This is a genomic window from Geomonas edaphica (assembly GCF_004917075.1).
Classification (GTDB): Bacteria; Desulfobacterota; Desulfuromonadia; order Geobacterales; family Geobacteraceae; genus Geomonas; species Geomonas edaphica.
The window spans coordinates 1-112,711 of record NZ_SSYB01000004.1 but is presented as its reverse complement, the minus strand read 5'-3'; the positions used below and the strand labels follow the sequence as shown (position 1 = coordinate 112,711).

Genomic DNA, 112,711 nt, shown 5'->3' with positions numbered 1-112,711 from the left:
TGGCGGAATTTCACACCGCTCCCCTTCAATAGCTCCCGCGCCGTAGGCTTTGAGTACTTTTCCCCCAGGCTGTCCACGATCACCCGCACCTCGACCCCGCGGTCCGCCGCCCGGGCGAGGGCGGCGACGAAGCGCCTGCCGGTGTCGTCACCGTCGAAGATGTAGGTGGAGAGATGTACCGAAGAGACGGCCGCATCGATGGCGGCAAGCATGGCCGGGTAGGCCTCCTCGCCGTTTTCCAGGGGGATCAGGTGGTTGCCCGGGAGAAGCCTCGTGCTTACGACGCGCTCGGAGAGGTTTCTTAATTCCCTCAGGTAGGCGAGCTCACCCGGGAGGCGCGCCGTGGGGACGTCCTTCACCGTCGGTGGGATGATGGGGAGGGCACCTGACTCACGGTGCCAGCGCTTGGCGCGGCTGTAGATGCGGTTGACACCCATCCCCCAGTAGAAGATGGGGCCGAAAAGCGGAATGGCGAGGCAGGTGAGGATCCAGCCGAGCGCAGAGCGGGGATCGCGCTTGTTGACGAGGGCATGCCCGGCCGAGAGGAGCGCGAGGGCAGCCAGCGAGGCGAAGAGAAGTCCGGTGAAAATGTGGTCCAGGGCATGCATCATAGAATCACATCATGAAAAGGGGGCGGCATGGCTGCCGCCCCCCATGTGGAATAAAAACCTGGTGCGGCTGAAAAGATCAAAGCAGGGTGAACGGCTCGGCGCGCCTTGTCCAGTCGCTCTCAGGATACTGGCTGGAGAGCTGCTGATAGATGTCTTTGAGGGCCGTCGGGTCGTGGCTCGCACTGAAACGCGCCACGCCTCGCAGGTAGACCGCTTCGGGCGCCGATGCGCTCTTCGGGCAACCGTTTAAAAGGGTGTTGAACTGGATCACCGCTTCGTTGAACTGCCCGTTGTCCAGGCAGACCTTGCCCATGCCGAGGAGCACCGAGCCGATCATGTCGGCGGGGGGAAGGAAGCCGACGCTGCGCTGGTGTTCGCGGCCGTACAGGTCGAGGGTGATGAGGGTAGGGGTCGAGCTCACCCGGAAGTCGGCGGTCTGGGTGACGGAACTGACCGGGATCCTTACCGGTATGACGTGGTCCGAGATGAAGTTGACGACCTGCGGGTCGGCGAAAGTTACCGCCTCCATCTGTTTGCAGCCGATGCATTCCGGGCTGAAGAACTCAAGCAGCAGTGTCTTCTGTTCCGCCTTCCCCCGAGCCAGCGCTTTTCCCATGTCCGTTTCCCAAGGTATCATGGTAAACCCTCCTCTCGGTTATCATTAAACCCAGGCTAAAGGGTAGCCCCTGTATTTCCTATGTCAAGTGCCCTAACCGCTTGCGATTTTGGGCGAAATGCATATAATGATTCCGGCCTCGCCCAGATCTTCACCCCTGAAAGGAAGTAATTTGTCCAGCAAAAACCCACGCCGCGCCGCCTTCGATATCCTGCTCCGGATCGAAAAAGAAAAGTCCTTCGCAGACATCCTCATAGACCACGAGCTCTCCAAGGACATCATCAAGGGGGCCGATAGAGGCCTTCTGACCGAACTGGTGTACGGCGTCCTGCGCCGACAGGGGACCCTGGATTACATCATCGGGCAGTTCTCCAAGCAGAGGACCGAGAAGCTCGAGCTCTACGTGCTCCTCTTGCTGCGCCTCGGGCTCTACCAGTGCTTCTTCCTCGACCGCGTCCCGGTTTCCGCCGCGGTGAACGAGACTGTGAAGCTCGCCAAGGAGCTCGCGCCGCGCGCGTCCGGCTTCATCAACGCCATCCTTAGAAACGCGGACCGAAACCGCGACAACATCCGCTACCCGGACCGCGCCGAGAACCCGGCAGGGTACCTAGCCGTGCGCTACTCGCACCCCGCATGGCTCACCCGGCAGTGGGTCGAGCAGATGGGTGTGGAGGAGGCCGAGGCGCTGGCGGCTGCCATGTCGGAGCCCCCGCCGCTGACCGTGAGGGTGAACACGCTGCGCGTCTCGCGCGAGGCGCTCTTGGAGCGTCTGACCGCCGAGGGGGTGAGCTGCAGCGCGACCCGCTGGTCTCCGGACGGGATCAGGCTGAACCAGTCCGGGCAGATCACGAGGCTTGCCTCCTTCCGCGACGGCCTCTTCACGGTGCAGGACGAGTCGAGCCAGCTCGCCCCGCTCTTTCTCTCGCCGGAGAAGGGGGACCGGGTGCTCGACGCCTGCGCGGCGCCCGGCGGCAAGTCGACGCAGATCGCCCAGCTCATGGGGGATTCCGGCGAGATCTACGCCTGCGACGTGAACCACAAGAAACTTCGGCTCATCAAGGATACCTGTGACCGTCTCGGCATCACCTCGGTGCGCACCTTCACCATGGACGCCACCTCCCCCTCCCCCGCGATCAAGGAGGTCGTCTTCCAGAGGATCCTGGTGGACGCCCCCTGCTCGGGGCTCGGCGTGATCCGGCGCAACCCTGAAGGGAAATGGAGCAAGTCCGGCGACGATCTCCTGCAGCTCGCCCGGACCCAGATCTCCATCCTGGAGAACCTCTGCAAGTACCTGGAGAAGGGGGGGACGCTCCTCTACGCGACCTGCTCCACCAGCGTCCAGGAAAACGAGTTCGTGGTGGACACTTTCCTGCGCGACCACCCCGAATTCGTCGCAGAGGACCTGCGCGGGCTCTTCCCCGAACTGACCCCGCTTTTCACGGAGCGCGGCTTCTTCAGAAGCTGGCCGCACCGCGACGGCATGGACGGCTTCTTCGCCGCCCGGCTCAAGAAAATCAAGTAGGAGAAACCATGAAAAAGATCGCTCCCTCCATACTTTCCGCCGACTTCGCCCGCCTGGGCGAGGAGATCAAGGCCATCGAGGCGGCAGGCGCCGATTACGTACACGTCGATGTCATGGACGGCCAGTTCGTCCCCAACATCACCATCGGCCCGCTCATCGTGGAGGCGGCGCGCCGTGCGACCACCCTGCCGCTCGACGTGCACCTGATGATCGTCGACCCGGACCGCTACATCCCGGACTTCGCCAAGGCGGGGAGCGACATCATCGTGGTTCACGCCGAGGCGACCAACCACCTGCACCGCACCGTCCAGCTCATCAAGTCGTTTGGGAAGAAGGCGGGTGTGTCGCTAAACCCGGCGACGCCGCTGAACGTCCTTGACTACGTCATGGAGGAGCTCGACCTGATCCTGCTCATGACGGTGAACCCGGGCTTCGGGGGGCAGTCCTTCATCGAGGCGTGCATCCCGAAGATCCAGGCGCTCCGCTCCACCATGGACCGCCGCGGCATCGAGGCGGAGCTCGAGGTGGACGGCGGCGTGAAGATCGACAACATCGCCCGCATCGCCCACGCCGGTGCCGACGTCTTCGTGGCGGGGAGTGCCGTCTTCAACTCCCCCGACTACGCCGCCACCATCGCGGAGCTCAAGAAAAGGGCCAAGGAGCCGGTGCTCTGACCGCGGAAAACGGTCAGGACAGGGCGTTGGAGCCGGCCGAAGTGCGGGAGAGGCTGAAGCGCTCTCTCGCCGAGCGCCGGCGCGTCCCGATGGAGGCCGGGCCGGTTCCCGCCGCCGTCCTGATCCCGCTTTTCATGAAAGACGGCGAGTACCACGTCCTCTTCACGAAGAGGACCACCCACCTGACGCACCACAGCGGCGAGATCTCCTTTCCGGGGGGGCGCTGCGAGGAAAGCGACCGCGACAGCGCCGACACGGCGACGCGCGAGGCGTGGGAGGAGGTGGGGATCGATCCCGGCGACGTCGAGATCCTGGGTGAGCTGGACGACTGCCACTCCATCCACAACTACCTGGTCACCCCGGTGGTCGGGATCTTCCCGGAAAACTACCTCCTCACCGTGAACGACGCCGAGATCGAGCGGCTGATCGAGGTGCCGCTGTCGCACTTCTCGAAGCCCGGCGTCTACCGCGTCGAATACTGGAACCACAAGGGAATCGAGAACTACCCGATGTACTTCTACCTCTACGGCGAGGACGAGATCTGGGGACTGACCGCGCGCATCCTCAAGAACTTCCTGGACGTGCTCTGGGGAGTGGAGCAGGCGGGTGAGGATTCCGAACAGTTCTAGCTACTTCTTATTCGCCTCGGCGATGGTTTGGAAGTCCACGCCGAGGCGCTTCTTTTCTTCCTTCAGCACGAAGCCACGCTCTTTCACCCCGGCCTCAATCCCCTTCATGTGCAGCGCGCCCCAAGGGATCACCACGGTGTCGTATCCCTTCAAGGCCCGATCCAGGTAGCTGAGGACCACCTCGTTGCGGCGGGTGAGGATGTCCTCCCTGATGACGTCGTACATCTTCGGGGTGACGTTCTTCTCGGCCCAGCGGTTGAGGCTCAGGACCCCGTCGACGACGGAGCCGTGGCTCCCGAGCTCCTTGCCGACCTGGTTCAGAAAGAGAAGGGTCTCTGGACGGAAGGTGGCGAGGTCCGTGTCGGCGAGCACGATGTCGGGCCCCTTGCCGGCGGGGCGGCGCGCAGCGTCGAGTGCCTTTTCGTCGATGACGTTGCCGGAAAAGAGCATCTTCTCCTGGGAGGCGAGCCCCAGGAAGTCGGCCACCTTCCGGTAATCGAAGCGGTTTTTCAGCACCTGGCTGCGGTCGGTCACCCCTTCCGCCAGCACGACGGTGCGCCCCTGCACCGGCCCCCTGGTCACGTCCTCGTAGTAACCCTTCTCACCCACGTGGATCATCCCGGAAAGCTTCACGGTCTGGTTCCCCCGCTTGTAGACGCGCTCGGTCATGTACAGGCCGCCCGGCGCCACGCGCACGAAGCCCGCGGTGTTGAGGTTGGCCCAGGCGTCGGCGCTACTAAGGGTGAAGAGGGTGAAAAAGACCGGGAGCGCCACCACGTTCGCCGCGGTGAACAAAAGGGTGTTTTTAAGGCCGAACACGGGGCCTTCGAAGCGCCATGGGGGTAGGGTAAGTCCGGGCGCCTTGCCGTCGCGGTACTGCGCGATGAGCATGGGAGGGACGCCGACCTGGATCAAGGACATGAGTATCGAGTAGATCCGCGACTCGCCGAGCGCCGGGATGAGCCAGGCGAGCATGGGGACCGCGAACGGGAAGAGGATCAGCGGGAGGAAGAGCCGCTTGGGGATGCGCCGGTCCACCCACATGCAGATGTAGAGGAGCACGGCGAAGAAAAGCACCGTGCTGGCGACTTGCATCCGGAACAGGGAGAGCGGCTCCACCGGTCCGAAAAGCGAGGAAATCTCGTCAAGAACGGAGAGGAAGCCGTCGGCGAAGAAGAGGATCAGGAAGACGTTGGCGAAGTTTCTCATGTGGCTCTCTATAAGGGGGTGGCGCAGCAGCAGGCGGCTTTCAGCGGGCATCCGTCGCAGACAGACGTTTTCCGGCAGTGGCGCTTGCAGTGCTCCACGATCTGGGCGTGGTATTCGTTGAACAGCGGTACGTCGGGGGGGAGATGCTCCATGAACAGGGCGCGCACCTCGTGGTAGTCGTCCTTTTCACTGACCAGCCCCAGACGCGAGAATAGGCGGCGGGTGTAGGCGTCCACCACGAAAGATGGCTTGTGCCCGGCGTAGAGGAGGATCGAATCGCAGGTCTCCGGTCCGATCCCGGGGACCCTGACGAGCTCGTCGCGCAGCGGACGCCACTCTCCGGCGAACATCACGTCGAGGCTTCCGTGGCGTGTTAAGAGCCACTCCACGAACCCCTTGAGCCGCACCGTTTTCACGTTGAAAAAGCCGGAGGGGCGTATCAACTCGGCGAGCCGCTCCGGTTGAGTATCCCGGATGGCCTCGACCGAGAGGAGCCCCTCCCGTTTCAGGTTCGCTATCGCCTTTTCTACGTTTCCCCAGTTGGTGTTCTGGGTGAGGATGGCGCCGACGCAGACCTCGAAGGGGGTGTCGGCAGGCCACCAATTGAGGGCGCCGTAGCGCTTGAAGAGCGCGTCGAAGAGCTCCATGAGCTGTTCGCGCCGGCGCGGAATCGTCTCCCCGCCCGTGTTGTTTTCCATCGTATGCATCGTCTCCGGGCCGCGGTGGGCCCCGGTAAATCTTCTACTCGTTGTCGGTGCGGCGCGGCGTCGCCGGGTCATCCATGAACTCGCGGGAGTAGCGGACGTAGTTCCCGGCTGAGCGTCCGAGCCAGGCGATCTCATTCTCGGTCAGGTCCCGCTTGTATTTCGCGGGGGAGCCAACCCAGAGGGTGCCGGGTGGGATCACGGTCCCCTCGGTGACGAGAGCCCGGGCACCCACGAGGGCCCCCTTGCCGATGACCGCTTTATCCATGATCATCGCCTGCATCCCGATGAAGGCGCCGTCCTCGATGGTGCAGCCGTGCAGGGTGACGCTGTGGCCTACGGTCACGTCGTTGCCGATGACGAGCGGAGCGCCCGGGTCCTCGGCGTGTTTTTTATGCGTTACGTGCAGCATGGAGAGATCCTGGATATTGGTCCGGTCCCCAATGGTGATGGAGTTCACGTCGCCGCGCACCACGCAGTTGTACCAGATGCTCGACTCCTTACCGATACTCACCTCACCGATGATGACGGCACCCTCGGCGATGAAGGCGGAAGGATCGATCTTGGGGTTCATGCCTTTGAAGGATCGGATCATGCGTCTCTCCTGTTTTAGTCCCTCGGGATGGCAAGCATGCGGTCCAGTGCACGCTTGGCCGGGACGCGAGTCTCCTCGGGGACCTTCACCACCGGGCGCATGTTGACGAGCGCCTCGTGCACGTCCTCTAGGGAGGTGAGCTTCATGTTCGGGCAGATGAGAGCCGGGGAGGCGAGGATGAACTCCTTGTCCGGGTTCTCGCGCTTGAGGCGCCAGAGGATGCCCGCCTCCGTGCCGATGATGAAGCGTTTCGCGCTTGATTTGCGGCAGTAGTCGTACATCCCGGTGGTGGAGCAGACGTGGTCGGCCAGCGCCACCACGGCGGGGTTGCACTCCGGATGGCAGACGAAGGGGGCGCCCGGGTGCTGGTCCTTCAGTTCCACGACCACCTCGGGCCGCAGCCGTTCGTGGGTCGGGCAGTACCCTTCCCAGAGGTGGAACTTCTTGTCGGTGAAACGGGCGACGTAGCTGCCGAGGTTCTTGTCCGGGGCGAAGATGATCTCATTCTCGCTCATGGACTGCACCACCTTGAGCGCGTTCGCCGAGGTGCAGCAGATGTCGCTCTCGGCCTTCACCGCAGCGGAGGAGTTCACGTAGGTCACCACCGGTACACCCGGGTACTTAGCCTTGAGCTCCTTCAGCCCTTCCACGGTGACCATGTCGGCCATCGGGCAACCGGCATCGAGGCGGGGGAGCAGCACGGTCTTTTCCGGTGCGAGGATCGAGGCGGATTCTGCCATGAAGTGAACGCCACAGAAGACGATCACGTCGGCGTCGGTCTTGGCCGCTTCCATTGAGAGGGCGAGGGAGTCACCGGTAATGTCGGCGATCTCCTGTACCTCGTCGCGCATGTAGTTATGTGCCAGGAGCACGGCATTACGCTTCCTGAGCAAAGATTTAATATCTGACTTTAAAGTTTCCTGCGCCATGTTTATCACCACCAAAGCAATGTTTCTCATTTGAAATATATGGTAAACAGGACCGATAGTAGACAATGTTAGAGTCCATGTCAAACCAATTAAGACCGCGGCTTTGCAAGCTTGACACCGGTAGTCAAAACCTCTATTATTTCATCGAAATTTTACATATCTGACGGGCGTTTAAACGCCGCACACGCGAGGTAAATAGTATGTTTGGAATCGGGATGCCTGAACTGGTCATCATTTTGGTTATAGCGCTCATCGTCATCGGGCCGCAGAAGCTCCCTGACCTGGCGAAGTCCCTTGGGAAGGGGCTGGCCGAGTTCAAGAAGGCGACGGACGATTTCAAGCAGACCATCGAGGCGGACAGCAGGACCGACGAGGAGAAGGAACACCTGGCGAAGCTCGCCGAGGCTAAGAAGAAGGCCGAGGAGGAGAAGGCCAAGGAGGCTGAGGAGCTCAGGGCAAAGGTGGAAGGAAACGTCGCCGAGCCGGTGGCCGCCGCGGCAGCAACCGAGCCGGAAAAGAAGGCTTAGCCATATCGAAAAGAAACGTACTGGAAAAGGCGGGGTGACCCGCCTTTTTTTGTATCCGCAAACCCGGTATACTCTAGCATCCCAATCCCGCAGGTGACGCCATGTTCAACTGGTTCAGAAAGAAGCAAGAGGTGCTGCAGTTCCCCGACGCCCGGAGCGCCTTCGCGCACGCCTGCTCGATCGGCTACACCCCTCTCATCGGGGGACTGGTCCCCGCGCTGGTCGAGGAATCCGGCGGGATGAACCGCGACGGCGAGCGCACCTTCATGGTGAGCCTCGCCGCCCCGGAAGGGGAGCTGAAGCTCTGGAGCTGCACCTTGAAGGGGGCCCCCGGGTACCCGGATGAGGGGGATTTCGTAGGCTTCCGGGTGGTCACCATCGCCTCCGACCTCCCCGAGCCCGCGAATCTGATCGGCTACATCGCCTGCCGTCTGCAGCCCTTGCTCGTCACTGGGAAGGGGTGGGCCGTCGGAGAGAACTTCACCCCCGAGAACATCAAGCCCGCCTTCAGGCCGCTGTAGGCGCCTCTTTCTTATCCCTTTTGCGTGAGCTTAAGCTCGGCCGGAACAGGCTCCGTCTCCCAGGTGATCTCCGGGTAGAGGGATTTGTCCAGCTTCAGGTAGGTACCGTCCACGCCGGTTTCAGCCCACCAGCACTCCTTCCCCTTGGTCGGGAGCTTGTCGAAAAGGTAAAGGTCGTTGTTTTTGTCTCTGGCCAGGAACATCGTCGTCTCCTTTGCTCTTGTACGTGTGGTGCCGAAACGGGAAGGCCCTCCCGTTTTTGGCAGGAGGGCCTTCTCGGAGTCCTTCCTGTGTTGCGGCTTACTTGATTTTGTATTTCTCCCTGGCGACCTTGGCTTCTTCGCTCTTCGGGTGCTCCTCCACCAGTTTTCTCATGATGTAGGCTGCGCTCTTGTTGTCGCCAAGTTCCCTGAAGGCCATACCCTGCTTAAGCATCGCCGCCGGAGTTTTTTCGCTCGAAGGGTAGTTCTTGATCACTTCCTGGAATTCCAGCACCGCCTGTTCCCAGTTCTTCTCGGAATAGTAACTCTCGCCGATCCAGTACTGTGCGTTGGCTGCCAGGGGCTGCTTGGGGAACTGGAGCAGGAATGAAGCGAAGATCTCGCGCGCTTTCGCCCTCTCTCCGCCCTTCAGTGCGTCATAGCCTTGCTGGTAGAGCACCTCCGGGGTAACCGGCGCAGGGAGCTGCTTCTTCTTCTGCTCCTCGAGCCCTTTCTCCAGCTTCGTCATGCGCTCTTCGATGGCGGACAGCCGCTTGTTCAGGTCTTCCTTCAAAAGGGCGATGTCGTCTGCGGGCTTTTGGGCCATGATGCGGACGTCATCGATCTTTCCGGTGAGAAGCTGCATGTCCACCCGAGCGCTCTCGAGCGTTGCCTGCAGGTCGGCGCCCCCCTTGCGGATGGAGGCCATATCCTTCTGGTAGCCTGCGACGTCCGTCTGCAGCGTTTCCAGGCTATGGCGGTAACCGGCCAGCGACTTCTCAACCCCTTCTTTCACCTCGCCGCGGACTTCGTTCAGCCCTTTGTCCAGGGTGAAGATGCGGTTCTTCATCTCGTCCGTGTCGCGGCGGACCGATTCCAGATCACTCTGGCTGGCGCAGCCGAAAAAGGTGAGCAGAACCAGCGCACCCAGCGCCACCCTCGTCATTGACATGTCAGAACCTCCTCGTTAGCTGCCCTAAAGATAAAAAAAGGAGCCCGTAGGCTCCTTTTGTCGGTGCGCGCACGCGTTACTTGACGACGACGAATTCGTCCCTTCTGTTCTTCGCCCAAGCCGCCTCGTCGTGACCCTGGTCTACGGGCTTTTCCTCGCCGTAGCTGATGGTGCTGATCCGGTCGGCGGCGATTCCGAGGTTGACGAGGTAATCCTTTGCCGACTTGGCCCTTCTCTCGCCCAGAGCCATGTTGTAGTCGTCGGAGCCGCGCTCGTCGCAGTTCCCTTCGATGCGGATCTTGATCCCCTGCTGTTTGCTGAGGTATTCCGCGTTCTTCGAGAGGGTGCTGCGGGAGTCTTCGGAGAGGTCCGAAGAGTCGAAGTTGAAGTAGATCTTCTGCAACTGCCCCTGCAAGTCGGTGCCCGTGGAACCAGTCGTCTGCCTGGTCGGTTCCGGGGCCACCACCGGTTCGCGAACCGGGGTCTGCTCGGTGACCGGTGCCTGCGGCTGTGCCTGCGGCTGGGCCGGTTTGGTCACTTCAGGGGCGGGTGCCGTAACAGCCGGAGCCTGCTCCTCGGGCTTCACGATCTCTTTCTTGGCGCAGCCTCCCGCTACCAGCGCTCCTAAACTGAGAACAACAAGGCATCCGGTGATTTTATTGCGCATTCCCCACTCCTTTTACTCATATGGAATATGGCCGTAGGCGCCCGCCTCGTGCCCTGGAAAAAACGTCAGAAGTATACCCATCTTTTACCGGTTAATCAACGAACATTCAAAGAAGCATATCCTACCAGTTCACCGACCAGGTGGGATGGGTGTTCAGTCCCTTATTAGGGGAGATCCTGGTCTGAGTGCTGCCGTCGGTGCGCATCAGGTAGAGTCCCTCGCCGCCGTCCCGGGTGGAACTGAAGACGATGAAGCGGCCGTCCGGGGAGAATCGGGGGTGCTCGTTGCTCCCGGTGCTGGTGAGCTGGGTGTCCTGGGTCCCGTCCGGATTGATGGCGTAGATCTGGAAAGCGCCTTCCTTGCGGGCGTAGACGATACGGTCTCCCTTGGGCGACCAGCGCGGTGTCACGTTGTATGAGCCGCTCGTGGTGAGGCGTCTTACGTTGCCGCCGTCAGAGTCCATCACGAAGATCTGGGGTTTGCCGAGGCGGTCGGAGACGAAGGCGATCTTTGAGCCGTCGGGCGACCAGGCCGGGGAAACGTCGATGGCGTGGTTTTTCGTCAGTCGGGAAAGTTCCTTTCCGTCTCGCGCGATGACGTAGATCTCGGAGTCGCCGTCCTTGGAGAGTACGAGGGCGATCCTGTTGCCGTCTGGAGAGAAGACCCCCATGGCGTTCAGGCCGCTGCGGAACGAGACACGCGCCTCGAGGCCGGTGAAGAGCTCGCGACGGTAGAGGTCCGGGTTCCCCTTCTTATATGAGGTGTAGATGACCTCCTTGCCGGAAGGGGCGAAGTCGGGGTAGAGGTTGATCGAGCCGTTGTTGGAGAGCCGCTGAGCGTTGTGCCCGTCGTAGTCCATGATGTAGATCTCTTTGTTGCCGGAGACCTTGGATACGTAGGCTATTTTGCCGGTGAAGGGGCCCTTCTGGCCGGTCAAGGCGCGCAACACCTCGTCGGAGAAGGCATGCCCCATGCGGCGCAGGTCCTTGACCCTGCCGGTGTAGCGCTTGGCCGCCACCTCGCGGTTCAGCACCTGGTCCACCAGGCGGCACTCGATGGTGGCCGTTTCGCCCTGCACACCTACGGAGCTTTTCAATATCAGCGGGCTCGTCGCGTCAGCGCTGATATCGAAGGGACCGGCGATGGCAAGGTCGAAGCCGAAGAGCTCCGGGAGCTCCTTCGCCGTTTCGGCCGGGGCCTGACCGGAGAGCACGGTGGTCGGGGCGATGAAGAGCTTCAGCTTTCCGGAGACCGGAGCCGTTACGTCGATGTACCCCTCGGCGGCGAAGAGCCGGGGCGCCAGGAGGAGGAAAAACAGAAGGAAAAATGTTCTCATTTTATACCGACCCCTTCAGGCCTGAAACGGAACACCCGCTTGAAATAGGCGCCGTTCGGTGGTGGGACCAGCGTCTTTCCTGCGAGCGTCACGGCGCGCCGCACCGCGTCGTCGAAAAGCGGGTCTCCTGATGGTTTCTCCACGTGGTAGTCGATGTATCCGTCCGGCGACACTGTGATGGTCGCCATCACCTGCGGTGCCTTGGCCTGCATGGCCATGGTCTCTTTTAGCGCGTCTTTCAGGCGGGACTGCAGGTACGAGGAATAGTCGCTTCCTGCCTGTGTTCCTTTGCCGCCGGGCATCCCGGTCCGGGCACTCCCCTTTTTCTTCAGTGCGTCGAGCGCTGCGGTCTGACGCCGGTCTTCCGCCTGCTGTTCCATCCTCGCCATGCGCTCGTTGAAAGCCTTGGCCTCGGCCGCCTCCTTCTGCTGTTCCGCCTTGGCTTTTGCCGTTGGTGCTTTTGCGGCGGGCTTGGTAGGCAGAGCCATGGCCGGAGCGGCCGGTGCGGGAGGGGCCGGCGTCGGCGCGGCAGGGGCTTTACTCTCCTGTTGGGAGGGTGCAGGGGTGCCGCTTTGCGGCGAGGCTACCGGGAGGGTAACCATGTCGACGTACGTGACCGAGGTTTCATCCTCATGGAACTGGGGCAGGATGTGCCAGTAGGCGATGACCAGGAACACGACCAGGTGGCAGATGAAGGAGACTGCGAACATCCCCCCCGGTCCCGGGTAGTTGCGCCTTAACGCGTTTATCATTGCCGCTGCGGGGACTCCGTCACCATGCCGAGGCGTTCGACCCCGGCTCCTTTGATATGTGCCATCACCTTGACCACGTCCCCGTACGGAACGGCACGGTCGGCCTTGAGGAAGACCTCGCGTTTCTCCCTGCCGGCCAGCATGGTGGTGAGTTTCTCCTTCAGAAGGTCAGGGGAGATTTCCGAGGAGTTGATGAAGGTCTTTCCCGACTGTTCGATTGAGACCACCAGGGTGTCCTCCTTGGGCGCGAGAGACTTCGTCTCCGCTTTGGGGAGGTTGACCTGGACCCCCTGCTGCATCATCGGTGCGGTGACCATGAAGATGATCAGGAGCACCAGCATGACGTCGACCAGCGGGGTGACGTTTATCTGCGACATGGTGCCGCGATCGCCGTTTTCCCTGTTGCCGAACTCCATGGTTTATCTCCCGAAGTTGCGCTGCACGATGTTGAGGAACTCGGTGGAGAAGCTGTCCATCTCGGAGATGAGCACCTTGATCTTGTGCTGGAAATGGTTGTAGCCCATGACGGCCGGGATGGCGGCTACCAGGCCGATTGCGGTGGCGATGAGCGCCTCGGCGATACCCGGTGCGACGACGGCGAGCGATGCGGAGCCGCTTTTGCCGATCTGCTCGAAGGCGGTCATGATGCCCCAGACGGTGCCGAAGAGCCCGACGAACGGGGCGGTGGCTCCGGTGGTGGCGAGGAAGGTGAGGTACTTCTCGAGTCTGGTGATCTCGGAGGTGGTAGCGCGGCGCAGGGCGCGGGCGATGTTGTCCACCCCGCCGAGGTCGGTGCTGACGATGCTGGGATCGGCCTTTTCTTCTACCTTTTCCTGCAGCCTTTTCAGTTCGCCGTACCCTTCCTGGAAGAGGACGGTGAGAGGGGAATGCTCGAAGCGGTCCAACTGGGAGCTGATGGCGTCGAAACGTTTGGCTTTCCAGAAGAATTCGAGGAAGCGCTCGGAGGCGCCGTTGGCGCGGTACACCTGAAGCAGCTTGTAGAAGATGATGCCCCAGGAAACGACCGAGAAATAGAGCAACAGCATAAGAACCAGTTTTACGACCAGGCCGGTCGAAGCAAGCATGCCCACGTAGCAACCTCCGCGGTTTGGGTTGAAATCAATCAGCAAAAAATATGCTTTACCATCGGCGAAGTCAACAGGAAAGACATGCCCCCCCCCCCGGCGATACACCTCTTCTTTCGCCTGAAGTCATCGATTCAGCTGAGACAAAACCCGTTTCCCCTTCGACGGGCGCGTTGCAGCCTCGCTGCCGCTAGCCATTTACTGCACGAGGGTGCAGGTCCGGAGGGCAAGAGTTGACGTTTCGAAACACGAGTGGCTGGTCGGGACGACGCACGAAATGGTAGGTTCGACGCGCGTAGTTAAGCTTCGATTCGCAAAAAATAAGGTTCGTTGAACGAAGTGACGTTTCATTGAACGAAGTGACGTTTCATTGAACGAAGTGACGTTTCATTGGGCGAAGTGACGTTTCGCTGCGCGAAGTGACGATTCGTTGAACGAAATGACGATTCGTTGAACGAAATGATAGGTTCGTTGCACGAAGTGATAGGTTCGATGAACGAAGTGGTAGGTTCGATGAACGAAATGAAGAATTCGACGAATTTGGCCGCCAAAGTGGCGGCGTACCCGTCCTTTTCGTCTCGTCCTTACATGCCTTTTCGCCCGATGGGGGTGTGCTTAGTAGCACTCCGGTCGTCTGTCCTGGAAGCAGTTGATGCTCTGACGCCAAGCCGTCACCTCGGCTGGGTCGAGGATAGCGGTCGGTTCGCAGTTTTCATAGCCTCCCTCGGCGAGGATTTCACCCTTCGGTCCGATCACCAGAGAGGACCCGAAGAAGTCAAGCTTGCCGACTATGCCGCAGGTGTTGGCGGCGACGACGAAGAGCTGGTTTTCGATGGCGCGTGCCCGGATCAGCGTGCGCCAGTGCTCCTCGCGCGGCTTGGGCCATTCGCCAGGTACCACGATGATCTCGGCACCGTCCACCGCGAGCCGACGGGCGAGCTCCGGGAAACGGAGGTCATAGCAGATCATGGCGCCGATTTTGCCTACACTGGTGTCCACGAGGCAGACGGCGTCGCCGCGGTCCAGGTGACGGTCCTCGCCCATCATGCCGAAGAGGTGCATCTTGCGGTAGCTCCCGGCGAGCCTGCCGCGGTCCATTATATAAGAGGTGTTGAAGACCTTGTCGCCGTGTGGCTCCGGGAGGCTCCCGACGATAACCATGGAAAGTTCCGTGCTCAGAGTCTGTATCTTTTCGAGCACCTCCGGGGTGCGTTGCGCCAGGTTGTTCAGCTCCCGGTAGGCGAAGCCGCAGCTCCACATCTCCGGTAAAACGGCGAGCTCCACCCCTTCCCGGGCCAACTGGCGCAGCTTCTCAGTCGCATAGGTGACGTTGGTTTCGATATCGCCAAGCGCGATGTTGAACTGCACCGCAGCGGCCTTGATGCTTTTATCCATATGAGTTTCCTCCTGTCATGCTGGTTCCCGCTTCTTAGTCCTCGCCCCCGGAGGGGGAGGGTTAGGGAGGGGGCGCGCAGCGTCATGCTTCCCCCCTCCCAGCCTCCCCCCTCCGGGGGGAGGCTGGGAGGGGGGCTGCGACCTGGGCGAAGCGGAGTGTAATCCGAGCATTAAAGTATTTCAAGCAGTTTCGTGGAGTTGCGGCCCTTTTACCGTGACAAGGAGAAGGCACTTCTGCTAGAAAGTTAGCTGGCGTATCAAGGAGCGCCCAAACATGCGAGCAGGTCTGTACGTTCATTTTCCCTTCTGCCTAAAAAAATGCCTCTACTGCGACTTTAATTCCGCCGCCGGATCAGGCGAGGATGCGGAGCGTTACGTGGAGTTTCTGCTGCGCGAGATGGAGCTGCGTTATGCGGCGCTCCCGGAAGCGGTACAGGCCCCGACCCTCTACTTCGGCGGGGGCACTCCCTCACTCATGGCACCGGAGCAGGTCGGCCGCATCATCGATAGGGCGGCGCGGCGCTTCGGACTTGCCGGCGACGCCGAGGTCACCCTGGAGGCGAATCCGGGTACGATAACCCCGGAACGGCTTGCGGGGTATCGCGCCGCGGGGGTGAACCGGCTCTCCCTGGGGATACAATCCTTCGACGAGCGCCTGTTGCAAATGCTCGGCAGGGTACACACGCGCCAGCAGGCTATCTCCGCTTTCGACGAGGCGCGCCGTGCCGGGTTCGATAACCTGAGCATCGACCTCATGCACTCCCTCCCCGGGCAGACGCTTGAGGAGTGGCGCGCCGCCCTCTGTCGTGCCATCGAGCTCGCACCCGAGCACATCTCCGCCTACGCCCTCTCGGTGGAAGAGGGGACTCCGTTTGAGCGCCTCTACGACGAAGGGGCGCTCGTTCTTCCAGGCGAGGAGGAGGCGGCGCGCATGTTCGAGGCAACCTCGGAGATGCTCAAGGCTGCTGGCTACCTGCACTACGAGATCTCCAACTTCGCACGTCCCGGACTCTTTTCCCGCCACAACCTCTCCTACTGGAGCCGTCAGAGCTACCTCGGTTTCGGCAGCGGAGCCCACTCCTTCTGGAACCCCGACGGGATAGGCCTGCGCTGGAGTAACGCGGTGAATGCGGCTTCCTACCGGGAAGAAGTTTCCGCTTCGGTGCTCCCGGAGCGCGACCGGCTGGAACTCGCGCCGGACGACGCTGTGGCGGAGAGCTTCTTCCTGGGCTTGCGCGTCCTGACCGGTCTCGGTCTCGCCCCGCTCAAGGCCTCCTTCGATGCCGAGCTGCTGGCACCCCGCCTGGCGCAGGTGGACGAGCTTTTGCGCGACGGCCTTCTAGTCGCCGAAGGCGACACCATAAGGCTTGCCGACAGCAGCGTGATCATAGCCAACAGCATCTTCTCCCGCTTTCTCTAAATCCCCTTTTTCCCAGCTAGAGAACCCTTGACAAACCTTAGGGGCGTTGCTAACTTGAAGCGCGTTAGCACTCTGAGTTTTTGAGTGCTAATCGCTTTTGAGGGACAAGCCATGGAAGAACAACTTTCCGATCGCGGCAAACGCATCCTCGAGGCAGTCATCGAGGACTATATACAAACGGCCGAGCCGGTGGGTAGCAGGACCATCACCCGCAGCCACGCGCTCGCCCTTTCGCCGGCCACGGTGCGCAACGTCATGTCCGATCTCGAGGAGATGGGGCTTTTGACTTCGCCGCATACCTCGGCTGGGCGCATTCCCACGGACAAAGCCTACCGCCTCTACGTCAACTCGATCCTCGAGGCGAGGCAGAACCTGACCGCCGGCAAGCGCGACGAGATCCGCAGGCGTTGCCGGATGGCCGGAAAGGACCCGGCCGAGGTGCTCAAGGAGGCAAGCCGCCTTCTCTCCAGCACCTCGAGCTACATGGGGGTGGTGATCGCCCCCCGCATGGCAGCCAACGTTTTCCACCAGATGGAATTCGTGAAGCTCTCGAGCCACCGCATCCTGGCCATCCTGGTCTCGCAGAACGGGACGGTGCAGAACCGGCTCCTGGAGATCGACGAGGAGATCGCCCAGGAAGACCTGGTCCGCATGGCCAACTACCTGAACGGGATGCTGCAGGGGCTCACCATCGGGCAGGTGCGTGAGCGGCTTTTGGCCGAGCTGCAGAGCGAGAAGGTGCAGTACGACTCGCTGATGAAGAAGGCGCTCGCGCTTTCCGAGCAGACCATCAGGACCGACAGCGCAGAGATCTTTCTCGAAGGTCAGGCGAACATCCTTGAACAGCCCGAATTCGCCGATGCCGCCAAGATGCGTGAGATCTTCCGCGCCTTCGAGAAGAAGAGTACGCTCCTCGACCTCCTGGACCGCTCGATGCTGGCCGAGGGGGTGCAGATCTTCATCGGGGCGGAGTCGCCGCTTTTGAAGATGGAAGGGATGAGCCTCGTTACTTCGACCTATCTTACCGGTAAGGACACGGTGGGCGTTTTGGGGGTCATCGGACCGACCCGCATGGGGTACGGACGCGTGATCCCGATCGTGGACTACACCGCAAAGCTGATTAGCCGCATGCTCGAAGGCGAGTAGCGGGAGAAAAGGAGAGATTACAGGGATGGACAAGAAAAAACACGATGCGCACCAGCACGATAAGAAGGCGGAAGCCCATTCCGAGGAAAATGTGGAACTGACGCAGCCGCTTTCCGACGCGGATCGTATCAAGGAACTGGAAGAGGCACTCGCCGCAAAAGGACTGGAGTCCGCAGCGAACTGGGACAGGTACCTGCGTGAGCGGGCCGATCTTGAAAACTACCGGAAGAGGGTGCAGAAGGAGAAAGAGGAGATCCTCAAGTACGGCAACGAGCAGATCGTACTCGAGGTGCTCCCGGCTCTGGACAACCTGGAGCGCGCCATCGACCACGCGAGCGAAGAGGACCCCGTCATCGAGGGGGTTAGGCTCACGCTCACCATGCTCCTTTCCACCCTGAAGAAGTTCGGCGTGACCCCGATCGAAACGCCGCAGGGCACCCCCTTCGATCCGCAGTACCACCAGGCGATGACCCAGGTCCCCGCCCCGGACCAGGAGCCGAACACCATCGTGAACGTGTTCCAGAAGGGGTACATGATCAACGACCGTCTGCTCCGCCCGGCGATGGTGACGGTCGCCGTAAAGGCTTAAGGTCGGGACGGGCCCGGATCCAGGCCCGGAACTTTTTTTTACCGGTCCCCTTGTTTTTTAAAGGGGGCATTACTAGCTTGCTGAGTGACAGTTACCATATGAGGAGGCAAACACATGAGTAGAGTAATAGGAATCGACCTCGGGACCACCAACTCCTGCGTGGCAGTGATGGAAGGTGGGGAGCCGGTTGTCATAGCGAACGCAGAGGGTAGCCGCACCACCCCGTCCATGATCGCCTTCGCTGAAAGCGGCGAGCGGCTGGTGGGCCAGCAGGCCAAGCGCCAGGCGGTCACCAACCCCGAGAACACCCTTTACGCCATCAAGCGCCTGATCGGGCGCAAGTTCGATACCGAAGCGGTGAAGAAGGATATCGGCATCTCCCCGTTCAAGATCGTCAAAGCGGACAACGCGGATGCCTGGGTTGAGGTGCGCGGCCAGAAGTACTCGCCGCCGGAAATCTCCGCCATGGTGCTCATGAAGATGAAGAAGACCGCGGAGGACTACCTGGGCGAGACCGTCACCGACGCTGTCATCACCGTCCCCGCTTACTTCGACGACTCCCAGCGTCAGGCCACCAAGGACGCCGGCAAGATCGCGGGCCTGAACGTCCTGCGCATCATCAACGAGCCGACCGCCGCGGCGCTTGCCTACGGCCTCGACAAGAAGAAGGACGAGAAGATCGCCGTATTCGACCTGGGCGGCGGTACCTTCGATATCTCCATCCTGGAACTCGGCGAAGGGGTCTTCGAGGTGAAGTCCACCAACGGTGACACCTTCCTCGGCGGCGAGGACTTCGACCAGAAGATCATCGACCACATCGCAGACGAGTTCAAGAAGGATCAGGGGATCGACCTCCGTGGCGACAAGATGGCGCTGCAGAGGCTGAAAGAGGCGGGAGAGAAGGCGAAGTGCGAACTCTCCACCTCGCTTGAGACCGACATCAACCTCCCCTTCATCACCGCCGATGCTTCCGGTCCGAAACACCTGACCATGAAGCTCACCCGTGCGAAGCTCGAGGCGATCTGCGCCGAGCTGATCAACAAGCTCGAAGGTCCCTGCCGCACCGCGCTGAAGGACGCCGGTCTCTCGCCGTCCGACATCGACGAGGTCATCCTCGTGGGCGGCATGACCCGCATGCCGATCGTGCAGAAGAAGGTCCAGGACATCTTCGGCAAGGTTCCCAACCGCGGCGTCAACCCGGACGAGGTGGTCGCCATCGGCGCCGCCATCCAGGGCGGCGTTCTGCGCGGCGACGTGAAGGACGTGCTCCTGCTCGACGTCACCCCGCTCTCCCTCGGCATCGAGACCCTGGGCGGCGTGATGACGAAGCTGATCGACAAGAACTCCACCATCCCGTGCAGGAAGAGCCAGGTCTTCTCTACCGCGGCGGACAACCAGCCGGCGGTTTCCATTCACGTCCTGCAGGGCGAGCGCGAGATGTCTTCCGACAACAAGACCCTCGGGAACTTCGAGCTCTCCGGGATCCCGTCCGCTCCGCGCGGCGTGCCCCAGATCGAGGTTACCTTCGACATCGACGCGAACGGCATCGTCCACGTCTCCGCTAAGGACCTCGGTACCGGCAAGGAGCAGTCCATCCGCATCACCGCTTCCTCCGGCCTCTCCAAAGAGGAGGTCGAGAAGATGGTGCGCGAGGCCGAGGCGCATGCCGCCGAGGACAAGAAAAAGCGCGAGTTGATCGAGGCGAAGAACCAGGGGGACAACCTGGTCTACTCCACCGAGAAATCTCTCAATGAGTTCGGCGACAAGATCGACGCCGCCGAGAAGCAGAAGATCGAGGAAGGGATTGCAGGCCTCAAGAAGGCGCTCGAGGGGACCGATCTCGACGAGATCAAGAAGGCGAGCGACAGCCTCATGCAGGCCTCGCACAAGCTTGCCGAGGCGGTTTACGCCAAGACCCAGTCCGCCGGTGCCGAGGGTGGCGAAGCCCACGCCGAGCCGGAGGCTGGCGCCGCCAAAGGCGAGAAGGTGGTCGATGCCGACTTCGAGGAAGTGAAGGACGACAAGAAGTAAGAAATGGTTGCAAACCGGTGCCGCTTTGATAGAAGATGGCACCTTGTTAAATAACAACCGCGCAACGGGCAGCGTCTTCCGGATGGGGGACGCTGCTCTTTGTGTTACGAGGGACTAGCTTGGCTAACGGTGAAAAACAGGATTACTACGAACTGCTCGAGGTGAACAAAAACGCCTCCGAGACCGAGATCAAGAAGGCGTACCGGCGTCTGGCCATCAAATACCACCCGGACAAGAACCCAGGCGACAAGAGCGCCGAGGACAAGTTCAAGGAGGTCTCGGAGGCCTACGAGGTGCTCTCCGATGCGGAGAAACGCGCCCGTTACGACCAGTTCGGCCATGCCGGGGTGGGTGGCAACGGCTTCAACTCCGGCTTCAACGGGTTCGGCAATTCCCCCTTCGGGGACATCTTCGGGGACATCTTCGGAGAGGTGTTCGGCGGACGCCAGAAGGCCTCGCGCGGCAAGCGCGGCGACGACCTGCAGTACAACCTGGAGGTCACCTTCGAGGAGGCGGCCTTCGGGGCCGAAAAGAAGATCGACATCCCCTACGCGAAGCGCTGCGAGGCGTGCGGCGGCTCCGGTGCCAAGCCGGGGACCCAGCCGAAGACCTGCCCCACCTGCCAGGGTGCCGGGCAGATGCGCTTCCAGCAGGGCTTTTTCAGCGTTTCCAAAACCTGCTCGCACTGCAACGGCGAGGGGCGCGTGGTCGAACATCCCTGCTCGAGCTGCCGCGGCGCGGGGACCGTGCGCGACAAGAAGACCATCTCGGTGAAGGTACCCGCAGGTGTGGAGACCGGCATCCGCCTGAAGCTCACCGGCGAAGGGGGGCAGGGGACCAAGGGAGGCGCTAACGGCGACCTCTACGTCGCGCTCAGCGTGCGCGAGCACCCGATCTTCAGACGCGAGGACAACGACGTTATCTGCGAGATACCCATAAGCTTCACCCAGGCGGCGCTTGGCTGCGAGATCGAGGTGCCGACCCTGGACGGCAGGGTCAACATGAAGATCCCGGAAGGGACCCAGTCCGGCGCCATCTTCAGGATGCGCGGAAAAGGGGTGCCGGCGCTGCAGGGTTACGGGCGCGGCGACCACATGGTGATCGCCAAGGTGGAGACCCCGACGAACCTGAACAAACAGCAGCGTGAACTCCTGGAGGAGTTGGCTCGGATCAGCGGCGAGGACGTCAATCCGATGGGCAAGAACTTCTTCTCCAAGGTCATGGACATCTTCAGTTGAGAAAGGCCCTGGGCAGGGGCGCGGTGCTGGTCTTTTCCGTCCTTCTTTGGAACGGGCATCCCGCACCCGCCCTCTGCGCTCCGGCCGAGGCGACCGTCCTCGCCGATGCCTCCTACCAGGGGACTCTCAGGGAAAAGATACGCGGGGCGAAGAGGCGCATCATCTGCGCCTTTTACCTTTTCAAGGCCACCGATCGCAGGGGGAACGCCCCGGCGTTCATCGCCGCTGACCTCGCCGATGCGAAAAGGCGAGGGGTGGAGGTGAAGGTGATCCTCGAAGGGGACGACGAGGTGGCGCGTGATAACCGCGCCGTCGCCGGGTACCTGACGCGCAAGGGGGTGCAGGTTCTCTTCCCGCGCGGCAGGAGGACCACCCATGCGAAGGCGGTGGTAATCGACGACCGCTTCGTCCTGATCGGAAGCCACAACCTCTCCCATGCGGCACTCACAAAAAACCGGGAGCTCTCGGTGCTGCTCGATTCGCCCGAGCTCGCGGCGCAGGTGACGCGCTACCTGGAAGGGATCAGGTGAAAACCATAAGCACCACATCGGCGTCAACCTCCTTAAAAGGAGTAGCAACCTTGCTTTATCGTCGGCACGCAGCAATCAAGAAGCTCTTCTCTCCCGTTCTCCTTCTCCTTTTCCTTGCGCTTTTCTTTGCCGTCTCCGCGCACGCGTCCATCGCGACCTACCCGGAACTCCCCACCGGCTACAGCTCCATCCGGGTCTTCGACGTGCAAAATCGTTACGTCGGGCGCATCCTCCCCACACAGCGCTACTGGGTCTCCATCGACCGCATCCCGCTCTTTTTGCGCAAGGCGCTGGTCGCCACCGAGGACGCCCGCTTCTACGAGCATGGCGGCATCGATGTTCGCGGTATTGCCCGCGCCCTGGTGAAGGACGTGGTGAAGGGGAGGCTCGCCGAAGGCGGCTCCACCATCACGCAGCAGCTGATCAAGAACAAGTTCCTGACCGGGGAAAAGTCGATCGACAGGAAAGTGAAGGAAGTCCAGCTCGCCATGGATTTCGAGAAGAAGTACACCAAGGACCAGATCCTCGAGATGTACTTCAACGAGATCTACTTCGGCAACGGCGCCTGGGGAATCGCGCAGGCGGCGCGGCAGTACTTCGACAAGAACCCGGAGGAGCTGACCGAGGCGGAGTGCTCGCTTCTTGCCGGGGTGCCGAAGAACCCGGGACGCTACAACCCGCTGGGCGACCTTGCCAAGGTGAGTGCGCGTCGCAGCACCGTCCTCTCCCGCATGGTCGCGGTCAAGATGATCACCCCGCAGCAGAAACGGGCCATCGAGGCGCATCCGGCAACGGTGATCAAGCCGGGACAGGCCCTGGCCTATCTCGAGATCGTACGCCGTCAGCTCGTCGAGCGTTACGGGGCACACGTGGTGGAACAGGGGGGGCTGGACGTCATCGCCGCCCTCGACGTTAACCTGCAAAAGCAGGCGGAGCAGACGCTGCGCGACGGCGTGAAGAAGGTGAACCTGAAGCTCCAGGGCGCGCTCATCTGCATGGACCTGAAGACCGGGGACATCCTGGCCGCGGTGGGCGGGGTGGACAACGCGAAGGGGGGCTTCAACCGTGCCTTCGCCGCCAAGCGGCAGCCCGGCTCCGCCATCAAGCCGCTCATCTTCGCGGCGGCGCTCGACCAGGGATACACCCCGGCAAGCCTCATGAACGACACCCCGGTTTCCTACAATAAGGGGAACGGCCAGGTGTGGCGTCCGCACAACTACGAGAAGAAGAGTTTCGGGGAGATGCCGCTGCGGGCGGCGCTCGCCCACTCCAACAACGTGATCACCGTGAAGCTCCTCGAATCGGTCGGGGTGAACAACTTCGTCACCTTCGCTGGGCGCATGGGGCTTTCCCTGCGTTCGCCGAACGACCTATCCCTGGCGCTTGGAACGGACGAGGTCACCCTGGATGATCTCGTCTCGGCGTATTCGCCCCTTGCCAACGGCGGCATCCGGACCGAGGGGCGCACCATCGTCAAGGTGTTCGACAGAAACCGCAAGAGCTGGACCGACAACCCGACGCGGAGCGCCCCGGTGCTCTCGCCGGCGACGGCTTACGTGACCACGGAGATGATGAAGGACGTGCTGACCTACGGCACCGCCAAGGGGCTCAAGAACTTCAGCCGTCAGCGTCCTGCCGCCGGCAAGACCGGCACCACCGACGACTACCGAGATGCGTGGTTCGTGGGGTACACCCCGCAGCTGATCACCGGGGTCTGGGTGGGGTACGACAAGCCGAAGCCGGGAGGAAGGGGCTTCACGGGCGGGGTGGTTTCCGCCCCGATCTGGGAGAAGTTCATGCGCGTGGCGACGGCGGGTAAACCGGCTGCCGACTTCGCGAGGCCTGAAGGGGTGATCACGGTCTCCATCGACCCGACCACCGCGCAACTGGCCACGCCGGAGTGCCCGACCACGAAGGAAGAGGATTTCATCGCGGGGACCGAACCGACCGTTTACTGCACGAAACATGGCGGGGAGGGGATGCCCCCGACGCATCCGAAAGAGGGTGGCCAACCTGCACAAAGCGGGCAGCCCGGGGCGCCGGGCCAACCGGAAAGTGCGCCGTCGCAGGGTGAGCCCCCGGCGCAGGACCAGCCGGCCGACGACGGCGCGGGGCAGGTGGAAATGCTCCGCTAGGAGAGTTCGCCCGAGTCGCTCGCGTAGTAGTGGCGCAGCGGCTTGAGGTCGTCGTCCAATTCGTACACGAGCGGCGTGCCGGTGGCGATCTCCAGATTTACAATGTCCGAGTCCGAAACCCGGTCCAGGTACTTGATCAGTCCGCGCAGGCTGTTGCCGTGGGCGACCACCAGGACGCGCCGACCTTCCCTGAGTGCCGGTGCGATTTCCTGCTGCCAGAAGGGGAGCACCCGCTCGACGGTGTCCTGCAGGCACTCCGTGTTCGGGATCAGGTGCTTTGCTAGCGCGCTGTAGCGTGGATCGCGCCCGGGGTAACGCTCGTCCCCTTCGGGGAGCGCCGGCGGGCGCACGTGGTAGCTTCTGCGCCAGAGCTTCACCTGCTCCTCGCCGTACTTTTCCGCCGTCTGCGCCTTGTTCAGCCCCTGCAGCGCGCCGTAGTGCCGCTCGTTCAGGCGCCAGTCCTTCCGCTCCGGAATCCATACCAGATCCATCTCATCCAGGATGAGCCACAACGTCCGCACCGCGCGTTTTAGGACCGAGGTGAAGGCGACATCGAAGACGAACCCCTTCTCCCTCAGGAGTCGCCCGGCACGGCGACTCTCCTCCTCGCCCTTTTCCGAGAGGTTCACGTCGGTCCAGCCGGTGAAGAGGTTTTCCTTGTTCCAGACGCTCTCGCCGTGTCGAACCAGTACCAACTGCCGCATCTTCCACCTCCTGCGCACATTTGCGACGCCGCTACTTGACCGCACTCGCCTCTTTCGCGTCGGCCAGCTTGTCGGTCACGTTGTTCTTGATCCAGGAAGGATCCCACCACTCGATCGGGTTCACCTCCTGGCCGGAGACCACGACGCCGAAATGAAGGTGATCGCCGCCGGCAAGACCGGTGTCGCCGGTGTCCCCGATGATGTCCCCTTTGTTCACTTGGGCTCCCTCCTTCACCCCGATCCGGCTTAGATGTCCGTAGAGAGTCTGCAATCCCATGCCGTGGTCGATGATCACGCACTGCCCGTAGATGCCGAGATCGTCCGCCCACACCACCTTCCCGTTGTTCGCGGCGGGAACCTTCGCATGCGCCAGGGAGGCGAGGTCGATCCCCAGGTGATACTGCTGGTCCACTTGTGCGCCCTTGTAGAAGTAGCTGCGGAACTGGCTGAAGGTCCCGCGCGGGGCCGAGTTGGGCAGGCGCATGAAGTCACCGCTCCAAAGCGGCGTCGGCGAGGTCTTGAGCCCGGTCTGGTACAGCGTCTTGCGGTCGGCGCTTCTCACCTCGCTGTTCACCTTGAGGAACACCTCGAGCGGGGTGGCCGCCTTGGGAAACCGGTCCTTGAACTCCGAGGAGACCTTCTCCAGGAAGGAGTCGGTGAGTTCGATGCGGTCCCTCGGGAAGGACTTCTCCAGGACGTGGAAATAGATCCCGGTCAGACGCTCGTTCCCCGCCCGGTCGACGGCGAGCACCTTCGGGATGAAGCGCTCCTGCGGCAGATCGCTTGGGAAAGCGAAGAGGCAGGCGTAGAAACCGCCGGGCTGCCGGTATCCGGGGAAAAAGCGGTCCGCGAAGATGATGCCGGTCTTCACCACTTCCCGGTTCACCGTGTACACCACAAGGCCCGAGCCGCCGCGCGATACGTTGTGCGCCGTGCTCAGCACGGTTACTGCGGGAGGCTTGTTCTGGTAATCGAAGTCGAGGGTTTCTTCGGTGCTGTTGCCTGAACCGAAGCGGATTATGGAGCGGTCGACGGCGCTTATCTGCAGCCTGACGGGGCCTTCCTTGAGTCCCGACTGTGCGGGGAACCGGAAGTTTTCCGATACGTCGGTTTTCCCTGCGGGATACTCATGCGCGAGAACCGGGAAGCTCTTTTGTCCCTGTAACAGGACTACCTTCAGGGATTTGAGTCCCGACCGGTCGCGCAGCCTGAGGACGACATCCACCTTTGCAGAGATGGGACCGGGTTGCCGCGAGAGGGCAAGGGTGGGTCCTGAAGTGTCGACGAAATAGTAAGCAGCACCGGCGATCAGGACGAGGATGATGAATAGTGAGAAGAATATCGTGGTCTTCATGGGTACCTCCAGCAGCAAAGCAGCGCTGTTAGGCTGGCCGTCGGGTTCTTCACACGTAGAAGAGGTAGGTCCCGGCGGCACCCCACGCAGTTTAGCATCGGCCCCACTGAAGTCCAGCCGGCATGGAAGTGCCCCCGATCCGGTGTAGTACACGAGGCGGGTAGTAAAAAATACGATTGCACTCTTTTAAAATTTTTGACAGGTGGTATAGTGCTCACAGCTAGCTAGCTGTAACAGAATGTCTCGGAAAAGGAGGTAGCAGTATCGAGGTAAACTCCGCTGAAGAGGATTCTAACTTACACACAGCCTTAAGAGCTCCGATGCCGAAAGCGTCGGAATGACCCCTGTAAAGAGGGGATCGAGTATGACAAAAGAGGCCTAGCTAACTGACAGCAGGCCTCTTTCCTATTGTGACACTTGCAGCCATAGCACCGCCCGGAAATGTTGATGGCAATGATCTGAGCGTGGCTGGCTGATACTATGTATTCCCGGGGAGCGTTCGGTTTCCGGTGGTACTATCCAATCCGAAAGGGAGGAACACGTATGAAAAGAGTTACAGCGGCGATACTCGCCATGGTTATGGGGATGGTGTCCTTGCAGGGGTGCTACGGCAAAATGGCACTAACCAAGAAGGTGTACCAGGTGAACGGCCAAGTGGGCGACAAGTTCCTGCGCAGTCTGGTTACCTGGGTCTTCATCATCGTCCCGGTGTACGGTGTCTCGGCCCTGGTCGACTTCGTGGTCTTCAACACCATCGAGTTCTGGAGCGGCCATAACCCGGTAGCTTCCGGCGAGAAGGACTTCATGTACAGCGAAAACGGCGAGACCTTCAAGGTGCATGCGAGCAAAAGCGGCGACACGGTACGCTACACGATGAACCATTACCGCGGCGATACCTACCTGGATACGATGACCATCGACTGGAACGTGAAGAATGGTAACTCGGTGGCGGTGTTGAAGGAAGGTGATGAAGTTACCAAGTACCAGGCTATGCGTATGAATGGCGGCGTCCAAGTCACCAGTTCCGGCCCGGGTGCTCTCAGCCGCGGACAACAGGCGTTGGCTCTCTATCAGTAGGTAGTGGTGTTGTCACAAGGGAGGGGTTGCAGCGCTGGGGAGGGTGGCCGACTGGGCAACTTGAGCAGTATACCTGTAAAAAAAAAATTTCAATAGACTGTTTCTTTGGTCCCGGCGGTGTTATGTTTGACTCAGCTAGCTAGCCAAGAGTAAAGAAAACAAGAGTAAAGAGGAATCTCGGACAAAGGAGGTAATCAGCATCAAAGAAACTCCACCGCAGAGGAATCTCACAACTTGAAGCTGTAACCTCCCGGTGTTCATAACGCCGGCAACACCCTTGAAAAGGGTACCCATCAAGCAGAAAAGTGAGGCCCGCCATAACGGCGGGCCTTTCAATTTTTGTACGTCCACCAGTCACCATCCTCAGTTGGCAATACTGAAGTTAAGGTTTACTCGAACCCTCGGGGACAAAGCGTATTTCCAGATGACACCCCACGGCATGGGCATATTTCTTTAGGGTAGACAGAGAAGGCGTATGCTTTCCTGCTGCCTCGAGTCGCGAAATTGCACTTTTAGTAGTCCCCATGATTTCAGCAACCGCTTCCTGTGAAAGACCGACCCGCGCACGTGCCGCCAGCATCTCTTTTGCCAGAGCGTATTCTTCATCCAACTCCGCGTATGCTTTGTTGAAACCTCTTCGCTTCCCTGCCTTCTCAAGCAGACCTTTATGGTCATGGACAACCGGTTCGTATTTCAGATCAGACATCTTGTACCTCCTTCAGTCTTTTTCGTGCAGTTTTCAGTTCCGAGTCAGGCGTACTCTGTGTTTTTTTAGTGAAGGCATGCAGTATTATGATGCGTTGCCCATTACGAAGCAGTAGAACGCGCGACCGATCCCCTCCCGCCCACGGGGGCGCATTTCAAAGAGTCCGTCCCCTAGCGCTCGTGAGTGTGGCATGCGTAGACTGGGGCCGAACTCCATAAGGAGTTCAGCGATCTTTGCGAAGTCGGCAAGAATGCCTACCGGCCATGCTTCGATCTCGGCTTTGACCTTTTGTGGAAATATTCGATCACGTAGCTCATAGGTGAGGAAGGTTAGCACGTTTGCTAACCCCGGTCAAACAGTTGAGCCGTTAAAGAGCATGCAAGGGACAGTGTAAAAAGCAGCTGCTGGAGTGTACGGAGGACGCCGCTGCGGGTAGGACTTGCCTGTGGTTTGAGCTACTGCTTAGCCCTACTAGTCGGACCAAAGTAGGCCGAATAATGGGTCAAAAAGCAAAGGGGCTACAGCTTGCGCTGTAACCCCTTGTTTGTATGGAGCCGAAGAGCGGACTCGAACCGCCGACTTGCTGATTACGAATCAGCTACTCTACCAACTGAGTTACTCCGGCCCAATTCTATCAAGATGCCCCTGCTTTGTTGTACTTAGCAGCTGGGCGGTTTTTGCAGAGGTAACCTTTTACCGTAAAACAGCAACCCCGTCAATCCCTATATCAAACTATCCGCTTTTGCGCTCGTCCCGGCCAACCCTCTCTCACCAGGGCAGCAGGCAACGTGCCGGCAGTCTCTTCCACCCGAGGGCACCTAGCCCAGAGACAGCCTGATCTCCACTTCCAGCCCCCCTTGCGGCAGGTTCCGCGCTGCGATGCTCCCGCCGTGCAGGGTGACCGTCTTCTCCGCGATGGCGAGTCCGATGCCGGTGCCGCCGCTTTTCCGGTCGCGCGCTTCGGCCACGCGGTAAAAGGGGCGGAAGATGTCGGCAAGCTGCTCCTCCGGGACGCCCGGGCCGTGATCTCGCACACGGAGCAGCGCAGTCGCTTCCTCCCGCTCCAGAACTATCTCCACCGCCGTTCCCTCCGCGGTGTATTTCACCGCGTTTCTCACCACGTTCTCCAGGGCCCGGCTCAAAAAGTCGCGGTTGCCGTGTACCGTGATCCCACGCGTCGCACTCCACTGTACGTGGCGGTCCGAGGCGCACGCCTCGAACTCCGCGTCCCGCGCCACTTCTTCCACCAGTTCGGCAAGATCCAGATCGCTTCTGTCGAGCTCGCTCCCCTCGTCGAGCTTGCTCAGGGTGAGCAGTTCGGTGATCAGGAGGTTCAGCCGGTCGCTCTCGTACTCGATGCGGTCCAGGGCCTTGGTCGCGGAAGGGGGAGATTCCTTGCGGGCGATGCCGAGCGCCACGTTCAGCCGCGCCAGCGGCGAACGGAGCTCGTGCGAAGCGTCCCGGACCAACTGCTTGTGGGCGAGCACGAGCTTCTCCATGCGCGCCGCCATCAGGTTGAAGTCGCGCCCGAGGTCGTTGATCTCGTAGCCTGCCTGTCTCGGGATCACGGTGACGCGACTGGAAAGGTCCCCGTCGGCGAGTCGACGCGTCGCGGCGCGCAGCCTGCGCAAGGGGGCGGCGATGCACCAGGAGAGGAAATAACAGACAAGGCCGCTCACCACGAAGGTGATCGCCATCTGCAGCCAGAAAAGTGGCGGGGGACGCAGCGGGTTTAATTCATGCGGCGGAGGAGGGACCGGGCGGGGGAGGGCGGCGGCAAGGTAACGTTTCCCGGACGGCCCCTGCACCGTTACCGCCACGAGGTCGCGGTCATCCGGGCGCTCCTGTTTCCCTGCGACGTGTTCCCGCACTGCGGTCGCGATGCGAGGCGGGACACCGCGGGAAATAGGGGTGCCGTCCGCCGCGAAGAGGTAGGCTCTCGGCCCGGCGACGCGTCCCTGGTCGGCGTCCGCTTCCGCCGGGCTCCCCTGCTTCTCGGTGAGAAGGGCGGCAGTGCTGCCGTAGATGGCGAGCGCCTGGCCCAGGACCTGCTGGTGCTGCGCGGCGAAGTGGCGCTTTCGTTCGTCGCGCAGCGGCGACAGCCGCAGGTTGAAGGCGATGACGAAGAAGACGAGCCCCGAGAAGACGGTGGAGAGCCAGAACCAGATGAAGAGTTTCGCGAAGATGCTGCGCATGGGGCTCCCTCAGTGGGTGTGCCGCTGCGCGGCGGAGAAGGCGTAGATGTAGCCGACGCCCCGCACCGACTTGATGCGCTCGTCGCCCGCGGGTGCGGGCCCCAGCTTTTTCCTGAGGCTGCTCACGTGCACGTCGATGCTCCGGTCGAAACTGCTGAACTCGCGCCCGAGCGCCTGGCGGGTCAGGTCGTCCCGGCTCATCACGCTCCCTGCCTGGCGTACCAACGCCTCCAGCACCGAGAACTCGAGCGAGGTGACCTCGACCGCCGCGCCGCCGCAGGTGACGGTCCGGGTGCCGAGGTCGAGGATCACGTCGCCGGCCTGCAGCAGGTCGCTCTTCGGCTCGGTGCCGGCCGGAAAGGCGTCGCTGCGTCTTTGGATCGCCCTCAGCCGCGCGACCAATTCGCGCGGATTGAACGGCTTCGGAAGGTAGTCGTCCGCCCCCATCTCCAGCCCGACGATGCGGTCGATCTCGTCGCCGCGCGCGGTCAGCATCAGCACCGGGACCTGCGAACCCTGCCGGATCCGGCGCAAGACGTCGAAGCCGTTCAGGGTAGGAAGCATCACGTCCAGCACCACGAAGGCGTAATCCCTCGCGAGAGCGAGATCGGCCCCTTCCCCACCGTCATGGCAGGTCTCCACAGCGTACCCTTCGCTCGCGAGGTAGCTCTCGAGTAGTTCGCACAATCCGGTGTCATCGTCTATTATGAGAATTTTTTTATTCATCTGCCTGGTCTTCTTCTGTTTTTTGTGCGCCAGTATAGCCGAAAACCATAAGGCCATGCTGTTAAGAATTGTAAAGATCGGCTCTTTTCCCTCTGAGAGAGTGCTGACAAATATGCACATCTCTTGACCCAACTTAACGCGCCTTTGTCGTAGCATCTCGAATCAGAAGGACACGACTTTGAGGCGGCCGGACACATCGAGTTCCGGCTGTGAAAGGAGAGATGCCATGAGAAAGAAGATAACAGTGATGATGACGGTGACCACGCTTTTTTTGGGGGGCTGGGCCTGCTACGGCATGCCGTCCCCCCCGGATGCCCCGCAGCCCCGTTGCGGTGCCATGGAGCGACCGGATAAGCCGGAAGGCTTTCCCGCTCCCATCGCGCGGGCGCTCGAGTTGAGCGAGGCGCAGAAAAAGCAGATCGGCTCCATCGTCGACGAGCATCGCGAGCTGGACCATGCCCGCATGAAAAAGGAGCGCGAACTGCGCAACCAACTGCGCGGCATCGAGGAGGCTGTCCCCCTCAACGAGGTGGCGCTGCAGGGCACGGCCCAGAAACTTGCGGCGCTGGACGTGGAACACCTTGTTTCCAGGGCGAAAACCCGCGCAAGAATCGAGGCGCTGCTGACGCCGGCCCAGCGCACCCTCGCGGAAAAACTCAGGCCGCGCAAGGAAGATGCGAGGCCTGAGTCACCCTGCGGGTGCGGTCCGGACCGGCGGGGAGAGCACGCCCCCATGGACGAGCCGGAGAGGAGGTAGCCCATGAAACTAGCCCTGATGCCACGGCGTGAAAGGAAAACAGGGAGTACGGGTTGTCTTGGCAGCCGCGTAAGCTATGACGAGCAAAAAGCGACCCTCAACCTCCTGGGGATGACGCTCACCGAGGTGGTGCTTGACGAGGAACGGAGCGGAAAGCTTGGCAGCCGTACCGGCGTTGTCGTGTTGGTGGTGGATGCAGCCCGCGACGCCTATCTGGGTGGCGTGAGAAACGGTGATGTGGTCGCGGAGGTGAACAGCGTGAAGATAACAAGGCTGCAGGACCTGAAACGGGTGTTGCAGGAACAAGACCCGCACGACCCGATCTTCATGTTCCTTCTGGCCGGGACCGGGTGGCGGTTCGTGAACCTCTCGTTCATAGGCTCGCTGCCGTAATGCGGCTCCTGTCGCGACGCGCAGTACGTGCCCGGCCGCCTCACGTCCGGCCAGACCACTTTAAACCATCCTCGCAGGCTATTTGCTCGCGGCCGCTTCTGTGCTATGGTGGGCGCCGTTTGCGTCAAACCTGCCGCGGGGGAAGTAAATGAAGGAAGTGGTAACGCTCGCTCTGGATCTCTTCGAGCGGCTGGGGATCCTGGCCGTGCTCTTTTTCCTCATGATAAGATTCGAGCTGTTCCGGGGGCTTCTGGCGGGGACCCTTGCGCGCGGTGAGCGCCGGGAGCGACTCCTCGTCGCGGTCTGCTTCGGCGCCATGGCGATCTTCGCCACGCTGTGCGGTTTCGAGATGCACGGCGCCATCGCCAACCTGCGCACCGTACCGGTGGTGATCGCGAGCATCCTCGGCGGCCCCTTCGTGGGGCTCGTCGCGGGCCTCATCGCCGGTCTGCACCGCTTCTTCTACGACCTGGGAGGTGTCACCTCGCTTTCCTGTGCCATCGCCACCCCCCTTGCCGGCGTCCTCGCGGGCGTCCTCTATCCGCGCCTGCAGCGAAGGCCCTTCGACGCGCTGGTCGCCTTCGCCATGGGGATGATCGCGGAGATGATCAAGATGGGGCTGATCTTCCTCCTTGCCCGTCCGCACGAAGCCGCCGCCGGGATCATCTCCTCGATCGGCCTTCCCAGTGTCTTCGCAAACGCCTTCGGCGTAGCCGTACTCGTAGAATTGATCGCCGTTCAGGCGCGCGAGCAGCAGCGGGCCATGGCGCAGCAGGCGCAGACCACGCTCGGCATCGCCTTCAAGACCCTTCCCCACCTGCGCAGCGGCCTGGACCGCTTGAACGCGGCGCAGACGGTGCACATCATAAAGGAGATGACCGGCATCGATGCGGTGTCCCTCTCGACGATCCAGGAGACCCTGGCGCACGAGGGGCTCGAGGCGGAGCGGCATGCGGCTGGAACGCGCACGCTCTCGGCCGCCGCCGCTCGCGCCTTCGAGACCGGGAGCGTAGTGGTCGCAAAAACGAGGCGGGAGATCGGTTGCTCCTGCGGCGGGTGCCGGCTCGGTTCCGTCATCGTGGTCCCGCTCAAGAAATGGGAGAAGCCGGTGGCGGTGATGGAGCTCTACCGCCAGAAGGAGAACGGCATCGGCAGGCTAGATGAGGAGCTTGCCAACGGCCTCGCCCTACTCTTCTCGAACCAGCTCGAACTGGGAGAGATCGAGCTACAGCGCAAGCTCGCCTCGGACGCCGAGATCAAGGCGCTGCAGGCACAGATCAACCCGCATTTCCTGTTCAACGCCATCTCGACCATCATCAGTCACACCCGTACCGATCCGCAGCAGGCCTCCTTCCTCCTGGTGAAGCTGGCGGACTTCTTCCGGCGTAACATAAGCCCGGGCGCAGTGCAGGTGCCGCTTTCCGTGGAACTCGAGCACTGCGAGGCGTACGTCGCCATCGAGAAGGCCCGCTTCGAGGAGCGTCTCTCCATCGTCTACGACATCGACGAGGCCGCCCTTTCCTGCCATCTGCCGCCGCTCATCCTGCAGCCGCTCGTGGAAAACAGCGTGCGCCACGGCATCTCCGCGCGCGAGGAGGGGGGCGTGGTGCAGGTCCGCGCCCGCAGGGGTGAGCGTCACGTCGCCATCTCGGTGCACGACAACGGCGTCGGGATCCCCCGTGACCGCATCCGCACCCTCCTTTCCGACAGCGCGGGGAGCCATTCCGGGACGGGGCTGGGCCTTGCCCTGCGCAACGTGAACAGCCGCCTCTCCGCCTTGTATGGCAAGGAGAGCGCCCTCAATATCGACAGCAAGGCGGGAGAGGGGACCACGGTCTCCTTCCTGGTACCGGTAACCCCATGAGCATTTCCGTTCTCATCATCGACGACGAGGCGCCCGCGCGCCGCGAACTCCGTTTTCTCCTGGAACAGGTCCCCGAGGTGGTTGTGGCGGGCGAGGCCGCGAACCCGTCCCAGGCGCTGAAGGAGATCCGCGAGAAGCGCCCCCGGCTGGTCTTCCTCGACATCCAGCTTCCAGGGCTGAACGGCATCGAGCTCGCAGAGGTGATTGCCGAGCTTCCCGATCCCCCGCTCGTCGTATTCGCCACAGCCTTCCAGGAGTTCGCCGTGGATGCCTTCAGCGTAGATGCCTTCGACTACATCCTAAAACCCTTCACCCTGGATCGTGTGGCGAAGACGGTGCAGAAGGCGCTCCAGGCGCTGGCGGGGCCGGAGCGGCGTGCGACCACGCAGGAAACGCAGGGGATCAAGCGCATCCTGGTGCAAAAGCGCGGCAAGCAGATCCCCATAGCACCCGAATCGGTGATCTTCATAACCGCCGAGGAGGGAGAGGCGCAGGTGCACACCCGCGACGCGGTCTACAGCTCCAAAAGCACGCTGAGCGCCCTCGAGGAACTCCTCGCCCCGTATTCCTTCACGCGGGTGCACCGAAACGCCCTGGTGAACCTCAACTGCATCATCGAGATCATCCCCTGGTTCAGCGGCAGCTGCAAACTGGTGATGAACGACGCGGTGCGCAGCCAGGTACTGGTGAGCCGGTACCACGCGAAGGATCTCAAGGAGAGACTCCTGCTGAACCGCTAGTCCGAAGCCTCTCCCTGCCTTTGCCCCTCTCCTCCTCATGCCATTGAACGGCGCTTTGTGTCATTCACCCCTCTTTTTGTGTCATTCACGGCGTCATGGATGTCCCGCCGCCTCTCCTTGCTTATCATGCAGATCACAAGAATCCGTAACGCATGAGAATCACAACCACAGGAGGCCGTTATGTCCATCGAATGTGAGGAAATGGAAGGCGGGAACGTAACCCGTCGCGACTTTATCAAGACCGCAGCAGTGGTCGGTGCCAGCGTGCTGGCGGTGCAGGCGGTAGGGCGCGGCGAGGCGCGCGCCGCCGAAGAGGCGAAGACCGCGGCCAAGGCTGCGACCGCCACCGCGGCAGGGGGCGGGACCAAGAAGGTCGCCGACGTGCTCAAGGTGGCGCGCGAGAAGATGTACCCGCGCTGCCGCGTCTGTCCCGAGTGCGACGGCGTCGCCTGTTCCGGCGAGGTCCCGGGCATGGGGGGGCTCGATTCTGGCCGCGCCTTCAGGAACAACCTCCAGGCGCTCGCCAAGTACGACCTGAAGATGCGCACCTTCCACGACGTGAAAAAGCCTGACACCTCGATCACCATCTTCGGCGCGAAGCTCTCCATGCCGATCCTCTCCGGCATCACCGGCGGGGTCACCTACAACATGGGGCTCGGCGGCAAGGTGGGTGAGGACGAGTACGCCGAAGGGATCATCGGCGGCTGCGTGCTCGCGGGCACCATCGGTTTCGCGGCCGACGGCATAGGCGACCCGCTTGCCACCTACGAGACGCGGCTTAAGACGGTCGCCAAGTACAAGGGGAGGGCGGTGGCCCAGATCAAACCGCGCAGCCAGGCCGACATCATCCAGCGCATCAGGTTGATCGAAGCGACCGGCGCCCCCTTCTTCGCCATCGACATCGACTCCGCCGGCCGCGCCGCACGTGCCCTGCCGGGGCAGACCGTAGAGCCTAAGACCCTGGAGCAGTTGCGGGAGATCGCGCGCTCCACGAAGCTTCCCTTCGTCGTCAAAGGGGTGATGACCCCTGAGGAGGCCGTTGCGGCCTACAAGGTGGGTGCCGCCGGCATCGTCGTCTCCAACCACGGCGGTCGCGTCCTCGACCACACCCCGGGTACCGCCCAGGTGCTTCCCGCCATCGCGGACAAGGTGAAGGGGAAGATGACCATCTTCGTCGACGGCGGCATCCGTTACGGCGCTGACGTACTGAAGATGCTCGCCCTCGGCGCCGACGCCGTTCTCGTCGGGCGTCCGCTGGTACGCGGCTCGGTCGGCGGCGGGGCGGAAGGGGTTGCCGCCATCCTCAAGAAGATGCAGGACGAGCTGGTCGTCGCCATGACCCTTACCGGCACCGCGGACGTCAAAAAGGTGAGCCGCGACATCCTGGCCTAGCCCCACCATGCGCCCCCTCCCGCACTGGAGGGGGCGCTTTAACGATGCGGCCCGCCCGCTGCGGTCGACGCCAGCGCCGGGCGGGCCATCCGGAGACGACCGATGCGAAAGACAATTGCAACGATTTGCGCGCTCGCGCTGGCGCTCACCGCCGGCGTCGCCTGCGCGACCCACGACAAGGCGCTTCTTTACGGCGGGGCAGGGCAGGGGAAGGTGATCTTCGACGGCAGGCTGCACGCCTCCAAGGGGATGCTCTGCAACGACTGCCACGGCGCCCTTTTCGGCACCGCCAAGAAGGCCCTCATCACCATGGACGACCACGAGAAGCCGGTCGCCTGCTTTGCCTGTCACAACGGCACCCGGGCCTTCAACGACTGCGAACTGTGCCACCGCAAGTTCGACACGAAGCCCGCCACCCCCCCGCAGGTGAAGCTCTGCGGCGCGGCCAGCGTGGTCACCGATCTTGTCGCCCCGAACAAGGACGCCGTCGAGAAGGAAACCGGGGTGAAGCTCGTCGTGGACAAGAGCAACGCCGGCAAGGGGATGGTCGATCTCCTCGACGGCAAGTGCGATGCTGCCATGGCCTCAGCCTCTCTCGACGCCACCATCGGCGCGGGGAAATCCGCCGGCCTGTCGAAGCCGACGGACGGCCTGCAGATGGACGTACTGGCGAAATCAGAGGTGGTGTTCGTGGTGCACCCCTCCAACCCGGTCAAGCGGCTCACCTGGGAGCAGATCAGGGACATCCATACCGGGAAGATCGTCAACTGGAAGGAGGTGGGAGGGAAGGATCTCGCGATCACCGTCTATACCGATGCGAAGGCGAGCGCCACCCGCGGTCTGATCAAGCAGGTGGTAATGGGGAATGCCGAGTACGTCGACAAGGCTAAGGCGGTGGACTTCGTGAAGCAGGTGAACGACCGGGTCGCTGCTGATCCTTCCGGCATCGGCGGGCTGGGGCGCGGGTTCGTGAACCCGGCCGAGACCGCCGTGGTCGAGACGAAGAAAATCGAGCGTCCGCTTGGCCTCATCACAGTAGGGAAGCCCTCGGCGGACCTGCAAAAGGTTATGGAGTCCCTCAGGAAGCTGGGGGCTAAGTAGGAAAGAAAGCCGACGAATAAAAGGCGCGAAGCCGCAAGGGCCTACCCGATGCCCTTGCCTTCGCGCCTTTTTTCGTACCATGCCCAGTCGTTAGCGGACCTCAGGATTCGACGCTTGCCACCTGCTCCAGTCGGATTTCGAAATAGCTGGGCCACATCTTGCCGGTCACCACCAGCCGGTCGCTCTTCTCGTCGTAGGCGATCCCGTTCAGCACGTGATCAGGGTCGCGGCTGCGCTCGTTCGACGGCAAGAGCCCCTTCAGGTTCACCCACCCCACCACGGCACCGTTCGCCGGATTGATGCGCACGATGTAATCGGTCTTCCAGATGTTGGCGTAGATCTCCCCCTTGACGTACTGCAGCGCGTTCAGATTCCTGAGAGGGGTTCCGTTGCAGGTAACCTCCACGCTCCGCTCGGTCTGGAAGGTGTCCGGGTTGATGAACTTGATGCAGTTGCTGCCATCACTCATGATGAGGTGCTTGCCGTCGTTGGTGAGACCCCACCCTTCACCGTCGACGGAGAATTCCCCTTGTTGGCGCAGTGTCTTGTGGTCGTAGATGATCCCCGCCCCCGAAAGGGTGACCATGTAGAGCCTGTCGCGCAAGACGGTGATCCCCTCGGCGAAGTAATCCCTTGGAACCCCCTCGCTGCTCAGCACCTGTCCGGATCCGGGCCAGACCTTCATGATGGCGGATCTCTCGTAAAGCCCGGAACTTTCGAGTAGCACGCCATCTTGAAAGGTGAGCCCCTCGGTGAAGCTCCAGTTGTAGTGGGGCCAGCTCTTGACCACCTGGTATGTGTAAAGCGGTATCTGCGTCGGCACGGGCGCGGCATCGGACCGGGAGTGCCTCACCTGCTGCGGGTGAATGCCGGTGGACTGGTGTACCAGCGAGTCAACGCTCGCACCGCACCCGAAAAGGGCTGCCATCGCCGCAGTTGCCAAGAGCCTGCGCGCTATCTTTTTCACCATGTCGCTCCTCCCATGCTCACACCGCTTCCTGATGGGCGGTGCGGCGGATGGCATCGCACCATCCGGGTGCCGTTCCGGCAGGGGCGCTTGCCCCTTCGCCTGCCTCAACAGCGGTACCGCTCCCTTCACCAGCGGAAATAAAAATACCTTCTTCGGGCTCTCCCCGTGGCGGGCGTGGTCCCGGTCGTTCCTGCCGCGTCCCGTGGTGCACCCCACCTCGATCCAGTTCGCCGCCTTGTAGCACGTGCCGGCGTACCGTCTGCCGTCGACGAGCGTCTCAGCGAGCAGCGGGCGCACGCCAAAACGCTCCTCCCAGTCGGCGGCAAGGCGGCGCAGTGCCAGCGAAAGGGCGGCGCTGGCGAGGTTTTTCACCTGCACCGTGGGGAGCACCAGAAACCTGCTGTTGCACACCACCCGCTGCAGATTCTCCCTGCGCGCCACGTCGTTCCACCCTATGTGGCGGTCGCGCGCCTCCATGCGCCAGGCGGGACTCGAGAACTGCAGGCACCCGACTATCACCGGGGACGGAGCGTGCAGCCTCACGAAGTACCTTATATGGGCGCCGAACGGGACCTTGTGCCCCAGGTAATGATGCCGCTCCACCAGTGAGCGCCAGAGCGCCTGCTCTTTCTTCCCCGCGACCGGAACGATCTCGAGCGGGCCGAATGCGTGCAACGGTCCGGACAGGACGGGATCGCCCGTTTCCGACGCGCAGGTGGAGGTGCGCGAACCGCGGGGACGCCCAGGGCGTGTAGGCGGCAGTTGGAACAGGGTGCCGTCCAGCCCTTCGAGGAAGGCGCGGCACTCTGCCGTCTTCAGCCTGCCGCTCGGACGGCGCCAGTCGAGAAGTTCACAAACCGTGCCCGCGAGCTCGGTCCTGGAGATTCCGGGGCAGTCGTTGACGACACCCCTGATCAGTTCGAGCTGGCGTGCGGTGACAGGTTCGCCGCAAAACCGCGGTGTTTTCTCGTGTGCTGAGTGCATCTTTCCCTCTCCGGTTTTGGTCGAGGGTACCCTAACCGAACGGGGGAGAAATGTCCAGCACTTTTTTTCGTTCCGGGTTTGATGCGGCAAATGAGCCGCACCGCCGGTTTTTTTCTGAGTGGAAGATGCCAGGAACTGCAGGTGGATTTTGCGTAGGGTTGGTTACTGGTTTGCGGGGAAGTGGCGTGCTCGCTACGGCAGGTTCCTTCAGAATCAGCGACGGGGCGGCCGCATCGGCCGCCCCGTCCTATTTAATAATATCTAGCAGGCCGCTGCGGCGTTGGCCTTCTCGCGCTCGGTGGCGTCGTCCATCACCTTGTAGGCGCAGAACTCGCCGCACATGGTGCAGGCGCCGTGGTCTGCGACGCCGGACTCCTCGCGCAGGCGGCGCGCCTTCACCGGGTCGATGGCGAGGGCGAACTGCCCCTCCCAGTCGAGCTTTTTGCGGCAGCGCGCCATCTCGTTGTCCTTCTCCATGGCGCCCTTCACACCCTTCACGATGTCGGCCGCGTGAGCCGCGATGCGCGATGCCATGACCCCTTCGCGCACGTCCTCGACGCTCGGGAGCTTCAGGTGCTCGGCCGGGGTTACGTAGCAGAGGAAGTCGGCGCCTGCGGCGGCCGCGATGGTCCCGCCGATGGCGGAGGTGATGTGGTCGTAGCCGGGGGCGATGTCGGTGACGAGCGGTCCGAGCACGTAGAAAGGGGCGCCGTGGCAGAGCCTTTTTTGCAGCTGGATGTTCGCCTCGATCTGGTTCAGCGGCATGTGCCCCGGTCCCTCGATCATCACCTGTACCCCGTAATCCTGGGCGCGCTGGGTGAGCTCACCCAGGAGGATCAGTTCGTGGATCTGGGCGCGGTCGGTGGCGTCGGCCAGGCAGCCGGGACGGAAACCGTCGCCAAGCGACAGGGTCATGTCGTAGGCCTTGGTGATCTCGAGCAGGCGATCGAAGTGCTCGAAGAGCGGGTTTTCCTTGTTGTTGTGCGCCATCCACTCGATGGTGAATGCGCCGCCACGGGAGACGACGTCCATGATGCGCCCTTCGCGGCGCATGCGCTCGACGGTGGCGCGGGTGACGCCACAGTGCACGGTGATGAAGTCGACGCCGTCTTCGGCGTGCTTGATGACGCCCTGGAAGATGTCCTCTACGGTCATCTCGACGATCGCCTTCTTGTGCTTTCTGACCGCGTCGAGCGCCGCCTGGTACAGCGGCACGGTACCGATGCAGGCGGAGGTTTCGGCGATCACGGCACGGCGGATCTCGTCGACCGGGCCGCCGGTGGAGAGGTCCATGATGGCGTCGGCGCCGCTTGCCACCGCCACGCGTACTTTTTCCAATTCCTTCTCGAAATCGAGGTCGTCGGCGGAGCTGCCGATGTTGGCGTTTACCTTGGTCCTAAGGCCGCGGCCGACGGCGAGCGGGGTGCCGTTTGCGTGCTTGTTGTTATGGCAGATGATGATGTTCCCCGCGGCGATCCCGGCGCGGATGAATTCGGCGTCGACCCCTTCAGCGCGGGCGGCCGTTTTCATCTTGTCGGTGATGATCCCCTTGCGGGCGTATTCGAGCTGCGTCATGGTTGCTCCTTTATTGAATGGCTCTTCAGTAAGTAGATGCAAGTTTGTTCCCGACGACCTATTCCACCTGGTCCCGTGCCGCGAGGAAGTGGTTCACCGGCCCGTGCCCCCGGCCGAGCGGCTGGGCGTACTTGATGGCGCGGGTGACGAAAAGCTTCGCCCGCAATACCGCGCCGGGAAGGGGCTCTCCCTGGGCGAGATAGGTCGCGATCGCCGAGGCGAGCGTGCAGCCGGTGCCGTGGGTGTTCCGGGTGAGGACGCGCGGGGCGCTGTAGCGGTTGAAGTTATGCCCGTCGAAGAGGATGTCGGTGACGACCCCCTCGGTAAGGTGCCCCCCTTTGATGAGCACGTGCTTTGCCCCCATGAGGTGCAGCGCCCGCGCCGCGAGCTCCATTCCGGCGGTATCGGTGATGGTGAGACCGGTGAGTGCCTCGGCTTCGGGGATGTTCGGTGTGACCAGGTAGCTGAGCGGTACGAGGCGCTTTTTAAGCACCGAAAGGGCCTCGTCCTCGATGAGGGACACACCGCCCTTCGCGGTCATCACCGGATCGAGCACCACCATCCGCATCTCGTAGGCGGTCAGCTTGTCGGCGACGATTTCCGCGTTTTCAGGCGAACAGAGCATGCCGATCTTCACCACGTCGATCGGGATGTCCGAGAGTACGGCGTCGATCTGGTCGGCGAGGAACGCGGGAGGGGACGGGTGGATCCCGGTAACGCCGCGGGTGTTCTGGGCGGTGAGTGCCGTGATGGCGGAGGCGCCGTAGCTCCCGAGGAGCGTGACGGTCTTGAGGTCGGCCTGGATACCCGCTCCGCCGCCGGAATCGCTGCCTGCGATGGTGAGCACAGCGCCGCGCGGGTGCAGCATGCGGCGGTTGAACAAAAGCGACAGTTCGGTCGCCGCGAGCCCGGGGGAGCGCGCAGAGAGGACTGAGGAGATGACCGCGATGGAATCGGCACCGGCGTCGATTACTGCGCAGGCGTTGTCCCGGTTGATGCCGCCGATGGCGACGATGGGGAGCTTCACCTTCTCGCGCACGAGGGCGAGCGCCTCCGGGCCCTGGATGTGCTCGACGTCCTTGGTTTCGGTGGGATAGAGCGAGCCGAAGCCGATGTAGTCGGCGCCGGCTTCCTGTGCGGCCAGCGCCTCTTCAACCGAGTGGGTGGAGATACCGATGAGCTTCTTCGAGCCGAGCGCTTCTCTCGCCGCGGCGAAATCGCCGTCCTCCTGCCCTAGGTGTACGCCGTCCGCGTCCAGTTCGAGCGTAAGCTTCAGGTCATCGTTCACGATGAACTTCACCTGGAACTCGGCGCACAGCCGCTTCAGGTCGTGCCCAAGCTCAAGGCGCTCGTCGTAGCTGCGCAGCTTGTCCCGGTACTGCAGTATGGCGACGCCCCCCGAGGAGAGCGCTTCGCGCACGCGCGGCAGCAGGCGATCGCCCTGGTCCGTAATCAGGTAAAGTCCCGCTACACGCCGTTCCCTGCCGCTATGGTCCACCACGAGTTTCAACACGAGTCACCTCAAAAGCTGTAACGCAAAGACGCGGAGTCGCGAAGACGCAAAGATAAAACAAGAAGGTTTGTCTCTTGAAGCCTCTCTTGGCGTCTCTGCGCCTTTGCGTCTTTGCATTGAGGCTTTGAAGGACAAAATAGAAAAGCCGCGACGGAAGGTCACGGCTCCATGAATCGAAAGGTCGGAGTGCGCGCCGCTTCCCTACGCCGGTGCTACCCGGATCAGGTTCAAAGGGTTCAGGTCGCCCTGTCTCAGTTCTCGCGAACTCCCCTAGCTGGCCTTTTTGCTGCGCGTAAACATAATGGAATCCTCTTGCAAAGTCAATCGCTTTCGGGTTTTTACCTTTACACTGAATGGCTAAAGTGGTAGAAAAATCACTGGCCGGGTGCTCCCGGCCTGATTTTATTCAGATAATCCTATGCAGGAAAAAATATGGACAGTCGTCCGACGGTAGTTGAGATAGATCTTGCCGCGCTTCGGCACAACTTCGGCCTAGTCCAGAAGCGAGTGCCCGAGGGGTGCGGCATCCTTGCCGTGGTGAAGGCGGATGCCTACGGCCACGGTTTCCAGTACGTCTCCGAGGAGCTGGAGAAGCTCGGGGTGGACGCCTTCGCGGTGGCCTTTCTCGCGGAAGGCGTGCAACTGCGCATGAGCGGCATCTACCGCCCGGTGCTGATCCTTGGCGGCATCTATCCGGGTGAGGAGCGCCGCTGCATCGGTCTCAACATCTCCACCGCGCTCTATTCCCTTGAGCAGGCGGCAGCACTCGACAAGGCGGCGGTCGAGATCAAGTGTTACCGCAAGGCGAAGATCCACCTGAAGGTCGATACCGGCATGGGGCGCCTCGGGGTCACCTGGGACAAGGTGCCGGAATTCCTCGAACAGCTGAAACAGTTCAAGAACCTTGAGCTGGAGGGGATCTTTTCCCACTTCGCGAGTGCGGACGAGCTTGATCCGGACGGCATCGCCTTCACGAAACTCCAGGCCGAGCGTTTCAACGCCGCGGTCATCGAGGCGCGGCGCCAGGGATACGAGCCCCGTTACATCCACACCGCGAACAGCGCCGCCATCCTCGCCGCAGATCTTCCCTTCTGCAACCTCGTGCGCCCCGGCATCATCCTGTACGGCGCCGCACCCTCCTCGGATTTCGCGGACCAGGAACAATTTGTCCAGGTGATGCGGCTGAAAAGCCGGGTGGCGATGCTCAAGTGGGTCGAGCCCGGAACCAGCATAAGTTACGGCAGGCGCTTCGTGGCGAAGGAGCGGACCCTCATCGCCAGCGTTCCGGTCGGCTACGCCGACGGTTACTGCCGCAGCCTCACCAACAAGGGGGAGGCGCTCATCCGCGGGCAGCGCGCCCGGGTCTCCGGCACGGTCTGCATGGACTGGATCATGCTCGACGTGACCAACATCGAGGGGATCCAGGTAGGCGACGAGGTGACCCTTTTGGGACCCGACCCGATGGGGGACCGCATCAGCGCCGAGGAGCTCGCCGAAAAGGCCGGCACCATACCCTACGAGATCATGTGCGGCATAGCGACACGAAGGGTGCGCAGGGTCTATATCGGTTAACGAAAGAAGTGAAAAAATAGATCGTTCGAATTTATGAAATTCAGAGGCTTTTATGACTGACAAGGTACGTCTCACAGCGATGGTGCAGGCGGCGGGTTGAGCTGCCAAACTGGGCCCGGCGGGCCTGGAAGATGCCATCCGCGACATAACCCGCTCGGACGACCCGAACCTCATCGTGGGGGTCGAGGGGGCCGAGGATGCCGGGATCTACCGCATCGGCGAGAGCCTCGCCCTGGTGGAGACGACCGACATCATCACGCCGCTTGTGGACGACCCGTTCACCTTCGGCCGCATCGCCGCGGCCAACGCCCTTTCCGACGTCTACGCCATGGGTGGGAAACCGGTGACCGCGATGAACCTCGCCTTTTTCCCGGCCTGCTCGCTCCCGACCTCGGTCCTCGCCGCGGTCCTCGCCGGCGGCGCCGATGCGCTCAAGGAGTCCGGGGCGTGCCTCGTCGGCGGCCACACCGTAGAGGACGACGAGATGAAATTCGGCCTCGCCGTCACCGGTCTCATCGATCCCTCCCGCATCGTCCGTAACTGCACCGCGCGCCCCGGCGACCTCCTTGTGCTCACCAAACCGCTTGGGACCGGTATCGTTTCCACAGCGATCAAGGCTGAGATGATCGACGCCGCCCTCGAGGCCGAGGCGATCTCCTGGATGACCACCCTGAACGCGAAGGCGTGCGAGTTGATGCTCGCCTGCAACGCCACCGCGGCGACCGACGTGACCGGTTTTGGCTTCATCGGGCACGCCTGCGAGATGGCACTCGGCGCCGGCGTTTCCTTCCGGATCGAACTCGCCGCGGTACCGGTCATGGCCGGAGTCCCCGCGCTCATCGACGACGGCATGGTCCCCGCCGGGTGCTACCGTAACCGTCAGCACTACGAGGTACACGTTACCGGCGCCACCGGCGATTCACTTCTGCCGCTCTTCGATCCGCAGACCTCGGGCGGCCTCCTCATCTCCCTGGCACCGGCAGACGCCCGCGAGTTCCTCTCCCGTGCCGAGGCTTCCGGCCTCTTCGCCGCAACGATCGGTGAGGTCGTTCCCGCCGCGGAGAGTACCCTTGTCTTCTTCTAGGGGGCTCGTCGCCGCTTTCGACCTCGGCACCACCACCATCGCTGCGTCGCTCCTCGACCCGGTAACCGGAACACGCCTCGCCGCCACCGGCGCCCTCAACCCGCAACGCCCCTGGGGCACCGACGTCCTCGCCCGCCTCACCGCCGGAGAAAATCCCGAAACGCTACGCGCCATGCAGGTGGCGCTGGCCCGCGAGATGGAGCGCATGACCGCGGAACTCCTGGAACGCGTCGGCGCCGGGGGTGAAGATCTCGCCTGCGTCGCCATCGCCGGGAACCCTTCGATGGAAACCATCGCGCTGGCGCTGCCGGTCGAGTCGCTCGCCCATCCCCCGTTTCGTCCCCTTTTCTCGGCCGGGAAATCCGTCTCGACCCTCGAACTTGGCTGGAGCCGCGACTGTCCCGCCTACCTGCTGCCGCTCCCCGGCGGCTTCGTCGGCGGGGACCTCCTTGCCTTCCTCTTCGGTATGCCTGAGGCTCCCGCTGCCGGGACGCTCTTCCTTGACGTCGGCACCAACGCCGAGATCGCGCTTTTCGACGGCGAGCGCTACCTCGCCACATCGGCTGCCGCAGGCCCCGCCTTCGAAGGGGGGAACCTGAAGTGCGGGATGGCTGCGCTACCCGGAGCGGTGAGCGGCGTCCTCATCGACGGGGACCGGGTCGTCATCACCGCCATTCCAGGCGCGCCGCCGCGCGGCATCTGCGGCACCGGCGTTCTCGACACTGTCGCGGCGCTCCTGGAGCACGGCATCGTCGACGCCACCGGCCGTCTGCTCCCCGCTGCGGAGATCGATTCCAACCTGGCGAATCGCGTGCAGGAGGTGAACGGCGTCCCCGCTTTCATCCTTCACCGCGACGCGAAAACCGTGGTCTACCTGGACCAGGAGGACATCCGTGCGCTGCAGCTTGCCAAGGGGGCGATGCGCGGCGGGATGGAGATCCTTTTGGGGAAGGCGGGGCTTTCCCCGGACGAGGTTTCCAGGGTGGTATTGACCGGCTCGTTCGGGGCGGTGCTCGCGCCGGATGTGCTAAAAAAGGTTGGAATTTTCAACGAAAAGATGGTAAGAATCACCGGATTTGTCAGGGAAGGTGCGCTGGCCGGAGTGGAGCGGGTTCTGCTCGCCGCGGACGGCATCGACCGGATGGAGGACCTCGCGCAAAAGGTCCGCGTCATCCCCCTTTCCGGCACACCGCTCTTCGAAAAGCACTTCCTTGCGAATATAGACTTCCCCAAACAACCAAAAGCCTGACCACGGAGGACTCGGAGGGCTTTAACGTTTCACCTTCTTTTTATCCTCTGTGTCCTCAGTGGACCTCGGTGTCCTCTGTGGTAATGCTTTCAAACAGTTGAAATCAACATCAAGGCTGCAAAAAAAGGAGCGAGCAATGGCAAAGATTGGGCGCGCGCTGGTAAGCGTGTCGGAGAAGACTGGTGTGGTGGAATTTTCCCGGGCATTGGCAGGTTACGGCGTGGAGATCCTCTCCACCGGCGGGACCGCGAAGCTTTTGCGTGAGGCGGGCATCCCCGTGAAGGACGTCTCCGAGTTCACCGGTTTCCCCGAGATGCTGGACGGCAGGGTCAAGACGCTGCACCCGAAGGTCCACGGCGGCATCCTCGGCATGCGCGAGAACCCGGCGCACGTCGCCAAGATGCAGGAGCACGGCATCGAGCCGATCGACATGGTGGTGGTGAACCTCTACCCGTTCGAGGCGACCGTTGCCAAGGAAGACTGCACCATGGAAGACGCCATCGAGAACATCGATATCGGCGGCCCGACCATGCTACGCTCCGCCGCGAAGAACAACCGCGACGTCACCGTCATCGTTGACCACGCCGATTATGCGACCGTGCTTGACGAGATGAAGGCTACCGGCGGCAGCGTCTCCCGCGAGACCAACTTCCGTCTGGCGGTGAAGGTGTACCAGCACACCGCGGCATACGACGGCGCCATCTCCAACTGGCTCGGCGCACGCACCGGCGAAGGGGTCGCCAAATACCCGGACACCCTGACCATGCAGTACAAGCTGGCCCAAGGGATGCGCTACGGTGAGAACCCGCACCAGTCCGGCGCCTTCTACGTCGAGAAGGGGGCTAAGGAAGCCTCCATCTCCACCGCGCGCCAGATCCAGGGTAAGGAGCTCTCCTACAACAACATCGGCGACACTGATGCGGCGCTCGAGTGCGTAAAGCAGTTCGACCAGCCCGCCTGTGTCATCGTGAAGCACGCGAACCCCTGCGGCGTCGCCGTCGCCGGCAGCATCATGGAAGCCTACGATCTTGCCTACAAGACCGACCCCGAGTCCGCCTTCGGCGGCATCATTGCCTTCAACCGCGAACTCGACGAGACCACCGCGCGCGCCATCGTGGAGCGCCAGTTCGTCGAGGTGATCATCGCACCGAAGGTCACCGAGGCCGCGAGCGAGATCGTCGCCGCCAAGAAGAACGTCCGCCTCATGGAGTGCGGTTTCTGGCCGGAGCAGCCCGCCGCGCGTTATGACTTCAAACGCGTGAACGGCGGGATGCTGGTGCAGGACGCCGACCTCGAACTCTTCAACGAGCTCAAGGTGGTGACCAAGCGCGCACCGACTGACCAGGAGATGGAAGACCTCCTCTTCACCTGGCGCGTCGCCAAGTTCGTAAAATCCAACGCCATCGTCTACGGCCGCAGCAACGCAACCGTCGGCGTGGGCGCAGGGCAGATGAGCCGCGTCAACTCCGCACGCATCGCCGCCATCAAGGCCGAGCACGCAGGGATTCCGGTCCAGGGCGCGGTCATGGCGTCCGACGCCTTCTTCCCGTTCCGTGATGGTCTCGACAACGCCGCAAGCGTAGGCGTCACCGCCGTGATCCAGCCGGGCGGCTCCATGCGCGACGCTGAGGTCATTGCCGCCGCAGACGAGCACAATATCGCCATGGTCTTCACCGGCATGAGGCACTTCAGGCACTAATCAATTGACGTTTGACAATGGACAATTGACAACTTCGCGTGGTCTTTGTCCATTGTCATTTTGGGGACCATCCCCGCCCCCGGAGGGGGAGGGTTAGGGTGGGGGACGACGGCATCCCCCCCCTCCCGCCCTCCCCCCTCCAGGGGGAGGAGATCTGAGGGAGATTATTTATGAAGGTATTGGTAGTAGGCAGCGGCGGGCGCGAGCACGCGCTGGTCTGGAAGATCGCACAGTCCCCGCTTGTGGAGAAGGTGTTCTGCGCTCCGGGTAACCCGGGGACCGCGACGCTCGCCGAGAACGTCGACATCGCCGTCGATAACCTCCAGGGGCTCCTCGACTTCGCCAAAAAGGAAGGGGTCGAGCTGACCGTGGTCGGACCGGAACTCCCGCTTTCGCTTGGGCTTGTCGACCTCTTCGAGGAGAACGGCATTAAGGCCTTCGGCGCGCGCAAGAACGCCGCCATCATCGAGGCATCCAAGGCGTTCTCGAAGGACCTGATGCAGAAGTACAACGTCCCGACCGCGGCATACGGCGTCTTCACCGAAATACCCGCGGCGATCGAGTTCATCGACAATACCGGCATTCCCATCGTCATCAAGGCCGACGGCCTCGCGGCGGGCAAGGGTGTCATCATCGCCCAGACCCGCGACGAGGCGGTGGCCGCCGTCAACGACATGCTTTCCGGCAACGCCTTTGGTGCTGCGGGCTCCCGCGTCGTCATCGAGGAGTTCCTGAAAGGGGAGGAGGCGTCCTTCCTCGCCTTCACCGACGGCGAACGCATCATCCCGCTTGCGAGCGCCCAGGACCACAAGGCGGTCTTTGACGGCGACAAGGGACCCAACACCGGCGGCATGGGCGCCTATTCCCCGGCTCCGGTGGTCACCCCCGCCATCCACGAGAAGGCGATGGCGGAAGTGATGCGCCGCACCGTGGACGGCATGAAGGCAGAAGGGCGCAGGTACCAGGGTGTGCTCTACGCCGGGCTCATGATCGACGGCGATTCGGTGAAGACCCTCGAGTTCAACGCGCGTTTCGGCGACCCGGAGTGCCAGCCCCTTTTGATGCGCATGAAATCCGACATCGTTCCGATCCTCATGGCGGTCGCCTCCGGCAGCCTGGAAGGGGTCGAGATCGAGTGGCACGACAAGGCTGCAGTTTGCGTCGTGCTTGCCGCCGAAGGGTACCCCGCCGACTACCGGAAGGGGGACAAGATCGAGGGGCTCGACGCGGCCGGCAAGGTGGAAGATCTCGTCGTATTCCACGCCGGGACCAAAATGAGCGGCGATGCCGTCGTCACCAACGGCGGCCGTGTTCTGGGTGTCACCGCCCTCGGCAACACAGTCAAGGAAGCTATCGACCGCGCTTACAGCGGCGTGAAACTCATCTCCTGGCCCGGCATGCACAACAGGAAAGACATCGGCGCCAAGGCGATGAACCGTTAAACCATAAAACAGACGTTTCAGGAGATATACACATGTCCAATCCGACCGTTTTGATTCTGATGGGAAGCGACTCCGACCTGACCACCATGGAGGAGACGGCCAGGGTTCTTACCCAGTTCGGCGTCCCGTACGAGATGCACGTTTCCTCGGCGCACCGCTCTCCCGCCAAGACCTCCAAGCTTACCCGCGAGGCGGAGGGACGCGGCATCCAGGTGATCATCGCCGCCGCGGGGATGGCGGCGCACCTGGCCGGCGTGGTCGCCGCCGAGACGCCGCTTCCGGTCATCGCCGTCCCCCTCGGAGGCGGGGCGTTGAACGGCCTCGATGCGCTCTACGCCATGGTGCAGATGCCGGGCGGCATGCCGGTAGCCACCATGGCGATCGGTAAAGCGGGCGCCAAAAACGCCGGGCTTCTCGCGGTGCAGATGCTCTCCCTGTCCAACCCGGAGATGCGCACGAAATTCGTCGCTTTCAAGGCTAGGATGGCCGAAGAGGTGGAAGAGAAAGATCAGGCGCTGCAGGCGGCAAGGCAGAACTGATGCCGCTTTCCGGCCGATTTTGCTTGACAACGAAGCCGCGGTTGTATACCTTCGGCGCGTTTACATCCCAAAATATACGGAGGGAAAACTCATGAAGAAGATTTTTGCTGCAGTAGCTCTGACTCTCGTCTTCGCAGTTTCCGCAATGGCTGCAGACAGCGTCGTGTACCCGGCCAAAAACGGCAACGTGACCTTCAACCACAAGGCTCACCAGGGCAAGAACGAGTGCAAAGTCTGTCATGGTGACGGCGCACCCGCCAAGATCGCCATCAACAAGGAAGCTGCTCACGGCAAGGCTTGCAAAGAGTGCCACGCAGCCAAAGGCGGCCCGACCAAGTGTGGCGATTGCCACAAGAAGTAAGCTCCCTTTAGGGATAAAAAATGCAGTCTAGGGGTAACAGGTTCGCCTGTTACCCCTTTTTTATGTTAGCTACTGTATTCATCAATTTTTCTTTTGCGCTTATTGCCAATTTGTCTATAATACGTTCCCTGCTATGACAGCTGTACATAACCTATCGGGAGACGGCCTTGACTACGAACAAACGCGGATTTGCACAAGAGGTTTGGGATTTTTTCTGTTCCTTGAGACTTTCGATTTTTCTGCTTATCGGGCTGGCTTTGGTATCCATCATCGGTACCATCATTCCCCAGGGACAGCCACCCCGTGAATACCTCGCAACGCTGAGTGAGACGAAGTTCAGGCTCTACAGCTCCCTTGGCTTCTTCGACATGTACCACTCCTGGTGGTTCATTCTGCTTTTGTACCTCCTCACGCTCAACCTGATCTGCTGCTCGATCAAGAGGCTGCCGCGCGTCTGGAAGGTCGTCTCCGAGCCGGTGCTCGAGATGGACGAGAACTTCGAGAAGTCCCTTCCCAACGTCAAGGACCTGAAACTCAAGGGGACCAAGGAAGAACTGAAGGAGCGCATGGCTTCCTTCCTGAGCGCCGAGTTCGCTGCTCCGGTGATCACCGAAAAGAACGGTGCCTATCACCTGTTCGCGCAGAAGAGCCCCTGGTGCCGTCTCGGCGTCTACGTGGTGCACCTCTCCATCATCGTCATCTTCGTCGGGGCGCTGATCGGCTCCTTCTTCGGTTACAAAGGATACGTAAGCATCCCCGAGGGTGGCGCCATTTCCCAGGTGCAGACCCAAGGCGGCAAGATGATCAACCTGGGCTACGAGGTACGCTGCGAGAAGTTCTCTGTCACCTTCTACGACACCGGCGCGCCCAAGGAGTTCAAGAGCATCCTGACCGTTGTCGATAACGGCAAGCCGGTCCCGGGGCTCACCAGCCGCCCGATCATCGTTAACGACCCGCTTACCTACAAGGGGACCACCTTCTACCAGTCCAGCTACGGTCAGTCCGACGAGGGTGCTCTGTATCACCTCACCGTCCGCGACCGCAAGGGGGGCGCACCCGTCCAACTGACCGCCCGTCAGGGCGAGCGCGTCGCCCTTCCCGGCGGCTCGTTCCTTTCCGTGATGGAAGCCACCATGGACGTGCGTCCCTTCCTGAAAGGCTTCGACGGCCCGGGCGCCCAGGTGGAATTCACCCCGGCCGGCGGCAACCCGCAGCCGTTCGTGATCCTCTCGGATAAATACGAGTCTTTCAACGCGCAGCACGGCGGTGACCTTCTGATCACCTTCAACGGCATGGACCAGAAGTTCTACACCGGTCTGCAGGTTGCCCACGATCCTGGCGTCTGGGTCGTTTGGGCTGGCTGCTTCCTGATGGTGGTCGGTATCTGCATGGCGTTCTTCATGTCCCACAGGCGCGTGTGGGCCCGCGTGACCGATACCGGGGTTACCCTCGGCGGTTCCGCCAGCAAGAACCCGGCAGGCTTTGAGATCTGTTTCGATGACCTTGTTGAGAAAGTCAACAAGGCTTAGAGGATAAAAACCATAACTGGGGCTTGCCCCATCGCCGATCTAACTGAATGACCGGAGGGTAATATCGATGTCCAGTTCCATGCTTTTCAATGTGACCATGGTTCTTTATATGGTCTCGACCTGCATATTCTTCGCTTTCCTCGCCTCGCGTAGCAAGGCTGTGGGGCTTGGCGGCACCTATGCTGCACTGTTCGGCTTCCTGGTCCAGACGGCCGCCATCGGCCTGCGCTGGAAGGAGTCTTATGACCAGGGGCACGGCCATGCGCCGCTGTCCAACCTGTTCGAGTCGGTGGTCTTCTTCTCTTGGACCATCGTCCTCATCTTCCTGTTCATCGACTTCAAGTACAAGTACCGCGCCATCGGCTTCTTCGTCATACCGTTCGCGCTCTTCGGTATGGCATGGGCCCAGCTCGGCCTCGACAGCGGCATCGAGCCGCTCGTCCCTGCGCTGCAGAGTAACTGGCTCATGTACCACGTCATCACCTGCTTCTTAGGCTACGCCGCCTTCGCGGTCGCCTGCGGCATTTCCATCATGTACCTGATCCGCGAGAAGATGGAGCAGGGTGGGGGCAACGCCCAGGCTGGCGGTCTTCTCTCCATGTTCCCGTCCATTAGGGTGCTTGACGACCTGAACTACAAAGCGATCATGATCGGCTTCCCGCTGCTCTCCCTTGGCATCATCACCGGCGCCGCCTGGGCCAACTACGCCTGGGGCACCTATTGGAGCTGGGACCCGAAGGAGACCTGGTCTCTCATCGTCTGGTTCGTGTACGCCGCGTTCCTGCATGCCCGCATCACCCGCGGCTGGGTCGGCCGCAGGGCCGCTATCCTTTCGGTGATCGGCTTCGCTGCGACCATCTTCTGTTACCTCGGGGTCAACCTCTTCCTGTCCGGTCTGCACAGCTACGGCAGGTAGTTCTTCTGGGAAGGTAAACCGCCCGATGCGACAATCCCTTGCGGCATACTTCTTTTTCGCTGCGCTGTTTCTGTTCTGCGCCGGTGTCACCCTGCTTCCGGGTGGCGCCGGCGCAGAGCCGTTCAAGTGCAGCATCTGCCACAAGGACCTGATCCGCGGGCCGGTCCCCCATAAACCGGTCGCAGCCGGCAAATGTCTGGACTGCCACAAGCAGTTCAGCGACAACCACCCGCTCGGCAAGGACAGCATGGGGTTCAAGGTCCCCAAGGAAAACCTCTGTGCCACCTGCCACGGCTATATCGTGCAGAAGCCTTTTCTGCACAAGCCGGTCGGAAAGGGCGAGTGCACTTCCTGCCACATGGCGCATAGCGCCGACTACAAGTCGTTGTTGAAGGACCCGTCCCCGACGCTGTGCTTCCGCTGCCATCCGAAGGATCATTTCACCGGTACCTTCACGCACCAGCCGGTGGCCGAGGGCGATTGCCTCGCCTGCCACGACGCCCACCAGTCCGAAGGAAAATCCCTCTTGCGCAAGCCGGGGTCGGAGCTCTGCTTCATGTGCCACGACCGCAGCGCTTTCACGGGGAAATCGGTGCACCAGCCGGTAAGAAACGGTGAGTGTGTCAACTGTCACATCATCCACGGTGGTCCCTACAGGAAGCTTTTGAAAGAGGATTACCCGACGGTGCTGTACAAGCCGTTCGACAACGATGCTTTCCCCATCTGTTTCCGTTGCCACGATCCTCAGCTCGCCTCTCTCGATACGACCGATGTGTCGACGAAGTTCAGAAACGGCACCCGCAACCTGCACGCGGTGCACGTGAAGAAGGCGAGCAAGGGGCGTTCTTGCCGGATGTGTCACAACCCGCATGCCGAGGTGCAGGACCGTCTGATCTATCCGAAGGCGGTCGGGTTCGGTAACTGGGACATCCCGATTCGTTTTGAGGCGACCCCAACGGGCGGTGGCTGCTCCGTGGGTTGCCACAGGACTTTGCGTTACGACCGGGTGAAGGCCGTTGAGCAGTAGCAGTTCCCATCTCCAGTTACTCCATTCAGGTCCAGCCGCTTTCCCTGTCTGCGCACCGGTCCCATGATGTTGCCGCGAATTTCCGTAGTCATACCGGTGAAGCCGGGAGGAGAGGTGCGTGCCCTTTCCGGGATTGCCCGCGCGACCTACCCCGAGGAGCTTTTGGAGGTGCTGGTCGTCTACGGGCGTCAGCCGAGCGTGCAGCGCAACATGGCGGCGCGGGAAGCGCGTGGGGAGATCCTCTACTTCCTCGACGACGATTCACAAGTTGCACCGGATTTCCTGGAGCGGGTAGCGCAGCACTATCTGGACGAAAGGGTTGCCGCGGTGGGCGGGCCGTCGCTCACGCCGGCCGGCGACAACGCACTTCAACGCGCCATCGGCATCGCCTTCGCATCGAAGGTCGGGGGGGGCGGGGTGAGGAACCGCTACCGCAAGTCGGGAAGCGCGCGTTTCACGAGCGACAGCGAGCTGATCCTTTGCAATCTGAGTTTTCGGCGCGAGATCTTTTTGGCGCATGAAGGGCTCGACGAAAGGCTCTACCCTAATGAAGAAAACGAGCTCATGGATCGACTGCAGCAGGAGGGGCATCTACTCGTTCACGATCCGGAACTGGCCGTAGTTCGCAGTCAACGTCCCACCTACCGGGCCTATGTGAAGCAGATGTACGGCTACGGGCGGGGGCGCGGCGAGCAGACGCTGATTGCCGGCAAGGTGAAGCCGGTTTCTCTGGCACCTTCGCTGTTCCTGATCTACGCGTTGCTGGTTCCCTTTCTGCAGTCGGCGTTTTTTGCGCTGCCGCTTCTGGGGTACCTGTTCGTAGTCTTGGCCGCCTCGATCCAGGGGACCATCAGTGGGCGCGCTGCGGCGCTTTTCCCGCGGTTGCTGCTCGTCTATCCGACCCTGCACCTGGTTTACGGCGCGGGAGTGCTGCGCGGCCTGATATCCCCGCGCTACCGCGGCGGCAAACAGACGCACTGGGAAGTCGAGATAAAACGTTCAACGTTCAGCGTTCAACGTTCGCCGGAGTGACTTGCTGAACCGACATTATGGCGCTGCTTCGCCGCCAGGACGTAATCCGTTGCTGCCGGGATTGCCGTCGCTATAAAAAACGAAACTATAAATCGTACGTTGAACGTTGAACGTTGAACGGCAGTTCTGGGAGAAGATAGTGGATCTGAGCATAGTGGTGCCGATATTCAACGAGGAAGACAACATCCCGGTCCTGCACGATCGCATCAGCGAGGCGCTGATCGACACCGGGCTGGAGTACGAACTCATCCTGGTCGATGACGGTTCCTCGGACAATTCATACTCCGCGTTGAAGCGCCTCGCTTCCAAGGACGACCGGGTCAAGGTGATCCGTCTGCGCCGCAACTTCGGCCAGACCGCCGCCATGTCGGCAGGTTTCGACTCGGCACTTGGGAGGGTCGTGGTCCCGATGGACGGCGATATGCAGAACGATCCGCTCGACATACCGCTGCTTTTGAACCGTATCGACGAAGGGTTCGACGTGGTTTCCGGCTGGCGCAAGGACCGCAAGGACACCTTCGTAAACCGCAAGCTCCCCTCCATACTTGCGAACTCCATTATCTCTAAGATGACCGGAGTCTACTTGCATGACTACGGCTGCACCTTGAAGGCGTACCGTCGTGACGTCCTCGAGGACGTGAACCTCTACGGTGAGATGCACCGCTTCGTACCGGCGCTCGCGCACCAGGTGGGGGCGCGCGTCACCGAGATGCCCGTTCGGCATCACGAGCGTCTGCACGGCAAGAGCAAGTACGGCATCTCCCGTACCATGAAAGTCATCCTCGACCTGATGACGGTGAAGTTCCTGCTGAGCTACTCCACGAAACCGATCCAGCTTTTCGGCCGCTGGGGGATCTACACCATCGTCGCAGGTATGCTGAGCGGCGCGGCCACGCTGTACATGAAGTTTTTCGAGCACACGAGCATGAACCGCAACCCCCTCCTCATCCTCACCGCCTTCCTGCTCTTCATGGGGGTGCAGTTCATCGTTTTGGGACTTCTGGCCGAGCTGAACGCCCGCACTTACTACGAGGCACAGCGCAAGCCGATTTACAACATCAAGGAAAAGCTCAACTTTGGCTAGCGAGCCGCTGCGCGTACTGGTGCTGGCGCCGACCCCCTTCTTCGCGGATCGCGGCTGCCACGTACGTATCCTCGAAGAGGCCCGCGCCGCCATGGCGTGCGGCGTCGAACTGCGCCTGGTGACCTACCACATCGGGCGCGACGTCCCCGGCATCCCTACCGAACGCATCTCCGGATTCTCCTGGTATAAAAAGCTCGAAGCAGGCCCCTCCTGGGTCAAACCCTTCCTCGACGTGCAACTGCTGTTCAAGGCATGGAAGGTCGCGCGCGCTTTCAAGCCGCATGTAATCCATGCCCACCTTCACGAAGGCGCTTTCTTCGGGGCCTTCCTTAAGATGCTGCTCCGCATCCCCATGCTTTTCGACTGCCAGGGAAGCCTCACCGCGGAAATCACCGATCATGGCTTCGTAAAACCCGGCTCCATCCTGCAGCGCTTTTTTGCCACCCTCGAGCGCTGGATCAATCGAAGTTCCGACTTCATCGTGACCAGCGCAAGCCCGACGGTAGAGCTGCTCCTGAAAGACGGCGTGCCTAAGGAACGGGTTCGGGCGCTGATCGACGGTGTTGATACCGAGGTGTTCGCGCCGCAACCCAAAGAAGCAATCCGTGCCCGACTCGGGCTCCCGGAGAAGCGTCCGGTTGTCGCCTATCTTGGTCTTATGAACCGTTACCAGGGGATAGACCTGCTTTTGGAGGCAGCCGCATATCTGAAGGGGCAGGGGGCGAGGATTCATTATCTCATCATGGGCTTTCCCGACGCCGCGTATCGCGAAAAGGCCGAGGAGATGGGCATCGCCGACATCATCACCTTCACAGGCAGAATTCCTTACGACGAGGCGCCACTTTACCTAAGTGCCGGCGACCTGGCCGTCTCCCCGAAAGTTTCGCTCACCGAGGCCAATGGCAAGCTATTCAATTACATTGCCTGCGGGCTCCCCACCGTCGTCTTTGATACACCGGTCAACCGTGAGATTCTAGGAGACGCCGGGCTGTACGCCAAGTTCGGTGATGCCACGGACCTCGCCGGAGCTATTGGGCGGCTGGCCGGGGACAGCGAACTGCGTGAGGAAGTTGGAGCCGAAGGGCGCGAACGGGCGATCAGCATACATTCCTGGCAGGCGCGAGGCAGGGAGCTAGCGAAGATTTACCGTCAGCTCGCGGGAAACAGGTAACCAGTTCCTGCGTGGTGTCTCCTGTTTCGGAAGTGACGTTTCCGATCCTGAAGTGACGTTTAAATTCCTGAAGTGTCATTTCCGATTCTGAAGTGACGTTTAAAATCTTGAAGTGACGTTTCCGATCCTGAAGTGACGTTTAAAATTTTGAAACGACCTTTTCCCGATTCTGAAGTGACGTTCAAAATCTCGACGCGACATTTCAGATCCTGAAGTGACGCTTTGCAATCTTGGAATAACCTTTCTGATGCCGAGCGACGTGTAGTGTGTAAAAAAGTTGAAATGTTATCGCATTTGTACTACTGTTCAGCCCATGAACGGTGATGATGAAAAGGTTTTAGATACTTATCGCTCTTTCCTCCTCCTTTCGGAGATCTCCGGGGAACAGCAACTCTCGCAACGCGAGCTGGCAAAACGCCTCGGCATCGCTTTGGGGCTGGTCAATTCCTACCTGAAGAACCTGGTTGCGAAGGGGTTCGTCCGGGTCGCCAACTTCCCCAGGAACCGCTACGCGTATCTCCTCACCCCCAAAGGTTTCGCCGAAAAAAGTCGACTCGCCTACCAGCACCTTAGCTACTTCTCCGGCCTCTACACCGTTGCCCGCCAGGACTACCTGACGCTTTTCAAGTCGCTCTCGGCGCAAGGCGTAAGAACGGTCGCCTTCTGCGGCATCGACGAGGTTGCGGAAATTGCGTACCTCTCTCTCAAGGAGGCTGGACTGGAGTTGAGTCTGGCGATGGATTCCGAGGGGAGTGGGCGTAAGTTTTTTGATCATCCGGTTGTGACGCCAGCCATCGGGCTGCTGTCCGGCAACCACAGAATCGTCATCACCTCCCTCAAGCGCGGCGGAGTGCTGCGTGAGGAGCTGATTCGTCTGGGAGTGGATCAAAGTCGTATCTGCATGGCCGAGGGGCGCGGGCTCTAATGCGGGCGAATTTGGGGTAATGCGGCGGTCGCCTGCATTTTGATTGGAGAAGACGTGACGGAACAGGCTTCCGAAAAAGCGCAGCAGGATTCGGAGCAGGCGGGTGACCGCTCCTGGGTCAAGTTTTTACCGGGTGTGGTCCGGCGGCGACTGGAGAATCGGCATGTCTTCCAGGCTGCGATGGAAAACAGCGGCTGGCTGGTAGCAGACAAGATTCTCCGCATGGGGATTGGTCTGCTGGTCGGGGTATGGGTGGCGCGTTATCTGGGACCTTCCCAGTACGGCACCATGAGCTATGCCGCTTCGATGGTGGGGCTTGCCGGTGCGGTGGCGGCGTTGGGCATCGACAGCATCGTGATCCGCGACCTGGTAAGAAATCCGGAGAAGACGGACCACTATCTCGGCGCTACCTTTGTGCTCCGCTTTTTCTCTGGCTTAGTCTGCTATCTGGGCGTGCTAGGGGTGGTCACGGCTGTAAAGCCCGATGACCTGCTGACCCGGGTAATTGTTGCCATAGTGGGATGGACTCTTGTCGTCAGCGCCTTTGACACGGCGGATCTGTGGTTCCAGTCCAAGGTGATGTCGAGATACGTCGTCTATGCGAGGAGCGTAGGGTTTCTGGCAAGTGCGGCGATTCGGGTAGTCCTGATCCTGTCCAAAGCCTCACTGTTGGCGTTTGCCGTTGCCAACCTGTTGGAGATGGCGCTGGGCGCGATCGGACTTCTCTATGTCTACTCCCGCAAGGGGGGGGCTCTCCGCAGTTGGCGGTTCCGGTTTCCGGTGGCGAAGGAACTTCTGGTCAGTGGTTGGCCTCTGCTTTTAGGAGGAGTCGTGTCCATGGTCTGTATGCGCATCGACCAGGTCATGCTCGGGCAGATCAGCGACCCAAAGGAACTTGGTTTCTATTCCGCTGCGGTTCGGGTGGCGGAGATCTGGTTTTTCGTTCCGGGCGCTATAATCGCTTCCGTCTTCCCCAACATCATCAAGACGAAGGAAAACGACGAGGCCGAGTTTTACCGGAGGCTGCAAAAACTATTCAACTTCCTCGCTTTTGCAGGATACGCCGTGGCGATACCAGTCACCTTCATCGGGCCGCTGGTAATCCACCTTCTTTACGGGGATGCATACGCGGCCGCAGCGCCGATGCTGGTGCTGCTCATCTGGAGCGACCTTTTCATAAACCTGGCAATGGCTCGCGGGGCCTATCTCTTTGCCATGAACTGGACCTGGATGCTTTTCTGGGTCAACGTGATTGCGGCAGTGACAAATATTGCTCTCAACTTCTTCCTCATTCCCAGGTACGGTGGAATAGGTGCGGCGATCGCCTCGTGCGTCTCCTACTGGGTTTCGGCCCATGCCGTTTGCTATCTGATAAAACCGATGCGTCGCAGTGGCAACATGATCACGCGGGCGCTCATCTACCCGAAGTTTTGGTAGCGGGGGGGGCTGCATGAATTACGATCATGAGAGCGTTGTGATTTGGGGGGCCTCAGGGCACGCGAAGGTGGTCGCCGATGCGGTGAGGCTTGAGGGGAGGTTCCATCTCGTGGGGTTTCTCGACGATGTAGACCCGCAACCACGACAGTTCCTGGGACTTCCGGTTTTCGGTGGAGCAGAGGCACTCGGAAGGTTAAGGGAGGACGGGGTCACCCACATCGTCTTCGGATTCGGGAACTGCGACGCGAGGCTTAGGCTGAGCGAGGTGGCGAGGAGTGAGGGATTTTCTCTCGCCACAGTGATCCACCCGAGAGCCGTGGTCGCTTCGGACGTAACCATAGGTGAAGGGACCGTGGTATTTGCCGGTGCGGTGGTGAACCCCGGATCCACCATTGGCGCAAACGTCATCATAAACACCAGGGCGAGCGTGGATCACGACTGTGTCATAGCCGATGGCGCACATATCTGCCCCGGTACAACTCTTGGTGGTGGCGTGAGTGTCGGAATCGCAGCCTGGCTTGGTATCGGTTCCACGGTCAAGGATCATGTGGCCATCGGCGCCTCAGCGCTCGTAGGTGCCGGATCCGTCGTCGTCAGTGACATTCCCGACGCCGTTGTTGCTTATGGGGTTCCCGCCACGACCAGGCGGCAACGCGGCCTTTAGTTCGTCACTTCTTCTGGGGGGGGCGCCAATCCGCCCGTCAAGACCCGTGACCTCGAAGAATTCACGGGGGCGGATGAGGCGTAAAAGGAGAGACCTTAAAAGGATGCCGGTTTTTAGAAGGCTGAAAAGGATGTTCTTTAAAGCTGCAACGTTTCTGGCGGTAAAGGCCTCGCATGTAGTTGATGCAGTCATGTCCCGCATCTCACCGCAGGACGAAGAGCGAGTGAAGCTGCTGATACTGGACGATTTCTTCCCCGGTGTGCTGTCGGCATTCCGGGTTGCGGAGTATAACCACTACCTGGAGCAGATCCCCGGAACAGAGGTTCACTCCATACGGCCTTCCAATCTGCTATTCAAAAGCAAAGGATCCTTTCAGGACGCGCTCGAAGAGTATTCCCAACTTTACCCTGAACACGCACGGAAGGTGCGGAGGTTCAACCGAAATAGTATTCCTTCAGCAAATCTCGTCTATACGGTGTTCATAAACAACATCTACGCATTCATCGATGACATTGATAGGGGTGGGGTCCCCTTCGTTTTTACCCTTTACCCTGGCGGTGGTTTCTTTCTCAACGACAGCGGTACAGACCTGAAGCTGAGCCGGGTTTTCTCATCACCAAACTTCAGGAAAGTGTTCGTGACGCAGAAGATCACGCGACAGTACCTGCTGGACAAGGGGTACTGCCGGCCGGAGGATGTCATCCTCATCTACGGATGCGTGCTTCCCTCACAGCAACTGTCCAGGCTTCCCCTGGTGAGACGACGCTACCGGATCGACAAGCCTACGCTTGATATATGTTTCGTGGCGGCCAAATACACACCGCGAGGTGAGGACAAGGGGTACGACGTATTCATAGATGTGGCGAAGCGTCTCTGCGGGCGGTATCCAGACATCAACTTTCACGTGGTTGGTAACTTTGGCCCCTCAGACATCGATGTATGCGCCATCAGCGACCGTATTACTTTCTATGGTCTCAGGAACACGGACTTTTTCCCGGAATTCTACAGCAAGATGGATCTGGTCCTTTCTCCCAACGCACCTTTCGTCATCGCCCCGGGCGCCTTTGACGGCTTCCCTACTGGATCTTGCATGGAGGCGGGACTGTGCGGTGTCGCTGTCTTTTGTACCGATCCCCTGGACCAGAATGTCGCCTTTAAGAATGGAGAGGAGATCGTCATCATAAAACGAGATGCTGCCGAGATCGCGCGCATCGTTGAGCCCTATTACCATAGGCCGGAAATGCTGTACGAGTTGGGGCATAAGGGTAGGGAGGCGTTCTCCTCGACGTTAGCGCTTGATGTTCAAATGGCGGAAAGGATAAAGGTTCTCAGAGCGTTTTTGGATAAATAGCTCTCTGGATGAATAAAGTAAAAGTGAGTCAGTGGGACTGAAAGGACGGGAAATGAGCAGTAAGACTATCGCAGAGCTAGCCTTGTTTGGCGGAGCACCTGCCTTTGACGAAAAGTTACATGTCGGACGGCCAAATGTCGGGGAACGAGAGCGTCTGATGGGGCGCATCGAGGATATGTTGGACCGCGTCTGGCTCTCCAACAACGGCCCCATGGTTCAGGAGTTCGAGAGGAAACTGGCAGACATGCTGGGGGTAAAGCATGTCGTCGCCATGTGCAACGCGACGATTGCTCTGGAAATCGTAACGCGTGCGCTCGGCATGGAGGGGGAGGTCATTGTCCCCTCTTTCACCTTTGTAGCAACGGCCCACTCACTGCAATGGCAAGGGGTGACACCGGTTTTCTGCGATATAGATCCGGCGACTCACCTGCTCGATCCACTCTGCGTCGAGAAGATGATCACCCCACGCACCACCGGAATCATTGGCGTTCACCTCTGGGGGCGCCCGTGTGCGATCGAGGTGCTGACTGAGATGGCGGCGCGCAACAACCTGAAACTCGTCTTTGATGCCGCACACGCTTTCGCCTGTTCGCACAATGGGACCATGATCGGCAGTTTCGGCGACGCTGAGGTTTTCAGTTTCCACGCGACCAAGTTCTTTAACACGTTCGAGGGAGGGGCCATCGCCACCAACAACGACGAACTGGCCAGCAAGATCAGGCTGATGAAGAACTTCGGCTTTGCCGGTTATGACAATGTAATTTACGTCGGCACCAATGGGAAGATGACTGAGGTATGTGCCGCCATGGGACTGACAGGGCTTGAAAGCCTTGATAGTTTTATCGAAGTCAATCGCGCGAACTACCGCTCTTACCAGGAAGGGTTGGACGGTATCCCGGGACTGAAACTGGTGACCTACGACGACAGCGAGAAGGGCAATTACCAGTACATCGTCCTTGAGGTGGATGAACGCGAAGCGGGGATAAGCCGGGATTTGCTCGTGGACCTACTTCAGGCGGAAAACGTGATGGCGCGGCGGTACTTCTATCCTGGCTGCCATCAGATGGAACCCTACCGTTCCTATTTCCCACACGCACGGTTACTGCTACCGGAGACCGAGCGCCTGGTACGTAGGGTCATGTCCCTGCCGAACGGTACCTCAGTGGGGCGGGAGCAGATCGACACGATCTGCGGCCTCATCCGGTTCGCGGTTTCCCAGGGGAAGGAAATTGCAGCTAGGTGTCCGGCTGAAAACAAGGGGTAGCGGCGTGACGCAAGGTATTAACGGTGGGATGGGTGTGAAAGTCAGCATCCTGATGATCACCTACAATCACGAGAAGTACCTCGCTCAGGCGCTCGACAGTGTTCTGGAGCAGGAAGTCGCTTTCGATTACGAGATCGTGGTGGGCGAGGATAATTCATCGGATGGGACCGGCCGGATTCTGGCGGAGTACCAGAAAAGGTTCCCTGAAAAGATCCGGATCGTAACCTCCGCGTCGAACGTCGGCATGCACCGCAATTTCATCAGAACCTACCGCGCCTGCGTTGGGGAATACGTGGCCCTGCTGGAAGGGGACGATTACTGGACCTCGCCGCACAAGCTCAAGATGCAGGTCGATTTTCTCGACGGCCACCCCGACTACGTCACCTGCTTCCACGCCGTGGATATCTACAGCGAGATGGTTGATAGGGTGATCGATCGGGTCAGGGCTGCCGAGGGAGACAAAGCCTTCACGCTGGACGATATCGTTTCGGAAAACGTGGTTCCCACTTGTTCCGCCGTATTCCGAAACGGGATCATCGCGGAGTTTCCGGAATGGCTCTGCGGGCTGAAAATGCTGGATTGGCCGGTTCACATCCTCAACGCGCACGCCGGGCCGCTGATGTACCTGGACCAACCCATGGCGATGTATCGTGTCCATCCCAACGGGGTCTGGAACCAGAGCCACGAAGAGGCTCAATTGAAGGCTATTATTGGCGCTCTCGACCTGTTCATGGGGCACTTCAGCTCCAACTTGGGCGCGAAGCTACGCGCTGCGCGGGAGAAACGCCGGTTCCAGCTTCTTGAGTACTATGCCGGCCGCGGCAAGGTGGAACCGGCCCTTGTGCTTTTACATGAGCTTCAAGAGTCTGGTGATCCGCAGATAGCACCGCTGCTCCCGGGTATTGAAAAAAAACTGGCGCGGAGTCAGCTCTACCGCCTGGCGCACCGGTGGGAGCAGGCACGTTTCCTTATGAAAAAAATCCGTAAGCGTCTTCGCGGAGCGCTGTAAAGCATGGACAACCTGACTTCCATAACGCCGCTGCGCGGCCTAAAGTTCACCTTCGTCTTCGGCAACCTCGAACTTGGCGGTGCCGAGCGGCAGGGGCTGCATTTCGCTGACTACCTGCAAAAGGAGTGCGGTGCGAAGGTCCGGGTGGTTGGACTAGGTCCCGCTCCGGGACGGCTTTCCGAGCTTTGCGATGAGCGCGGCATCCCCTGGAGTGGCGTGGATTTCCACTGGGGGCTCAGGCGGCGCATCCCGTCCCTTTTGCGGGCGCTCCGTCTTCTAGCTCAGGACAAACCCGACGTTCTCGTCTCGTACACCCGCGTCCCTAACCTGGTCTGCGCCTTCGGGTGGCAGCGCATCGGCGCGAAACTCTGCGTCTGGAACCAGGCGGACGAGGGACTTTTGATGAACCGGCTGCCGCACTACCGCTTCGCGGTAAGCCGGGTGCACTGCTTCATCTCCAACTCGACCGGCGGCAAGGATTTCCTGGTCAGGAGCTATGGTCTGCCGCCGGAGGAGGTGCACGTCATCTACAACGGCATCTCTGCAGGTACGCCGAAGCTTTCACGGGAAAAGTGGCGCGCGCAATTGGGCGCTACTGCGGAAAGTCTGGTGGTGACGATGATCGCGAACCTGAGCCCATATAAAGACCACACCACCCTTATCCGGGCCTGGAAGGAGGTCGTCGACCGGGGGGAGTTCGCCACGCAGCCGCTTTTGGTGCTGGGGGGGCGCTTCGACGGTGAGGAAAAAGGGCTCGCACAGTTGGCCGAGTCGCTGGGGATCGTCGATCTCGTGCGCCTGCCGGGCAAGATAGACGACGTGCCGGGACTTCTGGCCGCCTCCGATCTCTTCGCCTACAGCTCCAGAAGCGAGGGTATACCGAACGCGGTGCTGGAGGCAATGGCGGCGGGAATCGCGGTGGCTGGAACCGACATCCCCGGCATCAAGGAAGCGGTGGGTCCCGAGGGTGCCCTTCACCTGGCAAGGGTGGGGGAGAGCGGAGAACTTGCGGAAAAGATCCTCGCACTCGCCAAGGACCGGGAACTGCGCGAAAGTCTCGGACGCTCCCTGAAGGCGCGCATCGAGGAGAAGTTCACCCTGGAGTCCATGTGCAGGGAGAGCGCGCAGCTCATCTGCCGCCACTTGGAGCAGTCAACCAAGCCATGAACGCGACCGAAAAGGACCTGCTTTTTACCAGGCTGAACACTACCTTCGTGGTGCGGGTACTAGTCGTCCTGGGCAAGGCGCTGGGAAGGCTGCTCCCTTTGCGCAACCGCTCGGCCCTCTTTTTCTTTTTCCCGTTCTACCACGTGGGGGGGGCGGAGAAGGTGCACGCGGGAATAGTGGGGTGTTTTGCCGAGGAGAAACCGTGGGTCTTCTTCACCAAGAAATCCGCCAACGACGGTTTCCTCCCAGCCTTCGGCACCGGAGCGCGGCTCTTCGACGTCTGGTTTCTGCTCAAATATGGCTATCCCTTCAGTGTTGGGGTAATGGCCGGCTTCATCGGGCGCCACCGGGATGCGGTCGTCTTTGGAAGCAACAGCCTGTTCTTTTCTCTTCTGCTGGAACACCTGGACCGATCGGTGCGTGCCGTTGATCTCGTGCATGCCTTCGGTGGCGGCTCCGAGATCTTCACACTGCCGCAGTCAGGGCGGCTGCAGGCGCGGGTCGCCATCAACCGCAAGACGGTCGAGGATTTGAGGGAGCAGTACGCTCGCCACGGTCTCCCGGAAGAGTGGAACGACCGGGTGGTGTTGATCGAGAACTGCGTCGAGGTACCGCCGGAGTACCCCATGAAGGAGTGCCGTTCTAAATTAAAAGCGCTCTACGTCGGTCGGGGCTCGGAGGAAAAGCGGGTGCACCTGGTGGGGCGCGTAGCGACGCGCTGTCTTCAAGCCGGGATCGCCGTCGAGGTCACCGTGGTGGGAGACGCACTGCAGGCGGTCGGCGAGGCGGAGCGCGCCTGTTGCACCTTTCTCGGCGAAATATCGGACCCGCGCGAGTTGACGCGCCTCTACGACGAGGCCGACGTGTTGCTGCTCACCTCGAGCCGGGAGGGTTTCCCCATGGTGATCATGGAGGGGATGGCGCACGGCGTGGTGCCGGTTTCTACGCCAGTAGGTGGAATTCCGGTCCACGTTACATCAGGGGAGAACGGGTGGCTCGTTGATGAGGGGCTGGGAGAAGACGAGATCGTTGCTCAGATGTGCCGCATCTTGGCGCGCATGTCGGACGAGCGCGATCTCTTAAGCCGTATGTCGCATGCCGCCTACGACTACGCCAGGACGAACTTCCACGGTGAGAGGTTTTGCGCCTCGTACCGGACTTTGTTGCTGGAGAACCGATAGAGCATGCAACGGACCAGCGAGAAAAAACTGTCCATCCTTATCCCGGTGTACAACTGGGACCTCTCCCTGCTGCTTAACCGAATTCTCGGGGAGATTGACGAGTGTCGCCTTGGAGATGCGGTGGAGGTCATTGTTCTGGACGATTGCTCCAGCGACGAGGATCTATGCGCCAAAAATGGGAGTCTCGTTTCGGGTTCCGGTAGGGATTACCTGCGTTACGGCAAGCTGGAGCGAAACGCAGGGCGCTCCGCCGTTCGAAACCTTCTGGCGGCGAAGGCGTCCGCTAGGTACCTGCTGTTTCTGGACTGCGACGTCTTGCCCGACGAAGACAGCTTCATCCGCAGCTACCTTGCACACGCGGAAGTGGGAGAGTTTGATGTCGTATGCGGCGGGATCAGCTACCGGACCCGCGTGCTCAACGGTACGGAATACGACTACCACGCGTACCTCGGCAATAAAAAGGAAGTGAAGCCCGCGGCGCAGAGAAATCTCGCCCCCTGGCGCCACATCCTCACCTCCAACATCATGGTTCGTAAGAGCGTCTTCGTGGGAACCCCCTTCGACGAGTGCTTCACGGGGTACGGCTACGAAGACATCGAGTGGGGTGTGCGTCTGGCCCGCAGCTACCGGATTCTGCACATCGACAACACCGCATCTCATCTGGGACTCGTGACCAAGGAGAGGGCCTATGCGAAGATGCGCGACTCGGTGGTGAACTACCTGCTCCTTAGACAGATCTGTCCGGAGGCGTTCGAGGCTTCCACGGTGGCAAAGCTGGTGCGGCTTTTTCGGTGTGCCGCCCCGTCGATTTTGCAGGCCCTGGACCGCACCTTGGGGCGATGCTTTTTGTCTTATCGGTTTAATGACCGTCTGGCCTTCGTCCTGTTCCAGTGCAACTTCGCGGTGCTGCTGGCGCTCGCCTGCAAGCCCGGCAAAAGGGAGGGAGACGCGTGAAGATCGTGTTTCTGGCGCCGTTCGGCATCCGGCCGAAAGGGACTCTGATCGCCCGGATGCTCCCGCTTGCCGAGGCCATGCAGAAGCTGGGGCACGAGGTGGTCATCGTGGCACCTCCCTACACAAATCCCGAGGATTCGGGGAGGACGGAAGTGGTGCGGGGGGTGCGCCTGATGAACGTGCTGCTAGGCCCGAGGCACAAGGTTCTCGCGGTTCCCTTCCTCGCCTGGCGCATGTTGCGGGCAGCGCTCTCGGAGCGGCCGGACCTTGTGCACCTTTTTAAACCGAAGGGTTATGGCGGTGTCGCCGCGATGTTTATGCTTTACCTGCAGCGCCTTGGGCTTCGGCTTCCCCCTTTGCTCTTAGACACCGACGACTGGGAAGGTGATGGCGGTATGAACGAACTGCACGCCTACTCCGGCCAGGAAAAGCGCTTCTACCGGTTTCAGGAGCGGTGGTTGCTCCAAAATGCCCTCGGCGTCACGATGGCAAGCCGCGGGTTGGAGCAGCTGGTTGCCGAGACCGGGCTTCCCGCGGAACGGATGCTTTATCTGCCGAATTGCGTGGCCGACTCCAAAGCCAGTGACGTCGAAGCGGTGCGGAGTGGACTGGGGATCCCGGCTGCTGCACCGGTGGTACTTCTGTACACCCGCTTCTTCGAATTCAGTCAGGAAAAGTTGCACTATCTGTTCGCCGAGTTGTTCCGGCGAGTCCCTGATGTCCGCTTCCTGGTGGTAGGCAAAGGGCGGAACGGGGAAGAGGAACTGCTGCGCGAGGTGGCGCGTGAGTCCGGCTTCGATCGGGCACTGGTTCTGGCGGGATGGGTGGCGCCGGCAGCTATTCCTGGGCTTCTCGCCGCGGGGGACGTCGCCCTCTACCCCTTCGCCGACACGCTGGTAAACCGGACCAAGTGCCCAGCAAAGCTCACCGAGATCCTCCTGGCCGGTACGCCTGTGGTGGGTGACCGAGTGGGGCAACTGGCTGAGTATATAGACGATGGACGCTCCGGCATCCTGTGCGAACCGGACGACTGGCAGCAGATGGCGGACCGGACCGTGGCCCTTTTGCAGGAACCTGAAAGACTGCGCCCGCTTGGCGAGGCCGGGCGCGCCTACCTGCTGGAGCACTTCAACTGGGGCGATGCCGCCCGGAGGCTGGACGCCTTTTACCACGACGTCTGCGGCCCCCAAAAAAGTGGCTAGAGCGATGAGGCCCATGTTTCCTTACCGGCTTCAGCTTCTCGTTGCAGGAATTTCGAAATATGTGGATAATGCAACGCTGGCTGGGTTACACCGTATTTTACTAAGAGCGGGCCCTCACCCCTTCCCAAGGAGTTTTTTGCCGCATGACCGACCGTAAGAAAGACCTGCTGATACTGTCCGCGCTGTTGGCAGTCCTCCTTATATGCTTCTCGAAGATCCTCTTCACCGCACAGATCATACGCGCCCCGGACATCATCAATGAATTCTACTGGGGGGTGAAGGATTTCGGGATGAGACCTTTCTCGTCCGTCTTCAAGGTCGATTTCTCCAGCGCCGGATGGAACCTCTTCATCAACTCCGGGCACACTAATGAGGGGGGGATGGTCTCGGAGCAGCTCCTCTTCCTGCGCAACCTTATTTTCTGGATCTTCCCGGCGCCCGCCAATATCGCCTGGTATATCGTGATCCAGCTCTTCATCGGCGCCGCCGGTGCCTATTGTCTTTGCCGCCTGCTCAATGTAGGAAGATGGGGAGCATTTCTGGCCGGTCTCGTCTTCGCACTGGCGCCAGAAAACGCTTCGCTCATCAACGCCGGGCACGTCATGAAAATCGCCACCATCTCCTTCGCGCCCTGGGCATTCTATTTTCTAGAGAAGTCGTTCCAGACCAGGCGGCTCATCTTTTTTCTTTCCACCGCCGTAGTGCTGGCCCTCCAGTTTTTCCATACCCACTGGCAGATCGCCTACTACACCTGTCTCGCCGTCGGTGTTTACGGCGTTGCCAGGTCCATCGGCATCGTTATGGCCGAACGTAGTGACAAGAAGGTTTTCGCGCGGCTGCTGGGCCTTAACCTGGTCCTTCTGGTGTTTTTCCTCACTACCGTCGCCATCTCGCTCGTTCCGCTCGCCAACTGGTCCAAGGAGACCAACCGTGGCGTCAACAGCGGAGCGAACGTTACCGCTTCGGCGGGGCAGACCGAGGCGAAGGGGGGGCTCGCGCGCGAGGAGGCGATGTCCTGGTCCATGCCGCCAGAGGAGGCTGCCGCCTTCATCATCCCCGGCTTCTTCGGATTTTCGCGCCAGGAGGCGGGGCCGAACCCTGCCAACATCGATTCCTACTACTGGGGGAGGATGAACTTCACCCAGACTCTGAGCTACATGGGGCTTCTCCCCTGGCTGTTGCTCCCCCTGCCGCTCATCTTCCGGCGTGACCGCTACACCTGGCTCGCGCTCTCGGCGGTCGTCGTTGGCATCCTGTTTTCCATGGGGAAATACACCCCCTTCTACAACCTGCTCTTCGACTACTTCCCGGGGATCAACCGTTTCCGGGTGCCCAAGATGATCATGTTCATCCCGGTGCTGGGGCTTGGTGTCCTCTCAGCCTTCGGGCTCGACCTGTTGCTCGACCCCGCGGTCCGTTCCCGGCGGGAATTCAAACACTACGTCGCCGGGGTAATCCTGCTTCCCGTGCTTTTGATGGTGCTCGCGGTGGTGGAGTTTGCCACCGGTAACTTCTGGGTGAACCACTTTGTCGACATCCTGGCGCGCCCCACCCGTTACGAAGCGCAGAGCCAGCAGCTCGTGCTGCAGCGCTGGCACAACATCATTACCGAGACCTGGATCGCCGCGGGGCTTTCGACCCTCTTCGCCGTTGTCTTCTTCCTCTACCATCGCAGCAAGCTGGCCGCCAAGGCGCTTCCCTTCGTGCTGATCGGGCTCTTTCTGCTGGATACCGGGCGGGTGAACGCGAAGTTTTTGTTCCTGGTGGACGAGCCGCACCGGGAGGCGACCGCCAAGGCGCCGGAGATCGCTTACGTGAAGGGAGCGGGGATGGAGTACCGTACCCTGCCGCTTGGCGGCGATCCCATGCCGTATGCCGCTTCGGGCGTTCCGGTGATGTTCACCTCTAACGCGGTGCAGCAGCGTCGCTGGCAGGAGTATCTCGACAACTTCAACCTCCTCTCCGGGATGCCCGACATCCTCAACGTGAAGTATCTCGTGCTGACCAAAGATCAGCTCGAGCAGGACAAGGCGGGGCTCTCTGCGAAGTACCGCCCCGTATATACAACCCCCGCCGGGCTGGTTGTCCTTGAGAATCCGACCGTGCTCCCGAAGGCGTGGCTTGCGCCGGTGGCACTGCAGGTCGAAAAGCCGGAAGAGATGCTGGCCGCGCTGCAGAGCCCGCAGTTCAACCCACGCACCATGGCACTCGTGGAGACGCCCGCTCCCATCCCGGTCGCCAGGGATCCGAAATGGAACGCTCCCGCCGATGCGGCCGGGCAGGCGCGCGTCACCAGGTACGAGGCCGAGCGGATCGACGTCGACGCGGCGGTGAAGCTGAATTCGATGCTGGTCTTGGGGGAGAAGTACTACAGGGGGTGGAAGGCGACCGTCGACGGCAAGGCGGCCGAGATCTACCCGGTAGACCATGTCCTGCGCGGCATCTACCTCACTCCCGGTTCGCACAAGGTGGAGTTCGTCTTCGATCCGACGCCGTTCAAGGTTGGCAAGTACCTGACCCTGGTCTCCTTCGCGATCTTCGCGCTCTTCCTAGGCCGCGAGGTCTGGTTGAGAAAAACGGAAGGCGAGGCTAAAAGCGGAAAGGCTTAACGCAAAGACGCCAAGGCGCGGAGACGCAAAGAAAGCAGGAGGGGTAAAACCTCGTAGAACCATTCTTTTGGTTTCAGCTTTGCGCCTTTGCGGCACTGCGACTTTGCGTTGAAGCATTTGATTCGGAAAGGCCCAACGCAAAGACGCCAAGGCGCGGAGACGCAAAGATAAAAAAATGAAGTGAAGTCTTTTCCGGCTATGCTCTTCTTGCCTTATCGATTTCAGGCTTGGAGGTGCGGGATGACGGAAAATGAACTAAGCACGCATATCGTCGATTGCGCCGTCGAAGTTCATAGAAATCTCGGCGGCCCTGGTCTTTTAGAAAGTGTGTACGAGGAGTCTCTCGCCTGGGAGTTGAACCAGCGCGGCTTTGCGGTGGGAAGGCAGATGGCTGTACCGGTCACCTATAAGGGGCATCAACTGTCAGTCCCGCTGCGGCTGGATCTCTTAGTAGGGAACATGGTTGTAGTTGAAGTGAAGGCCGTGACTCAATACAACCAAATCTTTGAGTCGCAGGCGCTAACCTATCTGCGCATGCTTAATTTGAAACTGGCGCTGGTAATAAATTTTGGTGAAAAGCTCGTCAAAAACGGAATTCACAGAGTTGTGAATGGTTTATGACAAAAAGCAAAAAGGCTTAACGCAAAGACGCCAAGGCGCGGAGGCGCAAAGAAGACAGGAGAAAAGCAAGGGTAGAACCGCTCTCCACGGTTTTAACTTTGCGTCTTTGCGGCTTTGCGTCTTTGCGTTGAGTCTTTTGGGATTTTGAATGTTGAACCTCGACTCTGAGATGGAAACCCTGGACGAGCTGTCCGGGTATGACTTGCGCATCATACAGCCGCGACACGGCTACCGCTTCTCGGTGGATCCGCTACTTTTGGCTGACTTCGCCGGGGTGCGCCAGGGGGAACGCTGCGCGGACCTGGGGACCGGTTGCGGTGTGATCGCGCTGCTTTTGGCACGCATGGCGGAAGGCGCATCGGTTACCGCGGTGGAGTTCCAGCAGGTGATGGCGGGGATCGCGCAGCGTAACGTGCGCCTGAACGGGCTCGCCGGGCGCGTCGATGTCGTCGAGGAGGACATCGTCTCTCTGAAGGCGCAGTTCCCGGTGGACAGGTTCGACCTGGTGGTCTCGAACCCTCCCTACCGCCGCCCCGGAACAGGGAAGGTGAGCCCCAGAAGGGGACGCGACGAGGCGCGCCACGAGACGAGCGCGACGCTTTCCGATTTTCTGGCCGCGGCCAAATACCTGGTGAAGCCTTCGGGAAGGATCTGCCTCATCTACCACACCTGCCGCCTGGCGGAGCTGATGGCGCAGGCGGCGGTGCAGAAACTCGCGCCTTTGCGGCTGCGCATGGTGCACGGCAACACGCGGATGGACGCCCGCATGTTCATGATCGAACTGGCAAAGGGAAGGACGGGCGAGCTGAAGGTGGAGCCGCCGCTCTTCGTGCGCGGCGAGGAAGGTGGGTACTCCGAGGAAAAACTCAAAATCTACAGGCGCCAACGCGAAGACTCGGAGCCGCAAAGCCGCGAAGACTAAAGCGGGTAAAAAACTTAAGCCTTCTTCGCGTCTCTGCGCCTTTGCGGCTTTGCGTTAGTTGCTTTTAGATTTTGATGTTGCTGCGGTTGGTTTTACTTCTGGTGTTCCCGGTCCCTGCTGATGAGCCTTTCGAACACGGCACGCAGTTCCGGATCGTCGACGGCCTGAGCCTGTTCCTTGATCCAAACCTGCTCCTCCTCGGTCAGTTTGCGCCGCGGCACGGCTTGCTGGCTTTTCGGGGCGGTGGACCTGACCTTGCCGCTCTTCAGGTACAGTTCCTTGATCAGTTCTTCGTCCAGAGCCTCGTTAACCTTGACGATGAGGTCTTTCTTCAGGTAGGTGAGTTGCTGCAGCCAGGGACCGCTGTCGACGTGAAGGGTGAGGGTGCCTTCGCGGAAGGCGACGGGCTGGGCGTGGGAGGCGATCTTGCTGCCGACCGCTTCGTCCCAGACTTCCCAGATGCGTCCCTCCTTGAGGCGCATCTCGGCAGGGGTGCCCCGAAGGATGCTCCCCAAAAGGTCGGTGACGGATGCCGGACGGCGCATCCTGGGGCGTCTAGTCTTCATTGACGGGATGTCTCTTCCGATAGGTCCTGCCGCCGATAACCTGGCCGAGCACGGCGCTGGAGATGCTGAAGGGGATGAAGCCCCAGCCTAACCCGGACTTGATCCTGAAGTAGATGATGGCGGGGATGGAGATGTGGACGTAGAAGTACCAGGCGAAGGAAAACTTCGGGTACGATTGCCTCTGGTAACCCAACGGGATGTTCACTAAGGTGGCCAGCACCATCAGGGTGGCGGCTTTAAGCACTGTTTCCATGTTGACCTCTTGGGTCGGTAATACTATGGGTTTGACCTCTCTTTGTCAATGTGCTTCTATTGCACTTGTTTTGACTTGAAAAAGGAGTGCTTGTGATAAAAGACGGAGACTTCATAGCCATCTTCAACTCCATCCACCGCGTCATGGAGGCGGAGCGTCTGCTCAAGGATCAGGGACTGAAGATCTTGCTCATTCCGGCACCGCGCTCCCTCGCCGCGGACTGTGGGCTCGCCATCCGCTACGCGGAGGACGTGAGGCCCCAGGTGGAAGCGGTGCTCTCCGAGGCCGGCCTTTTACCGCGTGACCTTTACAGAAAAAACGGAGACAACTTCGAAAAGTTAGGAGAAGAGATATGAGCAAGCTTGACGTCAGGGGGATGGCGTGTCCGCTTCCGGTGGTGCAGGTGAAGAGGGCACTTGAGGCGGCCCAGGGGGAGGAACTCCACGTTCTTCTCGACGATGGCGCGCCGCGCGAGAACGTGAAGCGCTTTGCACAGGGGCGCGGCTACCAGGTGCTGGAGGAAAAGCTAGAGGACGGCTTTGCCTTCACCATCACCGGTGTGGGTGTGGCAACCGCGCCGCGCGAAGCGGCTCCCGCTGCGGCGGCCGGCCCGACCGTTATGCTGATCGGCACGGATCGGATGGGCGACGGCGCCGAAGAGTTAGGGCGCCTTTTGATGAAGAACTTCATCATCACCCTCCTCGATCTGAACGACCTGCCGGACCGCATCTTCTTCGTCAACTCAGGAGTCCTTCTCGCCGCTGAAGGGTCCGAGGTCATCGAGGCGCTCGAGGAGTTAGGCAACCGCGGCGTCGAAGTCCTCTCCTGTGGCATCTGTCTCGACTTCTATAAGAAGAAGGAGCACCTCGCCGCCGGCGGTGTCACCAACATGTTCACCATCGCGGAAAGCATGCTGAAAGCGCGCTCGGTGGTGCGGCTGTAACTGACGTTGTGACCGATAATTTCGCTTGACAATTTGCGGTTCTATCCACTAAAGTGACTCTCTTGCCGCGGGATACCTGTGCGCTTTTGCCGGGACATGCGGTTTTTTGAGAAAAATTAACTCGTCATTTCGATGGCTTATGGGTTCATAGATGTTCGCGACTCTTTCCGATAAACTCGACCTGGTCTTCAAGAAGCTCCGCGGTCAGGGTGTGATGACCGAAGACAACGTTAAGGACGCGCTACGTGAGGTGCGTCTTGCACTGCTCGAGGCCGACGTTAATTTCAAGGTCGTCAAGGATTTTGTCGAAAAGGTTCGCATGCGCGCCGTCGGTACCGAGGTGCTGCAAAGCCTCGCCCCCGGGCAGCAGGTAATCAAGATCGTCCATGACGAGCTCGTGCTTCTCATGGGTGGCAGCGAGGACAACTCGCTCGACCTCGCCGCGAAGCCGCCGGTCGCCATCATGCTGGTCGGTCTGCAGGGCGCGGGTAAAACGACTTCTTGCGGTAAGCTCGCCAAGTACCTCAAGGGGCAGCGGAAGAAGCCTCTGCTTGTCCCGGCCGACGTTTACCGCCCGGCCGCGATCGAGCAGTTGAAGGTGCTTGGCCGCCAGCTCGATATCGAGGTCTTCAACTCGCTGGCGACCCAGAAGCCGCTTGATATCTGCCGCGAGGCGCACCGCTACGCGACACTTAACGGCTTCGACGTCATCATCTACGATACCGCCGGTCGCCATCAGATCGACGACTACCTGATGGATGAGCTGGAAGGGATCCGCGACGAGCTCGCCCCGCGCGAGATACTGTTCGTGGCCGACGCCATGACCGGCCAGGAAGCGGTCAACGTGGCCCAGGGCTTCAACGACCGGCTCGGCATCACCGGCGTCATCCTTACCAAGCTGGACGGCGACGCCAAGGGTGGTGCGGCTCTTTCCATCAAGGCGGTCACCGGAAAGCCGGTCAAGTTCGTGGGCCTTGGCGAGAAGCTGGACGCGCTGGACGTGTTCCACGCCGACCGTCTCGTCTCCCGCATCCTCGGCATGGGCGACGTGCTCACCCTGATCGAGAAGGCGCAGTCGACCTTCGACGAGAAGGAAGCGGCCCGCCTGCAGCAGAAGATGAAGAAGAGCGGCGGTCAGTTCGATCTCGAGGATTTCCGCAGCCAGCTGCAGCAGATCAAGAAGATGGGCTCGCTCGAATCGATCATGAACCTGATCCCCGGCATGGGTAAGGCGATGAAGCAGATGCAGGGCGCCCAGCCTTCCGAGAAGGAGCTGAAGAGGATCGAGGCGATCATCGACTCCATGACTGCCAAGGAGCGCGCCAACCACACTATCATCAACGGCAGCCGCCGTTTGAGGATAGCCAAGGGGAGCGGCACCAGCATCCAGGAAGTCAACCAGCTCCTCAAGCGTTTCACGGAAGCTCAGAAGGTCGTCAAGCAGTTGCAGAAGATGGGTCCGAAGGGACTTATGAAAGGGATGAAAGGCATGGGCAAAGGGATGCTCCCCTTTTAACTCATCGCCTTTGACTATTGCACCAACTATAGATACAGTTACCAGACTCACAAAAACAATACGCAATGGCGGATCTCAAGGGTCCGAGAATACCAGGAGGAAGAAATGGCAATAAAGATCAGACTTGCACGTGCGGGCGCTAAGAAGAAACCCTTTTACCAGGTAGTAGTTGCTGACTGCCGCAGCCGCAGGGACGGGCGCTTCATCGAGAACGTCGGTACCTACGACCCGAACAAAAAACCGGCGGTTTACAACCTGGAAGAAGGGAAGACCCTTGAGTGGCTCGGCAAGGGCGCTCAGCCGACCGACACCGTCAAGCAGATCCTGAAGAAGACCGGCATCTGGGAGAAGTTCGTCGCCCCTGCCGCTTAATATCTCTTAGTACCGGCCAGCCGGATATCCCACACTACAGAGGATAGCGACATGAAAGAGCTTGTTGAGACCATCGCCAGGGCACTTGTAGACGATCCGACCCAGGTGAAAGCCACCGAGGAGTTGGAAGAAGAGACCAACGTAATCAAGCTGACCGTCGCAAAAGAGGACATGGGGCGTATCATCGGCAAGGAAGGTCGCACGGCAAAAGCGATCCGCACTTTGCTCAACGCTGTCTCAACAAAGGATAACAAGAAAGCCATCCTTAAAATCGTAGAGTGATAGATGTCCGGTAGTAACAAAGTATTGATCGGCAAGATCCAGGGACCACACGGGATCAGGGGACAGTTGCGGGTGATCCCTTTCGCGGGGGATGCCTCGAGCATCTCGCAGTTGAAGAGCGTTTTTCTCAAGTCTCCGAAAGGGGCCATGGAAGAGTTCTCCGTGGTCTCCGCCAAGAACAACGGCAAACGGATCATCCTGACCCTGAAGCCGTTTGACAACATCAACCAGGTGCTGCACCTGGTCGGCAGCGAGATATATGCCGACCGGGTGGCGCTCCCGGAACTCCCCGACGACGAGTTCTACTGGTCCGACCTCCTGGGGCTCCAGGTTTTTACGTCGGATGGGGAAGAGCTGGGAGAGCTGGTCGACATCATCGAAACCGGCAGTAACGACGTCTACGTGGTAAAACACAACGGGCGCGAGGTGCTTATCCCCGCACTCGATGACGTTGTATTGTCTGTTGACCTGAAGGCAGGACGGATGACGGTCTCTCTTCTCGAGGGGCTGCTCGATCTATGAAGTTCGACATCCTGACCCTGTTCCCGGCGATGTTCGAGGGGCCGATGACCGAGAGCATCCTGAAGCGCGCGAGCGACAAGGGATTGATCGAGGTTGGGCTGCACAACATCCGCGACTGGGCCTTCGACAAGCACGCCACCGCAGACGACTCTCCATACGGAGGGGGCGCCGGCATGGTGATGAAGGTCGAGCCGATCGCGGGTGCCATAGAGGCGGTCAAGAAGGTGCGTCCGGCTTCCAGGGTGATCCTCACCACGCCGGGTGGTCGTCCCTTCACGCATCAGGTGGCTGAGGAGCTCTCCCGCGAGGAGGGGCTCGTCATCATCTGCGGCCGTTACGAAGGGGTCGACGAAAGGGTGCGTACCCTCTTCGTCGATGACGAGATCTCGCTCGGAGACTTCGTCCTCACCGGCGGGGAGCTCGCGGCCATGGTCGTCGTTGACGCCGTATCCCGGCTCGTGCCGGGTGTGCTGGGAAGCGAAGAGTCCGCCCAGTACGATTCGTTTGCAGACGGGCTTTTGGAGTACCCGCAGTACACGAGGCCTCCCGAATTCAGGGGTGAGAAGGTTCCCGACATCCTCCTTTCCGGCAACCATGCCGAGATCGCCAAGTGGCGCAGGAAGGAGCAGATCCGGAGAACGCTCGCCTCACGTCCCGAGCTCCTCGAAGGTATCGAGTGGAGCAAGCAGGACAAGAAACTTCTGAAAGAGCTGGGTCTCGACGCGGACCTGAAAGCCAAGACCGCGAGGCTTGTCCACCGTAGCATTGGCGAAGGCGGAACGGCATGACCTCGGCAGCTAATTTCAGCATGGCGCTGATCCACTTCCCGGTGTACGACAAGCACAAGGACGTGGTGGCGACCTCGGTTACCAACCTGGACATCCACGACATGTCGCGCATGACCCGGACCTTCGGTCTGGCACGCTACTACATCGTGACCCCGGTTGAGGAACAGATAAAGCTCGTTGAGAAGGTGCGTGAGCACTGGCTCTCCGGTTGGGGCTCGACCTACAACCCGAAGCGGAAGATGGCGCTGGAGACGCTGCAGTGCGAAGAGTCGCTCGAGTCGACCATCGCCGATATCGAGAGCCGCACCGGACGCAGACCCAAGGTGGTCGTGACCGGCGCCTCCGGCAGGCCCAACAGCGTGAGCTTTGCCGAACTGAAGGATCTCATCGACGCGGACCCCGAGCAGCCCTACCTGCTGCTTCTGGGCACCGGCTGGGGAATGATCGAGCAGTTGTTCAACAAGGGTGATCTGGTGCTGGAGCCGATCAGGGGGACAGGTGATTACAACCACCTCTCGGTGCGCTCCGCGGCGTCGATCATGCTGGATAGGCTTTTCGGGCGCTAGGCGCCGCACGGATAGGTAGCAGTCGAGTGAAGCAGGTCAACTGTCAGTATTAAGTCTTATGCTAGAGGTTCCAGATAAGGGAGGAAGTACCAAATGAACAAGATTGACATGATTGAAATGGCACAGATGAAGAAGAACATCCCGGTTTTCGTCCCCGGCGACACCATCAAGGTGCAGGTGAAGATCGTCGAGGGTGACAAGAGCCGTATCCAGGCTTTCCAGGGCGTGTGCCTCGGCCGTCAGAACGGCGGCATTCGTGAGTCCTTCACCGTGAGGAAGATCTCCAACGGCGTCGGCGTGGAGAGGGTGTTCCCGCTGCACTCCCCGTCCATCGAGGCGATCGAGGTTGTGACCCGCGGCCAGGTCCGTCGCGCGAAGCTCTACTACCTGCGCAAGCTGCGCGGTAAGGCTTCCAGGATCAAGGAAAGGAAGTACGTCGCAGGCCAGTAACAGGCTCGCAGTTAAAAGCCCCGGTCCAGCGACCGGGGCTTTTTTTGTTGTTTGCGTGACTGCGGGGGCGTCCACATTCACTTCCCCTCTGGGCAGGTTTAACTAAGGCAAATCCCCCCTGTCCCCCCTTCGCAAAGGGGGGGACGCTGGGGTTTATGCCGTGCTTCGTGGACAGATGTACTCTACGTTCCCCGGAACGTTAGGGCTCATGCCCCTTTCATCCTTTTAACGGATTGCCATGACCGGTCTTTTCGCCGATAGCCCGAATAGCCCAATCGATATGCTGGCCCTCGAGGCACAGGCGCTGCGGCGCGGCTATGCGCGCATCGCGGGGGTTGACGAGGCGGGGCGCGGTCCGCTTGCAGGGCCGGTGGTGGCTGCTGCCGTGATTCTCCCGACGGGTGTACTCCTCCCGGGGGTTAACGATTCGAAGCAACTCTCCGAGGAGAAGAGGGAAGAGCTCTTCGATGTCATCCACCGCGAGGCGATCTCCGTCGGTGTAGGTATCGGCGATCACGCCCTCGTCGACAGCATCAATATCCTCCAGGCCACCCTGCGCGCCATGAGCGACGCGGTTCGCTCCCTGAGTGTCACGCCCGACTTCATTCTCATCGACGGCATATCCAGCATCCCGATGAACATCCCCCAGCGCACCGTGAAAAAAGGTGACTCCTTGAGCCTCTCCATCGCCGCCGCCTCGATCATAGCGAAGGTGACCCGCGACCGGATGATGGTCGAGTTCGACGCGCGCTATCCCGGATACGGCTTTGCCAGCCACAAGGGTTACGGTGCAGCCTCGCATCTCGCAGCCATCGCCGAGTTGGGCCCTTGCCCTATCCACCGCAAGAGCTTCAGCGGAGTCAAGGAACACTGCCCCTCCGAGCCGGGCTCCGCTTCCACCGGAACTCAATCCGGCCTCTTTTCTTTCTAGTATTTTCCAGCTACGCTACACGCCCACAGAACTTGCTGCTACACTGTTGTCTTGTTTGCGTGATGCGCTGTCTCAACAGGGGCGACTATGCCAGTCAAAAGCGGTAACAGTGCACTCGGCGGAGTGGGCGAATCGATCGCGGTGACCTACCTCAAGGGGCAGGGGTTCAAGATCGTCGAGTGTAACTTTCGCGCTTCCTGCGGGGAGATAGACATTGTTGCGCGTGACGGGCGTACCATCGTGTTTGTCGAGGTGAAATGCAGGAACAATTACAACTACGGACCGCCGCAGCTGGCGGTTACGCCTTTCAAGCAGCGACAGATATCAAAGGCGGCACTGGTCTGGTTGTCGCGCAAGAAGCTCTACGATGCCGATGCCCGTTTCGACGTAGTAGCCATCATGCTCCATGACCATGACGTGCCGGAGATAGAGCACATCAGAAACGCCTTCGATCTGGCTTACTAGTATAGTAGCGCTGGCGAGGAAGGAATAATTGCTTCGCAAATGTAAGGGCGAACAATCAATCGCCCTGTTGTCCCAATGGAACCACAAGGAGGATAGACATGCAGGTCGTAGCAGCAATTTACCGTCTGGCAATCGCTCTCTGGCTCGGAGGCGCCGCACTCTTCACCTTCGTGCTCACACCCATCCTGTTCCGTTCCGAAAGCCGCGACGTCGCCGGGCGCATCGTCGGCCTCTTCTTCCCCGGGTATTTCCGCTGGGGCATCGCCTGCGGTGTGATTGCCATTGTCTGCCGCCTCGTCATGGGTGGGAAGTGGACCGCTCCCGCAGCCGTCATCATCGCCCTCATGTTAACCCTCTCCTCGTTCCAGGCCTTCTACATCGAGCCGAAGGCGGCCGAGATCAAGAAGCAGATCGTTTCTTTCGAGACCACCCCGAAGGATGACCCGATGCGCAGGCAGTTTTCCAAGCTGCACGGAGTCTCCGCGGTCTGCAATCTCTCTGTCATAGCTGGCGGTGTGGTGCTGATTATCCTTTTATAGTGAATTTTCCTCCCCCGGCTGGTATGGTACCTGGCGTGGAGGCGTTGACCTCCGATGTGGCGGGACTACTATACACAGCTTTCACTAGGAGGAAGGGCCGGTGATTCGACGGCGCCCGCTGAACCTGCAACACCCGCTGCTTTTGCTGTTCATCCTGCTGTATCTTCCGAATTTTATCTGGGCTCTAGTCAGCCTCGGTTCCGGGAACGGGGGAGGCGTCGCCGACGCGGCGCTTTCCTCGCTCGTGGTAACCATGCCGGTCTTCGCCGCGGTCGGTATCTTGTTCTGGCTCCTGCCCCGGCGCATTGCGCTCGGTACCGCGCTTGTAGCCGCGCTCCCTCTATCGCTCCTGGCCACCATTGGGATAGGTCACTACCTGATCTATGGGCACGGCATCACCCCGTCCACTTTTTACATCACGCTGAGTTCTAGTTTCTCCGAAGCGGCAAACTACGCCCAGATGTACCTTGGGTGGCGGCTGCTTCTTGCTGCCGCCATCTTCTGGGCCGTGCAAGGGGGGCTTGCCTGCGGCCTAGTCCGTCTTCTGCCGGCAGGTCGTGCAGTTGGAGCAAAAGGGGCGGCCTGTTTTGCCGTCACCGGTCTTGTCGCGGTACAGTTCTATCCGGTGGTGCCGCAACGGCACAAGATGCTTGACGAAAGCCTCGCCGCATACAAGCTTTACGCCTTCGATGAGGCCAAGTTGCATGTTATGCGCGCTCGCAACAGGGTGGCTCCTGGGACGATCAAGGCGACCAGGGAAATGAGGTATGATGGACCGGAAACCTACGTCCTGGTGATCGGCGAGTCTGCGGCACGCTCACACATGGGGCTCTACGGATATTTTAGGGACACTACCCCGCGTCTTTCCGCGATGAGGGACCAACTCGTCCTCTATACCGACGTTGCCGCATCCGACTTCTGTACCTATCTCTCGCTGCGCAAGATGCTCACCTTCGCCAACCACGAGGACATGTCGCCGCTGTACGACAGCAACCTGATGCACATCATGAAGGCGGCGGGCTTTCATACCTACTGGATAACGAACCAGAAATCGCATGGTTCCGGGGACATCTGGCCCAAGTACTTCAGCGATGCCGCCGATGACCGCTTCTACCTTAATACCGGCGAGCTTTCCGATCCTCTTGACGAGGTGCTCCTTCCCCCCTTCCGGCAGGTGCTCGCGCAGGGCGAGCAGAAGAAGTTCATCGTGGTGCACATGATGGGATCGCATCTGCACGCGTCGAACCGGTATTCCGCTGCGTTTCGGCAGTACACGAGCCTTAACGATCGACGGGCCTATTTCGCACAGCGTGCACCCGCCACCAAGACATACATAAACCACTACGACAATTCCATCCGTTACACGGATTGGGTCCTCTCCACCCTGATTTCCGGGTTGAGCGGGAGGCCCGGACAGAAGATGCTCCTGTTTCTGTCTGATCACAGTGACCAGTTGGGTGAGCAGGATGATTTTGTCGGGCGCTCCTACCGGGTCAATCATTTCCAGTTCGATATCCCGTTCTTTGTCTGGGCCTCCCCAGAATACAAGGCGTCCCGACCGGAGCTTTACGCCCGTATCCAGCACTACAAGGGGAGGTCTTACCAGGCTGATGATCTCATTCACTCGTTTCTCGAGCTTGCGGATGTGAGGGCTCCTTCCTTTGACACCACCCGCAGTGTGTTCAGTGATCGGTTTCGCGAGAAAAAGCGCTACATGGAGATCCCGCTGGAGTCGAAGATCAACCTCCTCCCAGTAGTACAGACGCATTGAGATGATGCAATTCGCGCACACAGTCAGGAATGACCAAGTGCAAGTGGCCTAAAGGTTTGCAAAACTCATCGCTGCTGTGCTAGTAAAGAGAGAAAAAATTGCGGAGAAACTCATGGATTTTACCGTTGCCCTGGCCCAGATCAAACCTAAGCTGGGCTGCCTGGACGACAACATGGCGCTGGCCGAGGCCGCCATCGAGAAAGGGATCGCCGCCGGCGCCGACCTCGTGGTGTTTCCCGAGCTGGCTCTCACCGGTTACTTCCTGAAGGATCTTGTACCTGAAGTGGCGCTGAGCCTGGACTCCCCCCAGATACAGAGGCTGAAAAAGCTTTCTGAACGTATTTCAATCGCCATCGGCTTCGTCGAGGTGTCTTCCGACTTCCGCTTCTTCAACTCCGCGGTTTACCTCGAAGCCGGAGAAATCCGCCACGTGCACCGCAAGGTCTACCTTCCCACCTACGGTCTTTTCGACGAGCAGCGCTACATGGCCCGCGGTGAGCGTTTCCGCGCCTTCGACACCCGTTTCGGCCGCGTCGGGATGCTGATCTGCGAGGACATGTGGCACCTCTCCGCCCCCTACATCCTCGCCATGGACGGCGCCATGACGCTCATCTGTCTCTCGTCGAGTCCGGGGCGCGGCGTGAGCGAATCGGAAGGGCTTGGCTCGGCGGCGGCGTGGCAGAAACTCACCTCGACGAGCGCCATGTTCCTCAACTGCCGCGTCTTCTACTGCAACCGCGTCGGCTACGAGGATGGCATCAACTTCTGGGGCGGCTCCGAGGCCATCTCCCCTTCCGGAGAGGTGACCGATCGTGGCGCGCTTCTCGAAGAGGACTTCGTGCTGGCCAAGGTGGACGGCGGGGCGCTCAGGCGCGAGAGGATCTTCTCCCCCATGATGCGGGACGAGAACCTGGCCATCACGGTGAAAGAGCTAAAACGCATCGACAAGGAGAAAGACTGCTAATGGCGGGCTTGACGGTCAATACCAATCTTCTGCGCCGGATCCTGGTCGGGTTCGTGCGTGACGAGGTCCACAAGGTCGGGGTGAAAAAGGGGGTGCTCGGTCTTTCTGGCGGCATCGATTCCGCGCTGGTCGCCTACATCGCCGCCGAGGCGCTGGGGCCGGAGAACCTCTACGCCTACTGCATGCCGTACCGCACCAGCAACCCGGAGAGCGAAGCGCATGCGCGGCTCGTAGCGGAGAGCCTCGGGATCAACTTCAAGGTCATCGAGATCACCCCGATGATCGACGCTTACTTCGACCTGGTGCCGGATGCCGACAACATGAGGCGCGGCAACAAGATGGCGCGTGAGCGCATGACCATCCTGTACGACCACTCCGCAGCGGTGGGCGGCCTTGTGCTTGGTACCAGTAACAAGACCGAGTTGCTCCTTGGCTATGGCACCCTGCACGGCGACATGGCGAGCGCCTTGAATCCGATCGGCGACATCTACAAGAGCCAGGTATGGGAGCTTTCCGAGGCGATGGGAGTACCGCACGAGGTGATCGAGAAGAAGCCCTCCGCCGATCTTTGGGCGGGGCAGACCGACGAGCAGGAGCTCGGTTTCACCTACCGCGAGGCCGACCAGCTTTTGTACCGTATGGTGGACCAGCGCATGAGCCGTGAGGAGCTGATCGCCGCCGGTTTCGACGCGCAGTTCATCGACAACGTGGCCAGGAAGGTGCAGGGCTCCCACTTCAAGCGCCGTCTCCCCATCATCGCCAAGGTATCCAACCGCACCATCGATCGCGACTTCCGCTACGCGCGGGACTGGGGGAAATAGAACAAGTTCTAAGTTCTAAGTTCTAAGTTCTACGTTAAAGGCCTGGCTTTTAAACCTAGAACCTAGAACCTAGAACGTAGAACGGCTTCTGCCGTTATGTCTGGAACTCTCTACATCGTCGCCACGCCGATAGGCAACCTCGAGGACATCACGCTGCGCGCCCTGCGCATCCTGAAGGAAGTCGACCTCATTGCAGCCGAAGACACGCGCCACTCGCGCAAGCTCCTCACCCACTTCGGCATCTCAAAACCGCTCACCTCCTATTTCGACCACAACAAGGAATTGAAGGGAGACCAGATCCTGGATCGGCTGCGGGAGGGGAAAAGCGTCGCCCTCATCACCGATGCCGGTACCCCCTGCATCTCCGACCCCGGCTACCAGCTCGTGCGCGACGCCGCGGCCGAGGGCATCGCCGTCGTTCCGATCCCGGGTGCCTGTGCCGCGGTCACCGCGCTCTCCGCCTCGGGCCTTCCCACGGACTACTTCAGCTTCGCGGGTTTTCTCCCCAACAAGCAGGGTAAAAGACGCGAACGGCTGCAGTCGCTCGCCTCGGAACGGGCCGTACTGATCTTCTACGAGTCCCCCAAACGCCTCTTGGCGACCCTCGAGGACATGCTGGAAACGCTCGGGGATCGCGATGTGGTGGTGGCGCGGGAGCTGACCAAGATGTACGAGGAATTTTTGCGCGGCAGGCTTTCCGGTCTCATCGAAGAACTGAGCGGACGGGAGGTTAGGGGCGAGGTGGCTATCCTGGTGAGCCCGGCGCCGGAGTCAGACTCCGACGACGGGCCGGGGATGGAAGAATTGCTGCAAAAGTACCTTGCGTCTGGGGAGATGTCGCTAAAGGACGCCGTTAAAAGGGTTACCCAGGAAACGGGCCTCCATAAAAGCGCCGTCTACGCGGAGGCGCTGCGCATCAAGGGGTGACGGCTAGCTCATCTCTTCTTGTGATGGCACCGTAGGGGCGAATAAATATTCGCCCAGCCACTAGTGATACCTCCAATGCCTCTGCTCAACATGGTTGAGCGTGTGACGGGCGGTAGGCCTGTTGGGCGAATGGTCTTCGCCCCTACGGGATTCCTTCAGGTAAGGGCGGTTCAGAAGAGCCTGCTGCCGTTGGGGACGGGGCGCTCCGGGGAGGCGAGGACGATGTCGCCGTTCTCGTCGGCAAAGCCGGTCACGAGCACCTCGGAGAAGAAGCGCCCGATCTGCTTCCTCGGGAAGTTGCACACGCCGATCACCTGCCTCCCCACTAGCTCCTCGCGGGTGTAGTGTTTGGTGATCTGGGCGCTCGACCTTCTGACGCCCGCCTCGCCGAAATCAATCAGCAGCTTATAGGCCGGTTTCCTTGCCTCGGGGAACTCCTCCACCTCAAGCACCGTCCCGACCCGCAGCTCCACCTTCTCGAAATCCCCCCACGTTATCTCGGACATGTCACTTCCCCTTTCCGGCGAAGAAGCGCTTGAACGCGGCAACGGTCCGCTCGACGTCGGCGCGCTCCACGTCGAGGTGGGTGACCAGGCGGATCATGTCGCCTCCACCGATCAGGATCCCCTCGGCGGCCAGGGCGTCGCGCAGCGCCGGGGTGCTTCCGGCGGGCGGGGTGACGAAGAGTATGTTGGTGCGGGCCTGGCTTACCATAAGCTCGTCGATATGGGAGAGTCCGCTCGACAAAAGCTCTGCGTTCTCGTGGTCATCGGCCAGCCGTTCTACGTTGTGTTGCAGCGCGTGGATCCCCGCCGCGGCGAGTATCCCGGCCTGTCGCATGCCGCCGCCGGCCACTTTGCGCCAGCGGTGCGCGCGGTTGATCAGTTCCGCGCTGCCGCAAAGGACCGAGCCCACCGGGGCTCCGAGCCCCTTGGAGAGGCAGACCGATACGGAATCGAAGTGGCGCGCGACCTCGCGCACCGGTACACCTAGGTAGACGGCCGCGTTGAAGACGCGTGCGCCGTCCAGGTGCATCGCGAGGCCCAGCTCTTTGGCGACGCGGGACGCATCATCGAGGTAGGAAAGGGGGAGTACCCTGCCGCCTTGGGTGTTCTCCAGACAGAGGAGCCTGGTAACGGCATGGTGGTGATCGGCGGGCTTCACGGCGCGGCGCACCCTGTCGAGGTCGAGCGTGCCGTCCTCTTCGAAGTCCAGGGGCTGGGGCTGGATACCGCCGAAGATGGCGCCCCCTCCTCCTTCCCAGCGATAGATATGGGCGTCCTGCCCGGCTATGTACTCATCCCCGCGTCCGCAGTGGGACAAAAGGGCGGTCAGGTTGCTCATGGTGCCGCTGGGGACGAAGATCGCCTTCTCCTTCTCGAGGAGCTCGGCTGCCATGGCCTCCAGCCGGTTTACCGTCGGGTCCTCCCCGTACACGTCGTCGCCTACCTCGGCCGCTGCCATCGCCCTGCGCATCGTCTCGGACGGGCGCGTCACCGTATCGCTTCTAAGATCTACCGTTTTCATCTGCTCCTGCTTCCTCCCTATTCGAATTGCTTTACTTTTGCAGCGCTTTGAAGTGGTTCTCCCAGATCCGGGGCGCCGCGGTCATCTCGATCCCGTGGTCGGGGTTCGCCGCCAGGTGGCGCAGGATGTTGAATACCGTCTCTACCTCTTCGGGACGCGCGAGCGTCATGGCCAGGTCTTCGCAAGTGAACTCACGGTTGGGCTGGCGCCGCAGCATCTCCAGGATCTCTCCCTGCAGCTTCAGCACCACTCCGGCAGCCTTCTTTCCCGCCTCGACGCCGGGCTGGTGGTAGGCGTTCACGTTGATGAGCGAGGCGTAAAGACCCACGGCGCGCTCGTACAGGGCGATCAGCGCCCCGACGGTGGCCGGGGTGATTTCGCGGATCGTGATGGTAACCGATTCCCGCTCCTTTTCATAGAGGGCGCTGCGCGTTCCTTGCAGGAATCCGGAGAGGTAGTCGCCGGAAGTGGCGCCGGGTTCGACCTCGAACGAGGCCCCATCCCGGTCCTTCAGCACCTCTATGAAGGTGGCGAAGAAGTTCGGTACCCCCTCGCGCAGCTGTTGTACGTAAGCGTGCTGATCGGTGGACCCCTTGTTGCCGTAGACCGTTATCCCCTGCAAGACAAGGTTGCCGTTTCGGTCGAGCTCCTTCCCGAGAGATTCCATGATGAGCTGCTGCAGGTAGCGGGAGAAGAGGATCAGCCGGTCCTTGTAGGGAAGGAGCACCATGTCGCGCGCCCCTTTGCCTTTTGTTGCGTGGTACCACGACAGGGCGAGCAGCGCCGCCGGGTTTTCATGGGTCGAGCGGCTCCTCGTGCTCTGGTCGCAAAGCCGCGCCCCTTCGAGTAGACGGTCCACGTCGATCCCCTGCAGTGCGGCCGGGAGAAGACCTACCGCCGAGGTGACCGAGGTGCGCCCGCCGACCCAGTCCCACATCGGGAAGGTCCCGAGCCACCCCTCCTGAGAGGCGGTACGGTCGAGCTCGCTATCGCAGCCTGTGACGGCCACGGCCTGGGCTGCGAAATGCAGCCCCGCGTTCTCAAAGGCCCGGCGCGCCTCCAGCATGCCGTTGCGGGTCTCCTTGGTGCCGCCGCTTTTCGAAATCACCGCGGCAAGGGTGTGCTTGAGACCTGCGCCAATCTCGGCCACCACCTTGTCCATGCCGTCCGGGTCGGTGTTGTCGAAGAAGAAGACGCGCATCCGGTCGCGCGCGCTCCCCAGGCTGTCGGCTACAAACTGCGGGCCCAGGGCCGAGCCGCCGATGCCGATCACCAGCAGGTTCACGAACTTCTGGTTGTCCGGCGCGGCGATGTTTCCCTGGTGCACCGAGGCGGCGAACGCCTTCACCGATGCGAGGGCTCCGCGGATCTCGTCGCCCAGTTCAGCCGTCGGTGCGAGCTCCGGCGCTCTCAGCCAGTAGTGCCCCACCATGCGCTGCTCGTCAGCATTCGCGACCGCTCCTCCCTCCAGTTCGGTCATCTCCTGGTAGGCCTTCTGCAGGCGCGGTTCCATCTCGCTGAGAAAGGTGTCGGCATAATTCATCCGGCTCGTGTCGACGGAAAGCTCGAGTCCGGCATCGTGGTAGAGGCGGCCTTTGTACAGTTCCCAAAGCTGCTTCTTCTGCATGTACCCTCCTGCTGCGTTCGTTAGTGTGAAGGGGGCTTCTCTCTCATGTGCGTCGGGGCATCATATCATAGATTAATTTTTGTTCAAGCAAAGCGAAGAGGGGGGCTGGGGGGCTTCTCTGCGCCTGGCGGGCGGCGTGAGCTTACCCGCCCCGAGTTGTCGCTCTTTGCACACCGAACCCATTTTTGTGCAAGGTGTGAACAACGGGGAAGGGCGGGTCTAAGGTCCCTAGCTGCGGTGAGCCTCATGGAAAAGGGCGACGTTACGGTGGTTTATGCGGAGTTCTCGCCGGGGCGCAGAATTGGTACGGCTGTTGTAAAGCAAAGGGTGCATCGGAACTTGATACCGTCACTGGGAGGTGGGCCATGGTGGACAAACATGCGGGCGCGTGTATGGAAGGCGACGGGTTCGGCGCGATGGAGGTGGTGCTGGTCAAGCGGCAGCATCCCCCTCAGGGAGAGCGTGTCGCCGTGGTGGTCAGCCTTGCCAGCGACCCGGACGTCTGGCGACTGGTGAACGAGGATATGGACGAGATCGCTGCCAACCTTATGAGGGTACGAAAGATGAACACCGAAAACAGAATGCATGTAGACGAGAACGCACGGCTTTTTCAGGGGAGTCTCGAGCCGTTTTTTACCCTCATCTCGGCGACCGCGAAGGAGCACATCATGGACAAGCTCTCCGCCTCGCTCAGAAAGGCGCTGCTGCTCATGGCGATGGAGCGCTACGACTGTAACCGCGAGAAGGTCTGTCGGGCCTTGGGGCTCACCAGGACGAAACTGGACAAGGAACTAAGACGCTGTGGGCTGCTGGCGCAGGATCAGCAGGCGGCGTGAAACAAGGGGCGGACCGCAAGGTCCGCCCTCTTTTTTGCCTTTATTTTCAACCGGATCTCCTCACCCCTCCGTTCTTTCCGCCCCTTTCCCGTAGACGAAATGCCTTGAATAATGAATGTGATTTTGTTAGAGTGCTGCGTCGTTTCCCATTAAAATTGCCAGCCTGGCTGGCACTGAAAACGGCGCGAATTCGTGCCGTTCATATTTTTGAGCGTTATACGCCGTAGCGCTAGTCGCAGAACCGAGGCCTGATATGGATGCAGCGCTTGCCCTCATCGGGGAAGACCTGAAAAACGTGGAACTGCAGTTCAAGAAAGACCTGCAGTCGGATGTCCCACTGATACGCAAGGTGGGTGAATATGTACTTTCCAGCGGCGGGAAGAGGATCCGCCCGGCCCTGGTGCTTCTGGCCGCCAAGCTGTGCGGCTACGGCGGTGACCGCAGCGTCCCGCTCGCCAGCGTGGTGGAGTTCATCCACACCGCGACGCTTCTGCACGACGACGTGGTGGACAACGCGAACCTCAGGCGCGGTCAGGCCTCCGCCAACACCCTCTGGGGGAACGAGGCCTCCGTCCTCGTCGGTGACTTCCTGTTCTCCAAGTCCTTCTCGCTCATGGTGGCCGACGGCGACCTGAACATCCTGAAGGTGTTGGCCGACGCCACCACCATCATCGCCGAAGGCGAGGTGCTGCAGCTCGTCTGCACCAGCGATCTCGACATCACCATCGAACGCTACATCGACGTGGTGCGGAGCAAGACGGCGATACTGCTCTCCGCCGCCTGTGAGGTGGGGGCCATCCTCGGCGGTGCCACTCCCGAACTCAGGCAGGCGCTGGCCGACTACGGCATGGATCTCGGCATCGCCTTCCAGCTCATGGATGACACCCTCGACTACACCGCCAGTGAGGAGCAGTTCGGCAAGAGCATTGGCCACGACCTCGAGGAAGGGAAGATCACCCTGCCGCTCATCCACACGCTTAAGCTCTGCAGCGATGAGGAGCGCGACCTGGTCGCCTCGGTGGTGGAGAAGGAGCTTCTCTCCGACGAGGATTTCGAGCAGGTGCTCGCCCTCGTGCAACGCTACGGCGGCATCGAGCACACCATCGAGTCCGCGAGGGAGCACGTCGTTCTTTGCAAGGGACACCTGGCGAAGTTCCCCGCCGGCCCGGTTCGCGAGGCTCTGGCGGAACTCGCCGACTACGTGGTTACCCGGGTCAAATAACCGTCTTGAGCCCCGTCATTTAGCGGCGCCGCGATCCAGTATTTCGAAAAAAGACATACCCCTTCCGCTTTGTCACGCCATTAATGAGCGCCGGTTATCCGGCGCTCATTTGTGTTTACAAGGTGTCACGGGCTTTTTGCCGTCACTGTGCATCTTTCCGGCTCCTTGGTGCGGTTCTTGCTCTCTGAGCATGACTTCATTTTATGCGATGTGTTTTTCGGGGGGGGATGTGGACGAAGAGATGTTGCTGCACTCGGCTGAGTTGGAAGTTAACGGTGAAACCTTCAGCATAAGCGTCTTCTGCAGCTCTGCCGGCCGCTTCTTCGCCAAGACCTGCCTTGGGGAGGACGACTTCATCATCACCGACGGCCCTTCGCTGACGGAGACCCTGAAGCGCCATGAGGATCTGTTGCCGCTAGCGGTAGGAACCCGCGAACTGACCCAGTGCTACCTGGGTAACCCGCGCAGGCCCAGAGGGCGCCGCCTGTAACGAAAGGCCGTGGCCCCCTCGGGCAGAACGGTCCCTTTTCCTGCGCCACCTTTCGGGTGGTGCTCGGCCTCCTTTTTTCTTTTTCCCGCCTTATAGATGCGCGGCACCTCTCGCGCCGCTCACGCCCGCTTCCCTGCCGCTTGACTCCCCAAGCCCCGCTGTCCCGTGTCCGAAATGAGAAGGTCGGCGGGGGACTGCTCATTATAAAAAGGGTTGCCCTGCCCCGGCAAATCGGTTACAAATTGACGTTGGCGTTCCATTAATATCCCGTCACCCTCGTCAGGTATCCCATGCCTCCAAAGATTCTCATCATCGACGACGATAGTTCGCTGCGGCGCGTTCTCGAGTACAACCTGGAGCAGGAGGGGTACCACGTCTACACCGCTGAGGACGGGGCGGCCGGCCTGAGACTTTTCGAGGAGAAGTCGCCCCAACTGGTGATCACCGACCTGAAGATGCCGGGGATGACCGGTTTCGAGGTGCTCTCGGCGATAAAGGAGCGGGCCCCGGCAACGGTGGTCATCGTGCTTACCGCCTTCGGCGCCATCGATACCGCGGTGGAGGCGATGAAACTCGGGGCTTTCCACTACCTCACCAAGCCGTTCAACCGCGAGGAACTGAAGATCACCGTGCTCAAGGGGCTCCAGCTCCAGGGGCTCTCCGAGGAGAACCGCCTGCTGAAGGAGGAGCTCTCGGGGCGTACGGAATTCAACAGCATCGTGGGTACCTCCCGCGCCATGGAAGGGGTCTTCTCCGTGGTACGCAAAGTGGCCGATACCGAAGCCACCGTCCTCATCACCGGCGAGTCTGGGACGGGCAAGGAGCTCGTGGCCCGGGCCGTTCACTCAGGCAGTTCACGCCGTGAAGCCCCCTTCGTTGCAGTGAACTGCGCGGCCATTCCGAAGGACCTCCTGGAAAGCGAGCTTTTCGGGCACGTGAAAGGTGCCTTCACCGGCGCCATCCGTGACAAGGAAGGGAAGTTCCAACTGGCCGACGGCGGCACCATCTTTCTCGACGAGGTGGGGGATCTCCCTCTCGAGCTGCAGCCCAAGCTGCTTCGGGTGCTGCAGGAGCGCGTGGTGGAACCGGTCGGCGGCACGTCGCTGCAGAAGATCGATCTTAGGGTGGTCGCTGCCACCAACGCCGACGTCGAGCGCTCCATCGCGGAGGGGAAGTTCCGTGAGGACCTCTACTATCGCCTCTGCGTCATCCCGATCCAGCTCCCGCCGCTAAGAGAGCGCGTCGAGGACATCCCGCTCCTGATCCGATATTTCTGCACGAAGTTCGGGGCCGAAGGGGTCTCCTTCACCAAGGAGGCGCTCGCGCGGCTCCAAGAGTACACCTGGCCCGGCAACGTGCGCGAACTGGAGAACACGGTGGAGCGCCTGCTGATCATGCGGGAGGGGGACCAGATCGGGGTGGACGAGCTTCCTGGTAAGATCTCAGCGGTCGCATCTCCTGCCGAAGGGGGGGTGCTGCGCCTCCCGGCCGGCGGGTATTCGCTTGAGCAGCTTGAGATGGAAGCCGTCATAGAAGCGCTCAACCGCTGCGACTGGAACCAGACCGCGGCGGCCAGATTCTTGCGCATCCCGCGCCACACGCTGATTTACAGAATGGAAAAATACAGTATCGTACAACCGGGGAGGAAATGATGAAGCGTTTGTTCGGTTTATTGTTGGTGGTCGCGCTTTTTGCCAGCGTTGGGTGTACCAAGAAGGAGGCCGCGCTGCCGGCCACGGAAGGAAACCCCGCTCCGGAATTCACGCTTAAGGACCTCTCTGGAAAGTCGGTGCAACTCTCCTCACTCAAGGGGAAGGTGGTGCTGGTCAACTTCTGGGCCACCTGGTGCCCCCCTTGCCGCGAAGAGATTCCCTCGATGGTAAAGCTGAACCAGGCGATGCAGGGTAAAAACTTCCAGATGCTCGCCATCTCCATAGATGAAGGGGGCAAGGGGGCCGTCGAGGACTTCTTCAAGCAGGGTGGCGTCACGCTTCCGGCCTTGCTCGACACCGACGGAAAGATCGCGCGCCTCTACGGAACCACCGGGGTCCCCGAGACCTTCGTCGTCGACACAAAAGGTGTGATCGTCAAGAAGGTGGTAGGTGGCATGGACTGGAGCAACCCCCAGGTGATCCAGGCCCTCGAGCAGTTGATGGCCGGCAAGTAGCAGGGCAGCCCCGCGGCAGCGCGGGGCGTACGTACCGCGTGAGGAGGAAAAAAATGGAAACAACCAACATCAGCATGATCGGCGCATTCGTGGCGGGCTTGCTGTCTTTTCTCTCTCCGTGCGTACTGCCGCTCATACCGTCTTACATCACCTACATCACGGGCCTTTCCTTCGCGGACCTGAACGCGGAGCACCCAAGCCACAAGGTGCGGCAGCAGACCATCATCCACTCCCTGCTCTTCATCGCCGGGTTTACCTGCGTCTTTGTCCTGCTGGGCGCCTCGGCCACCCTGGTCGGGGACTTCCTGCATGAGCACAAGACCGCGATCCGGCGCATCGGCGGCATCCTCATCGTCGTCTTCGGCATTCACGTTGCGGGCTTCTTCGACATCACCATGCTCCTCGGGGAGAAGAAGCTTACCCTGCACCGTAAGCCCGCAGGCTACCTCGGCAGCGTCGTAGTCGGCATAGTCTTCGCCGCGGGGTGGACCCCCTGCATCGGCCCGATTCTCGCCACCATCCTGGCCGTCGCTGCCACCGAGGGACGTGGCGTCTGGCTCCTGCTCGCCTACTCCATGGGGCTTGCCATACCCTTCTTCCTCGCCGCGCTGGCCCTGCACCAGTTCCTGATTTTCTTCAGGCGCTTCAAACGGCACATCCGGCTCTTTGAGGTCATCACCGGCGTGTTCATGATCGTAATTGGCATCCTGATCTTCACCAACTCCATGGTGCTGATAAGCAGTTACACGAGCGCCTGGTTCGGCGAGTGAACGGCGCCTCCATAGCCATTCAGCTCTGCGTCTCCGACCTCGGGACCACCGAGGCCTTCTATGCGGGCATCCTGGACCTGCCGCTGCAACGGCCGATCACCACGCTTGGCGCTCCTGAACACCTGCTTTTGGAGACGGAGGAATTTCAGATCATCTTCGTGGAGGATGCTGCGGTCGCGCAACTGCATCCGATCTTGCAGGCGCGCCTTGAGGGGTTCCCGCGCGGGGTGGGGATGACGATTCATCTCGCCGTGGAGGGGATTGCGGACATCTACCAGGAACTCCTCGAGGAGGACCTGGAAATCCTATACCCCCTGGAGCGCAAGCCGTACGGCACCTATGAGCTTTGGTGCTTCGATCCGGACGGCTACCTAGTCGTCCTGGAGGAGCCGGTCGACTAAGACCTCAGGGGGCACTGATGGTGAAAAGAGGGCTCTCCTCGCCGTTTTGGTTCACCACCTGCAAGGTGATCTGCTTGGGGGTCGGGTCGTAGGGGAACCTCTGGTAGACCATCTGGTTGCACCCGCCGTAGACAAGCTGCTCACGCTCTCCCACCAGCTGTTTTCCTGTTGAAAGCCTCTTGCCGTCCACTACCAGCACTGATGTCTGCTGGAAATTTCGTCCCGTCACGACCAGCTCATAGTAGTTCACGAACTCCCTGCCGATGGAGACACCGGCGATCTCGGGCTTCGCATCGATGAAGAGCGCGGCTGCGCCGGAGGTGGCGTCGCCCGGGTTTCTCACCTGCACCTGGTGCATCCCGGCGGCAAGCGCGGGGGCGGTGAAGGCTAGGGATGTGGGGGAGATGATGCGGGTGGTGACGGCCGCTCCGTCTAGAAGGACGCGGCTGCCGGTACGGAAATTCATGCCGCTAACGAGGACCTCGCGTTCACGGCCGGTGGCACAGGCGGTAACCGTATCGGGGGAGAGGGCTGAGATGCCCGGTTTCTGCGCGAGCAGCATGAAGCTGAACGGGCGCGTGGTAGCGCCGTCCTCCCGCTTCAGGAATAGGGCATAGGCGCCGGGAGGGAGGTCAGGTAGTTCAAAGGTGATGATCCGTCCCCCGACGACGGCGGCAGGAATCTCCCGTGCCCCCATGGTGACAGTGGTTGCCGTAGTGAACCCGGTGCCGTTGAGGGTGACGGTGCCGCCTGGCTCTCCCTGGGCAGGCAGGATGCTGAGCACGCTCAGCGGCGCGAGCCTCGATGACGGAGCCGAAACTACAGGCGGCTGGGCGATTGCCGTGGTGAGGGAAACGAGGAGGACCAAAATGGTGATGGTAAGCGTGCGGAGCATGATCTGCCCTCCCATGAGAGGTTCATAGCAACGTCTCAAATTTTCGGCGCTCTTCGGCTAGTTGTCAATGGTCAGCGACAACCACCCACCAGCGGCGAAGAAGATGAAGTTGGTAGCCCAGGCTGCGACGATCGGTGGAAGCAGGCCGACCTGCCCGACCGAGATGATCACAGAGTTCACGATCACGTAAAGAAAACCTAAGCCGATGGAGAGGCCAATGCCGAAAGCGATACCGCTGGAGCGCCCACCGCGCAGCGCGAAGGGGATGCCGAGAAAGGCCATCACCGCGCAGCCAAAAGGTAGTGAGATCCTGCTGTGGAACTGGGTTATGTAGCGGGTGGCATCGTACCCACCTGCCTGGATCTTCTTGCAGTACCGGTTCAGCTCCCTGAGCGTCATCCCGTCAGCGTATTTGCCGAGTACCTTCAGGTCTGCAGGCTTCAGTTTAAGAGGCACGGCAAGCTGCGGGAGCTTTTGCGTGCGTGCGACCTCACCTGCGACGATGTCTCGAGTAACCACATCGCTCAGCACCCAACCCGTGGGTCCCAGCTGTCCGCTTGCCGCGTCGGTCCGTCTGAGCGGCAACCCGGTCTTTGGCTGGACCTCCCATATGGTCACTCCTTTCAGCTGATTCTGGGCCGGCTCGAAGAGGCTTGCCCGCAGTACGGTGGACTCCTCGCGGTGCCAGATGTTGTGCTGCCTGAAGTAGGTCTTCTCGGTCTTCTTGAAGATCAGCACTTCCTGGATGTAGTTGCGCTGAGGGTAGGTTTTGGGGACGACAAACTCTCCCAAGAGCAGCACCAGCACACTCACGATGAGGGATATGGTGAGTATCGGCGCGCTGATGCGGGCGAGGCTCACACCGCAACTGCGCATGGCGGTGAGCTCGGAGCTGAGCGAGAAGGCACCTAGGGTAAGGAGAGTTGCCATGAGCACGGCCAAGGGAGCAGCGTCGCTCAGCATCTCAGGAACCTTGAGCATGAAGTACATGGCCATGTGTTGCCACGACGCACCGGCACGGGAGAAACGGGAGATCTTCTCCATGAAGTCGACGACGAGGTAGATGGTGACGAAGGAGCCAAGGCAAAGCCCCAGCATCCTCATGTACGCCTTGGCGACGTAGCGCGTGAGTATCCTCATCGCTTGCCCCCCTTGCCGAAACGGGCCCGTACGAACTCCTTCATGTACGGGTAAAGGCCTGTAAGCGGAAGTGGTTCCTCAGCAGCTGTTTTCATGAACAGGTAGACCCCAGCGGCGAGGAACAGGAGGTTGGGACCCCAGCCGGAAAGAAACGGCGGCAGGATGCCATGCTCGCCTAGGGTGTCGAAGGCCGAGAGGGCGACATAGTAGCAAAGGATCACGGCTATGCTGAGCGAGAAGCCGGATGCCTTGCCGGAGCGACGGTTCTGGATTCCGAGCGGCACCCCCATGAAGGTGAAGACGATGCAGGAGAAGGGGAGCGCCAGTCGGCTGTGTAGCTCAAGGCGGCGCGCCAGCGCTTCTTTTTTGTCTGCGCCATGCGGTGGGTGGAGCAGCTCGCCTATGGTCATCTCGCTCGCCTTCTTGGGCCCCTTCGGGGCCGTGTCCGCCAGCGCCACCCGCAGTACGTATTCCTGGAACTGCACCATTCGGTAGCCACCTTTGTCCTCGCTACGGTGGATGGAGCCGTTTTTGAGCTGGAATTCCATCGAATGGGTTTTGGGGTCGGAGTAGAGCGCGCCGCTTTCGGCGAAGATGGTGGTGGGGGCCTTCGGGTCCCGCTCGTCGTGGACGATCACGCCTGCCATGTTCTGGGCCTTGGCGTCGAGGGTGTCGGCGTAGATCACCATGTCAGGGAAGGCGTTGTTGAAGACCTTTTCCTTGATGGATATGCCGGCGCTGCTTTGCGCGATCTCAAGCATGAGCACCTTAAAGGAGCTGTTACCCCAGGGGACGGCGTACACGGTGACCCACATGCAGAGCAGGCTCGCGAAGGCGGAAAAGAGCAGCGGCGGGGGGAGCAGACCATAGAGGCTGATACCGCAGCTCTTTATGGCGGTCACCTCGCTGTCGCCGGACAGGCGGCCGAAAGCGAGCAGGATGGAAAGGAGCAGGGCCATCGGGATGGTGAAGAGCCAGAAGGACGGAAGCAGGTAGCTCACCATGCGCAGTACGTCGGTGAAAGGGACCCCCTTCTCAACCACCATCTCGGCGAGTCTAAGAAAACGCCCCATGAGCAGCACGAAGGTGAAGGTCACCATGCCGACCAGGAAAGGGGGCGGTATCTCGTTGAAAATGTAGCGGTACAGGGTCTTTTTCATGAACTCGTGATCTTACATGAGATGACAGGCGAAGTAAAGGCAGGAGCGCGGTGAACAACCTCTTGACCTACCTTTTCTTTTTGCTGTAAAAAGGACGACATGGAAAACAAGGACATCATAAGGAAAGCGCTGCTTTTTTCGGGACTGGAGGACGAGTACCTCGTCGAAGTTGCCGATATCGCCGTCAGACGTCCCTTCGCCAAGGGAGAAACACTTTTCACCGAGGGGGAGAAGGCCGAAGGTTTCTACCTCCTTGCTTCTGGGGCGCTGAAGCTCTGCAAGATCTCGCCGGACGGTCGCGAGAAGGTGCTGCACATGGTGCACCCGGTGGAGACCTTCGCCGAGGCCGCCTTCTTCGGTGATGGGAAATACCCGGCCGAGGCCCGCGGCGTCGAGAGGGGAGAGGTCGTCTTCTTCCCGAGGGGAGCCTTCATGGGGCTTTTAGAGCGCAACCCACGCTTCGCGATGAACCTGATCGCATCGCTGTCGCTCCTGCTGCGCCGCTTTGCCCGCCAGATCGAGGAGCTCTCCTTCGCCGACGCCCCGTCGCGCCTGGCCTCCTACCTGCTCGATCTCGCCGCGCGTAAGAGCACGAGCTATCAGGGGAAGACCTACCTGGAGCTCGACATGCGCAAGGGGGAGCTTGCTTCCCGCCTCGGCACGGTGAGCGAGACGCTCTCCCGCACCTTCAAGAAGATGAAGGACGAGGGGGTGATCGAGCTGGACGGCAACAAGGTAACCATCATGCATATGGAAAAGTTGAGGATGATCGCGGGGAAATGACCCCCTTAAAAAGATAAACCGTACAACGAAGGGCCCCGGTTACCACCGCGGGGCCCTTTTTTTGCGTCCTGTCGGCCCGGCGGCGTAAGTTCTTCCGTGTAAATTGTTAATTAATAATTTTAAGAAAAAGTTCACCATGCACTTGAAATGGCTATGCGGGGTGCTATACTTTGCCGCGTTCGTTTGCCATAAAATGAAGCCGGACCCTGGAGGGCGCTTGGATTGGGAATGCTGTTGGAGTAGGGACCATATTGAGGCCGATCATTGCCCGTATGTGGGCGAGGGGGAGGAGGACCTCCTTTCCTCCCAGCGCCGCAGGATCGTAGAAAAATGCGTAGAGTGCCCCCGCTTCAAGAACGACCTGGCCCGGATGAAGGGCGCAGGTTATCCGCTTTCGGATGTACTCCCCTACATACTGACCGAGTTCCAGGAGCAGAAGGCCCAGATGGGGGCCATGCTGAGCTTTCTCAACAGCAGGACCCGTGAGATAAAGTTCCTGCGCGAGGTCGGCCTCGTACTGCAGAACTCCATAGACCTGGACGAGGTGCTGTCCATCGCCATGACGGCGATCACGGCGGGGAAGGGGTTCGGGATGAACCGGGCTTTCCTGCTGATGACGGACAAGGAGCGGCGCAACATCCGCGGCTATCTGGGGGTCGGCCCGCGCGACTACGAGGAGGCGTGGCGCACCTGGGAGGACATAAGTCGCAGCAATTTCACCCTGAGACAGCTCGCGCGCGACTTCCAGAAGACGAAGCTCTCCTCGGAGAAGGTTAAGTTCCACGACATCCTGCAGCAGCTCACCGTCCCCCTGGCGGACCAGGGGCACATCTTCAATCGCGCCCTGCGCGGCAAAAAGCCGATCCTCGTCGAGAATGCCCTGAACAACCCCGACCTCGACAGGGGCCTTGCCCGCATCCTTGGTGTCGACACCTTCCTGGTCATGCCGCTCATCTCCAGAAACCGCCGCATCGGCGTGATCATCGCCGACAACTGCATCACCCACAAGCCGATCACCCTGCAGGACATGCAGTCGCTGGAGACCTTCGCCTTTCCGGTTGCCTTCGCCCTCGAGCGCGCCTCGCTGTACGAGCGGCTCCAGGAGGAGGTGGCCAAGCAGAAGGCGGCGAACCTGAAGCTCAGGGAACAGCAGGAACTGATCGTGAAGATGGAGAAGATGGCGCTGGTCGGCAAGATCACCTCCAGCATCGCCCATTCGATAAGAAACCCGCTCATGGTGATCGGCGGCTTCGCCCGCACCCTGCTGAAAGGGAGCAGCGCCGACGACGAGAAACGGAGCTACCTCGAATCGATCGTGCGCGAGACCCGGCAGCTCGAGGAGGTGCTAAGCGAGGTACTCGACTACTCGGAGTCGCTCTTCCCGGTCACCGACTACTGGGATCTGAACGAACTGGTAGTGAAGGCGATGGGTGAACTGGAGGGGGTGATGAACGGGGCGGGGGTCGCCTGCCGCATGGAACTCGCTCCCGACCTCCCCGTGGTGCGCATCGATTACAAGCAGATCAGCTACTGCCTGAAAACCATCACCACCACCGCCCTCTCCGCCATGGAACTTGGGGGGGAGCTTCACGTGGAGAGCCTCAAGGACGGCGAAGCGGTGCTACTGCGCGTGACCGACGACGGCAAGCCCTTAAGCGAGACGGCACAGGTGGCACTCACCACCCCGTTTTTCCAGACCCAGGAGCTCGGAGAGGGGGTAGGCCTTTCCCTTTGCAAGTCGATACTGGAACGGCAGGGAAACTCCCTAACGATAACTGGCCGCCCCGGCGGCGGAAACACATACAGCATCAGGCTTTTGACGAAAAAGGAGACCATCTGACATGGCGAAACTGTTGGTTGTGGATGACGAGGCGAACATAAGGCTTCTGTACGCAGCGGAACTCAGCGACGAGGGGTACGACGTGGTAACCGCCGGCAGCGCACTCGAGGCGGTGGAGAAGCTGGAGTCGGGGAGTTTCGACCTCGCGGTGATAGACATCAAGCTGAAAAACGAAAGCGGCATCGAGCTTTTGCAGCGCATCGTCAAGGAGCGTCACACCGTTCCGGTGATCCTTTGCACCGCCTTTTCCTGCTACAAGGACGACTTTTCGGCCTGGCTCGCCGACGGCTACGTGGTCAAGTCGAGCGACCTCCAGGAGCTGAAGGACGAGATCGCCCGCGTCCTCGCCAAGAGGCAGAAGGCGGCCTACACCTAGAATAAGCGTGATGAGTCGAATTACCTTTACGAACTCCGTTCGTGGCGCAGTGCGAAGACTTAATGCCCGAGTAGATCAGGTGGTAGATCAGCGGGCTGTTAATCCGTTTCCCGTAGGTTTTCATCTTGCCGTTAACACTTAATCCCAGTTTGACCTTGGAGGCTTTACCTATGAAGGCAGTCATCATGGCGGGCGGCTTCGGCACCCGCATGCAGCCGCTCACCTGCAACATCCCCAAACCGATGGTACCGCTCATGAACCGCCCGATCATGCTGCACATCGTCGAGCTTTTGAAGAAGTACGGGGTGACCGACCTGGTCATGCTTCTTTATCACCAGCCGAGCGTCATCAAGAACTTCTTCCGTGACGGCGCCGACCTTGGGGTTCGCATCACCTACGTCACGCCGCTCGAGGACATGGGGACGGCCGGTGCGGTGAAGTGCGCCGAGAAGTACCTGGACGAGCGCTTCCTCATCATCAGCGGGGACCTTTTGACCGACTTCAACCTCCAGAAGGTGATCGACTTCCACGAGAGCAGCAAGGCGCTTGCCACCATCACCCTCACCTCGGTGAAGGACCCGCTGCAGTTCGGCGTGGTGATCACGGACAAGGACAAGCGCATCACCCAGTTCCTCGAGAAGCCGGGGTGGGGCGAGGTGATCTCGGACACCATCAACACCGGGATCTACGTGCTCGAGCCGGAGATCTTCAAGTTCATCCCCGAGGGGGAGAACTTCGACTTTTCGCAAGACCTCTTCCCGCTTCTTTTAAAGAAGAAGTCCCCCCTGTTCGGTTTCCCGGTGAAAGGGTACTGGCGCGACATCGGCAACACCGACTCCTACCGCGAGGCGCACCACGACATCCTCAAGGGGAAGGTCGGGGTGAAGGTGGACGAGCCCAGGCGCGAGATGGCGGGGGTGGACCTGCGGGTCGGCTCCGACGTCAGGCTCAGCGAGGGGACCGTAGTGGAGGGGACCGTCGTCGTGGGGGACAACTCCCAGGTACAGGGTGGCGCAGAGATCAAGGATTCCGTCATCGGCCGCAACTGCATCGTCGAGGCGGGGGTGAAACTGACCAGGGCCGTGATCTGGGACAACGTCTACATCAAGAAGGGGGCCAAGATCAACGACTGCGTGGTCTGCAACAACGTAAGCGTCGGTGCGGCCACCATCATGGAAGAAGGTGGCGTGATCGCCGACGACACCTCCATCGGCGAGGAGAGCTACATAAAGCGTGACGTGAAGATCTGGCCCCGGAAGGTGATCGAGGGGGGCTCCACCGTGACCGGCAACCTCATCTGGGGCGAGCGCTGGAAGAAATCGCTCTTCGAGGGGGAGATGATCAAGGGGCTCACCAACATCGAGCTCACACCGGAATTCGTCGCCAAGCTGGGCTGCGCTTACGGCACCTCGCTACCCAAGGGGAGCCACGTTCTCGTCGGCCGCGATGCGACCCTCTCCTCCCGCATGCTGAAGAGGAGCTTCCTCGGGGGGATCCTCTCCGCGGGGGTCAACGTGCGCGACATCAGGATGGTGTCGCTTCCCATCCTGCGCTACAAGCTGCGCACCTTCGGCGAGGTAGGCGGGGTGCACTTCCGGCAGTCGCTCGAGGACCCCGCCACCACCGAGATCGTCTTTCTCGATGCCGACGGCCTCGATTTCTCCTCATCCATGGGCAAGAACATCGAGCGCATCTTCTACAAGGAGAACTTCCGGCGCGCACACCACATGGAGCCGGGTGGGATAACCGAACTCCCACAGGTGATGGACTTCTACCGCGAGGGGTTCTTCCGCGGCCTCGAGCAGCAGATCATCAAGAGCGCGACCCCCAAGGTGGTGATCGACTTCAATCACTCGGCCGCCGGGCAGATCCTTCCGCAGATCCTGAACGATCTTGGCTGCGAGGTGATCGGGCTCAACACCTACCTGGACGAGCAGCGCGGCTCGAAGACGGTGGACGAGAAGCCGAACAGCCTGCAGCAGCTCGCGAAGATCGTGGTCACCCTCGAGGCAAAGGCGGGCTTCTGGCTCGACCCCACCGCCGAGGAGGTGGTGCTCGTGGACGAGACCGGGAGGATCTACCAGCCCGAGGAGTACTTGAGCCTCATGACCGCGCTGATGCTGAAAAGCGGTGCCCGGGGCGCCTTCGCCATCCCTGTGTCGGCGCCTTCGGTGATCGAGCAGCTGGCCCAGGAAAACGGCTGCTCGGTGCGCCGTACGAAAAGCATGGACCGCTCCATGATCGAGGCGGCCATCTCCCCCGAGGTGGTGATGGCCGGGTCCATGGCCGGGCGCTTCGCCTTTCCCAGGTTCCAGGCGGCCTTCGACGGCATGTTCACCATCGCGAAGACCATCGAGCTTGCCACCGCCGCGGGAGTTCCCATCTCGCGGGTGCTGAAGGAGGTGCCGAAGAGCTCCTTTTTGCAGGGGCGGGTTCCCTGCGTCTGGGAGAAGAAGGGGGGGATCATGCGCAAGATGAGCGAGGACAGCCTGGAGAAAGAGGCTTCCTTCCTCGACGGCATCAAGGTCTCCTTCGGTCAGGACTGGGTGCTCGTCCTGCCGGACCAGTACCAGCCGGTGATCCACGTGGTAGCCGAGGCGAAGGATCCGAGAACGGCTCAGCGACTTCTGGAGGATTACATGAAGAAGGTCGAGCACTGGAAAAAGGAGCTGGCCCTGTAGCGGACCCGGCGGCCACTTCACGCCAAAAGGGGAGAGCATGACCGAACCACTTTACCTCACGCTGCTTTGGCACATGCACCAGCCCTTCTACAAGGAGCCGGTCCGGGGGGAGTACCTGCTCCCCTGGGCCTACCTCCACGCGGTGAAGGACTACTACGACATGCCGGCCATCGTGGACGCGACCCCGGGCGTGAAGGTGGTGTTCAACCTGGTCCCCTCGCTGCTGGAGCAGATCCTCGACTACGCCTCCGGGGAGGCGGTCGATCCGTACCTCGACCTCGCGCGCCGCGCCCCTGCAGAGCTGACCCTCGCGGACCGTATCTTCCTCCTGGAGAACTTCTTCTCCGCGAACCGGCGGCGCATGATCGAGCCCTACCCACGCTACCACGAGCTGTACCGCATGGCGGGAGAGGGCGTCCCCGGAAGCGTCGCCTCCCGCGTCTCCCTTTTCACCGAGAGGGACCTCCTCGACCTGCAGGTATGGTTCTACCTTGCCTGGACCGGTGAGGCGGCCCGCAACCGTTTCCCCTGTTTTCGCGACCTGATCCGCAAGGGGGAGGGGTTCGACGCGACGGACAAGGCGCTTTTGCTCGATACCCAGCGCAGCCTCATCGCCAGGATTATCCCGCTTTACCGCAAGCTGCACGACGAGGGGAAGGCCGAGCTCTCGGTGAGTCCCTATTTTCACCCGATCCTCCCCCTTCTGTGCGACTCCCGCGTTGCCCGCATCGCGCAGCCGGGGGTGAACCTCCCGGGCATCCCGTTCCGCTGTCCCGAAGACGCGAAGAGCCAGCTGCGGCACGGCATCGAGAGCTTCCGCAGGCTTTTCGGCTTCGACCCGGCGGGGGTGTGGCCCTCGGAGGGGGCGCTAAGCGACGAGGTGCTGGGGATCATGGCGCAGGGGGGGCTCTCGTGGACCGCTTCCGACGAGCGGCTCCTCTCCCGCACCCTGCCCGGGGGGCTCGGGCGTGAACGTGAGGCGCTCTACCACCCTTACCTCTTCCAGGAGGGGGACCGGGAGATCGCGCTCTTCTTCCGGGACCAGGTCCTCTCGGACCAGATCGGTTTCACCTACTCGGATTGGGAGCCGGAGCGTGCCGCGGCCGATTTCGTGGCGCGGGTCAGGGAGGTGCACCGGCACTGCCCCGAGGCGCGGGTGGTCCCGGTGATCCTCGATGGCGAGAACGCCTGGGAGCACTACCAGGAAAACGGGCTCCCGTTCCTCTCGAGACTCTATGCGGCCCTTACCCAGACCGCAGGGGTGGAACTCGCCACCTTCGCCGAGGTGCTGGAGCGGGTCCCGGAGCGTCGCTCCATTGGGCACATCCATCCCGGCTCCTGGATCAACGCCGACTACGGCATCTGGATCGGGCACCCCGAGGAGAACAAGGGGTGGGAGTACCTGGCTAGGGCGAGGGAGGCGGCGACCAAGGGAAGCGCGGAAGCGGCGCGCCTTTTGACCGGCGGCGAAAGCTCGGACGATACGGCACGGCGCGCCTGCCGGGCGCTTTACGCGGCGCAGGGAAGCGACTGGTTCTGGTGGTACGGCGACGACCATAGTTCGGCCCACTCCGGCAGCTTCGACCTTTTGTTCAGAAGTCACCTGATCAGCGTCTATCGCCTCCTTTCGCTGGAGGTGCCGGGCGAGCTGCACGAGCCGATCAAGCGCCAGCGTCCGGCTGGTTTCGTGCGTGCCCCGTCGCGGCTCATCACCCCTTCGCTGGCGACCGCGACCGGGGACTGCCTCGAGTGGCTTAGCGCCGGACTTTACGACCTGACCCGCCAGGGGGGGGCGATGCACGCCGCCGAGAGCGTGCTGCAGTCCTTTTTCTACGGCTACGACCTCGAGTTCCTCTACTTCCGCATCGACGGCGTGCAATCCATGGAAAAGGTGCTGCAGCCCGGTGACGCCCTGTCGCTGCACCTGATAAGGGGACGCGAGTACCGTGTCGAGATGCGGCCGGGCGCCGGGGAGGGGGAGCTGCAGCTGCTCGAAGAGGGGCGCTGGCTTCCCTGTGGTGCTCTTGCCCGCTACGCGGTGGGGCGCAGCGCCGAACTGCGCGTCCCGCTAAACGGTCTCGGGCTCGATGTCGGCGACCGGCTCTCGTGTTACCTAACCCTTTCGAGGGTCGGCAATCCGCTCGGGCGGTGGCCCGCCGAGGCCCCGCTCCCCATTGCCTACGCAGGCCCGGGGCTCGGGGTGGATGGGGGCGTACCCGAAGGTTCTTAAATTTTTCTTCTACAAAAAAACTTTACCCGGGGGCGCTCTTAATCTAGAATGTCCCTATAATTCCAGGGTGTTAGAGGATTTACATGAAGATTTTGTTTGTTGCGTCGGAGGTTACTCCCTTTGCCAAGACGGGAGGTCTGGCGGATGTTGCCAGCGCCCTTCCCAAGACCCTCAGGACGCTTGGCCATGACGTGCGGATCATGATGCCCTTCTACTCGGTGGTCGAGCGGGGGGGGATGGCGGTGCGCAAGGGGCGCAAGAGCGCCTCGGTCATGGTGGACGGCGTCGAGAAAAAAGGGTTCCTGCGCCAGGCGGCGCTCGGCGAGATACCGGTCTACCTCATCGAGAACAAGGAGTACTTCTCCCGCGACGAGCTCTACGGCACCCCCGGCGGCGACTACCCCGACAACGCCCAGCGTTTCTCCTTTTTCTGCCGCTGCGTTCTGGAGCTCCTGAAGAAGATGGACTTCAGGCCTGACATCATCCACTGCCACGACTGGCAGACCGCACTCATCCCGCACTACCTGAAGCACGAGCGCAAGAACGATCCCTTCTTCGCAAGGACCGGGATCATCTTCACCATCCACAACCTCGCCTATCAGGGGCTCTTTCCCCGTGAGGAGCTTTCCACCATGGGGCTCTCCAAGGAGTGCTTCACCATCGACGGGCTTGAGTTCTACGGCAAAATAAACCTCTTGAAGGCGGGGATACTCGCCGCCGACAGCGTCACCACCGTCTCGGAGAACTACTGCCGCGAGATCTGCACGCCGGAGATGGGGTGCGGCCTGCACGGCGTGTTGCAGGCGAGGAAGGATGACCTGGTAGGGATCCTGAACGGGCTCGACTACGAGGAGTGGAACCCCGCCATGGACAAGGAAATCATGAAGAACTACAGTCATGCCTCCCTCTCCGGAAAGATGGTGGACAAGATCGGCCTGCAGCGCCTCATGGGGCTCGCCAGTGCGCCTGACACCCCGGTCTTCGGCATGGTGTCGCGCATGGTGGCGCAGAAGGGTTTCGACCTGATAGCGGAGCTGTTGCCGGTGATCGCCAAGGCGCCCATGCAGTTCGTCATGCTGGGCAGCGGCGAGGAGCGCTACGTCAAGGCGTTCACCGACGTCAAGGCCGCGGGCGCGCGCAACATCGCCTTCGCCGCCGGCTTCGATCACAGCCTTGCGCCCAAGATCTACGCCGGGAGCGACATGTTCCTCATGCCCTCCTTCTTCGAGCCGTGCGGGCTGGGGCAGCTGATCGCTATGCGCTACGGGACCGTCCCCGTGGTGCGCCGGACCGGCGGGCTCGCCGACAGCGTCTTCGATCCCCGCGACAACGACAAGACCCCGAACGGCTTCGTCTTCGAGGAGTACAGCGCGGAGGCGTTGTGGGAGGCGATGAACCGGGCCATCACCGCATACCAGGACAAGGCGTTCTGGAAAAAGCTGATGCGGCGCGGCATGAGCAGCGATTACTCGTGGCAGAACTCGGTGCACAAGTACCTGGATCTGTACCGCAAGGCCCTGCTGCGCAAGGGAGGGGAGGCGTAGGGTGGAACACGAAGATCTTGATGAACTTGCCGGAGAGATCCGTCGTCTCATCGAAAGCAACAAGGAATTCCTGAAGCGGGTGAGCGACGAGGATTACGAAGACGAAGAGGAAGGGGAGGCGGAAGAGGAAGAGGCCGAGGACCCGGAAGAGTTTGAAGAGCTTTAGGCACCGCTCGGAGAAAACGGCGGTGGTCGGATGAGAAAGGCGGCGCCGGGGAAACCCTGGCGCCGCCTTTTTAGTTACTTCGCGGGAGGCTGTTCCGGGACAATGTCGCCCGGGGTGACGGCGACCGGTGTCGCGGGTACCGGTGCCGGGGCGGCCTGGATCGCCTGGGGTGTCACGGCCGGCGCGGCGGGCGCCGCCTGAGCTACTGGGGCCGCGGCTGGTGTCGCGGGCGGGTTGTAGTAGACCGGTGCTCCTCCTCCCGGGGCGGGAGCCGCTTCACGTTCCTTCTCCTTGCCGCCGAAAAGCGGCGTGTAGGTCTTCATGAGCGCAAGCATCTCCTCGAACTGCTTCACGTACAGGGTGGAGACCTCCGGTGCGTTGGGGACCGAAGATGCCTCGGTCTTCGCGAAAGCCGCGTTAACGCCGGCTACGGTCTTGAACTTCACGTCGACCTTCTCGGTCAGGTTCGCCGCCGCCTCGTCGAAGTCCGGGTACTGCAGTGCGAAGAACAGCGGGTAGGAGAGCCTGCTCGTCTTGAAGTTCGGGTACTCCCAGATGGTGTTCCCTTCGCGATCCAGCATCTGCGCCGTCATGGAGAGGTAGTTGAAATCGGTCTCCAGGTAGGAGAGGAGGTTGCTCGAGAAGACCTTGCCCGGTCTGGTGAGGCCGCTCACGGTAACAAAGAGCATGGCGTCGAGCCCGTTTTGGGCGAGGAGCTGCTTCAGCTCTTCCTTCTTCACGAAGTACTTGTTGTAGATGATCCCAGCATCGTCGCGCCGCTCACGGTTCCATACCAGGGTCTCGAAGAGCCTCGCCGCGTCACCCTCTACCGGACGGACCGCGTAGAAGATGCCGGTGCTTCTCAGCTTGGCGATGAGCTCCTTCTCGTTTTTCATGTTGTAGGTGCGCACGATGGAGACGATGGACGCCTTGTCGGGGTGCCGGATGTCCGATTCCGCGTCGGTGAAGATCGGGGCGACACCGATGGTGCGCACCTTTTTCTCCAGGGTCTCCTGGGGGATGTTGTAGTAGTTGTGGGCGCAGCCGAAAAGCGCGCTCACCGCCATCATGAGCAGGGCAAGTCTTAACAAGTTCCGCATCTGTGGACGCCTCCTGTAAAGGATTCTAACTCTCCGCCGTCTTATATCAGAAGCTTGGTCGGAGCGCTACAGCTTATTGCTCGGCATCGAGCATGATGAAGCCGACCTGCCTGCCGGTGTCACCCTCGTCGCGGCGGTAGGAGAAGAAGAGCTCCTGGTTGCAGCTCACGCACTGCTCGCTCACCTGGACGCGATCGGCGGCAATCCCTGCGTCGGTAAGGAGCATGCGGTTCGCAGCACCTAGGTCGAGCATCCACTTACCCTCGCCCTTTTCGGTGGCGCAGAGCTCCCACGGGATTCCCGCCTTCTTGAAGGCGTCGCGCACCGGGGCGTCCACCTCGTAGCAGCATGCTCCGATATGCGGACCGACGGCGGCCTGGATGTCCTTCTTGTCGCAGTTGAAGAGGCTCACCAGCGCTTCGACACCCTTTCCGGCGATGTTCCCGGCGGTACCCTGCCACCCTGCATGGAGGGCGGCGACGACCTTGCGCACCGGGTCGTGCAGCAGGATGGGGACGCAGTCCGCCACGCAGACCGCGATCATGATGCCGGGCTGGTTGGTGACGATTCCGTCGCACTCGAGCTTGAGAAAGTGGGAGAGCTCGGGGTTGGGTGCGTCTATCACCAGGAGGTCGGTGCCGTGCACCTGGTTGACGGTGAGGAAGCGGTCCAGGGTGGAGCCGAGGCTCCTCGCGAGCAGGCTGCGGTTCCCCTCGACGTTGTGCGAGGAGTCCAAGGTGTTGCTGCCGAGGTTGAGCGAGTTGTACGGAGGGCGCGAGACTCCTTCGTGGCGGGTGGTGAAACCGGCGACGGCACCCCTCGTGGCCGCGAAGCGCGGCTTCAGATATTGGATTTTTCCTGCTTTCTGCATTTCCATGAATGGCACCTCTTGTATGTATATGGGAGCTGTCGAACAGCCCCTCGTCCTTACTCCGTATCGGCTGTTTTTTCTGTAAGGTAGGCGATGACCCCCGCCATGTCTTCTGGGAGCTCGGTGTCGAACTCGAGGTACTGTCCCGTCACCGGGTGCAGGAAGCCCAAGGTCTTCGCATGCAGCGCCTGGCGCCCCATCGTCTTGATCATCTGTTTCAGCACCGGGTCCTTCACCTGGACGAGCCTGCTCCCCCCGCCGTAGACCTCGTCCGCCAGAAGCGGATGCCCCGCCTCGGAGAGGTGCACCCGGATCTGGTGCGTGCGGCCGGTCTCAAGCCTCAGGCGCACCAGCGTGATGCCGGGGAAGCGCGCCTCGACGCGCCAGTGGGTGATGGCGTTCTTGCCGTGCCTGGCCTTGCCGGACATCTTCTTCCGGTCCACCGGGTGCCGGCCGATGATCGACTCGATGCGCCCCTTGTCTTCCTTCAGGTTCCCGTACACGAGGGCCAGGTAGATCCTCTTTATGCTGTGCACCTTGAACTGGTCGGAGAGCGCGTTGTGGGCCCGGTCGCTCTTGGCTATGACCAGAACACCAGAGGTATCCTTGTCGATGCGGTGCACGATTCCCGGACGCAGCTCGCCTCCGATGCCGGAGAGGTCCTTGCAGTGGGCAAGCAGTGCGTTGACAAGGGTGCCATCCGCGTTGCCGGCCCCCGGATGCACCACCAGGCCTGCGCCCTTGTTGATCACGATGACGTCGGGATCCTCGTAGAGCACCTCGAGCGGGATCTCCTGCGGCTGCGGCTCGGCCGGCGTGGGAGGGGGGACGATGACGGTAACGACGTCGCCTCCCTTCAGCTTGAGCGAGGCCTTCTGCTTCTGGCCGTTCACCGTGGCGCAGCCGTTATCGATGAGCCTTGCCGCGGCGGAGCGGGTGAGTTCGGGGACGCTGCGGGAGATGAAGCTGTCCAACCGCTCGGCATCGGTGTCCATAGGGAAAGTTAGTTCGATGGGGTGTTCCATGTAAGGCCCTGTTTCCCGGAAAGGGATATTCGGTAAAAAAAGCGCGGGCGCGTTTCGAATGGAAGCGCGCCCGGGACTGTCTAATGTTGTATTAACCTGCCTACCAGATGGATGATTCGATCTTTCCCGCCCGTTTGATCAGTACGTCGACTACGGCAATGTCGAAGATGTTCGATTCTGCCAGATCCTTGGTCACTCGGGACTGGAAGTGCTCCCTTCCTTCGTTTAGTTGATCCTGCAAGAGCTCGAAGATGTTGTCATCCTTGATGCCCTGTTCGACCTTCTCGCGGTTGTACAGAGCTACATCGGAAATGATGGCCCTGGCAAGTCTTCTGGCCTGATCTGGGTTTTCTATGAGACTCATCGATCTCTCCCGGGGGGGCAAATGTCAGGCGACACTATACGCAGTTTTTGCCGAAGATTCTATCTTAATTTTAAGGCGAAATAGATGCTGGCGTTGCCACGGCGCACGAGCAATGCCACGGCGCCGCGGTTGGCGGCATCCTTCATGGACTTTTGGTACTCAGTGAGGTTGCGCACCTTTCTCTGGTTCACCGAGACGATGACGTCGCCGCGCTGGATACCGCTCTCTTCGGCTATTCCCCCCGGCTCGAGGTCGCTCACCACCACGCCGGTTATGCCACGGCGACGCGCATCGGGGCCTAATTCCTCAACCGAAAGGCCTAAAACCCCCGCTTCGCGGTCCGGCCTCTGTGCCTGAGGCTGGGCCTGCGCGCTCTCTGCGGGCGTCGTGGTGACCTGGACCTTTAGCTGTTTGCCGTCGCGGTAAAGCTCCACCTCCACCTTCTTGCCGATCGGCGTTTCCCCGACGAGCCGCTGCAACTGGCGCACGTCCTTTACGGCCGTGCCGTTGAAACCGGTGATGATGTCCCCCTGCATGATGCCGGATTTCGCGGCGGGGCCGCCGGGAACCACCTCGTTGACGAGAGCGCCGCTTGCCCTTGGCAGACCGAAGGATTTGGCCATCTCCTCGGTGACCGACTGGATCGATACGCCGAGCCAGCCGCGGCTTACGTTCCCCTTGCTGATGAGCTGGGTCACCACCTGCTTCGCCATGTTCACCGGAATCGCGAAGCCGATCCCCTGTCCCGCCGCGACGATGGCGGTGTTGATCCCGATCACCTCGCCGTAGATGTTGAGGAGCGGGCCGCCCGAGTTGCCGGGGTTGATAGAGGCGTCGGTCTGGATGAAGTCCTCGTAGGTCTCGATCCCCATGTTGGAGCGGCCGGTCGCCGAGACGACCCCGACGGTGACGGTGCGGTCAAGGCCGAAGGGGTTGCCGATGGCGATGGCCCACTGTCCCACCTGCAGCTTGGTCGAATCACCAAGGACCGCGGCCGGGAGCGGTTCCTTCGCGTTGATCTTGATGACGGCGATGTCGGTCTTCGGGTCGGAACCGATCACCTTGCCGGTGTAGACGCTCTCGTTGGAGAGCTTCACCTGGATGGTCTCCGCGTCCCTGACCACGTGGTCGTTGGTGACGATGTACCCTTCCTGGTTCAGGATGAAGCCTGAGCCTAGGCTGCTTTCCCTTCTGTACTGCGGGCGGCCCATGTCGCCGAAGAAGTCTTCGAAAAACGGCGAGCCCTCAAAGAACGGGCGCACCAGTTTCTTCTTCCCTATGGTGGAGATGTTCACCACGGACGGTGTGACTTTTTTGACAAGAGTGGTGAAGGCCTGCTGGGTGACGAGTATGTCCTTGGGGACTTCCTGGACCGGAGCTGGAACAGATTCCTTTCTGTTCGACTCGTACAGCATGGCCCCTTCTTTCTTCTTGCAGGAAGTAAGGACGGTGGAAAGGATGAGGAATACGGCGAGCAGTCTGATACTTTTCATTGAGTCCCTCCTTAGGAGAAAACAGGTAGAAGGAAGGAAAAAGCCTAGCCAAAAACCGGATTGATGTCAACCCCTTCCGCCTCGTGACACAGACTCTGTAAGAATAACTATTTACCCCTTGACGGCAGATCGCTATTTGAATATATATGCTGAACGGGGGTGCTGCGTGCAAGAGAAGATCAAGCAAGAAATCAGAGAGATGAAGCTCGGTGAGAAGGTGCGTGGACTGCGCCAGGAACAACGGCTCACCCTCCAGGCGCTGGCTGACATGACCGGATTGTCGAAGCCGCTCTTGTCTCAGATCGAAAACGATCAGGTCACACCGCCCATTGCTACCTTGCTGAAGATCGCCAAAGGACTCAAGGTAGGGATCCACTACTTCTTTGAGGAGGCGGGTGACAGGCAGAAGTTCATGCTGACCCGCGGAGACCAGTCTCCCTTGGGAAGCCAGCGTCGTCCCGGCAAGGAGAACGTCCAGCAGGGCTACATGTACAAGCCGCTCGCGCCGGGCATGCGCCAGAAAAAGGTGGAGCCTTTCCTGATCGAGTTCGAGCAGCGTGAGTGGGACAGCAGTCTCTTCTACAGCCACGAGGGGGTGGAGTTCCTCTATCTGCTCGATGGCGAGCTGGAGTTCCACTACGCCGACGAGGTGATGCGGCTGTACCCGGGGGACAGCATATACTATGAGTCCTCCGAGCCGCATGGGTATGTTTCTGTCGGCGAGATCCGTGCCCGCGCCGTCGCCGTCCTCTATACGAAGAGCTGACGATCTTCTGCCACAGCTGCAAAAGAAAGCGCTGCCACCGAATCGTCTGGTGCCACTATCTATAGACGGGACGATTGGTCGCGCTTTCTTCGTTTGACAAACTCTTTGGTGCAGTTAGTATTTGAAACTGTCACCCCTCCCCGCTAAAGACAACTGCCTATTTCCCGTCTGTCTTCCGCTCCCGTAATTGAAGAGTGCCCTTGGCAGGTTGCTACAGTTCTCTTTCCGGCTATGACTGGTTGCTTGTGTATAGTCGATTAGAGAAAATTATTCATTAAGTCGTTGACGATGCGGATGCGCTTTGTTATAAAGCTGGACTCCGCAGCAACGACGTTCTTTTCAACCGAATATTTGAACCAGCAGTCACCGCAGGAAAGTTGCGGCGGCGGCAAATCTGAGAAAGATTTAAGAAAAGAAAATCTTGACAGGTTGGAACGGTTCAGGTAGGGTGCTGAGTCTGTCGCAAACAGCGGCTTGGTCTTTGAA

The 112,711-nt window shown here is 60.9% G+C and carries 114 protein-coding genes, 1 tRNA gene and 1 riboswitch (1 of these 116 cut by a window edge); of the genes, 76 read left to right on the top strand and 39 right to left on the bottom strand.

Annotation, left to right across the window (positions count from 1 at the left end):
- Both cls and E8K79_RS11265 read right to left on the bottom strand, forming a co-directional pair.
- Positions 1-608, bottom strand: the start of a protein-coding gene (gene cls / locus E8K79_RS11270) for a cardiolipin synthase (RefSeq protein WP_136515537.1). It extends 820 nt beyond the left edge of the window; the window shows 608 of its 1,428 coding nt (coding positions 1-608); the start codon lies at positions 606-608; its stop codon lies beyond the left edge, outside the window.
- Between the two features lie 79 nt (positions 609-687).
- Complete coding sequence (locus tag E8K79_RS11265) at positions 688-1,248, bottom strand: thioredoxin fold domain-containing protein (RefSeq protein ID WP_135869447.1); 561 nt, start codon at positions 1,246-1,248, stop codon at positions 688-690.
- Between the two features lie 151 nt (positions 1,249-1,399).
- On the opposite strand from E8K79_RS11265, the gene rsmB reads away from it, so the two are divergent.
- The 3 genes from rsmB to E8K79_RS11250 are packed head-to-tail and all read left to right on the top strand — an operon-like array spanning position 1,400 to position 4,052.
- Entirely contained in the window at positions 1,400-2,749 is a 1,350-nt protein-coding gene (gene rsmB / locus E8K79_RS11260) for a 16S rRNA (cytosine(967)-C(5))-methyltransferase RsmB (RefSeq protein ID WP_136514833.1), read from the top strand.
- A gap of 8 nt (positions 2,750-2,757) precedes the next feature.
- Positions 2,758-3,423: a ribulose-phosphate 3-epimerase gene (gene rpe, locus E8K79_RS11255; protein WP_135869449.1), complete on the top strand. Its 666-nt coding sequence runs from the start codon at positions 2,758-2,760 to the stop codon at positions 3,421-3,423.
- A gap of 26 nt (positions 3,424-3,449) precedes the next feature.
- Entirely contained in the window at positions 3,450-4,052 is a 603-nt protein-coding gene (locus E8K79_RS11250) for an NUDIX hydrolase (RefSeq protein WP_246043805.1), read from the top strand.
- Here the strand turns inward: E8K79_RS11250 and E8K79_RS11245 are convergent, their stop codons facing one another.
- The 4 genes from E8K79_RS11245 to nadA are packed head-to-tail and all read right to left on the bottom strand — an operon-like array spanning position 4,053 to position 7,489.
- Positions 4,053-5,261, bottom strand: a complete 1,209-nt coding sequence (locus E8K79_RS11245; protein ID WP_136515535.1) for a TraB/GumN family protein — start codon at positions 5,259-5,261, stop codon at positions 4,053-4,055.
- Positions 5,262-5,269: 8 nt separating this feature from the next.
- Entirely contained in the window at positions 5,270-5,959 is a 690-nt protein-coding gene (locus E8K79_RS11240; RefSeq protein ID WP_136514832.1) for an endonuclease III domain-containing protein, read from the bottom strand.
- A gap of 43 nt (positions 5,960-6,002) precedes the next feature.
- Positions 6,003-6,560 (bottom strand): gamma carbonic anhydrase family protein, encoded by a 558-nt coding sequence (locus E8K79_RS11235; RefSeq protein WP_136514831.1) that lies wholly within the window; start codon positions 6,558-6,560, stop codon positions 6,003-6,005.
- 14 nt (positions 6,561-6,574) lie between these two features.
- Entirely contained in the window at positions 6,575-7,489 is a 915-nt protein-coding gene (gene nadA / locus E8K79_RS11230) for a quinolinate synthase NadA (RefSeq protein ID WP_136514830.1), read from the bottom strand.
- A gap of 200 nt (positions 7,490-7,689) precedes the next feature.
- On the opposite strand from nadA, the gene tatB reads away from it, so the two are divergent.
- Together tatB and E8K79_RS11220 are read left to right on the top strand one after the other, a co-directional pair.
- Positions 7,690-8,016, top strand: a complete 327-nt coding sequence (gene tatB / locus E8K79_RS11225; protein WP_129124583.1) for a Sec-independent protein translocase protein TatB — start codon at positions 7,690-7,692, stop codon at positions 8,014-8,016.
- A gap of 101 nt (positions 8,017-8,117) precedes the next feature.
- On the top strand, positions 8,118-8,537 hold the full coding sequence (locus E8K79_RS11220) for a hypothetical protein (protein WP_136514829.1): 420 nt from the start codon (positions 8,118-8,120) through the stop codon (positions 8,535-8,537).
- Between the two features lie 11 nt (positions 8,538-8,548).
- Here the strand turns inward: E8K79_RS11220 and E8K79_RS11215 are convergent, their stop codons facing one another.
- From E8K79_RS11215 to E8K79_RS11180, 8 genes are all read right to left on the bottom strand, one after another.
- Positions 8,549-8,740, bottom strand: a complete 192-nt coding sequence (locus E8K79_RS11215) for a hypothetical protein (RefSeq protein ID WP_135869455.1) — start codon at positions 8,738-8,740, stop codon at positions 8,549-8,551.
- A 97-nt stretch (positions 8,741-8,837) separates the two neighbouring features.
- Entirely contained in the window at positions 8,838-9,689 is an 852-nt protein-coding gene (gene ybgF, locus E8K79_RS11210; protein ID WP_135869456.1) for a tol-pal system protein YbgF, read from the bottom strand.
- A gap of 76 nt (positions 9,690-9,765) precedes the next feature.
- The gene (gene pal / locus E8K79_RS11205; protein ID WP_136514828.1) at positions 9,766-10,356 is read right to left on the bottom strand and encodes a peptidoglycan-associated lipoprotein Pal; all 591 of its coding nucleotides are present in this window, start codon (positions 10,354-10,356) and stop codon (positions 9,766-9,768) included.
- Positions 10,357-10,477: 121 nt separating this feature from the next.
- Positions 10,478-11,692, bottom strand: coding sequence for a Tol-Pal system beta propeller repeat protein TolB (gene tolB, locus E8K79_RS11200; protein ID WP_136514827.1), 1,215 nt, complete (start codon positions 11,690-11,692; stop codon positions 10,478-10,480).
- Positions 11,689-12,444: a TonB C-terminal domain-containing protein gene (locus tag E8K79_RS11195; RefSeq protein ID WP_136514826.1), complete on the bottom strand. Its 756-nt coding sequence runs from the start codon at positions 12,442-12,444 to the stop codon at positions 11,689-11,691. The genes tolB and E8K79_RS11195 overlap by 4 nt, the downstream gene beginning before the upstream one ends.
- On the bottom strand, positions 12,441-12,860 hold the full coding sequence (gene tolR / locus E8K79_RS11190; RefSeq protein ID WP_136514825.1) for a protein TolR: 420 nt from the start codon (positions 12,858-12,860) through the stop codon (positions 12,441-12,443). The genes E8K79_RS11195 and tolR overlap by 4 nt, the downstream gene beginning before the upstream one ends.
- Before the next feature lie 3 nt (positions 12,861-12,863).
- Complete coding sequence (gene tolQ / locus E8K79_RS11185; RefSeq protein ID WP_136514824.1) at positions 12,864-13,535, bottom strand: protein TolQ; 672 nt, start codon at positions 13,533-13,535, stop codon at positions 12,864-12,866.
- A gap of 609 nt (positions 13,536-14,144) precedes the next feature.
- The gene (locus tag E8K79_RS11180; RefSeq protein WP_136514823.1) at positions 14,145-14,924 is read right to left on the bottom strand and encodes a carbon-nitrogen family hydrolase; all 780 of its coding nucleotides are present in this window, start codon (positions 14,922-14,924) and stop codon (positions 14,145-14,147) included.
- Positions 14,925-15,198: 274 nt separating this feature from the next.
- On the opposite strand from E8K79_RS11180, the gene hemW reads away from it, so the two are divergent.
- The 7 genes from hemW to E8K79_RS11145 all read left to right on the top strand — a co-directional run bounded on the left by hemW (position 15,199) and on the right by E8K79_RS11145 (position 24,013).
- On the top strand, positions 15,199-16,344 hold the full coding sequence (hemW, locus tag E8K79_RS11175; RefSeq protein ID WP_136514822.1) for a radical SAM family heme chaperone HemW: 1,146 nt from the start codon (positions 15,199-15,201) through the stop codon (positions 16,342-16,344).
- A gap of 111 nt (positions 16,345-16,455) precedes the next feature.
- Positions 16,456-17,490, top strand: a complete 1,035-nt coding sequence (gene hrcA, locus E8K79_RS11170; RefSeq protein ID WP_135869462.1) for a heat-inducible transcriptional repressor HrcA — start codon at positions 16,456-16,458, stop codon at positions 17,488-17,490.
- Between the two features lie 25 nt (positions 17,491-17,515).
- Positions 17,516-18,079 (top strand): nucleotide exchange factor GrpE, encoded by a 564-nt coding sequence (grpE, locus tag E8K79_RS11165; RefSeq protein WP_136514821.1) that lies wholly within the window; start codon positions 17,516-17,518, stop codon positions 18,077-18,079.
- 114 nt (positions 18,080-18,193) lie between these two features.
- Positions 18,194-20,110 (top strand): molecular chaperone DnaK, encoded by a 1,917-nt coding sequence (dnaK, locus tag E8K79_RS11160; RefSeq protein WP_135869464.1) that lies wholly within the window; start codon positions 18,194-18,196, stop codon positions 20,108-20,110.
- A 119-nt stretch (positions 20,111-20,229) separates the two neighbouring features.
- Positions 20,230-21,348, top strand: a complete 1,119-nt coding sequence (dnaJ, locus tag E8K79_RS11155; protein ID WP_136514820.1) for a molecular chaperone DnaJ — start codon at positions 20,230-20,232, stop codon at positions 21,346-21,348.
- Positions 21,345-21,878, top strand: coding sequence for a phospholipase D-like domain-containing protein (locus E8K79_RS11150; protein WP_136514819.1), 534 nt, complete (start codon positions 21,345-21,347; stop codon positions 21,876-21,878). Before dnaJ ends, E8K79_RS11150 begins: the two co-directional genes overlap by 4 nt.
- A gap of 50 nt (positions 21,879-21,928) precedes the next feature.
- Complete coding sequence (locus E8K79_RS11145) at positions 21,929-24,013, top strand: penicillin-binding protein 1A (RefSeq protein WP_136514818.1); 2,085 nt, start codon at positions 21,929-21,931, stop codon at positions 24,011-24,013.
- On the opposite strand, the gene gpmA is transcribed toward E8K79_RS11145, so the two are convergent.
- Both gpmA and E8K79_RS11135 read right to left on the bottom strand, forming a co-directional pair.
- Complete coding sequence (gene gpmA, locus E8K79_RS11140; protein ID WP_136514817.1) at positions 24,010-24,717, bottom strand: 2,3-diphosphoglycerate-dependent phosphoglycerate mutase; 708 nt, start codon at positions 24,715-24,717, stop codon at positions 24,010-24,012. The two genes, E8K79_RS11145 and gpmA, sit on opposite strands and share 4 nt — an antisense overlap.
- A gap of 31 nt (positions 24,718-24,748) precedes the next feature.
- Positions 24,749-26,071, bottom strand: coding sequence for a M23 family metallopeptidase (locus tag E8K79_RS11135; protein WP_136514816.1), 1,323 nt, complete (start codon positions 26,069-26,071; stop codon positions 24,749-24,751).
- Between the two features lie 543 nt (positions 26,072-26,614).
- On the opposite strand from E8K79_RS11135, the gene E8K79_RS11130 reads away from it, so the two are divergent.
- Positions 26,615-27,148, top strand: coding sequence for a DUF3332 domain-containing protein (locus tag E8K79_RS11130; RefSeq protein WP_136514815.1), 534 nt, complete (start codon positions 26,615-26,617; stop codon positions 27,146-27,148).
- A 382-nt stretch (positions 27,149-27,530) separates the two neighbouring features.
- Here the strand turns inward: E8K79_RS11130 and E8K79_RS11125 are convergent, their stop codons facing one another.
- The 6 genes from E8K79_RS11125 to E8K79_RS11105 all read right to left on the bottom strand — a co-directional run bounded on the left by E8K79_RS11125 (position 27,531) and on the right by E8K79_RS11105 (position 30,775).
- Positions 27,531-27,854 (bottom strand): helix-turn-helix domain-containing protein, encoded by a 324-nt coding sequence (locus tag E8K79_RS11125; RefSeq protein ID WP_136514814.1) that lies wholly within the window; start codon positions 27,852-27,854, stop codon positions 27,531-27,533.
- Positions 27,847-27,936 (bottom strand): type II toxin-antitoxin system RelE/ParE family toxin, encoded by a 90-nt coding sequence (locus E8K79_RS21785; protein ID WP_281276098.1) that lies wholly within the window; start codon positions 27,934-27,936, stop codon positions 27,847-27,849. The genes E8K79_RS11125 and E8K79_RS21785 overlap by 8 nt, the downstream gene beginning before the upstream one ends.
- Before the next feature lie 2 nt (positions 27,937-27,938).
- Entirely contained in the window at positions 27,939-28,070 is a 132-nt protein-coding gene (locus E8K79_RS21780) for a type II toxin-antitoxin system RelE/ParE family toxin (RefSeq protein ID WP_281276096.1), read from the bottom strand.
- A 333-nt stretch (positions 28,071-28,403) separates the two neighbouring features.
- Positions 28,404-28,479: transfer RNA gene (locus tag E8K79_RS11115), tRNA-Thr, on the bottom strand.
- Positions 28,480-28,672: 193 nt separating this feature from the next.
- Positions 28,673-30,049 carry an ATP-binding protein gene (locus E8K79_RS11110; RefSeq protein ID WP_136514813.1) on the bottom strand — a complete coding sequence of 459 codons (1,377 nt, stop codon included), beginning with the start codon at positions 30,047-30,049 and terminating at the stop codon, positions 28,673-28,675.
- Positions 30,050-30,058: 9 nt separating this feature from the next.
- A complete protein-coding gene (locus tag E8K79_RS11105) occupies positions 30,059-30,775 on the bottom strand; it encodes a response regulator (protein WP_136514812.1) in 717 nt (238 codons plus the stop codon).
- 226 nt (positions 30,776-31,001) lie between these two features.
- Between E8K79_RS11105 and E8K79_RS11100 the strand changes: the two genes are divergently transcribed.
- The 6 genes from E8K79_RS11100 to E8K79_RS11075 all read left to right on the top strand — a co-directional run bounded on the left by E8K79_RS11100 (position 31,002) and on the right by E8K79_RS11075 (position 37,022).
- On the top strand, positions 31,002-31,532 hold the full coding sequence (locus E8K79_RS11100; protein WP_136514811.1) for a Spy/CpxP family protein refolding chaperone: 531 nt from the start codon (positions 31,002-31,004) through the stop codon (positions 31,530-31,532).
- A 3-nt stretch (positions 31,533-31,535) separates the two neighbouring features.
- A complete protein-coding gene (locus E8K79_RS11095) occupies positions 31,536-31,925 on the top strand; it encodes a PDZ domain-containing protein (protein ID WP_136514810.1) in 390 nt (129 codons plus the stop codon).
- Positions 31,926-32,073: 148 nt separating this feature from the next.
- Positions 32,074-33,789 (top strand): LytS/YhcK type 5TM receptor domain-containing protein, encoded by a 1,716-nt coding sequence (locus tag E8K79_RS11090; RefSeq protein ID WP_246043804.1) that lies wholly within the window; start codon positions 32,074-32,076, stop codon positions 33,787-33,789.
- The gene (locus tag E8K79_RS11085) at positions 33,786-34,529 is read left to right on the top strand and encodes a LytR/AlgR family response regulator transcription factor (RefSeq protein WP_136514809.1); all 744 of its coding nucleotides are present in this window, start codon (positions 33,786-33,788) and stop codon (positions 34,527-34,529) included. Before E8K79_RS11090 ends, E8K79_RS11085 begins: the two co-directional genes overlap by 4 nt.
- A 180-nt stretch (positions 34,530-34,709) precedes the next feature.
- A complete protein-coding gene (locus tag E8K79_RS11080) occupies positions 34,710-35,921 on the top strand; it encodes an alpha-hydroxy-acid oxidizing protein (RefSeq protein WP_198419813.1) in 1,212 nt (403 codons plus the stop codon).
- Between the two features lie 102 nt (positions 35,922-36,023).
- A complete protein-coding gene (locus E8K79_RS11075) occupies positions 36,024-37,022 on the top strand; it encodes a substrate-binding domain-containing protein (RefSeq protein ID WP_136514808.1) in 999 nt (332 codons plus the stop codon).
- Positions 37,023-37,122: 100 nt separating this feature from the next.
- On the opposite strand, the gene E8K79_RS21265 is transcribed toward E8K79_RS11075, so the two are convergent.
- The 3 genes from E8K79_RS21265 to thiD form a co-directional block, all read right to left on the bottom strand.
- Positions 37,123-38,976: a glutaminyl-peptide cyclotransferase gene (locus E8K79_RS21265; RefSeq protein ID WP_198419812.1), complete on the bottom strand. Its 1,854-nt coding sequence runs from the start codon at positions 38,974-38,976 to the stop codon at positions 37,123-37,125.
- A gap of 261 nt (positions 38,977-39,237) precedes the next feature.
- A complete protein-coding gene (gene thiC, locus E8K79_RS11060) occupies positions 39,238-40,551 on the bottom strand; it encodes a phosphomethylpyrimidine synthase ThiC (RefSeq protein WP_136514807.1) in 1,314 nt (437 codons plus the stop codon).
- 58 nt (positions 40,552-40,609) lie between these two features.
- Positions 40,610-42,064 carry a bifunctional hydroxymethylpyrimidine kinase/phosphomethylpyrimidine kinase gene (gene thiD, locus E8K79_RS11055; RefSeq protein ID WP_136514806.1) on the bottom strand — a complete coding sequence of 485 codons (1,455 nt, stop codon included), beginning with the start codon at positions 42,062-42,064 and terminating at the stop codon, positions 40,610-40,612.
- A gap of 181 nt (positions 42,065-42,245) precedes the next feature.
- Positions 42,246-42,346, bottom strand: a riboswitch (TPP riboswitch).
- A 150-nt stretch (positions 42,347-42,496) separates the two neighbouring features.
- Between thiD and alr the strand changes: the two genes are divergently transcribed.
- The 26 genes from alr (at position 42,497) to E8K79_RS10925 (ending at position 72,075) form a co-directional block, all read left to right on the top strand.
- A complete protein-coding gene (alr, locus tag E8K79_RS11050) occupies positions 42,497-43,636 on the top strand; it encodes an alanine racemase (RefSeq protein ID WP_136514805.1) in 1,140 nt (379 codons plus the stop codon).
- 52 nt (positions 43,637-43,688) lie between these two features.
- On the top strand, positions 43,689-44,720 hold the full coding sequence (selD, locus tag E8K79_RS11045; RefSeq protein WP_136514804.1) for a selenide, water dikinase SelD: 1,032 nt from the start codon (positions 43,689-43,691) through the stop codon (positions 44,718-44,720).
- Positions 44,707-45,969, top strand: a complete 1,263-nt coding sequence (locus E8K79_RS11040; protein WP_136514803.1) for an ASKHA domain-containing protein — start codon at positions 44,707-44,709, stop codon at positions 45,967-45,969. The genes selD and E8K79_RS11040 overlap by 14 nt, the downstream gene beginning before the upstream one ends.
- Positions 45,970-46,105: 136 nt before the next feature.
- The gene (gene purH, locus E8K79_RS11035) at positions 46,106-47,668 is read left to right on the top strand and encodes a bifunctional phosphoribosylaminoimidazolecarboxamide formyltransferase/IMP cyclohydrolase (RefSeq protein ID WP_136514802.1); all 1,563 of its coding nucleotides are present in this window, start codon (positions 46,106-46,108) and stop codon (positions 47,666-47,668) included.
- Positions 47,669-47,838: 170 nt separating this feature from the next.
- The gene (purD, locus tag E8K79_RS11030) at positions 47,839-49,110 is read left to right on the top strand and encodes a phosphoribosylamine--glycine ligase (RefSeq protein WP_136514801.1); all 1,272 of its coding nucleotides are present in this window, start codon (positions 47,839-47,841) and stop codon (positions 49,108-49,110) included.
- A 32-nt stretch (positions 49,111-49,142) separates the two neighbouring features.
- Positions 49,143-49,649, top strand: coding sequence for a 5-(carboxyamino)imidazole ribonucleotide mutase (gene purE, locus E8K79_RS11025; RefSeq protein ID WP_135869481.1), 507 nt, complete (start codon positions 49,143-49,145; stop codon positions 49,647-49,649).
- A 91-nt stretch (positions 49,650-49,740) separates the two neighbouring features.
- A complete protein-coding gene (locus E8K79_RS11020; RefSeq protein ID WP_135869482.1) occupies positions 49,741-50,010 on the top strand; it encodes a cytochrome c3 family protein in 270 nt (89 codons plus the stop codon).
- Between the two features lie 167 nt (positions 50,011-50,177).
- Positions 50,178-51,539 carry a cytochrome c biogenesis protein ResB gene (gene resB, locus E8K79_RS11015; protein ID WP_136514800.1) on the top strand — a complete coding sequence of 454 codons (1,362 nt, stop codon included), beginning with the start codon at positions 50,178-50,180 and terminating at the stop codon, positions 51,537-51,539.
- 67 nt (positions 51,540-51,606) lie between these two features.
- Positions 51,607-52,455 (top strand): c-type cytochrome biogenesis protein CcsB, encoded by an 849-nt coding sequence (gene ccsB / locus E8K79_RS11010; RefSeq protein ID WP_136514799.1) that lies wholly within the window; start codon positions 51,607-51,609, stop codon positions 52,453-52,455.
- A gap of 25 nt (positions 52,456-52,480) precedes the next feature.
- Positions 52,481-53,482 (top strand): cytochrome c3 family protein, encoded by a 1,002-nt coding sequence (locus E8K79_RS11005; protein ID WP_136514798.1) that lies wholly within the window; start codon positions 52,481-52,483, stop codon positions 53,480-53,482.
- A gap of 114 nt (positions 53,483-53,596) precedes the next feature.
- Positions 53,597-54,514, top strand: a complete 918-nt coding sequence (locus tag E8K79_RS11000) for a glycosyltransferase (RefSeq protein WP_342782515.1) — start codon at positions 53,597-53,599, stop codon at positions 54,512-54,514.
- A gap of 139 nt (positions 54,515-54,653) precedes the next feature.
- Complete coding sequence (locus E8K79_RS10995; protein WP_136514797.1) at positions 54,654-55,598, top strand: glycosyltransferase family 2 protein; 945 nt, start codon at positions 54,654-54,656, stop codon at positions 55,596-55,598.
- Positions 55,591-56,769, top strand: coding sequence for a glycosyltransferase family 4 protein (locus E8K79_RS10990; RefSeq protein ID WP_136514796.1), 1,179 nt, complete (start codon positions 55,591-55,593; stop codon positions 56,767-56,769). The genes E8K79_RS10995 and E8K79_RS10990 overlap by 8 nt, the downstream gene beginning before the upstream one ends.
- A gap of 313 nt (positions 56,770-57,082) precedes the next feature.
- Positions 57,083-57,694, top strand: coding sequence for a winged helix-turn-helix transcriptional regulator (locus E8K79_RS10985; RefSeq protein WP_136514795.1), 612 nt, complete (start codon positions 57,083-57,085; stop codon positions 57,692-57,694).
- A 54-nt stretch (positions 57,695-57,748) separates the two neighbouring features.
- Complete coding sequence (locus tag E8K79_RS10980) at positions 57,749-59,131, top strand: flippase (RefSeq protein ID WP_246043803.1); 1,383 nt, start codon at positions 57,749-57,751, stop codon at positions 59,129-59,131.
- A 13-nt stretch (positions 59,132-59,144) separates the two neighbouring features.
- Positions 59,145-59,795, top strand: coding sequence for an acetyltransferase (locus E8K79_RS10975; RefSeq protein ID WP_136514794.1), 651 nt, complete (start codon positions 59,145-59,147; stop codon positions 59,793-59,795).
- A 73-nt stretch (positions 59,796-59,868) separates the two neighbouring features.
- Positions 59,869-61,146: a glycosyltransferase family 4 protein gene (locus E8K79_RS10970; protein WP_162604651.1), complete on the top strand. Its 1,278-nt coding sequence runs from the start codon at positions 59,869-59,871 to the stop codon at positions 61,144-61,146.
- A gap of 52 nt (positions 61,147-61,198) precedes the next feature.
- Positions 61,199-62,410: a DegT/DnrJ/EryC1/StrS family aminotransferase gene (locus tag E8K79_RS10965; protein ID WP_136514792.1), complete on the top strand. Its 1,212-nt coding sequence runs from the start codon at positions 61,199-61,201 to the stop codon at positions 62,408-62,410.
- 4 nt (positions 62,411-62,414) lie between these two features.
- Positions 62,415-63,419, top strand: a complete 1,005-nt coding sequence (locus tag E8K79_RS10960; protein WP_136514791.1) for a glycosyltransferase — start codon at positions 62,415-62,417, stop codon at positions 63,417-63,419.
- A 3-nt stretch (positions 63,420-63,422) separates the two neighbouring features.
- On the top strand, positions 63,423-64,586 hold the full coding sequence (locus E8K79_RS10955) for a glycosyltransferase family 4 protein (protein WP_136514790.1): 1,164 nt from the start codon (positions 63,423-63,425) through the stop codon (positions 64,584-64,586).
- The gene (locus tag E8K79_RS10950; RefSeq protein ID WP_136514789.1) at positions 64,583-65,767 is read left to right on the top strand and encodes a glycosyltransferase family 4 protein; all 1,185 of its coding nucleotides are present in this window, start codon (positions 64,583-64,585) and stop codon (positions 65,765-65,767) included. Before E8K79_RS10955 ends, E8K79_RS10950 begins: the two co-directional genes overlap by 4 nt.
- Positions 65,768-65,770: 3 nt before the next feature.
- Positions 65,771-66,721 carry a glycosyltransferase family 2 protein gene (locus E8K79_RS10945; protein WP_136514788.1) on the top strand — a complete coding sequence of 317 codons (951 nt, stop codon included), beginning with the start codon at positions 65,771-65,773 and terminating at the stop codon, positions 66,719-66,721.
- The gene (locus E8K79_RS10940) at positions 66,718-67,923 is read left to right on the top strand and encodes a glycosyltransferase family 4 protein (RefSeq protein WP_136514787.1); all 1,206 of its coding nucleotides are present in this window, start codon (positions 66,718-66,720) and stop codon (positions 67,921-67,923) included. The genes E8K79_RS10945 and E8K79_RS10940 overlap by 4 nt, the downstream gene beginning before the upstream one ends.
- A gap of 143 nt (positions 67,924-68,066) precedes the next feature.
- Entirely contained in the window at positions 68,067-70,532 is a 2,466-nt protein-coding gene (locus E8K79_RS10935; protein WP_136514786.1) for a YfhO family protein, read from the top strand.
- Between the two features lie 240 nt (positions 70,533-70,772).
- Positions 70,773-71,153, top strand: coding sequence for a GxxExxY protein (locus E8K79_RS10930; RefSeq protein ID WP_136514785.1), 381 nt, complete (start codon positions 70,773-70,775; stop codon positions 71,151-71,153).
- 148 nt (positions 71,154-71,301) lie between these two features.
- Entirely contained in the window at positions 71,302-72,075 is a 774-nt protein-coding gene (locus tag E8K79_RS10925; protein ID WP_136514784.1) for a tRNA1(Val) (adenine(37)-N6)-methyltransferase, read from the top strand.
- 92 nt (positions 72,076-72,167) lie between these two features.
- Here E8K79_RS10925 and E8K79_RS10920 read toward each other — a convergent pair whose 3' ends face one another.
- Complete coding sequence (locus E8K79_RS10920) at positions 72,168-72,641, bottom strand: DUF721 domain-containing protein (protein WP_162604650.1); 474 nt, start codon at positions 72,639-72,641, stop codon at positions 72,168-72,170.
- Positions 72,631-72,894: a hypothetical protein gene (locus E8K79_RS10915; protein WP_136514783.1), complete on the bottom strand. Its 264-nt coding sequence runs from the start codon at positions 72,892-72,894 to the stop codon at positions 72,631-72,633. The genes E8K79_RS10920 and E8K79_RS10915 overlap by 11 nt, the downstream gene beginning before the upstream one ends.
- 92 nt (positions 72,895-72,986) lie before the next feature.
- Here E8K79_RS10915 and E8K79_RS10910 point away from each other — a divergent pair, with 92 nt between their 5' ends.
- From E8K79_RS10910 to rsmI, 16 genes are all read left to right on the top strand, one after another.
- Entirely contained in the window at positions 72,987-73,250 is a 264-nt protein-coding gene (locus E8K79_RS10910) for a DUF3343 domain-containing protein (protein ID WP_136514782.1), read from the top strand.
- Positions 73,247-73,837: a sulfurtransferase-like selenium metabolism protein YedF gene (gene yedF, locus E8K79_RS10905; RefSeq protein ID WP_136514781.1), complete on the top strand. Its 591-nt coding sequence runs from the start codon at positions 73,247-73,249 to the stop codon at positions 73,835-73,837. Before E8K79_RS10910 ends, yedF begins: the two co-directional genes overlap by 4 nt.
- Before the next feature lie 151 nt (positions 73,838-73,988).
- Positions 73,989-75,353 (top strand): signal recognition particle protein, encoded by a 1,365-nt coding sequence (gene ffh / locus E8K79_RS10900; RefSeq protein ID WP_136514780.1) that lies wholly within the window; start codon positions 73,989-73,991, stop codon positions 75,351-75,353.
- A gap of 105 nt (positions 75,354-75,458) precedes the next feature.
- Positions 75,459-75,725: a 30S ribosomal protein S16 gene (gene rpsP / locus E8K79_RS10895; protein WP_136514779.1), complete on the top strand. Its 267-nt coding sequence runs from the start codon at positions 75,459-75,461 to the stop codon at positions 75,723-75,725.
- 51 nt (positions 75,726-75,776) lie between these two features.
- Positions 75,777-76,007 carry a KH domain-containing protein gene (locus E8K79_RS10890; protein ID WP_129124527.1) on the top strand — a complete coding sequence of 77 codons (231 nt, stop codon included), beginning with the start codon at positions 75,777-75,779 and terminating at the stop codon, positions 76,005-76,007.
- Between the two features lie 3 nt (positions 76,008-76,010).
- Entirely contained in the window at positions 76,011-76,529 is a 519-nt protein-coding gene (rimM, locus tag E8K79_RS10885) for a ribosome maturation factor RimM (protein WP_136514778.1), read from the top strand.
- Positions 76,526-77,317 (top strand): tRNA (guanosine(37)-N1)-methyltransferase TrmD, encoded by a 792-nt coding sequence (gene trmD / locus E8K79_RS10880; RefSeq protein ID WP_136514777.1) that lies wholly within the window; start codon positions 76,526-76,528, stop codon positions 77,315-77,317. The genes rimM and trmD overlap by 4 nt, the downstream gene beginning before the upstream one ends.
- Complete coding sequence (locus E8K79_RS10875) at positions 77,314-77,883, top strand: RNA methyltransferase (RefSeq protein ID WP_136514776.1); 570 nt, start codon at positions 77,314-77,316, stop codon at positions 77,881-77,883. Before trmD ends, E8K79_RS10875 begins: the two co-directional genes overlap by 4 nt.
- Before the next feature lie 93 nt (positions 77,884-77,976).
- Entirely contained in the window at positions 77,977-78,333 is a 357-nt protein-coding gene (gene rplS, locus E8K79_RS10870) for a 50S ribosomal protein L19 (RefSeq protein ID WP_129124523.1), read from the top strand.
- Positions 78,334-78,571: 238 nt separating this feature from the next.
- A complete protein-coding gene (locus E8K79_RS10865; protein WP_136514775.1) occupies positions 78,572-79,264 on the top strand; it encodes a ribonuclease HII in 693 nt (230 codons plus the stop codon).
- A gap of 87 nt (positions 79,265-79,351) precedes the next feature.
- On the top strand, positions 79,352-79,729 hold the full coding sequence (locus E8K79_RS10860; protein ID WP_135869511.1) for a YraN family protein: 378 nt from the start codon (positions 79,352-79,354) through the stop codon (positions 79,727-79,729).
- A gap of 98 nt (positions 79,730-79,827) precedes the next feature.
- Positions 79,828-80,268, top strand: coding sequence for a DUF4149 domain-containing protein (locus E8K79_RS10855; RefSeq protein ID WP_136514774.1), 441 nt, complete (start codon positions 79,828-79,830; stop codon positions 80,266-80,268).
- 100 nt (positions 80,269-80,368) lie between these two features.
- A complete protein-coding gene (locus E8K79_RS10850; protein ID WP_136514773.1) occupies positions 80,369-82,039 on the top strand; it encodes a sulfatase-like hydrolase/transferase in 1,671 nt (556 codons plus the stop codon).
- 112 nt (positions 82,040-82,151) lie between these two features.
- Positions 82,152-83,003: a nitrilase-related carbon-nitrogen hydrolase gene (locus tag E8K79_RS10845; protein WP_136514772.1), complete on the top strand. Its 852-nt coding sequence runs from the start codon at positions 82,152-82,154 to the stop codon at positions 83,001-83,003.
- The gene (locus tag E8K79_RS10840) at positions 83,003-83,824 is read left to right on the top strand and encodes an NAD+ synthase (protein ID WP_136514771.1); all 822 of its coding nucleotides are present in this window, start codon (positions 83,003-83,005) and stop codon (positions 83,822-83,824) included. The genes E8K79_RS10845 and E8K79_RS10840 overlap by 1 nt, the downstream gene beginning before the upstream one ends.
- A gap of 96 nt (positions 83,825-83,920) precedes the next feature.
- Positions 83,921-84,751, top strand: coding sequence for a 16S rRNA (cytidine(1402)-2'-O)-methyltransferase (gene rsmI, locus E8K79_RS10835; protein ID WP_136514770.1), 831 nt, complete (start codon positions 83,921-83,923; stop codon positions 84,749-84,751).
- 170 nt (positions 84,752-84,921) lie between these two features.
- Here rsmI and E8K79_RS10830 read toward each other — a convergent pair whose 3' ends face one another.
- The 3 genes from E8K79_RS10830 to E8K79_RS10820 are packed head-to-tail and all read right to left on the bottom strand — an operon-like array spanning position 84,922 to position 87,905.
- Entirely contained in the window at positions 84,922-85,257 is a 336-nt protein-coding gene (locus tag E8K79_RS10830; protein ID WP_136514769.1) for a tRNA-binding protein, read from the bottom strand.
- 1 nt (position 85,258) lies between these two features.
- Positions 85,259-86,278 carry a low-specificity L-threonine aldolase gene (gene ltaE / locus E8K79_RS10825; protein WP_136514768.1) on the bottom strand — a complete coding sequence of 340 codons (1,020 nt, stop codon included), beginning with the start codon at positions 86,276-86,278 and terminating at the stop codon, positions 85,259-85,261.
- A 31-nt stretch (positions 86,279-86,309) separates the two neighbouring features.
- The gene (locus tag E8K79_RS10820) at positions 86,310-87,905 is read right to left on the bottom strand and encodes a glucose-6-phosphate isomerase (RefSeq protein WP_136514767.1); all 1,596 of its coding nucleotides are present in this window, start codon (positions 87,903-87,905) and stop codon (positions 86,310-86,312) included.
- Between the two features lie 365 nt (positions 87,906-88,270).
- On the opposite strand from E8K79_RS10820, the gene E8K79_RS10815 reads away from it, so the two are divergent.
- The 7 genes from E8K79_RS10815 to E8K79_RS10785 all read left to right on the top strand — a co-directional run bounded on the left by E8K79_RS10815 (position 88,271) and on the right by E8K79_RS10785 (position 93,791).
- Positions 88,271-88,741 (top strand): hypothetical protein, encoded by a 471-nt coding sequence (locus E8K79_RS10815; RefSeq protein ID WP_136514766.1) that lies wholly within the window; start codon positions 88,271-88,273, stop codon positions 88,739-88,741.
- A gap of 253 nt (positions 88,742-88,994) precedes the next feature.
- The gene (locus E8K79_RS10810) at positions 88,995-89,963 is read left to right on the top strand and encodes a polyprenyl synthetase family protein (RefSeq protein WP_136514765.1); all 969 of its coding nucleotides are present in this window, start codon (positions 88,995-88,997) and stop codon (positions 89,961-89,963) included.
- 229 nt (positions 89,964-90,192) lie between these two features.
- Positions 90,193-90,453: a hypothetical protein gene (locus E8K79_RS10805; protein WP_246043801.1), complete on the top strand. Its 261-nt coding sequence runs from the start codon at positions 90,193-90,195 to the stop codon at positions 90,451-90,453.
- A gap of 290 nt (positions 90,454-90,743) precedes the next feature.
- Complete coding sequence (locus tag E8K79_RS10800; protein ID WP_136514764.1) at positions 90,744-92,105, top strand: sigma-54-dependent transcriptional regulator; 1,362 nt, start codon at positions 90,744-90,746, stop codon at positions 92,103-92,105.
- On the top strand, positions 92,105-92,620 hold the full coding sequence (locus E8K79_RS10795) for a TlpA disulfide reductase family protein (RefSeq protein WP_136514763.1): 516 nt from the start codon (positions 92,105-92,107) through the stop codon (positions 92,618-92,620). The genes E8K79_RS10800 and E8K79_RS10795 overlap by 1 nt, the downstream gene beginning before the upstream one ends.
- Positions 92,621-92,673: 53 nt before the next feature.
- On the top strand, positions 92,674-93,390 hold the full coding sequence (locus tag E8K79_RS10790) for a cytochrome c biogenesis CcdA family protein (RefSeq protein WP_136514762.1): 717 nt from the start codon (positions 92,674-92,676) through the stop codon (positions 93,388-93,390).
- Entirely contained in the window at positions 93,387-93,791 is a 405-nt protein-coding gene (locus tag E8K79_RS10785) for a VOC family protein (RefSeq protein WP_136514761.1), read from the top strand. The genes E8K79_RS10790 and E8K79_RS10785 overlap by 4 nt, the downstream gene beginning before the upstream one ends.
- A gap of 4 nt (positions 93,792-93,795) precedes the next feature.
- Here the strand turns inward: E8K79_RS10785 and E8K79_RS10780 are convergent, their stop codons facing one another.
- Genes E8K79_RS10780 through lptF form a run of 3 tightly spaced genes read right to left on the bottom strand, consistent with a single transcriptional unit; the run spans position 93,796 to position 96,986 of the window.
- On the bottom strand, positions 93,796-94,686 hold the full coding sequence (locus E8K79_RS10780; RefSeq protein WP_136514760.1) for an IPT/TIG domain-containing protein: 891 nt from the start codon (positions 94,684-94,686) through the stop codon (positions 93,796-93,798).
- A gap of 57 nt (positions 94,687-94,743) precedes the next feature.
- The gene (lptG, locus tag E8K79_RS10775; protein WP_136514759.1) at positions 94,744-95,826 is read right to left on the bottom strand and encodes an LPS export ABC transporter permease LptG; all 1,083 of its coding nucleotides are present in this window, start codon (positions 95,824-95,826) and stop codon (positions 94,744-94,746) included.
- Positions 95,823-96,986 (bottom strand): LPS export ABC transporter permease LptF, encoded by a 1,164-nt coding sequence (gene lptF / locus E8K79_RS10770; RefSeq protein WP_136514758.1) that lies wholly within the window; start codon positions 96,984-96,986, stop codon positions 95,823-95,825. Before lptF ends, lptG begins: the two co-directional genes overlap by 4 nt.
- Positions 96,987-97,085: 99 nt before the next feature.
- Between lptF and E8K79_RS10765 the strand changes: the two genes are divergently transcribed.
- The 7 genes from E8K79_RS10765 to E8K79_RS21260 all read left to right on the top strand — a co-directional run bounded on the left by E8K79_RS10765 (position 97,086) and on the right by E8K79_RS21260 (position 106,606).
- Entirely contained in the window at positions 97,086-97,769 is a 684-nt protein-coding gene (locus E8K79_RS10765) for a Crp/Fnr family transcriptional regulator (protein WP_136514757.1), read from the top strand.
- 217 nt (positions 97,770-97,986) lie between these two features.
- Positions 97,987-99,609, top strand: a complete 1,623-nt coding sequence (locus tag E8K79_RS10760) for a sensor histidine kinase (RefSeq protein ID WP_136514756.1) — start codon at positions 97,987-97,989, stop codon at positions 99,607-99,609.
- A gap of 1 nt (position 99,610) precedes the next feature.
- Positions 99,611-99,985, top strand: coding sequence for a response regulator (locus E8K79_RS10755; protein WP_136514755.1), 375 nt, complete (start codon positions 99,611-99,613; stop codon positions 99,983-99,985).
- A gap of 170 nt (positions 99,986-100,155) precedes the next feature.
- Positions 100,156-102,666: a mannose-1-phosphate guanyltransferase gene (locus E8K79_RS10750; RefSeq protein ID WP_136514754.1), complete on the top strand. Its 2,511-nt coding sequence runs from the start codon at positions 100,156-100,158 to the stop codon at positions 102,664-102,666.
- Positions 102,667-102,703: 37 nt separating this feature from the next.
- Complete coding sequence (locus E8K79_RS10745; RefSeq protein ID WP_136514753.1) at positions 102,704-104,896, top strand: glycoside hydrolase family 57 protein; 2,193 nt, start codon at positions 102,704-102,706, stop codon at positions 104,894-104,896.
- 83 nt (positions 104,897-104,979) lie between these two features.
- Complete coding sequence (gene glgA, locus E8K79_RS10740) at positions 104,980-106,440, top strand: glycogen synthase GlgA (protein ID WP_136514752.1); 1,461 nt, start codon at positions 104,980-104,982, stop codon at positions 106,438-106,440.
- A 1-nt stretch (position 106,441) separates the two neighbouring features.
- Positions 106,442-106,606: a hypothetical protein gene (locus E8K79_RS21260; protein ID WP_198419395.1), complete on the top strand. Its 165-nt coding sequence runs from the start codon at positions 106,442-106,444 to the stop codon at positions 106,604-106,606.
- Positions 106,607-106,680: 74 nt separating this feature from the next.
- Here the strand turns inward: E8K79_RS21260 and E8K79_RS10735 are convergent, their stop codons facing one another.
- From E8K79_RS10735 to E8K79_RS10715, 5 genes are all read right to left on the bottom strand, one after another.
- The gene (locus E8K79_RS10735) at positions 106,681-107,706 is read right to left on the bottom strand and encodes a hypothetical protein (protein ID WP_136514751.1); all 1,026 of its coding nucleotides are present in this window, start codon (positions 107,704-107,706) and stop codon (positions 106,681-106,683) included.
- Between the two features lie 73 nt (positions 107,707-107,779).
- A complete protein-coding gene (gene pgeF, locus E8K79_RS10730) occupies positions 107,780-108,583 on the bottom strand; it encodes a peptidoglycan editing factor PgeF (RefSeq protein WP_136514750.1) in 804 nt (267 codons plus the stop codon).
- Positions 108,584-108,633: 50 nt separating this feature from the next.
- Positions 108,634-109,602, bottom strand: a complete 969-nt coding sequence (locus tag E8K79_RS10725; RefSeq protein ID WP_136514749.1) for an RluA family pseudouridine synthase — start codon at positions 109,600-109,602, stop codon at positions 108,634-108,636.
- Positions 109,603-109,702: 100 nt separating this feature from the next.
- A complete protein-coding gene (locus E8K79_RS10720; RefSeq protein ID WP_129124495.1) occupies positions 109,703-109,966 on the bottom strand; it encodes a hypothetical protein in 264 nt (87 codons plus the stop codon).
- Between the two features lie 59 nt (positions 109,967-110,025).
- Positions 110,026-111,459 (bottom strand): DegQ family serine endoprotease, encoded by a 1,434-nt coding sequence (locus E8K79_RS10715; RefSeq protein WP_136514748.1) that lies wholly within the window; start codon positions 111,457-111,459, stop codon positions 110,026-110,028.
- Between the two features lie 166 nt (positions 111,460-111,625).
- Between E8K79_RS10715 and E8K79_RS10710 the strand changes: the two genes are divergently transcribed.
- Complete coding sequence (locus E8K79_RS10710; protein ID WP_135869540.1) at positions 111,626-112,225, top strand: helix-turn-helix domain-containing protein; 600 nt, start codon at positions 111,626-111,628, stop codon at positions 112,223-112,225.
- A 257-nt stretch (positions 112,226-112,482) separates the two neighbouring features.
- Here E8K79_RS10710 and E8K79_RS21415 read toward each other — a convergent pair.
- Positions 112,483-112,711: hypothetical protein (locus E8K79_RS21415; RefSeq protein WP_216629471.1), on the bottom strand; the 229-nt coding region annotated here is incomplete at its 5' end.

Bases quoted from the DNA above. Each gene is read 5' to 3' on its own strand.
- E8K79_RS10765 (WP_136514757.1), top strand. From the start codon at position 97,086: ATGGAAAACAAGGACATCATAAGGAAAGCGCTGCTTTTTTCGGGACTG.
- E8K79_RS10945 (WP_136514788.1), top strand. From the start codon at position 65,771: ATGCAACGGACCAGCGAGAAAAAACTGTCCATCCTTATCCCGGTGTAC.
- E8K79_RS10930 (WP_136514785.1), top strand. From the start codon at position 70,773: ATGACGGAAAATGAACTAAGCACGCATATCGTCGATTGCGCCGTCGAA.
- E8K79_RS10855 (WP_136514774.1), top strand. From the start codon at position 79,828: ATGCAGGTCGTAGCAGCAATTTACCGTCTGGCAATCGCTCTCTGGCTC.
- E8K79_RS10890 (WP_129124527.1), top strand. From the start codon at position 75,777: ATGAAAGAGCTTGTTGAGACCATCGCCAGGGCACTTGTAGACGATCCG.
- E8K79_RS10950 (WP_136514789.1), top strand. From the start codon at position 64,583: ATGAACGCGACCGAAAAGGACCTGCTTTTTACCAGGCTGAACACTACC.
- E8K79_RS11125 (WP_136514814.1), bottom strand. From the start codon at position 27,854: ATGTCTGATCTGAAATACGAACCGGTTGTCCATGACCATAAAGGTCTG.
- E8K79_RS11005 (WP_136514798.1), top strand. From the start codon at position 52,481: ATGCGACAATCCCTTGCGGCATACTTCTTTTTCGCTGCGCTGTTTCTG.
- E8K79_RS10815 (WP_136514766.1), top strand. From the start codon at position 88,271: ATGGTGGACAAACATGCGGGCGCGTGTATGGAAGGCGACGGGTTCGGC.
- E8K79_RS11240 (WP_136514832.1), bottom strand. From the start codon at position 5,959: ATGGAAAACAACACGGGCGGGGAGACGATTCCGCGCCGGCGCGAACAG.
- rpsP (WP_136514779.1), top strand. From the start codon at position 75,459: ATGGCAATAAAGATCAGACTTGCACGTGCGGGCGCTAAGAAGAAACCC.
- E8K79_RS11110 (WP_136514813.1), bottom strand. From the start codon at position 30,049: ATGCGCAGCATCTTCGCGAAACTCTTCATCTGGTTCTGGCTCTCCACC.
- alr (WP_136514805.1), top strand. From the start codon at position 42,497: ATGGACAGTCGTCCGACGGTAGTTGAGATAGATCTTGCCGCGCTTCGG.
- E8K79_RS11080 (WP_198419813.1), top strand. From the start codon at position 34,710: ATGTCCATCGAATGTGAGGAAATGGAAGGCGGGAACGTAACCCGTCGC.
- E8K79_RS10985 (WP_136514795.1), top strand. From the start codon at position 57,083: ATGAACGGTGATGATGAAAAGGTTTTAGATACTTATCGCTCTTTCCTC.
- E8K79_RS11135 (WP_136514816.1), bottom strand. From the start codon at position 26,071: ATGAAGACCACGATATTCTTCTCACTATTCATCATCCTCGTCCTGATC.
- purD (WP_136514801.1), top strand. From the start codon at position 47,839: ATGAAGGTATTGGTAGTAGGCAGCGGCGGGCGCGAGCACGCGCTGGTC.
- trmD (WP_136514777.1), top strand. From the start codon at position 76,526: ATGAAGTTCGACATCCTGACCCTGTTCCCGGCGATGTTCGAGGGGCCG.
- E8K79_RS11220 (WP_136514829.1), top strand. From the start codon at position 8,118: ATGTTCAACTGGTTCAGAAAGAAGCAAGAGGTGCTGCAGTTCCCCGAC.
- E8K79_RS10820 (WP_136514767.1), bottom strand. From the start codon at position 87,905: ATGCAGAAGAAGCAGCTTTGGGAACTGTACAAAGGCCGCCTCTACCAC.
- E8K79_RS10955 (WP_136514790.1), top strand. From the start codon at position 63,423: ATGGACAACCTGACTTCCATAACGCCGCTGCGCGGCCTAAAGTTCACC.
- E8K79_RS11245 (WP_136515535.1), bottom strand. From the start codon at position 5,261: ATGAGAAACTTCGCCAACGTCTTCCTGATCCTCTTCTTCGCCGACGGC.
- purE (WP_135869481.1), top strand. From the start codon at position 49,143: ATGTCCAATCCGACCGTTTTGATTCTGATGGGAAGCGACTCCGACCTG.
- E8K79_RS11105 (WP_136514812.1), bottom strand. From the start codon at position 30,775: ATGAATAAAAAAATTCTCATAATAGACGATGACACCGGATTGTGCGAA.
- E8K79_RS11075 (WP_136514808.1), top strand. From the start codon at position 36,024: ATGCGAAAGACAATTGCAACGATTTGCGCGCTCGCGCTGGCGCTCACC.
- hrcA (WP_135869462.1), top strand. From the start codon at position 16,456: ATGGAAGAACAACTTTCCGATCGCGGCAAACGCATCCTCGAGGCAGTC.
- E8K79_RS10715 (WP_136514748.1), bottom strand. From the start codon at position 111,459: ATGAAAAGTATCAGACTGCTCGCCGTATTCCTCATCCTTTCCACCGTC.
- pgeF (WP_136514750.1), bottom strand. From the start codon at position 108,583: ATGGAAATGCAGAAAGCAGGAAAAATCCAATATCTGAAGCCGCGCTTC.
- E8K79_RS11100 (WP_136514811.1), top strand. From the start codon at position 31,002: ATGAGAAAGAAGATAACAGTGATGATGACGGTGACCACGCTTTTTTTG.
- ltaE (WP_136514768.1), bottom strand. From the start codon at position 86,278: ATGAAAACGGTAGATCTTAGAAGCGATACGGTGACGCGCCCGTCCGAG.
- E8K79_RS11085 (WP_136514809.1), top strand. From the start codon at position 33,786: ATGAGCATTTCCGTTCTCATCATCGACGACGAGGCGCCCGCGCGCCGC.
- E8K79_RS10745 (WP_136514753.1), top strand. From the start codon at position 102,704: ATGACCGAACCACTTTACCTCACGCTGCTTTGGCACATGCACCAGCCC.
- E8K79_RS10920 (WP_162604650.1), bottom strand. From the start codon at position 72,641: ATGAAGACTAGACGCCCCAGGATGCGCCGTCCGGCATCCGTCACCGAC.
- E8K79_RS10865 (WP_136514775.1), top strand. From the start codon at position 78,572: ATGACCGGTCTTTTCGCCGATAGCCCGAATAGCCCAATCGATATGCTG.
- E8K79_RS11020 (WP_135869482.1), top strand. From the start codon at position 49,741: ATGAAGAAGATTTTTGCTGCAGTAGCTCTGACTCTCGTCTTCGCAGTT.
- rsmI (WP_136514770.1), top strand. From the start codon at position 83,921: ATGTCTGGAACTCTCTACATCGTCGCCACGCCGATAGGCAACCTCGAG.
- E8K79_RS10735 (WP_136514751.1), bottom strand. From the start codon at position 107,706: ATGCGGAACTTGTTAAGACTTGCCCTGCTCATGATGGCGGTGAGCGCG.
- E8K79_RS10725 (WP_136514749.1), bottom strand. From the start codon at position 109,602: ATGGAACACCCCATCGAACTAACTTTCCCTATGGACACCGATGCCGAG.
- E8K79_RS10840 (WP_136514771.1), top strand. From the start codon at position 83,003: ATGGCGGGCTTGACGGTCAATACCAATCTTCTGCGCCGGATCCTGGTC.
- gpmA (WP_136514817.1), bottom strand. From the start codon at position 24,717: ATGCGGCAGTTGGTACTGGTTCGACACGGCGAGAGCGTCTGGAACAAG.
- E8K79_RS10965 (WP_136514792.1), top strand. From the start codon at position 61,199: ATGAGCAGTAAGACTATCGCAGAGCTAGCCTTGTTTGGCGGAGCACCT.
- E8K79_RS11180 (WP_136514823.1), bottom strand. From the start codon at position 14,924: ATGGATAAAAGCATCAAGGCCGCTGCGGTGCAGTTCAACATCGCGCTT.
- rimM (WP_136514778.1), top strand. From the start codon at position 76,011: ATGTCCGGTAGTAACAAAGTATTGATCGGCAAGATCCAGGGACCACAC.
- pal (WP_136514828.1), bottom strand. From the start codon at position 10,356: ATGCGCAATAAAATCACCGGATGCCTTGTTGTTCTCAGTTTAGGAGCG.
- E8K79_RS10845 (WP_136514772.1), top strand. From the start codon at position 82,152: ATGGATTTTACCGTTGCCCTGGCCCAGATCAAACCTAAGCTGGGCTGC.
- ccsB (WP_136514799.1), top strand. From the start codon at position 51,607: ATGTCCAGTTCCATGCTTTTCAATGTGACCATGGTTCTTTATATGGTC.
- tolB (WP_136514827.1), bottom strand. From the start codon at position 11,692: ATGAGAACATTTTTCCTTCTGTTTTTCCTCCTCCTGGCGCCCCGGCTC.
- dnaK (WP_135869464.1), top strand. From the start codon at position 18,194: ATGAGTAGAGTAATAGGAATCGACCTCGGGACCACCAACTCCTGCGTG.
- yedF (WP_136514781.1), top strand. From the start codon at position 73,247: ATGAGCAAGCTTGACGTCAGGGGGATGGCGTGTCCGCTTCCGGTGGTG.
- E8K79_RS10800 (WP_136514764.1), top strand. From the start codon at position 90,744: ATGCCTCCAAAGATTCTCATCATCGACGACGATAGTTCGCTGCGGCGC.
- rpe (WP_135869449.1), top strand. From the start codon at position 2,758: ATGAAAAAGATCGCTCCCTCCATACTTTCCGCCGACTTCGCCCGCCTG.
- E8K79_RS10830 (WP_136514769.1), bottom strand. From the start codon at position 85,257: ATGTCCGAGATAACGTGGGGGGATTTCGAGAAGGTGGAGCTGCGGGTC.
- E8K79_RS10795 (WP_136514763.1), top strand. From the start codon at position 92,105: ATGAAGCGTTTGTTCGGTTTATTGTTGGTGGTCGCGCTTTTTGCCAGC.
- E8K79_RS10975 (WP_136514794.1), top strand. From the start codon at position 59,145: ATGAATTACGATCATGAGAGCGTTGTGATTTGGGGGGCCTCAGGGCAC.
- lptF (WP_136514758.1), bottom strand. From the start codon at position 96,986: ATGAAAAAGACCCTGTACCGCTACATTTTCAACGAGATACCGCCCCCT.
- hemW (WP_136514822.1), top strand. From the start codon at position 15,199: ATGCGAGCAGGTCTGTACGTTCATTTTCCCTTCTGCCTAAAAAAATGC.
- nadA (WP_136514830.1), bottom strand. From the start codon at position 7,489: ATGGCGCAGGAAACTTTAAAGTCAGATATTAAATCTTTGCTCAGGAAG.
- purH (WP_136514802.1), top strand. From the start codon at position 46,106: ATGGCAAAGATTGGGCGCGCGCTGGTAAGCGTGTCGGAGAAGACTGGT.
- E8K79_RS10720 (WP_129124495.1), bottom strand. From the start codon at position 109,966: ATGAGTCTCATAGAAAACCCAGATCAGGCCAGAAGACTTGCCAGGGCC.
- E8K79_RS11095 (WP_136514810.1), top strand. From the start codon at position 31,536: ATGAAACTAGCCCTGATGCCACGGCGTGAAAGGAAAACAGGGAGTACG.
- E8K79_RS10875 (WP_136514776.1), top strand. From the start codon at position 77,314: ATGACCTCGGCAGCTAATTTCAGCATGGCGCTGATCCACTTCCCGGTG.
- E8K79_RS11235 (WP_136514831.1), bottom strand. From the start codon at position 6,560: ATGATCCGATCCTTCAAAGGCATGAACCCCAAGATCGATCCTTCCGCC.
- E8K79_RS21780 (WP_281276096.1), bottom strand. From the start codon at position 28,070: ATGGAGTTCGGCCCCAGTCTACGCATGCCACACTCACGAGCGCTAGGG.
- E8K79_RS10935 (WP_136514786.1), top strand. From the start codon at position 68,067: ATGACCGACCGTAAGAAAGACCTGCTGATACTGTCCGCGCTGTTGGCA.
- lptG (WP_136514759.1), bottom strand. From the start codon at position 95,826: ATGAGGATACTCACGCGCTACGTCGCCAAGGCGTACATGAGGATGCTG.
- E8K79_RS11215 (WP_135869455.1), bottom strand. From the start codon at position 8,740: ATGTTCCTGGCCAGAGACAAAAACAACGACCTTTACCTTTTCGACAAG.
- ybgF (WP_135869456.1), bottom strand. From the start codon at position 9,689: ATGTCAATGACGAGGGTGGCGCTGGGTGCGCTGGTTCTGCTCACCTTT.
- E8K79_RS11195 (WP_136514826.1), bottom strand. From the start codon at position 12,444: ATGATAAACGCGTTAAGGCGCAACTACCCGGGACCGGGGGGGATGTTC.
- E8K79_RS11265 (WP_135869447.1), bottom strand. From the start codon at position 1,248: ATGATACCTTGGGAAACGGACATGGGAAAAGCGCTGGCTCGGGGGAAG.
- E8K79_RS10925 (WP_136514784.1), top strand. From the start codon at position 71,302: ATGTTGAACCTCGACTCTGAGATGGAAACCCTGGACGAGCTGTCCGGG.
- E8K79_RS11090 (WP_246043804.1), top strand. From the start codon at position 32,074: ATGAAGGAAGTGGTAACGCTCGCTCTGGATCTCTTCGAGCGGCTGGGG.
- glgA (WP_136514752.1), top strand. From the start codon at position 104,980: ATGAAGATTTTGTTTGTTGCGTCGGAGGTTACTCCCTTTGCCAAGACG.
- E8K79_RS10755 (WP_136514755.1), top strand. From the start codon at position 99,611: ATGGCGAAACTGTTGGTTGTGGATGACGAGGCGAACATAAGGCTTCTG.
- E8K79_RS11130 (WP_136514815.1), top strand. From the start codon at position 26,615: ATGAAAAGAGTTACAGCGGCGATACTCGCCATGGTTATGGGGATGGTG.
- thiC (WP_136514807.1), bottom strand. From the start codon at position 40,551: ATGACGCAGCTCGAATACGCCCGCAAGGGGATCATCACCGACAAGATG.
- E8K79_RS10780 (WP_136514760.1), bottom strand. From the start codon at position 94,686: ATGCTCCGCACGCTTACCATCACCATTTTGGTCCTCCTCGTTTCCCTC.
- E8K79_RS10810 (WP_136514765.1), top strand. From the start codon at position 88,995: ATGGATGCAGCGCTTGCCCTCATCGGGGAAGACCTGAAAAACGTGGAA.
- tatB (WP_129124583.1), top strand. From the start codon at position 7,690: ATGTTTGGAATCGGGATGCCTGAACTGGTCATCATTTTGGTTATAGCG.
- E8K79_RS10860 (WP_135869511.1), top strand. From the start codon at position 79,352: ATGCCAGTCAAAAGCGGTAACAGTGCACTCGGCGGAGTGGGCGAATCG.
- E8K79_RS10915 (WP_136514783.1), bottom strand. From the start codon at position 72,894: ATGGAAACAGTGCTTAAAGCCGCCACCCTGATGGTGCTGGCCACCTTA.
- E8K79_RS10750 (WP_136514754.1), top strand. From the start codon at position 100,156: ATGAAGGCAGTCATCATGGCGGGCGGCTTCGGCACCCGCATGCAGCCG.
- rplS (WP_129124523.1), top strand. From the start codon at position 77,977: ATGAACAAGATTGACATGATTGAAATGGCACAGATGAAGAAGAACATC.
- E8K79_RS10970 (WP_162604651.1), top strand. From the start codon at position 59,869: ATGAGGCGTAAAAGGAGAGACCTTAAAAGGATGCCGGTTTTTAGAAGG.
- tolR (WP_136514825.1), bottom strand. From the start codon at position 12,860: ATGGAGTTCGGCAACAGGGAAAACGGCGATCGCGGCACCATGTCGCAG.
- E8K79_RS21265 (WP_198419812.1), bottom strand. From the start codon at position 38,976: ATGCACTCAGCACACGAGAAAACACCGCGGTTTTGCGGCGAACCTGTC.
- E8K79_RS10790 (WP_136514762.1), top strand. From the start codon at position 92,674: ATGGAAACAACCAACATCAGCATGATCGGCGCATTCGTGGCGGGCTTG.
- ffh (WP_136514780.1), top strand. From the start codon at position 73,989: ATGTTCGCGACTCTTTCCGATAAACTCGACCTGGTCTTCAAGAAGCTC.
- grpE (WP_136514821.1), top strand. From the start codon at position 17,516: ATGGACAAGAAAAAACACGATGCGCACCAGCACGATAAGAAGGCGGAA.